At 68.6% G+C, this 111,316-nt stretch carries 103 protein-coding genes and 2 pseudogenes (2 of these 105 cut by a window edge); 48 read left to right on the top strand and 57 right to left on the bottom strand.

What is annotated here, in order from left to right; translation table 11 throughout:
• Window positions 1-601 carry the 5' portion of a BUD32 family EKC/KEOPS complex subunit gene (locus tag ACFPFG_RS17670; protein WP_312378084.1) on the bottom strand. It extends 224 nt beyond the left edge of the window, so the window shows 601 of its 825 coding nt (coding positions 1-601); it begins with the start codon at window positions 599-601; the stop codon falls past the left edge of the window.
• Between the two features lie 194 nt (window positions 602-795).
• Here ACFPFG_RS17670 and ACFPFG_RS17665 point away from each other — a divergent pair, with 194 nt between their 5' ends.
• Window positions 796-1,578, top strand: a complete 783-nt coding sequence (locus ACFPFG_RS17665) for an IclR family transcriptional regulator (RefSeq protein ID WP_312378086.1) — start codon at window positions 796-798, stop codon at window positions 1,576-1,578.
• A 1-nt stretch (window position 1,579) separates the two neighbouring features.
• On the opposite strand, the gene ACFPFG_RS17660 is transcribed toward ACFPFG_RS17665, so the two are convergent.
• Genes ACFPFG_RS17660 through ACFPFG_RS17645 form a run of 4 tightly spaced genes read right to left on the bottom strand, consistent with a single transcriptional unit; the run spans window position 1,580 to window position 5,718 of the window.
• Window positions 1,580-2,698, bottom strand: coding sequence for a CaiB/BaiF CoA transferase family protein (locus ACFPFG_RS17660; protein WP_380107621.1), 1,119 nt, complete (start codon window positions 2,696-2,698; stop codon window positions 1,580-1,582).
• Between the two features lie 21 nt (window positions 2,699-2,719).
• The gene (locus ACFPFG_RS17655; RefSeq protein WP_183020697.1) at window positions 2,720-3,682 is read right to left on the bottom strand and encodes a Bug family tripartite tricarboxylate transporter substrate binding protein; all 963 of its coding nucleotides are present in this window, start codon (window positions 3,680-3,682) and stop codon (window positions 2,720-2,722) included.
• A 46-nt stretch (window positions 3,683-3,728) separates the two neighbouring features.
• A complete protein-coding gene (locus ACFPFG_RS17650; RefSeq protein WP_183020698.1) occupies window positions 3,729-4,508 on the bottom strand; it encodes an SDR family NAD(P)-dependent oxidoreductase in 780 nt (259 codons plus the stop codon).
• Between the two features lie 22 nt (window positions 4,509-4,530).
• On the bottom strand, window positions 4,531-5,718 hold the full coding sequence (locus tag ACFPFG_RS17645; RefSeq protein WP_183020699.1) for a thiolase family protein: 1,188 nt from the start codon (window positions 5,716-5,718) through the stop codon (window positions 4,531-4,533).
• 162 nt (window positions 5,719-5,880) lie between these two features.
• Between ACFPFG_RS17645 and ACFPFG_RS17640 the strand changes: the two genes are divergently transcribed.
• The 4 genes from ACFPFG_RS17640 to ACFPFG_RS17625 all read left to right on the top strand — a co-directional run bounded on the left by ACFPFG_RS17640 (window position 5,881) and on the right by ACFPFG_RS17625 (window position 10,081).
• On the top strand, window positions 5,881-7,446 hold the full coding sequence (locus ACFPFG_RS17640) for an AMP-binding protein (RefSeq protein ID WP_380107618.1): 1,566 nt from the start codon (window positions 5,881-5,883) through the stop codon (window positions 7,444-7,446).
• Between the two features lie 48 nt (window positions 7,447-7,494).
• Window positions 7,495-8,637, top strand: coding sequence for an acyl-CoA dehydrogenase family protein (locus tag ACFPFG_RS17635; RefSeq protein WP_380107616.1), 1,143 nt, complete (start codon window positions 7,495-7,497; stop codon window positions 8,635-8,637).
• Between the two features lie 271 nt (window positions 8,638-8,908).
• Window positions 8,909-9,733, top strand: a complete 825-nt coding sequence (locus ACFPFG_RS17630; protein WP_313238165.1) for a YecA/YgfB family protein — start codon at window positions 8,909-8,911, stop codon at window positions 9,731-9,733.
• 33 nt (window positions 9,734-9,766) lie between these two features.
• Complete coding sequence (locus ACFPFG_RS17625) at window positions 9,767-10,081, top strand: helix-turn-helix domain-containing protein (RefSeq protein ID WP_034389565.1); 315 nt, start codon at window positions 9,767-9,769, stop codon at window positions 10,079-10,081.
• Here the strand turns inward: ACFPFG_RS17625 and ACFPFG_RS17620 are convergent.
• From ACFPFG_RS17620 to ACFPFG_RS17600, 5 genes are all read right to left on the bottom strand, one after another.
• Window positions 10,062-10,553 carry a CinA family protein gene (locus tag ACFPFG_RS17620; RefSeq protein ID WP_197954087.1) on the bottom strand — a complete coding sequence of 164 codons (492 nt, stop codon included), beginning with the start codon at window positions 10,551-10,553 and terminating at the stop codon, window positions 10,062-10,064. The genes ACFPFG_RS17625 and ACFPFG_RS17620 overlap by 20 nt on opposite strands.
• Window positions 10,554-10,563: 10 nt before the next feature.
• The gene (locus ACFPFG_RS17615) at window positions 10,564-11,064 is read right to left on the bottom strand and encodes a phosphatidylglycerophosphatase A family protein (RefSeq protein WP_012202641.1); all 501 of its coding nucleotides are present in this window, start codon (window positions 11,062-11,064) and stop codon (window positions 10,564-10,566) included.
• Between the two features lie 130 nt (window positions 11,065-11,194).
• Window positions 11,195-12,853, bottom strand: a complete 1,659-nt coding sequence (locus ACFPFG_RS17610) for a DUF4139 domain-containing protein (RefSeq protein ID WP_312378102.1) — start codon at window positions 12,851-12,853, stop codon at window positions 11,195-11,197.
• 38 nt (window positions 12,854-12,891) lie between these two features.
• Window positions 12,892-13,857: a thiamine-phosphate kinase gene (gene thiL / locus ACFPFG_RS17605; protein WP_380107613.1), complete on the bottom strand. Its 966-nt coding sequence runs from the start codon at window positions 13,855-13,857 to the stop codon at window positions 12,892-12,894.
• A 65-nt stretch (window positions 13,858-13,922) separates the two neighbouring features.
• On the bottom strand, window positions 13,923-14,822 hold the full coding sequence (locus ACFPFG_RS17600; RefSeq protein ID WP_312378106.1) for a LysR family transcriptional regulator: 900 nt from the start codon (window positions 14,820-14,822) through the stop codon (window positions 13,923-13,925).
• Window positions 14,823-14,892: 70 nt separating this feature from the next.
• Between ACFPFG_RS17600 and ACFPFG_RS17595 the strand changes: the two genes are divergently transcribed.
• From ACFPFG_RS17595 to ACFPFG_RS17580, 4 genes are all read left to right on the top strand, one after another.
• On the top strand, window positions 14,893-16,329 hold the full coding sequence (locus ACFPFG_RS17595; protein WP_380107611.1) for an acyclic terpene utilization AtuA family protein: 1,437 nt from the start codon (window positions 14,893-14,895) through the stop codon (window positions 16,327-16,329).
• Entirely contained in the window at window positions 16,326-16,697 is a 372-nt protein-coding gene (locus ACFPFG_RS17590; protein ID WP_380107609.1) for an AtuA-related protein, read from the top strand. Before ACFPFG_RS17595 ends, ACFPFG_RS17590 begins: the two co-directional genes overlap by 4 nt.
• A gap of 48 nt (window positions 16,698-16,745) precedes the next feature.
• Window positions 16,746-17,729 carry a Bug family tripartite tricarboxylate transporter substrate binding protein gene (locus ACFPFG_RS17585; RefSeq protein ID WP_183020708.1) on the top strand — a complete coding sequence of 328 codons (984 nt, stop codon included), beginning with the start codon at window positions 16,746-16,748 and terminating at the stop codon, window positions 17,727-17,729.
• 121 nt (window positions 17,730-17,850) lie between these two features.
• Entirely contained in the window at window positions 17,851-19,971 is a 2,121-nt protein-coding gene (locus ACFPFG_RS17580; RefSeq protein WP_380107607.1) for an alpha/beta hydrolase domain-containing protein, read from the top strand.
• A 20-nt stretch (window positions 19,972-19,991) separates the two neighbouring features.
• Here ACFPFG_RS17580 and ACFPFG_RS17575 read toward each other — a convergent pair whose 3' ends face one another.
• The 4 genes from ACFPFG_RS17575 to apaG all read right to left on the bottom strand — a co-directional run bounded on the left by ACFPFG_RS17575 (window position 19,992) and on the right by apaG (window position 24,994).
• Complete coding sequence (locus tag ACFPFG_RS17575; protein ID WP_013804717.1) at window positions 19,992-21,116, bottom strand: YbdK family carboxylate-amine ligase; 1,125 nt, start codon at window positions 21,114-21,116, stop codon at window positions 19,992-19,994.
• Window positions 21,106-22,368 (bottom strand): cation:proton antiporter, encoded by a 1,263-nt coding sequence (locus ACFPFG_RS17570; protein ID WP_183020710.1) that lies wholly within the window; start codon window positions 22,366-22,368, stop codon window positions 21,106-21,108. Before ACFPFG_RS17570 ends, ACFPFG_RS17575 begins: the two co-directional genes overlap by 11 nt.
• Before the next feature lie 198 nt (window positions 22,369-22,566).
• Entirely contained in the window at window positions 22,567-24,534 is a 1,968-nt protein-coding gene (locus ACFPFG_RS17565) for a site-specific recombinase (protein WP_197954083.1), read from the bottom strand.
• Window positions 24,535-24,586: 52 nt separating this feature from the next.
• The gene (apaG, locus tag ACFPFG_RS17560; RefSeq protein ID WP_183020712.1) at window positions 24,587-24,994 is read right to left on the bottom strand and encodes a Co2+/Mg2+ efflux protein ApaG; all 408 of its coding nucleotides are present in this window, start codon (window positions 24,992-24,994) and stop codon (window positions 24,587-24,589) included.
• 115 nt (window positions 24,995-25,109) lie between these two features.
• Between apaG and rpe the strand changes: the two genes are divergently transcribed.
• On the top strand, window positions 25,110-25,793 hold the full coding sequence (gene rpe / locus ACFPFG_RS17555; protein WP_183020713.1) for a ribulose-phosphate 3-epimerase: 684 nt from the start codon (window positions 25,110-25,112) through the stop codon (window positions 25,791-25,793).
• Between the two features lie 66 nt (window positions 25,794-25,859).
• Here rpe and ACFPFG_RS17550 read toward each other — a convergent pair whose 3' ends face one another.
• Complete coding sequence (locus ACFPFG_RS17550; protein ID WP_374623715.1) at window positions 25,860-26,255, bottom strand: CzcE family metal-binding protein; 396 nt, start codon at window positions 26,253-26,255, stop codon at window positions 25,860-25,862.
• 81 nt (window positions 26,256-26,336) lie between these two features.
• Window positions 26,337-27,383 carry a porin gene (locus tag ACFPFG_RS17545; RefSeq protein ID WP_374623717.1) on the bottom strand — a complete coding sequence of 349 codons (1,047 nt, stop codon included), beginning with the start codon at window positions 27,381-27,383 and terminating at the stop codon, window positions 26,337-26,339.
• A gap of 484 nt (window positions 27,384-27,867) precedes the next feature.
• Here ACFPFG_RS17545 and ACFPFG_RS17540 point away from each other — a divergent pair, with 484 nt between their 5' ends.
• On the top strand, window positions 27,868-29,286 hold the full coding sequence (locus ACFPFG_RS17540; RefSeq protein WP_232245676.1) for an SEL1-like repeat protein: 1,419 nt from the start codon (window positions 27,868-27,870) through the stop codon (window positions 29,284-29,286).
• 33 nt (window positions 29,287-29,319) lie between these two features.
• Window positions 29,320-30,012: a winged helix-turn-helix domain-containing protein gene (locus ACFPFG_RS17535; protein WP_183020716.1), complete on the top strand. Its 693-nt coding sequence runs from the start codon at window positions 29,320-29,322 to the stop codon at window positions 30,010-30,012.
• Between the two features lie 47 nt (window positions 30,013-30,059).
• Here the strand turns inward: ACFPFG_RS17535 and ACFPFG_RS17530 are convergent.
• A pseudogene (locus ACFPFG_RS17530) lies at window positions 30,060-30,240 on the bottom strand (transketolase family protein); the annotation flags it as partial.
• Between the two features lie 85 nt (window positions 30,241-30,325).
• On the opposite strand from ACFPFG_RS17530, the gene ACFPFG_RS17525 reads away from it, so the two are divergent.
• The gene (locus ACFPFG_RS17525; protein ID WP_183020717.1) at window positions 30,326-30,535 is read left to right on the top strand and encodes a hypothetical protein; all 210 of its coding nucleotides are present in this window, start codon (window positions 30,326-30,328) and stop codon (window positions 30,533-30,535) included.
• A 158-nt stretch (window positions 30,536-30,693) separates the two neighbouring features.
• Window positions 30,694-33,297 carry a putative bifunctional diguanylate cyclase/phosphodiesterase gene (locus ACFPFG_RS17520; protein WP_312378119.1) on the top strand — a complete coding sequence of 868 codons (2,604 nt, stop codon included), beginning with the start codon at window positions 30,694-30,696 and terminating at the stop codon, window positions 33,295-33,297.
• A 26-nt stretch (window positions 33,298-33,323) separates the two neighbouring features.
• Here the strand turns inward: ACFPFG_RS17520 and ACFPFG_RS17515 are convergent, their stop codons facing one another.
• From ACFPFG_RS17515 to ACFPFG_RS17490, 6 genes are all read right to left on the bottom strand, one after another.
• Complete coding sequence (locus ACFPFG_RS17515) at window positions 33,324-35,849, bottom strand: sensor histidine kinase (protein WP_197954079.1); 2,526 nt, start codon at window positions 35,847-35,849, stop codon at window positions 33,324-33,326.
• A 24-nt stretch (window positions 35,850-35,873) separates the two neighbouring features.
• Complete coding sequence (locus tag ACFPFG_RS17510) at window positions 35,874-36,713, bottom strand: substrate-binding periplasmic protein (RefSeq protein ID WP_183020720.1); 840 nt, start codon at window positions 36,711-36,713, stop codon at window positions 35,874-35,876.
• Between the two features lie 9 nt (window positions 36,714-36,722).
• On the bottom strand, window positions 36,723-37,487 hold the full coding sequence (locus ACFPFG_RS17505; RefSeq protein WP_380107601.1) for an HD-GYP domain-containing protein: 765 nt from the start codon (window positions 37,485-37,487) through the stop codon (window positions 36,723-36,725).
• Window positions 37,487-37,858 carry a response regulator transcription factor gene (locus ACFPFG_RS17500; RefSeq protein ID WP_012202670.1) on the bottom strand — a complete coding sequence of 124 codons (372 nt, stop codon included), beginning with the start codon at window positions 37,856-37,858 and terminating at the stop codon, window positions 37,487-37,489. Before ACFPFG_RS17500 ends, ACFPFG_RS17505 begins: the two co-directional genes overlap by 1 nt.
• Before the next feature lie 271 nt (window positions 37,859-38,129).
• Entirely contained in the window at window positions 38,130-39,365 is a 1,236-nt protein-coding gene (locus tag ACFPFG_RS17495; RefSeq protein WP_183020722.1) for an HD-GYP domain-containing protein, read from the bottom strand.
• Between the two features lie 74 nt (window positions 39,366-39,439).
• Window positions 39,440-41,137: a methyl-accepting chemotaxis protein gene (locus ACFPFG_RS17490; RefSeq protein WP_312378128.1), complete on the bottom strand. Its 1,698-nt coding sequence runs from the start codon at window positions 41,135-41,137 to the stop codon at window positions 39,440-39,442.
• A 330-nt stretch (window positions 41,138-41,467) separates the two neighbouring features.
• On the opposite strand from ACFPFG_RS17490, the gene ACFPFG_RS17485 reads away from it, so the two are divergent.
• From ACFPFG_RS17485 to ACFPFG_RS17450, 9 genes and pseudogenes are all read left to right on the top strand, one after another.
• Complete coding sequence (locus tag ACFPFG_RS17485) at window positions 41,468-41,944, top strand: chemotaxis protein CheW (RefSeq protein WP_183020724.1); 477 nt, start codon at window positions 41,468-41,470, stop codon at window positions 41,942-41,944.
• 64 nt (window positions 41,945-42,008) lie between these two features.
• Window positions 42,009-43,736: a methyl-accepting chemotaxis protein gene (locus ACFPFG_RS17480; RefSeq protein WP_380107598.1), complete on the top strand. Its 1,728-nt coding sequence runs from the start codon at window positions 42,009-42,011 to the stop codon at window positions 43,734-43,736.
• Between the two features lie 152 nt (window positions 43,737-43,888).
• Window positions 43,889-44,566, top strand: a complete 678-nt coding sequence (locus ACFPFG_RS17475; protein WP_197954077.1) for a phosphoglycolate phosphatase — start codon at window positions 43,889-43,891, stop codon at window positions 44,564-44,566.
• A 146-nt stretch (window positions 44,567-44,712) separates the two neighbouring features.
• Window positions 44,713-45,063 (top strand): annotated as a pseudogene (gene speD, locus ACFPFG_RS33600) (adenosylmethionine decarboxylase); the annotation flags it as partial.
• A 6-nt stretch (window positions 45,064-45,069) separates the two neighbouring features.
• Window positions 45,070-46,008, top strand: a complete 939-nt coding sequence (gene speE, locus ACFPFG_RS17470; RefSeq protein ID WP_465251928.1) for a polyamine aminopropyltransferase — start codon at window positions 45,070-45,072, stop codon at window positions 46,006-46,008.
• A 235-nt stretch (window positions 46,009-46,243) separates the two neighbouring features.
• Window positions 46,244-46,936: a hypothetical protein gene (locus ACFPFG_RS17465; RefSeq protein WP_183020727.1), complete on the top strand. Its 693-nt coding sequence runs from the start codon at window positions 46,244-46,246 to the stop codon at window positions 46,934-46,936.
• Between the two features lie 170 nt (window positions 46,937-47,106).
• Window positions 47,107-47,607, top strand: a complete 501-nt coding sequence (locus tag ACFPFG_RS17460) for a hypothetical protein (RefSeq protein ID WP_043820125.1) — start codon at window positions 47,107-47,109, stop codon at window positions 47,605-47,607.
• Complete coding sequence (locus ACFPFG_RS17455) at window positions 47,585-48,271, top strand: response regulator transcription factor (RefSeq protein ID WP_013804692.1); 687 nt, start codon at window positions 47,585-47,587, stop codon at window positions 48,269-48,271. The genes ACFPFG_RS17460 and ACFPFG_RS17455 overlap by 23 nt, the downstream gene beginning before the upstream one ends.
• Window positions 48,240-49,658: a sensor histidine kinase gene (locus ACFPFG_RS17450; RefSeq protein WP_183020729.1), complete on the top strand. Its 1,419-nt coding sequence runs from the start codon at window positions 48,240-48,242 to the stop codon at window positions 49,656-49,658. The genes ACFPFG_RS17455 and ACFPFG_RS17450 overlap by 32 nt, the downstream gene beginning before the upstream one ends.
• Here ACFPFG_RS17450 and ACFPFG_RS17445 read toward each other — a convergent pair.
• The 4 genes from ACFPFG_RS17445 to ACFPFG_RS17430 all read right to left on the bottom strand — a co-directional run bounded on the left by ACFPFG_RS17445 (window position 49,633) and on the right by ACFPFG_RS17430 (window position 52,408).
• Window positions 49,633-50,229, bottom strand: coding sequence for a chalcone isomerase family protein (locus ACFPFG_RS17445; RefSeq protein ID WP_183020730.1), 597 nt, complete (start codon window positions 50,227-50,229; stop codon window positions 49,633-49,635). The two genes, ACFPFG_RS17450 and ACFPFG_RS17445, sit on opposite strands and share 26 nt — an antisense overlap.
• 357 nt (window positions 50,230-50,586) lie before the next feature.
• Window positions 50,587-51,567 carry a CBASS cGAMP-activated phospholipase gene (locus tag ACFPFG_RS17440; protein ID WP_197954074.1) on the bottom strand — a complete coding sequence of 327 codons (981 nt, stop codon included), beginning with the start codon at window positions 51,565-51,567 and terminating at the stop codon, window positions 50,587-50,589.
• On the bottom strand, window positions 51,567-52,016 hold the full coding sequence (locus ACFPFG_RS17435) for a hypothetical protein (protein ID WP_380107594.1): 450 nt from the start codon (window positions 52,014-52,016) through the stop codon (window positions 51,567-51,569). The genes ACFPFG_RS17440 and ACFPFG_RS17435 overlap by 1 nt, the downstream gene beginning before the upstream one ends.
• Window positions 52,013-52,408 (bottom strand): hypothetical protein, encoded by a 396-nt coding sequence (locus ACFPFG_RS17430; protein ID WP_380107592.1) that lies wholly within the window; start codon window positions 52,406-52,408, stop codon window positions 52,013-52,015. Before ACFPFG_RS17430 ends, ACFPFG_RS17435 begins: the two co-directional genes overlap by 4 nt.
• A gap of 357 nt (window positions 52,409-52,765) precedes the next feature.
• Between ACFPFG_RS17430 and trpE the strand changes: the two genes are divergently transcribed.
• Both trpE and ACFPFG_RS17420 read left to right on the top strand, forming a co-directional pair.
• Window positions 52,766-54,265, top strand: coding sequence for an anthranilate synthase component I (gene trpE / locus ACFPFG_RS17425; RefSeq protein ID WP_183020732.1), 1,500 nt, complete (start codon window positions 52,766-52,768; stop codon window positions 54,263-54,265).
• Entirely contained in the window at window positions 54,262-54,612 is a 351-nt protein-coding gene (locus ACFPFG_RS17420; protein ID WP_183020733.1) for a chorismate mutase, read from the top strand. The genes trpE and ACFPFG_RS17420 overlap by 4 nt, the downstream gene beginning before the upstream one ends.
• Here ACFPFG_RS17420 and ACFPFG_RS17415 read toward each other — a convergent pair.
• From ACFPFG_RS17415 to ACFPFG_RS17370, 10 genes are all read right to left on the bottom strand, one after another.
• Window positions 54,609-55,841 (bottom strand): acetate/propionate family kinase, encoded by a 1,233-nt coding sequence (locus ACFPFG_RS17415; RefSeq protein ID WP_012202686.1) that lies wholly within the window; start codon window positions 55,839-55,841, stop codon window positions 54,609-54,611. The two genes, ACFPFG_RS17420 and ACFPFG_RS17415, sit on opposite strands and share 4 nt — an antisense overlap.
• Window positions 55,838-57,310, bottom strand: coding sequence for a bifunctional enoyl-CoA hydratase/phosphate acetyltransferase (locus tag ACFPFG_RS17410; protein ID WP_380107587.1), 1,473 nt, complete (start codon window positions 57,308-57,310; stop codon window positions 55,838-55,840). Before ACFPFG_RS17410 ends, ACFPFG_RS17415 begins: the two co-directional genes overlap by 4 nt.
• Window positions 57,307-59,616, bottom strand: coding sequence for a DUF3141 domain-containing protein (locus ACFPFG_RS17405; RefSeq protein ID WP_183020736.1), 2,310 nt, complete (start codon window positions 59,614-59,616; stop codon window positions 57,307-57,309). Before ACFPFG_RS17405 ends, ACFPFG_RS17410 begins: the two co-directional genes overlap by 4 nt.
• A gap of 136 nt (window positions 59,617-59,752) precedes the next feature.
• On the bottom strand, window positions 59,753-60,262 hold the full coding sequence (locus tag ACFPFG_RS17400; protein WP_197954070.1) for a hypothetical protein: 510 nt from the start codon (window positions 60,260-60,262) through the stop codon (window positions 59,753-59,755).
• Between the two features lie 53 nt (window positions 60,263-60,315).
• On the bottom strand, window positions 60,316-61,446 hold the full coding sequence (locus ACFPFG_RS17395) for an ABC transporter permease (RefSeq protein WP_034389638.1): 1,131 nt from the start codon (window positions 61,444-61,446) through the stop codon (window positions 60,316-60,318).
• Between the two features lies 1 nt (window position 61,447).
• Window positions 61,448-64,204, bottom strand: a complete 2,757-nt coding sequence (gene rbbA, locus ACFPFG_RS17390) for a ribosome-associated ATPase/putative transporter RbbA (protein ID WP_312378156.1) — start codon at window positions 64,202-64,204, stop codon at window positions 61,448-61,450.
• Window positions 64,201-65,292 carry an HlyD family secretion protein gene (locus ACFPFG_RS17385; protein WP_183020739.1) on the bottom strand — a complete coding sequence of 364 codons (1,092 nt, stop codon included), beginning with the start codon at window positions 65,290-65,292 and terminating at the stop codon, window positions 64,201-64,203. The genes rbbA and ACFPFG_RS17385 overlap by 4 nt, the downstream gene beginning before the upstream one ends.
• 17 nt (window positions 65,293-65,309) lie before the next feature.
• Window positions 65,310-66,785 carry an efflux transporter outer membrane subunit gene (locus tag ACFPFG_RS17380; RefSeq protein ID WP_380107583.1) on the bottom strand — a complete coding sequence of 492 codons (1,476 nt, stop codon included), beginning with the start codon at window positions 66,783-66,785 and terminating at the stop codon, window positions 65,310-65,312.
• Window positions 66,786-66,818: 33 nt separating this feature from the next.
• Window positions 66,819-67,586 (bottom strand): enoyl-ACP reductase FabI, encoded by a 768-nt coding sequence (gene fabI / locus ACFPFG_RS17375; protein WP_374618881.1) that lies wholly within the window; start codon window positions 67,584-67,586, stop codon window positions 66,819-66,821.
• A complete protein-coding gene (locus tag ACFPFG_RS17370) occupies window positions 67,583-67,765 on the bottom strand; it encodes a hypothetical protein (RefSeq protein WP_380107581.1) in 183 nt (60 codons plus the stop codon). Before ACFPFG_RS17370 ends, fabI begins: the two co-directional genes overlap by 4 nt.
• 380 nt (window positions 67,766-68,145) lie before the next feature.
• On the opposite strand from ACFPFG_RS17370, the gene ACFPFG_RS17365 reads away from it, so the two are divergent.
• The 10 genes from ACFPFG_RS17365 to ACFPFG_RS17320 all read left to right on the top strand — a co-directional run bounded on the left by ACFPFG_RS17365 (window position 68,146) and on the right by ACFPFG_RS17320 (window position 78,537).
• Window positions 68,146-69,642 (top strand): hypothetical protein, encoded by a 1,497-nt coding sequence (locus ACFPFG_RS17365; protein WP_183020742.1) that lies wholly within the window; start codon window positions 68,146-68,148, stop codon window positions 69,640-69,642.
• Between the two features lie 167 nt (window positions 69,643-69,809).
• The gene (locus tag ACFPFG_RS17360; RefSeq protein ID WP_183020743.1) at window positions 69,810-70,922 is read left to right on the top strand and encodes a hypothetical protein; all 1,113 of its coding nucleotides are present in this window, start codon (window positions 69,810-69,812) and stop codon (window positions 70,920-70,922) included.
• 22 nt (window positions 70,923-70,944) lie between these two features.
• A complete protein-coding gene (locus ACFPFG_RS17355) occupies window positions 70,945-72,189 on the top strand; it encodes a toxic anion resistance protein (protein ID WP_197954063.1) in 1,245 nt (414 codons plus the stop codon).
• Window positions 72,190-72,191: 2 nt separating this feature from the next.
• Window positions 72,192-73,802 carry a vWA domain-containing protein gene (locus tag ACFPFG_RS17350; RefSeq protein WP_183020852.1) on the top strand — a complete coding sequence of 537 codons (1,611 nt, stop codon included), beginning with the start codon at window positions 72,192-72,194 and terminating at the stop codon, window positions 73,800-73,802.
• Between the two features lie 28 nt (window positions 73,803-73,830).
• Complete coding sequence (locus ACFPFG_RS17345) at window positions 73,831-74,454, top strand: hypothetical protein (protein ID WP_183020745.1); 624 nt, start codon at window positions 73,831-73,833, stop codon at window positions 74,452-74,454.
• Window positions 74,455-74,852: 398 nt separating this feature from the next.
• Window positions 74,853-75,440: an anthranilate synthase component II gene (locus ACFPFG_RS17340; RefSeq protein ID WP_183020746.1), complete on the top strand. Its 588-nt coding sequence runs from the start codon at window positions 74,853-74,855 to the stop codon at window positions 75,438-75,440.
• Between the two features lie 29 nt (window positions 75,441-75,469).
• Window positions 75,470-76,504, top strand: a complete 1,035-nt coding sequence (trpD, locus tag ACFPFG_RS17335) for an anthranilate phosphoribosyltransferase (RefSeq protein ID WP_183020747.1) — start codon at window positions 75,470-75,472, stop codon at window positions 76,502-76,504.
• A 50-nt stretch (window positions 76,505-76,554) separates the two neighbouring features.
• Window positions 76,555-77,358, top strand: coding sequence for an indole-3-glycerol phosphate synthase TrpC (gene trpC, locus ACFPFG_RS17330; protein ID WP_380107577.1), 804 nt, complete (start codon window positions 76,555-76,557; stop codon window positions 77,356-77,358).
• Between the two features lie 165 nt (window positions 77,359-77,523).
• Window positions 77,524-77,760: a hypothetical protein gene (locus tag ACFPFG_RS17325; RefSeq protein WP_197954061.1), complete on the top strand. Its 237-nt coding sequence runs from the start codon at window positions 77,524-77,526 to the stop codon at window positions 77,758-77,760.
• A gap of 45 nt (window positions 77,761-77,805) precedes the next feature.
• Window positions 77,806-78,537 (top strand): uracil-DNA glycosylase, encoded by a 732-nt coding sequence (locus tag ACFPFG_RS17320; protein WP_373847564.1) that lies wholly within the window; start codon window positions 77,806-77,808, stop codon window positions 78,535-78,537.
• On the opposite strand, the gene ACFPFG_RS17315 is transcribed toward ACFPFG_RS17320, so the two are convergent.
• Window positions 78,531-80,564, bottom strand: coding sequence for an alkyl/aryl-sulfatase (locus ACFPFG_RS17315; protein WP_380107574.1), 2,034 nt, complete (start codon window positions 80,562-80,564; stop codon window positions 78,531-78,533). The two genes, ACFPFG_RS17320 and ACFPFG_RS17315, sit on opposite strands and share 7 nt — an antisense overlap.
• Before the next feature lie 87 nt (window positions 80,565-80,651).
• On the opposite strand from ACFPFG_RS17315, the gene ACFPFG_RS17310 reads away from it, so the two are divergent.
• Window positions 80,652-81,365 (top strand): Crp/Fnr family transcriptional regulator, encoded by a 714-nt coding sequence (locus tag ACFPFG_RS17310; protein WP_183020751.1) that lies wholly within the window; start codon window positions 80,652-80,654, stop codon window positions 81,363-81,365.
• 48 nt (window positions 81,366-81,413) lie between these two features.
• Here the strand turns inward: ACFPFG_RS17310 and ACFPFG_RS17305 are convergent, their stop codons facing one another.
• The 5 genes from ACFPFG_RS17305 to ACFPFG_RS17285 form a co-directional block, all read right to left on the bottom strand.
• Window positions 81,414-81,773, bottom strand: a complete 360-nt coding sequence (locus tag ACFPFG_RS17305; RefSeq protein ID WP_183020752.1) for a hypothetical protein — start codon at window positions 81,771-81,773, stop codon at window positions 81,414-81,416.
• 97 nt (window positions 81,774-81,870) lie between these two features.
• A complete protein-coding gene (locus ACFPFG_RS17300; protein ID WP_183020753.1) occupies window positions 81,871-82,248 on the bottom strand; it encodes a roadblock/LC7 domain-containing protein in 378 nt (125 codons plus the stop codon).
• A complete protein-coding gene (locus ACFPFG_RS17295) occupies window positions 82,238-82,786 on the bottom strand; it encodes a GTP-binding protein (protein ID WP_183020754.1) in 549 nt (182 codons plus the stop codon). Before ACFPFG_RS17295 ends, ACFPFG_RS17300 begins: the two co-directional genes overlap by 11 nt.
• Window positions 82,779-83,438 carry a hypothetical protein gene (locus ACFPFG_RS17290; RefSeq protein ID WP_380107571.1) on the bottom strand — a complete coding sequence of 220 codons (660 nt, stop codon included), beginning with the start codon at window positions 83,436-83,438 and terminating at the stop codon, window positions 82,779-82,781. The genes ACFPFG_RS17295 and ACFPFG_RS17290 overlap by 8 nt, the downstream gene beginning before the upstream one ends.
• Before the next feature lie 515 nt (window positions 83,439-83,953).
• Entirely contained in the window at window positions 83,954-84,874 is a 921-nt protein-coding gene (locus ACFPFG_RS17285; RefSeq protein ID WP_197954056.1) for a LysR family transcriptional regulator, read from the bottom strand.
• A 153-nt stretch (window positions 84,875-85,027) separates the two neighbouring features.
• Here ACFPFG_RS17285 and ACFPFG_RS17280 point away from each other — a divergent pair, with 153 nt between their 5' ends.
• The 4 genes from ACFPFG_RS17280 (at window position 85,028) to ACFPFG_RS17265 (ending at window position 88,635) form a co-directional block, all read left to right on the top strand.
• Window positions 85,028-86,035 (top strand): Bug family tripartite tricarboxylate transporter substrate binding protein, encoded by a 1,008-nt coding sequence (locus tag ACFPFG_RS17280; RefSeq protein ID WP_197954055.1) that lies wholly within the window; start codon window positions 85,028-85,030, stop codon window positions 86,033-86,035.
• 18 nt (window positions 86,036-86,053) lie between these two features.
• Window positions 86,054-87,655 (top strand): gamma-glutamyltransferase family protein, encoded by a 1,602-nt coding sequence (locus ACFPFG_RS17275; RefSeq protein ID WP_380107569.1) that lies wholly within the window; start codon window positions 86,054-86,056, stop codon window positions 87,653-87,655.
• A gap of 73 nt (window positions 87,656-87,728) precedes the next feature.
• A complete protein-coding gene (locus ACFPFG_RS17270; RefSeq protein ID WP_046241809.1) occupies window positions 87,729-88,043 on the top strand; it encodes a hypothetical protein in 315 nt (104 codons plus the stop codon).
• A 10-nt stretch (window positions 88,044-88,053) separates the two neighbouring features.
• Window positions 88,054-88,635: a DUF6036 family nucleotidyltransferase gene (locus ACFPFG_RS17265; RefSeq protein WP_233174748.1), complete on the top strand. Its 582-nt coding sequence runs from the start codon at window positions 88,054-88,056 to the stop codon at window positions 88,633-88,635.
• A gap of 36 nt (window positions 88,636-88,671) precedes the next feature.
• Here ACFPFG_RS17265 and ACFPFG_RS17260 read toward each other — a convergent pair whose 3' ends face one another.
• From ACFPFG_RS17260 to ACFPFG_RS17235, 6 genes are read right to left on the bottom strand one after another with little or no spacing between them, the layout of a single operon-like run.
• Entirely contained in the window at window positions 88,672-89,313 is a 642-nt protein-coding gene (locus ACFPFG_RS17260; RefSeq protein ID WP_380107565.1) for a nucleoside/nucleotide kinase family protein, read from the bottom strand.
• Window positions 89,310-90,179, bottom strand: coding sequence for a sugar phosphate isomerase/epimerase family protein (locus ACFPFG_RS17255; RefSeq protein ID WP_380107563.1), 870 nt, complete (start codon window positions 90,177-90,179; stop codon window positions 89,310-89,312). Before ACFPFG_RS17255 ends, ACFPFG_RS17260 begins: the two co-directional genes overlap by 4 nt.
• Window positions 90,176-91,213, bottom strand: coding sequence for an ABC transporter permease (locus tag ACFPFG_RS17250; RefSeq protein ID WP_380107561.1), 1,038 nt, complete (start codon window positions 91,211-91,213; stop codon window positions 90,176-90,178). The genes ACFPFG_RS17255 and ACFPFG_RS17250 overlap by 4 nt, the downstream gene beginning before the upstream one ends.
• The gene (locus tag ACFPFG_RS17245; RefSeq protein ID WP_380107559.1) at window positions 91,210-92,256 is read right to left on the bottom strand and encodes an ABC transporter permease; all 1,047 of its coding nucleotides are present in this window, start codon (window positions 92,254-92,256) and stop codon (window positions 91,210-91,212) included. The genes ACFPFG_RS17250 and ACFPFG_RS17245 overlap by 4 nt, the downstream gene beginning before the upstream one ends.
• Complete coding sequence (locus ACFPFG_RS17240; protein WP_380107557.1) at window positions 92,249-93,748, bottom strand: sugar ABC transporter ATP-binding protein; 1,500 nt, start codon at window positions 93,746-93,748, stop codon at window positions 92,249-92,251. The genes ACFPFG_RS17245 and ACFPFG_RS17240 overlap by 8 nt, the downstream gene beginning before the upstream one ends.
• A 13-nt stretch (window positions 93,749-93,761) precedes the next feature.
• Window positions 93,762-94,751 carry a substrate-binding domain-containing protein gene (locus tag ACFPFG_RS17235; RefSeq protein ID WP_380107555.1) on the bottom strand — a complete coding sequence of 330 codons (990 nt, stop codon included), beginning with the start codon at window positions 94,749-94,751 and terminating at the stop codon, window positions 93,762-93,764.
• 177 nt (window positions 94,752-94,928) lie between these two features.
• On the opposite strand from ACFPFG_RS17235, the gene ACFPFG_RS17230 reads away from it, so the two are divergent.
• Window positions 94,929-95,948: a LacI family DNA-binding transcriptional regulator gene (locus tag ACFPFG_RS17230; protein WP_380107553.1), complete on the top strand. Its 1,020-nt coding sequence runs from the start codon at window positions 94,929-94,931 to the stop codon at window positions 95,946-95,948.
• 49 nt (window positions 95,949-95,997) lie between these two features.
• On the opposite strand, the gene ACFPFG_RS17225 is transcribed toward ACFPFG_RS17230, so the two are convergent.
• The 3 genes from ACFPFG_RS17225 to ACFPFG_RS17215 are packed head-to-tail and all read right to left on the bottom strand — an operon-like array spanning window position 95,998 to window position 98,574.
• The gene (locus ACFPFG_RS17225) at window positions 95,998-96,831 is read right to left on the bottom strand and encodes a DUF3037 domain-containing protein (protein WP_380107551.1); all 834 of its coding nucleotides are present in this window, start codon (window positions 96,829-96,831) and stop codon (window positions 95,998-96,000) included.
• Window positions 96,828-97,556: a HipA family kinase gene (locus tag ACFPFG_RS17220; protein ID WP_380107549.1), complete on the bottom strand. Its 729-nt coding sequence runs from the start codon at window positions 97,554-97,556 to the stop codon at window positions 96,828-96,830. The genes ACFPFG_RS17225 and ACFPFG_RS17220 overlap by 4 nt, the downstream gene beginning before the upstream one ends.
• A complete protein-coding gene (locus ACFPFG_RS17215) occupies window positions 97,537-98,574 on the bottom strand; it encodes a LysR family transcriptional regulator (RefSeq protein WP_312378184.1) in 1,038 nt (345 codons plus the stop codon). The genes ACFPFG_RS17220 and ACFPFG_RS17215 overlap by 20 nt, the downstream gene beginning before the upstream one ends.
• A gap of 111 nt (window positions 98,575-98,685) precedes the next feature.
• Here ACFPFG_RS17215 and ACFPFG_RS17210 point away from each other — a divergent pair, with 111 nt between their 5' ends.
• The 3 genes from ACFPFG_RS17210 to ACFPFG_RS17200 all read left to right on the top strand — a co-directional run bounded on the left by ACFPFG_RS17210 (window position 98,686) and on the right by ACFPFG_RS17200 (window position 101,609).
• A complete protein-coding gene (locus ACFPFG_RS17210; protein WP_374618925.1) occupies window positions 98,686-99,921 on the top strand; it encodes an alpha-hydroxy acid oxidase in 1,236 nt (411 codons plus the stop codon).
• Window positions 99,922-99,972: 51 nt separating this feature from the next.
• The gene (locus ACFPFG_RS17205; protein WP_065347099.1) at window positions 99,973-100,959 is read left to right on the top strand and encodes a tripartite tricarboxylate transporter substrate binding protein BugE; all 987 of its coding nucleotides are present in this window, start codon (window positions 99,973-99,975) and stop codon (window positions 100,957-100,959) included.
• A 146-nt stretch (window positions 100,960-101,105) separates the two neighbouring features.
• On the top strand, window positions 101,106-101,609 hold the full coding sequence (locus ACFPFG_RS17200; protein ID WP_374618931.1) for a carboxymuconolactone decarboxylase family protein: 504 nt from the start codon (window positions 101,106-101,108) through the stop codon (window positions 101,607-101,609).
• Window positions 101,610-101,624: 15 nt separating this feature from the next.
• On the opposite strand, the gene ACFPFG_RS17195 is transcribed toward ACFPFG_RS17200, so the two are convergent.
• From ACFPFG_RS17195 to ACFPFG_RS17175, 5 genes are all read right to left on the bottom strand, one after another.
• A complete protein-coding gene (locus ACFPFG_RS17195; RefSeq protein WP_183020770.1) occupies window positions 101,625-102,605 on the bottom strand; it encodes a Bug family tripartite tricarboxylate transporter substrate binding protein in 981 nt (326 codons plus the stop codon).
• Between the two features lie 42 nt (window positions 102,606-102,647).
• Entirely contained in the window at window positions 102,648-103,850 is a 1,203-nt protein-coding gene (gene tcuB / locus ACFPFG_RS17190; RefSeq protein ID WP_380107546.1) for a tricarballylate utilization 4Fe-4S protein TcuB, read from the bottom strand.
• A gap of 5 nt (window positions 103,851-103,855) precedes the next feature.
• Entirely contained in the window at window positions 103,856-105,280 is a 1,425-nt protein-coding gene (gene tcuA, locus ACFPFG_RS17185; protein ID WP_380107545.1) for an FAD-dependent tricarballylate dehydrogenase TcuA, read from the bottom strand.
• 87 nt (window positions 105,281-105,367) lie between these two features.
• Complete coding sequence (locus tag ACFPFG_RS17180; protein ID WP_012202727.1) at window positions 105,368-106,330, bottom strand: LysR substrate-binding domain-containing protein; 963 nt, start codon at window positions 106,328-106,330, stop codon at window positions 105,368-105,370.
• A 100-nt stretch (window positions 106,331-106,430) separates the two neighbouring features.
• Window positions 106,431-107,237 carry an IclR family transcriptional regulator gene (locus tag ACFPFG_RS17175; protein WP_183020772.1) on the bottom strand — a complete coding sequence of 269 codons (807 nt, stop codon included), beginning with the start codon at window positions 107,235-107,237 and terminating at the stop codon, window positions 106,431-106,433.
• Between the two features lie 133 nt (window positions 107,238-107,370).
• Between ACFPFG_RS17175 and ACFPFG_RS17170 the strand changes: the two genes are divergently transcribed.
• The 4 genes in view from ACFPFG_RS17170 to ACFPFG_RS17155 are tightly spaced (at most 55 nt apart) and all read left to right on the top strand, a layout consistent with a single transcriptional unit that may run on beyond the window.
• Complete coding sequence (locus tag ACFPFG_RS17170; RefSeq protein ID WP_183020773.1) at window positions 107,371-108,381, top strand: tripartite tricarboxylate transporter substrate binding protein; 1,011 nt, start codon at window positions 107,371-107,373, stop codon at window positions 108,379-108,381.
• A gap of 55 nt (window positions 108,382-108,436) precedes the next feature.
• Window positions 108,437-109,936 carry a class I adenylate-forming enzyme family protein gene (locus tag ACFPFG_RS17165; RefSeq protein WP_183020774.1) on the top strand — a complete coding sequence of 500 codons (1,500 nt, stop codon included), beginning with the start codon at window positions 108,437-108,439 and terminating at the stop codon, window positions 109,934-109,936.
• A 31-nt stretch (window positions 109,937-109,967) separates the two neighbouring features.
• Entirely contained in the window at window positions 109,968-110,753 is a 786-nt protein-coding gene (locus ACFPFG_RS17160; RefSeq protein WP_380107542.1) for a citryl-CoA lyase, read from the top strand.
• A 48-nt stretch (window positions 110,754-110,801) separates the two neighbouring features.
• On the top strand, window positions 110,802-111,316 hold the 5' end (the start) of the coding sequence (locus ACFPFG_RS17155) for a CaiB/BaiF CoA transferase family protein (protein WP_380107540.1). It continues 652 nt past the right edge of the window; 515 of the gene's 1,167 nt are visible here — the first part of the coding sequence; the start codon lies at window positions 110,802-110,804; the stop codon falls past the right edge of the window.

Raw genomic sequence — 111,316 nt, 5'->3', positions numbered from 1 at the left:
GGGCATCGCGCACGCGGCACAGCGGCAGGGGCAGGTGGGCGGCGGGGTCGTCCTCGAAGTCGATGAAGCCGATCACGCCGTCTGCACAGCAGACCATGTTGCGCGCAAAGGCCTGGCTCAGGCAGTCGCCGCTGCCATGCACCTGCTGCAGTGTCTGCAGGCCCTGCAGCCACAGCGCCAGCGTGCTGCCGTCGCCCCGGGGCAGGGCGGCCTCCATGGCATTGCCCAGCGAGGGTGCCTCCACGCCGGGGCTGCCCAGGTGGCGCATGGCAAAGCCGTGCTCGCACTCGGCCAGCACGGCAGGCACGCGCAGGCCGCGCTGCGCCAGCTGGCGCAGGCGGCGTACCTCGGTGCGGATGGCTTCGTGTCCGCCGGGATTGGGCACGGGCCGCAGCACGGGCAGGCGCAGACACAAGGCGAGCAGGGCCAGCGCGCGATAGCGCCATGCCGGGTTGCTGGCGCCCGCGCGCTTGACCCAGATGGTTTCGTCTTCCCGGTCATAGCGCTGGATGCTGAGGGGCTGGCTCAGCACATGGGCGCGCAAAAAGGCGTCGTAGTCTGGCGGCTCGGGAGGCGGGACGGCGGAGGACGGTTCGGACACGGCAGGCTCTGGAAAGTGAGTGGCTGGCGCGCAACGCCAGCCGGATGCGGCAATTGTGCCGTGCCAGGACTTGCCGCTTGCGCCGGCCGGCGGTGGCGCCAGGGTTTGCACTGCGGCAAGGCCGGTGGATTTGCCGCCCGGCAGCCGGAAAATTGAGACAATCGTTTCATCTTTAGCAGTGCCGAAAACCATTCATGAACACAGAAGACAGTGGCAAGCTGGTGGCCGCCCTGGTGCGCGGCATCTCCGTACTCCAGTGCTTTTCCAACAAGCACCAGGAACTCAGCGCCCGTGAACTGATGGACATGACGGGCCTGCCCAAGCCCACGCTGTTCCGCCTGATCGACACCCTGTGCGAACTGAACCTGATGCGCTACTCCGAGCGCCTGTCCAAGTACGTGCCGGGCGTGGGGCTGCTGAACCTGTCCTCGCCCGTGCTGGCGCGCATGCACATGCGCCAGTTCGCGCGGCCGCACATGCAGGAGCTGGCCAACCACCTGGAAGGCCAGATCCAGCTGGCCGTGGGGCATGGCCGCCAGCTGTGCCTGGTGGAGCTGGCCAACGGCCTGACCAACAAGGTCTTCCTGCCCGAGATCGGCGTGCACATCTCGCTGTCGCGCACCGCCACGGGCCGCGCCTACCTGCTGAGCCTGCCCGAGGCCGAGCGCGAGGCCTTCATCGCGGAACTGCAGGCCGACGATCCCGCACGCGCCCAGCAACTGCGCGAGCGGCTCGACGATGCGCGGCGCGACCTGGCCGAGCACGGCTTTTGCCGCAGTCATGGCGACCTGCACCGCGAGATCCAGTCCATCGCCGTGCCCATGACTACGGCCCAGGACGGCGAGTACTGGGTGTTCTCGGTGTCGCTGCCCATCTACAGCCCGCAGAGCCGCGCGCTGGAAAGCGATGCCGGGCCGCGCCTGATCACGCTGGTGCGCCTGGTCGAGGGCATGCTGGGCGCCTCCAGCCTTTCGTGAATCAGCGGGCGCTGCGCCAGACTTCCTGCGCGCGCCCTGCGCTCACCTTCTCCAGCACGCTGGCGGTGTCGGAGCCTGCGGCATTTGCAGGACCCGGTGCATAGGCCTGGCCGTCAAAGCGCGGCGCGGGGCTGGCCTGCAGGGCGCCGCCTTCGGGCTGCAGATAGACGCCACGCGCCTGCAGGTGCGGGTGGCTGGCGGCTTCCACAGGGCTGAGCACGGCGCCGAAGCAGGCATCGCTGCCTTCCAGCAGGCCTTGCCAGTGCGCGCGGGGCCGGGAGGCGAACAGCGTCTGCAGCTGCGCGCGCCGCGCGGGCCAGGCGGCGCGGTCCCACTGGGGGCCCTGGAACGCTGCGGCACCGGCCAGGCCCAGCCTGTCCAGCAGCAGGGCGTGGAACTGCGGCTCGATGGCGCCCACGGTGATGAAGCCGCCATCGGCACAGGCATAGGTTTCGTAGAACGGCGCACTGTCGTGGATGCTGTGGCCGCGCTCGTCGGCCACCAGGCCGCGCTGGCGCGCATGCAGCATGAGGTTGAGCATGTGCGCCGCACCATCGACGATGGCCGCGTCCACCACCGTGCCGCGACCCGTGGCGCGTGCCTGCACGATGCCGGCCAGCAGCCCCGTCATCAGGTACATGGCGCCGCCGCCGATGTCGCCCAGCGTGGCAAAGGGCGAGACCGGCCGGGCATCGGCCGGCGCGCACCCCCACAGCGCGCCCGAGACGGCGGCATAGTTGTTGTCGTGGCCGGCAGCCCGGGCCAGCGGACCGTCCTGACCCCAGCCCGTCATGCGACCATAGACCAGGCGCGGGTTGAGGGCCTGGCAGGCCTCGGGTCCCAGGCCCAGGCGCTCCATGGCGCCGGGCCGCATGCCCTCGATCAGCGCATCGGCATCGCGCACCAGGGCCAGCACCAGGTCACGCCCTTCGGGCGACTTGAGATCGGCGAACACCGAGCGCTTGCCGCGCGACAGCGCGGAGGCGCCCGCAGCAGGTCCGGCATCGGGCCGCACGATGGACACCACATCGGCCCCCAGGTCCGCCAGATGCATGGCGCAGAACGGCCCCGGGCCGATGCCGCCAATCTCCAGCACGCGCACGCTGTCCAGCACCTTCATGGCGTCTCCGTCGAAAACAGTTCAGTCGAGTTGCAGCTGGCGGCTGGTGATCAGCGCGCCCCAGCTCTTGCGGTCGTTGTCCACCAGCTGGGTGAACTGCGCCTGCGGCATGCCGCCGGGGCGGCCGCCCAGCTCGCGGTAGCGGCGCGCCACCTCGGGGTCCCGGAGCACGGCGACAAGGCCGTCGGTGAGCTTGCGCACCACGGCGGGCGGCGTCTGCGCGGGCAGGAAGAAACCCATCCAGCCGACCTTGTCGAAGTCCTGCAGGCCCAGTTCGGTGGTGGTGGGCACGTTGGGCAGCTCGGGCTCGCGCTGCGCGCCCGTCACGGCGATGGGATGCAGCTTGCCCGCCTTGATGTGCACCAGCGAGGCCGTGAGGTTGTCGAACATGAACTGCGTCTCTCCCGACACGATGGCCGCCGTGGCCGGTGCCGAGCCGCGGTAGGGCACATGCACCACGTCCACGCCCGTGCGCTCGCGCAGCAGCTCGCCCATCAGGTGCGTGGTCTGGCCCACGCCGGCCGAAGAGAACGACAGCTTGCCCGGCGCCTGCCGCGCGGCCTTGAGCAGATCCTCCAGCGAGCGCACCGGCGATGCCTGCGGCACGACCAGCACGTTGGAGAACGAGATCATGTCCGTCAGCGCCACGAAGTCCTCGGGCCGGTAGGGCAGCTTCTTGTAGGCCGTGTAGTTGATGGCGTTGGAGCCCGTGTTGCCCACCAGCACCGTATAGCCGTCCGGCTGCGCGCGTGCCACCTGGCTGGCGCCTATGGAGCCGCCCGCGCCCGGCTTGTTGTCCACGATGACGGGCTGGCCCAGCCGCTCGGCCAGCTTTTGCGCCAGCAGTCGCGCGGGAATATCGGTCGAGCCGCCCGCCGCGCCTGGCACGACCAGGGTGATGGGCCGCGTGGGCCAGGCGTCGGCTGCAATGGCGGCCGTGGCGCACAGCCATGCGGCAGCGGCCAGCGTAAGGCGTTTGAACATGGTGTCTCCTCTGTGCGCCTTGGGTTTGGCGAGGCGCGGAAAGCGCTCAGCGAGGACTCATGCGGATGGCACCGTCCAGGCGGATGGTTTCTCCGTTGAGCATGGGGTTCTCCAGGATGTGCAGAGCCGTCATCGCGTACTCGGGCGGCTGGCCCAGGCGTGCGGGGTGGGGCACGGACGCGGCCAGCGACTGGCGGATGTTCTCGGGCAGTTTGGCCAGGATGGGCGTATCGAACAGGCCCGGCGCGATGGTGCACACGCGGATCATCCTGGTGGCCAGGTCGCGCGCCGCCACCAGGGTCATGCCGATGATGCCGGCCTTGGCCGAGGCATAGGGGATCTGGCCGATCTGCCCTTCGTAGCCTGCCACCGAGGCCGTCAGCACGCAGGCGCCGCGCTCGCCGTCCACCACCTCGTTGCGCGCCATGCTGGCTGCGGCCAGGCGCAGCGTGTTGAAGGTGCCGATCAGGTTGACGCGCACGATGTTCGTATATTTGTCCAGCGAGCCCGGGCTGCCGTCCTTCTCCACCAGCCGCAGCGGCCCACCCACGCCCGCGCAGTGCACCAGGGCGCGGAATTCGCCGAAGTCCTCGGCGGCGGCAATGGCGGCAGCCATCTGGTCGGCGTCGGCCACGTCGGCCTTCACGAAGCGCAGGCGGCTGCCGTGGCGCTGGCGGGCGGCGTCCACCATGGCCGCGCCGCGCTCCTCGTTCAGGTCCACCACCACCACGTTCAGGCCGCGTTCCAGCAGCGCCTGTGCCGATGCCTCGCCCAGGCCCGATACGCCGCCCGTCACCAGGGCCGTCATGTTCTCTTGCAGTTGCATGGATGTGTCTCCCGTGCCTGGCTCACAGGCGTTCGATGATGGTGGCGTTGGCCATGCCGCCGGCCTCGCACATGGATTGCAGGCCATAGCGCGCGCCGCTGTCCTCCAGCGCGTGCAGCATGGTGGTCATCAGGCGGATGCCCGAGGCCCCCAGCGGATGGCCCAGGGCGATGGCGCCGCCGCGCGGGTTCAGGCGCTCGGGGTCGGCGCCCAGTTCCCTCAGCTCTTTCAGCCAGGCCAGGGGCACGGAGGCAAAGGCCTCGTTGATCTCGCAGTGGTCCATCTGCTCCAGCCGCATGCCGGCCTTGGCCAGCACGCGCCGCGTGGCGGGAATGGGGGCCGTGAGCATGTACAGCGGATCGTCGCCCACCACGTCCAGCGCCACGAAGCGTGCACGCGGGCGCAGGCCCAGTTGCTGGGCGCGCTTCTCGCTCATCAGCAGCATGGCACTGGCGCCGTCGGTCATCTGCGAGGCATTGCCCGCCGTGGTGTGCCAGCGGATCTGCGGAAAGCGCGCCGACAGCTCGTCGTTCTGGAACACGGCCTTGAGCGCGCCCAGCTTCTGCGCCGTGGTGCCCGGGCGGATGGTCTCGTCGGCCGTGACGCGGCCGGCAGGCGTGGTGATGCCCACGATCTCGCGCTCGAAACGCCCGGCCGACTGGGCCGCATGGGCGCGCTGGTGCGAGCGCGCGGCATAGGCATCCAGTTCCTCGCGGCCCAGGCCCCAGCGCGCGGCCACGAGGTCGGCCGACACGCCCTGGCCCACCAGCCCCGGCGCAAAGCGCGCATCGAAGCGTGCGCCCGTGGTGTTCTGCCCCATGCGCGAGCTGCCCATGGGCACGCGGCTCATGGACTCCACGCCGCAGGCGATCACCATGTCCTGCGTGCCCGACATGATGGCCTGCACGGCAAAGTGCACCGCCTGCTGGCTGGAGCCGCACTTGCGGTCGATGGTGGTGGACGGCACATGGGCCGGCAGGCCCGCAGCCAGCCAGGCCAGGCGGCCCGGCGTGCCGGCCTGCTCTCCGGCCTGGCTCACGCAGCCGGTTATCACATCGTCCACCGCGCCGGGGTCGATGCGGTTGCGCTGCACAAGCTGCTCCAGCACCTGGCTGAGCAGATCGACGGGATGGAGCTGGGCCAGGGCGCCATCGGGCTTGGCCCGGGCCATGGGACTGCGGATGGCATCGACGATGACGGGTGTGTTCATGTGGATTTAATGAGACTGGAGGTTCATGAAATGAATGATAAGTCTCGAAATTTGCATTGAACAAAGCGTTTTCCCGGATGAAAAACCGCGCGCAAACAAAAATACTTGCTGAAAACCCGATGAATTCGAGACGTGGGATTCAAAAAAGCAAAGGAGACAGGCGTGCATGACTTTCACAGCTGGGCCGATGCCCGGCCCGACCGCGTTGCGCTGACCATGGGCGACAGCGGCCAGCAGCACACGGCGGGCGCGCTGGCGCAGCGCTCGCGCGAGGTGGCGCAGTGGATGGCCGGGCAGGGCCTGGCGGCCGGCGACACGGTGGCCGTGCTGATGGAAAACCGCGTGGAGATCCTGGAGCTGGTGCTGGCCGCGCGCCTGGCGGGCCTGTACGCGGTGGTCATCAGCACCCACCTGACGGCGCCCGAGGTGGCCTACATCCTGGGCGACAGCGGGGCGCGCCATGTCTTTGCCTCGGCCGCCACGGCGGCGCAACTGCCGGCCGCACTGGCCGCCTCCGTGCATTCGGTGGACGGGGACTGCGCATCCAAGGGGCTGCCGTCGCTGGCCGATGCCCTGGCCGCCTGGCGCGCGCAGGCGCCCGCGCCCATCGACCTGTCGGGCCGCCCGCTGGGGCGCGACCTGCTTTATTCCTCCGGCACCACGGGCCGGCCCAAGGGCATCAAGAAGGCGCTGCCGGCGGCGCTCTACCGCACGCAGGCCGACCCCGAATTCCTGGCCTGGCAGCGCAACATGGGCTTTGATGCCGACGCGGTCTACCTCTCGCCCGCGCCGCTGTACCACGCAGCGCCGCTGCGCTACTGCCTGCGCACGCTGGACGGCGGCGGCGCGGTGGTGATCACGGCGCGCTTCGACGCCCAGCAGGCGCTGGCGATGATCGAGCGCTACCGCATCACCCACAGCCAGTGGGTGCCGACCATGCTGGGCCGCCTGCTGCAGCTGCCCGAGGAGGTGCGGCACGGCTACGACCTGTCCAGCCACCGATGCGCCATCCATGCGGCCGCACCCTGCCCGGTGGCCGTCAAGCAGGCGCTGCTGGACTGGTGGGGCGACATCCTGCTGGAGTACTACGCAGGCTCCGAAGGCTGCGGCATCACCCTGATCAACTCCGCCGAATGGCGCCGGCGTCCAGGCTCCGTGGGCCGCGCCAGCTACGGGCGGCTGCGCATCGTGGGCGACGACGGGCAGGAGCTGCCTGCGGGCCAGATCGGCCGCGTGTTCTTCTCGGACGTGGCGCCCTTTGCCTACCTCAACGACCCCGCCAAGACCCGCGAGGCCATCGACGAGCGCGGCTGGGCCACCTATGGCGACCTGGGCCATGTGGACGAGGAGGGCTACCTGTTCCTCAGCGACCGGCGGGCCGACCTCATCCTGTCGGGCGGCGTCAACCTCTATCCGCAGGAGATAGAGAACGCGCTGGCCACGCACCCGGCCGTGCAGGAGGTGGCCGTGGTCGGCGTGCCCGAGCCCGACTTCGGTGAGCAGCCCATGGCCGTGGTCGTGCTGCGCCAGGGCCATGCGGCCAGTGCCGAGATGGCGCGCGCCATCGTCGCCGAGGCCGGCGCCACGCTGTCGCGCCTCAAGCGCCCGCAGCGCCTGCAGTTCGTGGACGAGCTGCCGCGCCTGCCCACGGGCAAGCTGCTGCGCCGCGTGCTCAAGGACAGGCTGCGCGAGCAGCCCCACGCGGGCTTCAACCTGCGCAGCGCCTGAACGGCCCTTCACCGTCTTTCCTCATCGACCACCACCGGATACCGACCCATGCAAGACCTGACCGAGCGCTCCGTCTACCGCGAAGACCATGAACAGTTCCGCGAGCAGGCCCGCCGCTTCTTCGAGCGCGAGATCGTGCCCCACCATGCCGAATGGGAGCGCCAGGGCATCGTGCCCAAGGAGGTCTGGCGCAAGGCCGGGCGCGAGGGCCTGCTCAACCCCATGCTGCCCGAGCCCTACGGCGGCGGCGGCGACTTCGGCCATGCGGCCGTGCTGCTGGAGGAGATCGCGCGCACGGGCGCCAGCGGGCTGGGATTTCCGCTGCATTCGGACATCGTCGCGCCCTACATCCATGCCTATGGCAGCAAGGCGCAGAAGGACCGCTGGCTGCCGCGCATGGCCGCGGGCGAGCTGGTCGGCGCCATCGCCATGACCGAACCCGGCGCGGGCAGCGACCTCAAGTCCGTGCGCACCACGGCGCGGCGCGAGGGAGATCACTACCTGCTCAACGGCCAGAAGACCTTCATCACCAACGGCATCAATTCGGAGCTGGTCATCGTCGTCGCCAAGACCGCGCCCGAGATGGGCGCCAAGGGCGTGTCCCTGATCGTGGTCGAGGACGGCATGCCCGGCTTCTCCAAGGGCCGCAAGCTCGAGAAGATCGGCCTCATGGCGCAGGACACCTCGGAGCTGTTCTTCGACAACGTGCGCGTGCCGGCCGACCACCTGCTGGGCGAGGAGAACGCCGGCTTCAGGTACCTCATGCACGAACTGGCCCAGGAGCGCCTGGTGGTGGCCGTGCGCGCGGCCGCCTCCATCGAGGCCTTCCTGCACAAGACCATTGCCTACACGCGCGAGCGCAAGGCCTTCGGCCAGCCGGTGTTCGACTTCCAGAACACGCGCTTCAAGCTGGCCGAGGCCAAGGCCCAGGCCACCATGCTGCGCGTCTTCGTGGACGACTGCATCGCCCTGCACCTGCGCCGCGCGCTCGCACCCGACCGCGCGGCCATGGTCAAGCTCAATGCCACGGCGCTGCAAAACCGCCTGCTCGACGAATTCCTGCAACTGCACGGCGGCTACGGCTACATGACCGAATACCAGATCGGCCGCGCCTGGACCGATGCGCGCATAGGGCGCATCTACGGGGGGAGCGACGAGATCATGAAGGAGATCATCGCCAGGACTCTTTGAACCCCCTGAGCCGCTGCGCGGCTTCGCCCTCTCTACTCGCTTCGCGAGGGAGGGGGACGGCGCCATCGCCGCGAGGCGGCTCTTGCTCGGCGCCCCTGGCTTTGGGCCGCGCCCGTCTCAGGGGTCACGGGCGATCGGGGCGGCTGGGCTTTCGGGGGCAAGTTCCGACCGGGCGCCACGGACATGGCGGCGCGGCTACACTGCGGGCCATTCATTCGAGGGGCTGGCCGTGGCCGGTTCCTTCTCCCTGTTTTCCCCAGAGATTTCCGCCATGTCCAACGACGCCCATGAAGCCACCGCCCTGCCCGACGAGCCTGCCCTGACGCCCGAGGCGCTGGAGGAACTCGACGATCTGCTCGACGAGCTGCGCACGCGCGGCGAGGAGATTCCGCAGTGGGAGTTCTGCGACGGTTTCCTGACGGCGCTGATCTGCACGCGCCGCGAGGTGCCGGCCGCCGAGTGGCTGCCCATGCTGCTGGGCGACGGCGGCACGCTGGAGGCGGCCGAGGGCCAGCCGCTGCCGCTGATGGAAGTGTTCAAGGACGCGGCGCAGCAGGCGCGCTTTCTGGAGCTGGTGGGCCTGCGCATGGACGAGGTCCGCACCCAGCTGGACGCCGACGTGAAGACGTTGGAGGACGACCGCACATTCCAGCCCGAGGCCATGGACATGCGCGGCGCCATCCTGTCGCTGCCCGAGGAAGAGCGTCCCGATGACGGCGAGATCCCTTCGTTCGGCCAGATCTGGGCGCTGGGCTTCATGTTCGTGGTCGAGAACTGGGCCGAGGAATGGGCCGCCCCGCGCGACAAGGAAGCCGCCGGCTGGCTCAACGAGGCACTCAACGCCGTCGTGGCCCTGACCGAGGACGACACCGGCAAGCCCGAAGTCTGCATGTACGACGAGGACGGCCCCGCCAGCACCAGCCAGGAGCGCGTGGAGCAGTTCGGCGAGGCCATCTGGGCGCTGTACGACCTGCGCCAGATCTGGAAGAGCATGGGCCCGCGCCAGGAAACCATCGTCAAGGGCGAGCAGCCGGGCCGCAACGACCCCTGCCCCTGCGGTAGCGGCAAGAAGTTCAAGAAGTGCCACGGCGCCTGAGCGCCCGCGCCACAGGCTTTGGATGCACGGGCCATGAGACATATCGGTGAACGCATACGCGCCCGCCGCGCCGAACTGGGCATGACCCAGGGCCGGCTGGCCGAGGCGGCGGGCATCACGGCCTCGGCCGTCTCGCAGATCGAATCGGGGGCCATTCGCACCCTCAAGAACGACACCCTGGCCCGCGTGGCCCTGGCGCTGCAGACCACGGCGCTGGAGCTGACGGCCGGGCTGGAAGACGACAACGCGCCGCTGCCCGTGGACGAGCAGCGCCTGCTGGAAAGCTACCGCGCCCTGCCTGCACCGCTGCAGGAGATCGCGCACAAGCTCATAAAAGCCTTGCGCTGATCAGCGCATTGAGACGCTGCAGGGCATGGACCATGGTGGCCTGGCGCACGGCGGCGCGGTCGCCGTCAAAGCGCAGGCATTCGCTGTGCGTGGCACCGTACACGTTCCAGCCGAACCAGACCGTGCCCACGGGCTTGGCGGCGCTGCCGCCTCCCGGCCCGGCCACGCCTGTCACGGCCACGCTGCACTGCGCGCGTGAATGGGCGACGGCGCCCTCGGCCATGGCGCGCGCCACGGGCTCGCTCACGGCGCCGTGTTCGGCGATCAGCGCCTCGGGCACGCCCAGCAGGTCGTGCTTGGCCGCGTTGGAGTAGCTCACAAAGCCGCGCTCGAACCATTCGCTGGACCCGGCACGATCCGTGCAGGCCGCGGCGATCATGCCGCCCGTGCAGCTCTCGGCCGTGGCCAGCATCCAGCCGCGCTGCAGCAGCAGGCCGGCCAGGGTGTCGACGAGTTCGTTCGATGCGTTCATGCCAGCTCCTTCAGCCGATGAAATGGCGCCACAGGGCGATGACCAGCAGCGTGCAGAAGGCGGCCACCAGGTCATCGAACATGATCCCCCAGCCGCCGCGCCAGCCGAAGCCCTTGAAACACCGGTCCGCCCATTTGACGGGCTGGGGCTTGGCGGCGTCGAAGAAGCGGAACAGCGCAAAGGCGATGAGCTGGCCCCAGAAACCCGTGGGCATGACCAGCCACAGCACCAGCCAGAAGGCCACGATCTCGTCCCAGACCAGGTTGCCCGGGTCGGCCACGCGCATGTGGCGCGCCGTGACCGTGCAGGCCCACCAGCCCAGGGGAATGCTGCCCGCGATCAGCAGGCCGATCTGCTGGGGCGTGAACCAGTGCTGCAGCAGCAGGAAGGACAGCCAGGCCCACAGCGTGCCCACGGTGCCGGGCGCGATGCGCCCCAGCCCCGAGCCCAGCCCCATGGCGATGAAGTGGGCCGGGTGGGACATCATGAATTCCAGCGTGGGGCGAGCCATGCCGCCCTGCGGCGGGCCTTCCGGTGGGCGCGCCGCAGAGGCAAAGGTGGGGGTAGCAGGATCGCCGGAAACCTCCGGCCGCAGCGGCGCGTCACTCATGGGGCGAGATCATAAGCGCGGCCCTGGTGCTTCACTGACGCTCTTCGACCGCCAGATCCTGCGGATGGCGGATCTGGTGGCGGGCCTCGAAGCCGGCGCTGGCGCCAGCGGCCAGCGGCTGCTGCCAGGCGATCATGCCGTTGCGGTCGTTCCAGCGCGTGGTGGCCGGCTGCGGGTTGTATTGGGACTGCACGCGGATCTGCTCGTTGCGCGAGACGGGTGCGGCGTCCACCACCTGCAGTTCGATGGCGCGGTCATGGCGGTTGTCCACCTGGAAGCGCCGCGTGACCTGGCGTTCGGTGCTGCTGCCGAGCAGGCCGCCGCTGCCCGTGGCCGAGTCCACGGGCAGGTTGCGCACCACCACCTTGTCGTCACGGCCGAAAGACAGGCCCTGGGCCAGCGCGGTGGCGTTGCCGAAGTCCAGCCGGCCCTGGCCGGCGAAGGCGCCGTCGCGGAACAGGGCCACGGGGCCTGCGGGCCAGACACCGGCCGGCACGGCCAGCTGGGCCACCAGGTAGGCGGCCTCTTCCACGGCGGGCGCCGTGCGCGTGAGCAGGGTGGCCGGCAGGTTCTGCGAGCCCAGGGCCAGGGTCACGCGCTCGCTGCTGGAGGGCACGCTGATGCGGTAGGGCACGGAGAACTGCGTGGCGTAGGCGGTGTTGAGGCTGGCGACATCGAGCACCGGCAGTTCGGCGGCCTCGCCGGCCGCCCCGGGCTTGCGGGCGCGCTCCAGCATCATCGCAGGGGCCGCCGGGGCCGGCGCTGCCGCAGGGGCCATGGCGGCCACGGGGCGGGGCCGTTCCACATCCAGCGTCCAGGGATTGGGCAGGCGCGCCTGCGTGCTGCGCGAAGGCTGGCCGGTGGACAGCAGCAGCTGCACCTGGCTCCAGTCCTCGCCGCTGTTCTGGGCCACCAGGGCCAGGCGTTCGATGGCCACGGTGCCCTTGGCCGGGTCCAGCTGGGCGCGGTAGGTGGGCTGCCAGCTCGGGCCGCGCACCTGGTAGGTCAGCTGCACGTTCGCGTCGGCCGGGCTGGCCAGTTGCACGGTGACCTTCATCACCTGGGCGTTGCCCGCGCCCGTGCGGTCGCGTTCGAGCTGCAGCGGCCTGAGCTGCTCCTGCAGCGCCTGCTTTTGCCGCAGGATCTGGTGGGCGCGCAGCGTGTTGCCGCGGCTGGTGCTGCGCAGCGCCTCGGTGGCGGCGCCCAGCTGGCTGGCGGCGGGCAGGGCAGGGGCTTTGGCGTCATCGCCGGGCTTGGCCAGGCCTTGCAGGTAGTCGCCCACCAGCTTGGCGGCGGACTCGTCGGCCTCCAGCGCGGCCAGCTGGTCTTCCAGCGTGCGGATCTGCTGCTCCAGCGGGCTGGCGCAGGCCTTGGAGGCCAGTTCGCGCGGCTGCGACTGCAGCTTGTAGTCGCCCAGGCGCACGCCGGCATCGGCGCTGACCTGCAGGCTCTGCGGGTCGATGGAGCCGGGCAGGCACTCGAACACCAGCTGTCGCGTGGCGGCCGTGATGCGCGCCGTGCGCTCCACCGAGGCCACGCCCGCATACAGGGTGACCCGCGCGATGGGGGCGCGGGCGATGGTGGCTTCCTGGGCTTGTGCCTGGGCCTGGACCTGGACCGGGGTGCCTGCCAGCAGGAAGCAGGCGGCGGCCAGGGCAGAGAGGGCGGGCAGGGCGGAGCGTTGAACCATGGGCAGTCCTTCTCGGATGAAAGTGGTTTGGCGCGGCGTCAGGCCGCGGCGAAGTGGTCGAATGAGGTCCACCGGGGCGCCATGGCCGCACCGTCCGGGCCGATCAGCCGCAGGCCGGGCTGCTCCTCGATGCAGCCGATGCGCGTGACGCGCGTGGCGCTGTCGCGGCCTGCGGCCTGCACGGCATCGCGCCGGTCGGCCGGGGCCGTGAAGCACAGCTCGTAGTCGTCGCCGCCGGACAGGGTGCACTGGTGCAGCAGGTCGATGGCCAGGGGCGCCTGCTGGCCGGCATCGAGCAGCGGCGTGACCAGGCGCGTGTCCAGGCTGGCGCCCACGCGGGATTGCTCGAGGATGTGGCCCAGGTCGCCCAGCAGGCCGTCGCTCACATCCAGCGCACTGCTGGCAATGCCGCGCAGCGCCTGGCCCAGTGCCACGCGCGGCGTGGGCGCTTCCAGGCGCTGGCGCGCGGCGGCCAGCGTGCCGGGTGGCAGGCTGGTGTGGCCCAGCAGGGCTTCCAGCGCCAGGCGGGCATCGCCCAGGCTGCCGCTGACCCAGATGTCGTCGCCCGCGCGCGCACCGCTGCGCAGCAGGGCCTGGCCGGGCGGCACCTCGCCGAAGACGGTGATGCAGATGTTCAAGGGCCCCTGGGTGGTGTCGCCGCCGACCAGCTCGCAGCCGTGGGCGTCGGCCAGCGCCAGCAGGCCGGCCGCAAACGCCTCGGTCCAGGCCGCATCGGCGCGCGGCAGGGACAGGGCCAGCGTGAAGGCCAGCGGGCGCGCGCCGCAGGCCGCCAGGTCTGACAGGTTCACGGCCAGGGATTTGTGGCCCAGCAGGCGCGGGTCCACGTCGGCGAAGAAATGCCGGCCCTCGACCAGCATGTCGCTGGAGACGGCCAGCTGCATGCCCGGCGCCGGGGCGAGCAGGGCGCAGTCATCGCCCACGCCCAGGGCGGCGCGGCGCACGGGGCGCTGGAAGAAGCGGCGGATCAGGTCGAATTCACCCACGGTGGCGGCTTTCGGATGCGTTTGGTGATCGGGCTATTGTGCTGCGAGGTTCGTGCTGCCCCGTTTCATGCGGTCTCGCCCGCACCGGGCCGGTGCTCCAGCGCCAGCGCGTGGAAGGCCTGGGCGGCCGGCGACAGGCTGCGCTGGCGCCTGCGCACCAGGTACAGGTCGCGCCGGCGGTCGGCATCGGCCAGCGGGCGCGTCACCAGGCCGGGCTGCACGAAGTGGAACAGCGCCAGCGCGGGCACCACGCTGATGCCCAGGCCCGCGCGCACCATGCCCATCACGGTGGCCAGGTGTTCCACTTCCAGCAAGGTGTTGAGGGGCGGGGCCTGCTCCTGCGATTCCAGGTACTGGCGCACGCTGCTGTGGCGCGCGAGCTGGATGAAGGGCTGGTCCCGCAGGTCGGCCATGGTCGGCGCGGGCAGGGCCGCCAGCGCATGGTCGGCGCGGCAGACCAGGTGCAGCCGGTCGGCGCAGAACCATTCGGCCTGCAGCTCCTCGGTGTCGGCGCGGATGGCGGCCAGCGCCAGGTCGGCCTGGCCCGAGGCCACCTGGGCGATGCAGGACTCGGACAGCAGGTCCGACACCTGCAGCTGTATGCCCGGATGGCGCGCATGGAACAGCGCCAGCACGGGCGGCAGCCAGGCCGCCGCCAGCGAAGGCAGCAGGGCGATGGACACGCGCCCGCGCTGCAGCGCCGCCGCCTCGCGCAGGCCGTGCACGGCATCGCCCAGGTCGGCGCGTATGCGCTGCGCGGCATCGAGGAACTGCGCCCCCTCCTGCGTCAGCGCCACATGGCGCGTGCTGCGGTCGAACAGCCGCACGCCCACGCCGTCTTCCAGGCCCTTGATCAGGGCGCTGAAGGCCGGCTGCGACAGATGGCAGCGCTGCGCGGCCAGCGTGAAGCTGCTGAGCTGGGCCAGGGCGATGAAGGCATCGAGCTGGCGGGAGGAGATATTCATCGGGTTTTTGGATGAGTTGATTCGAATAATCGATTTCACAGATTAGCAGCCCTTGCCTACATTGGCCTGCATGGACCACCTGGAAACCTTCTTTGCCCCGGACAAGCCCCCGCTGTGGGTGGGCTGCGCAGCCGGCTTCTCGGGCGACCGCACCGATGCCGCCGCGCCCGTGGTGCGCGCCCTGGCGGCCAGCGGCCAGAGCGCCTGCCTGATCTTCGAGACCCTGGCCGAGCGCACGCTGGCGCTGGCCCAGCTCGCGCGGCGCGAGCAGCCCGACGCCGGCTACGAGCCCCTGCTGGAGGACCTGCTGGAGCCCGTGCTGGCCGATTGCCTGGCGCATGGCATACGCATCGTCAGCAACTTCGGTGCGGCGAATCCCGAAGGCGCGGCGCGCTGCATCCAGCGGCTGGCGCAGCGCCTGGGCCTGCGCGTGCCGCGCATCGCCGTGGTGCATGGCGACGATGTCAGCGGCCCGGCGTACCGCGGGGCACTGCGGGCCGCGCTGGGCGCGGAGTTTCCCGAGGATTCGCTGGTCAGTGCCAATGCCTACATCGGCGCGCGCGCGATTGCCGAGGCCCTGCAGGCCGGCGCCGAGATCGTGGTGGCCGGCCGCGTGTCCGACCCCTCGCTGACCCTGGGTCCGGCCATGGCGCATTTCGACTGGGCCTGGGACGACTGGGACCGCCTGGCGCGCGCCACCATGGCAGGCCACCTGCTGGAATGCGGCGCCCAGGTCACGGGCGGCTACTTCGCCGACCCGGGCTTCAAGGACGTGCAGGGCCTGGCGCGGCTGGGCTATCCCATCGCCATCATCGAGCCCTCGGGCGACTGCACCATCACCAAGCCCGAAGGCACGGGCGGCCTGGTCAGCGAACGCACGGTCAAGGAACAACTGCTGTACGAGGTGCACGACCCGGCCGCCTACCTGACGCCCGACGTGGTGGCCGACCTGTCCGAGGCCGAGGTGCACCAGGTGGGGCCTGAGGCCGTGCGCCTGAGCGGCGTGCGCGGCCATGCGCACAACGGCCACTACAAGGTCAATGTCTGCCATGCCTCGGGCTGGCTGGCCGAGGGCGAGATCTCCTATGCCGGCCCGCGCGCCCTGGAGCGCGCCCGGCTGGCCGGCGAGGTGCTGCGCGAGCGCCTGGGCGGCGAGGCCGCTGGCGACCTGCGCCTGGACTGGATCGGCGTGGCCAGCGTGCTGGGCGACGACGCCGGCCGCTGGCGCGACGCGCAGCCGGCCGGCGCAGCCGCCCCCCAGGACGTGCGCCTGCGCGCCGCCTGGCTGCGCCCCACGCAGGCCCAGGCGCGGCGCCTGCCGCGCGAGGTCAATGCGCTGTACACCTGCGGGCCGGCCGGTGGCGGCGGCGTGCGCACGGCGCTGCGCGCGCGGCTGGGCACGGTGTCCTGCCTGCTGGCGCAGCAGAGCATCGCCACCGGATGGAAGTGGGCCGAGGGAGATGTCGATAAAGGGGTCGAGAAAGAGGCCGGGGAGCACGCCGCATGAACACACTGCAGACCACGATGCCCGTCACCGTACCGCTGTACCGCCTGGCGCACGGGCGCACGGGGGACAAGGGCAACCGCTCCAACATCAGCCTCATCGCCTGGAATGCCGCCTGCTGGCCCGTGCTGGTGGAGCAGATCACCGAAGAGCGCGTGGCCGCGCACTTCGCCGCCCGGGGCCCGGCGCGCGTGCAGCGCTTCGTGCTGCAGCGCCTGCAGGCCATGAACTGGGTGCTGGACGCGGTGCTGGACGGCGGCGTCAACGACGCGCTCAACCTCGACAGCCACGGCAAGGCGCTGTCGTACTGGCTGCTGCAGATGCAGGTCCAGGTGCCGGCCTCGCTGCTGCCCCACCTGGCGCCGGAGTAGCCGGCAGGACCCGCCCGTCACACATTCATCACAACAAAGGAGACAGACATGCACTTTTCGCACAACTTCCCCCGCCGCCATGTGCTCGCGCTGGCCGCATGCGCGCTGGCAGCCGCCGCCGCACCGGCCCTGGCACAGGACTATCCGTCCAAGCCCATCACCTTCGTCGTGCCGTTTGCGGCCGGCAGCGCCACCGACCAGCTGGCACGGGCGCTGGGCCAGGCCGTGACCACGGCGACCAAGCAGGCCGTGGTGGTCGAGAACAAGGGCGGCGCCAGCGGCATGATCGCGGCCCAGCAGGTGGCGCGCTCGGCGGCCGATGGCTACACGGTGCTGATCACCACCAACACCACGCATGCGGCCAACCAGCATCTGTACAAGAAGCTGCCCTATGACGCGGTCAAGGACTTCGCGCCCGTGGCCGGGCTGGGCAAGGGCGGCCAGGTGCTGGTGGTGCGCGCCGATGCGCCGTACAGGAACGTGGGCGATCTGCTGGCGGCGGCGAAGAAGCAGCCGGGCAAGCTGTCGTTCGGCAGCGGCAGCTCCTCCAGCCGCGTGGCCGGTGAAATGCTCAAGCAGCTGGCCGGCGTGGACCTGATGCACGTGCCCTACAAGAGCAATCCGCTGGCCATCACCGACCTGCTGGGCGGCCAGATCGACCTGATGATCACCGATACCTCCACCGGCGTGCCCCAGGTCAAGTCGGGCAAGCTGCGCGCCCTGGGCTACTCCACCACCAAACGCAGCCCGCAGCTGCCCGAAGTGCCCACGCTGGAGGAAGCCGGCGTCAAGGGCTACGACATGGGCTACTGGTTCGCGGCCTATGCGCCCGCCGGCACGCCCGAGGCCGTGGTGGCCCGCCTCAACCGCCTGCTGTCCGACGCCGTGCACAGCGCGGGCGCCAAGTCCTTCTTCGAGATGTCCGGCTCCGAGGGCTGGACGGCCACGCCGCAGGAACTGGCCGCCTTCCAGGCCGCCGAGACCCAGAAGTGGGGCCAGGTGATCAAGGCCGCCGGCATCCAGCCCGAGTAGGCCGCTCCCCGCTCTCGTTCCCCGCTCTCCCGTTCCCTTTCTTTCCGAACCGCCCTAGGCCGCCGCAATGCACGGCGGCCAGGGCGGAGCCTTGCCTGTGCCATGACCCCAAGGAGACAACATGCACATCAGATCCACCCATCCACTGGCCCTTGCCCTGGCCGCATCCGGCCTGCTGACCGCCTGCGGCGGCAGTGACTCGCCCGCCGGCTCGCAGGCGCCGCGCATGCAGTTGAGCATCAGCGCCACCGAGGACTTTGCCGGCAGCTACGGCGGTGTCGGCGCCTATGAGAAAGTGACCGGCGTGCTGCGCGGCGAGCTGGACCCGGCCGACCCGAAGAACGCCGTGATCCAGGACCTGGCGCTGGCGCCCGTCAATGCGCGCGGCATGGTGGAGTACAGCACCGACTTCGTCATCCTCAAGCCCAAGGACATGTCCAAGGCCAGCGGCGTGCTGCGCTATGACGCGCCCAACCGCGGCAACATCCTGACCATGCCCAACCCCACGGCCACGCCCGGCGATGCGGTCTACCTGGAGCGCGGCTATGTGCTGCTGTACTCGGCCTGGCAGGGCGACGTGCCCAAGTCCACGCCCGCGCGCCTGACGGTCACCGTGCCCGTGGCCCGCAACAAGGACGGCAGCAGCATCACGGGCAGCTACCGCACCGAGCTGGTCCCGGCCGCCGCCGTGCCCTCCATGACCCTGCCCGGCGGCGTGTTCAACGGGACCATGATTCCTTACGAGCCCGCCAGCCTGGACAACACGCAGGCCGGCTACTCGCTCACGCGCCGCATCAACGAAACCGATGCGCGCCAGACCGTGCCTGCGGGCGACTGGAAGTTCGCCAGCTGCGATGCCGCCGCCAATCCCTTCCCCGGCACGCCTGCGGCCACCAGCGTCTGCCTGAAGGGCGGTTTCGATCCGCAGTACCTCTACGAACTGGTCTATGTGGCCAAGGACCCCAAGGTCATGGGCGTGGGACTGGCCGCGCTGCGCGACACGGTGAGCTTCTTCCGCGCCAAGGCGTCCGACGCCGACGGCAAGGCCAACCCGCTGGCCGGGCGCATTACGCACACCATCGGCCAGGGCACCTCGCAGTCGGGCAATGCCATGAAGACCTTCCTGCACCTGGGCTTCAACCAGGCGCTCGATGGCGGCAAGGTCTTCGACGGCATGTATGCCCACGTGGCCGCGCGCCAGACCAACATCAACACGCGCTTTGCCGTGCCCGGCGGCGGGGGCGGCCTGCGCACCGACCACACGGCCTTCGGCCAGACCGCGCCGCGCGGCCTGGACAAGGACTACAGCGACGAGGTCAGCGGCCGCCAGGGCGGCGTGATGAAGCGCTGCGAAGCCAGCAACACCTGCCCCAAGTTCTTCCTGGGCCTTTCGGGCACGGAGTTCTGGCAGCTGCAGGGCTCGCCCGTGCTGACCGATGCCAACGGCCTGCGCGACATCGCCCAGCCCGCCAATGCGCGCATCTACTACTACGCCAGCACCCAGCACGGCGGCGCAGGCGGCACGGCCAGCATCGGCTATGCGCCCACGCGCAATGTCTATCCGGCCGGCACCGTGGTGCACTTCAACGACACGTTCCGCGCGCTGTTCATCGCGCTGGAGGACTGGGTGGTGCGCGGCACCGAGCCGCCGGCCAGCCAGGTGCCCAAGCTGGCCGACGGCACCCTGGTGCGGCCCGACAAGCTGGTCTTTCCCGCCATGAAGGGCCTGAGCTGGAGCGTGGGCGGCGTGCAGACCGCCATCCCCGAGTTCCGCTACCTGGCGCGCCACAACGGCTTTGCGCTGCTCGACTTCGGCCCGCAGTACGTGCCGCAGGACGAAAGCGGCATCGCCACGCTGCAGCCGCCGCACGCCACGGGCAAGGACTACGCCATCCTCGTGCCCCAGGTCGATGCGGCCACCGGCCTCACGCGCGCAGGCATCCGCAGCGTGGAAGCGCGGGCACCGCTGGGCACCAGCATGGAGTTCAACTACGTGGCCACGCCGGGCATCGCGGACCTGTCCAACCTCACGGGCAGCTTCATCCCCTTCCACAAGACGCGCGCGGCGCGGCTGGCGGCCGGTGACGCGCGGCCTTCACTGGAGGAGCTGTATGTCGACCAGGCCGGCTACGTGAGCGCCGTCACGGCCGCAGCCCAGGACCTGGTTCGCCAGCGCCTGCTGCTGCAGCGCGACGCCGACGCGCAGATCACCGCCGCGCGTGCGGCGGCGGTGCTGCCTTGAGCCTGCGCTGAACGCAGGCCTCAGACGGCCTGGCCGCGAAAGCGCATGGCCGCCTGGCGCGAGACCTCGGCCAGCAGCTGCTCGCTGCGCTGGCGTTCGCGCAGCCAGCGGGCATCGTTGCTGCCGGCGGCCACGTCGCTGCGCAGCAGATGCAGGGCGGGTGCGGCGCCGTGGCGGGCCGCGTAGTCGGCCACGGCATCCATGGTCTTGAGGATGTGGTCGGCCAGCGGCATGTGCTCGCCCGTGGCCGGGTCCACGTAGACGGCCTCCAGGCCGAAGCGGCAGGCCTGGAAGCGGTTGTAGGTGTAGACCAGGTAGTCGTCTTCCACGGGCGTGAAGGGCTGGGTGTCCATGAACCAGGCGGCCAGCGCCTGCACATAGCCGGACAGGGCGGCTGCGCGCTCGATGGTCAGCGGCGTGTCGAACACGCGGATCTCGATGGTGCCGAACTCGGGCTTGGGCCGGATGTCCCAGTAGAAGTCCTTCATGCTCTTGACCACGCCCGTGCGCGTCATCTTGTCGAAGTACTGCTCGAACTCGCTCCAGTGCAGCACGCAGGGCGCGCGGCCCGACAGCGGGAAGGCGAACACCGAGTTCAGCCGTGCCGAGTCGAAGGCCGTGTCGTGGCCCTGCACGTAGGGACTGGAGGCCGACAGCGCAATGAAATGCGGGATGTAGCGCGACATGCGGTGCAGCATGAGCAGGGCCGCATCGGCGTCGGGGCAGCCGATGTGCACGTGCTGGCCGAAGATGGTGAACTGCTTGGACAGGTAGCCGTACAGCTGCGACAGCTCCTGGAAGCGCGGCTTGTCGTAGATGCGCCGCTCATGCCACTGCTGGAAGGGGTGCGTGCCGCCTCCCACCACGGCGATGTTGAGCTTGTCGGCGCTTTTGACCAGGGCATCGCGGATCTGGCTGAGCTGGCCCAGCACCTCCGAGGCCGAATGGCAGACGCTGGTGGAGATCTCGATCATGCTGTTCGTCATCTCGGGCACCACGCTGCCGGGCAGCGGGTTCTTGAGCATGAGGCGCAGCATGTCCTCGGCGTAGGGGGCCAGGTCGTAGTCGTGGGTGTTGACCAGCTGCAGTTCCAGCTCCACGCCCAGGGTCAGCGGTTCGGACGAGTTGAAGGCTTCAAGACTCACGTTCATCTCCTGCGGTATTCGAGCGGCTCAGCGGCTTCCAGGGGCGGGAGCTTTCGCCGGAGCGGTAGATGGCCACGGTGGCCAGGGCGGCGCCCAGCACCTCCATCACCAAAATGGTGGGCAGGGCCACGCCTGCGATCTGCGCGCCCAGCTCGGGCGCGGCGGCCACGAACTGCGATGCAATCAGCAGCGCCACCGACGACATGGGCGCCATGGCGCAGCCCACCCAGAAGGCCTGGCGCCAGTTGGCGCCGGTGCCCGCATTGCCCACGGCCACGCCCAGGGTCTTGGCGACCAGGCGCGCCAGGATCACGGCGCCCACCACGCCGGCCACCGGCGCGCTCCAGTCGGCCTGCGCGGCCACGGTGGAGACCAGCACGAACATCAGCATGGTCAGCAGCGAGGCCGCCGTGCCCAGCTGGCGCGGCCAGGCCCAGGGGCGCGGGTTGAACTGCTTGAGCAGGATGCCGCCCAGCAGCGCCGCCAGCGGCGCCGAGCCGCCCAGGTACGAGGTCAGCGGCACGCTGGCCGAAATCAGGGTGAGAAAGAGGATGGAGGTGTTCTCGCTGGCCGGGCTCATGAAGCGCAGCGCCAGGCGCATCAGCACGGCCAGCACCAGGGCCACGGCCACCGAGACGCCCAGCACCACCAGCACCGGCATGATCGAGGCCACGAAGCCCGGCTTGGGCTGCGTCAGCATGCCCGCCTTGGCGCTGCCCAGGGCCAGCGCATACAGCGTGGACAGGGTGGCCAGCACCAGGCCGCGATCGGTCACGGCGCCTGCGGCACGCATGTCGGCCACCACGCGCGTCAGCACCAGGGGCGATGCCGCCATGGCCACCAGGGCCAGCGGTCCGGCCACTTCGGGGGCCACGCCCAGCCAGCCCAGCACCAGGGAGACCAGCACATAGGTCAACGCGGATTCGGCCACGCTTTGCACCAGCACCATGGGGTTGTGGCGGAACCAGCGCAGCGTGATGCGCCCGCCGCATTCGAACAGCACGATGGCCACGCCCAGCTCCAGCAGGAACAATCCCGTGCCCTGCAGCGGCCAGGCGGTGTTGGCGCCAAATCCGATCAGCCCGGCAATGCCCCCCACCAGCGAATAGCCCACCACCTTGGGCAGGGCCGCATGGCGCTGGCAGGCGTAGCCCACCATGGTGGCCACGGCCAGCAGCAGGGACCACTGCACCGTGGCCAGCCCGGCCGATGGCCGCAGCCACGGCTCCCAGAAGCTCAGCATGTCATTCATAAGCGAGGTCCTTTGCGCGAGCCAGCGGCTCGGAAGCGAAGCTCCGCAGGGCCTTCCCTGCGGCGCGGGCAAACCCGCGTCCCGTGCGCATGGCACGGGGACACTTCGTTGGCGATCCACTGGCGTGCCTGCCGGGCCGCAAGGCCGGGCGTGCATGCCAGCACGTGGGTTCCGCGTGTGTCCCGAGGTCCCGCAGGCTCAGGGGCGGAAGAAACTCAGCGGCGCTGTGCGCAGACGGCGGCGGATGGCCGAATAGATGCGCGAGCGGTCGACTCCGCTGACATTGTGTGCCCTCATCGCAACGCGGAATGCCAGATAAAAGCTGACAGTGACATTCAACGCGCCATTGACCGGCAGTAGGGCAACCGCCCACCAGAAGATGTTGGAGTGCAGCACCTGCCAGCCCAGGGCCGCCATGGCGGCACCGATCTGGCCGGCCGACAGCGTGACGTGGCGCACCTCCAGCCCCAGGCCGAAGAAGGCCGCGAACGCGGGCACCAGGCCCAGCATCATGCCCAGCGAGACGTTGGCGGCAAAGCCCGAAATGTTCTTGCGCCAGAAATGCGCCCAGCGGTCGGCGCGCCTGGCGCCCAGCCAGCGCGTGATGCCGGGGTTGTAGCGGATCACCGAATCCAGCCGGCGCAGCACGAACCAGTTCTCGGCCCAGCCCGCGATCAGGCTGCTGGCGAACAGCAGCACGCCCGTGAAGGCCGCGAACAGCGGCGACAGGCCCAGCAGGCTCAGCGAGTCGAGCACCGCAATCGCATGCGGCCCGTCGATGGGCGTGTGGCCGAACAGCTGGGCATAGCCCAGCGACAACAGCAGCACCATGGGCAGCACCACCAGCACGTTGCCCAGCACGGCCGCCACCTGCGAGCGCACCAGGTGGGCGACCTCGTCCACGAACTCCTCGATGGCCTCGCTGGCGCGCAGGTCCTTGAGCTTGGCGGCCATGGCCGGTGCCGTCATGGCCGGCTGCTTGGTCGCCACCGTGAAGTGCAGTAGCTGGATCAGCACAAAGCTGATGGAGTAGTTGATGCCCGCCGCCAGCCCGCCCCAGAACGCCGACAGCCCCAGCGCGTAGAGCGCGAACTTCAGCAGCGTGGTGAAGGCCATCACAAAGCCGCCGCCGGCGGCCTTGGTCGCCATGGACAGGTATTCGCGGCCGGTGCGGGTGATGTAGTGCTCGCCCGTCTCGGCGCTGCGCTCGGCCACCTTGGCCGCCAGCAGCGAGGTGTTGGTGGACAGCAGCGCGCGCAGGCTGCGCCGCTCAATGCCCACGGACACCAGGTTGGCCAGCAGGTCGGCCGTCTCGGTGGCGCGGTTGTCGGCCACCAGGCAGTCCAGCAGCCGCCTGACGCGCAGGATGCGCGCGCGCAGCTGGCGCAGGCGGAATACCAGGCCCACCGAGATCCCTTCGGACTCGAAATGGGTGTAGACCGATGTCACGGCCGCGCGGCAGGCATCCAGGCGCTCGCGCAGCCGGGCCTCGGCCGCATCGCGCCGGTCATTGGTGCGCAGCGCGTGCATGACCTCCACGCGCAGGCTTTCGGCGTCGTGGATCAGGGCGTGGAAGGGCTGGTCGTCGCGCGCCTGCTCGTCCATGCGCAGGCGCAGTTCGGGCGAGAAGCCCGTGGACAGGATCTGCCCGGTGCAATAGGTGATGGAGCCCAGCAGGCTGTTCTGCCAGAAGCTGCTGCCCTGGCCCTCGCTGCCGTCGGTCAGCAGCAGTGCGATGCGTTCGAGCAGCGGCGCTTCCAGCGCGTGCAGCCAGCGCGCGTCGAATTCGTCGGGCATGGCCAGCATGAACAGCTCGGAGGCATCCACCGTCTCGGGCGTGCTGGGCAGCAGCTTGTAGCGTGCGCGCTCGGACAGCTCGCTGAACATGTTGGTGCGCGGCGCAAAGCCGAAATCGGCCAGCAGCGCCGTGATGTCCACGGTGTCGATGAAGCGCAGCCACCAGGCATGCAGGCGCTGGCGCACGGCCGGGTCGGCCTCCACGGCCTCCACCAGCAACTGCACGCGCTGCACGGCGCCGTCCACCGACGGCTTGGGCGCGCGCACCCACTCCAGCAGGTGGATCAGCCAGATATGGCGGTGCGCGAGGTCGGCCTCGGGGTCGAGTGCGGCCAGAAGGCCGGGCAGGTCTTGGGTGATTCGCTTCATGGATGGGTGGTGCGGCAGGGCAGGAGACTAGCGCGCCGCCCGATGGCCGCGCTCAGTGCAGTACGCGGTTGTCAGGGTCCGGAAAGCTGTCGCCGCCGGCACCGGATTTCAGCTGGAATCGCGGAATGCTGCACTCGAAGACCTCGCCCTCGTGGCTGATGCACAGATAGCTGCCCTGCATGCTGCCGTTGGGCGTGCGCAGCTGGCAGCCGCTGGTGTACTCGAAGGTCTCGCCGGGCTGCAGCAGCGGCTGGCGGCCGATCACCCCCAGGCCCTTGACCTCTTCGACGTGGCCCAGCTCGTTGGTGATGATCCAGTGGCGCGCGATCAACTGGCCCGGCACCTGGCCGGTATTGGTCACGGTGATCGTGTAGGAGAAGGCGTATACGCCCGCTGCTGGAGCGGACTGCTCTGGCAAAAAGGCGGGGCGGACCTGGACCTGAAACTCGTTCATGGGCATGGTGGCAATGGTAACTGCGTAGCTGCAGCGGCATTCAAACGTCCCCACGGCGGCCCCGGCTGACTATTTCATGACGTTTGAAGTCGGGATGGGCATGCTGCGACAATCGCCTCCCATGAGCCCCACCTACCGCATCGCCCCCTCCATCCTGTCCGCCGACTTCGCCCGTCTGGGTGACGAGGTCAAGAATGTGATTGCCTCTGGCGCCGACTGGATCCACTTCGACGTGATGGACAACCACTACGTGCCCAATCTCACCTTCGGCCCCATGATCTGCGAGGCCCTGAAGCCCCATGCCAGGACGCCTGACGGCCAGCCCGTGACCATTGACGTGCACCTGATGGTCGAGCCCGTGGACGAACTGGCCACGGCCTTCGCCAAGGCCGGCGCCGACTACATCAGCTTCCACCCTGACGCATCCACCCATGTGCATCGCAGCATCCAGAACATCCGCGCCCAGGGCGCCAAGCCCGGCCTGGTGTTCAATCCGGCCGCATCGCTGGACGTGCTGGACTGGGTGATCGACGACATCGACCTGATCCTGCTGATGAGCGTCAACCCGGGTTTCGGCGGCCAGAGCTTCATCGACAGCACGCTGCGCAAGATCGAGCTGGCCCGCAAGCGCATCGAGGCCAGCGGCCGGGACATCCGCCTGGAGGTGGACGGTGGCATCAAGGAAACCAACATCCGCCGCGTGGCCGACGCGGGCGCCGACACCTTCGTGGCCGGCAGTGCCATCTTCGGCAAGCCGGACTACAAGGCGGTGATCGATGCCATGCGCAGCGCCCTGGCTGCCTGAACGACGCTGCAGCCACGGACAAGGACCCGCAATATGCGGGTCCCCTTTCCCTGGAGCGAGGTCCCTTCAGCCGCCCCGCTCATGTTCGCCGGGCGTGATATAGACGGCGCGGCCCTGCGTATCGAAACCAGCCGGCGCGAAATTCGACACCGCCACGCGGTTGTGCTGAATGGAGCTGAGTCTCCACGCGAATGTCTGGCCCTGGCTCGTGAAATTCACGGTTTCACCGCAAACGATGTTGATCGGCCCTTTCTGGGATAAATCGACGGTGCGATAATTTCCTGCAGGTGCGGGCGATCCGTAATAGGATTTTCCATTCGGGAAGGTATTGGCTTGGGCCTGCGATGCAACCAGGGTGATTGCTGCAATACCCAGGGTGAATAGGGATTTCATTGTATTTTCCTCCGGTGTGGCGGCATCTCCGTGAGGATTTGCCATGGACTGGATCCAGTCCATGGTCATGACTATATGGTTCGGTGTCTGGATATATCCGGGCTGCCAGATGACATATTCGTCATGATTTCCTAGGAGTCGAGGGAGTCCTCAGAAGCTGTGGCGCATGCCGAATTCGGTACCTGTGGAACTGCCGCCTGCAGCCAGTCCGGCCGCGCCGCCATTGAGGCTGAAATTGGCCCCGCCCTTGTTGGTCACGCGTGCCAGCGTGCCGTACAGCGCCGTGCGCCGCGACAGGTTGTGGACATAGCCGATGGCATACCGGTTGGCATCGCTGCCGTTGAAGGCGGCCGGGCCGCTGCGTGAATCGGTACGCACATAGGAGGCTCGGATGTAGTTGGCACCCACGGGTACGGTCAGGCCGATCTGCCAGCGGTCCTCGGCGCCCGCAATGCGGCCTCCGTAGGTGCCGTAGGGCAGGTCCTCGCGCTGGAAATATCCCATCACCCGGGCGAATCCGAAGTCGTAGGATGCGCCGGCGCCATATTGCTCGAGCTTGGCTCCCGCGGCATTGACTTCGGTCGTGCCATAGGTCAGTGCCAGGTTCAGCGGGCCGTTGTCGTAGGCCAGGCGGGCGCCGACGTGGCGACCGACCTTGCTGACCGGGTCTTCATCCAGCGCATACATCACCTCGCCCTGGAAGCCGCTCCATTTGGGCGTGAAGTACTGGATGGCGTTGTCGCTGCGGTAGTAGTTCGAGAAGGTGCCGGGCATGCGGCTGATGAGGTTGGAATTGGCCAGGCCGATCACGTTGAACGGGTCGAACTTGGTGGGATTCTGGGCGGCCGGCGTGAAATCGCGGCCCAGGCGCAGCTCGCCGAAGCCGCCCGCCAGGCTCACCGTGGAGCGGCGCTGGAAGAACTTGCCACTGGCGTGTGTTGTGCCGGTGTCGGCATAGATGTCTGACTCCAGCCAGAACTCGGCCCGCAACCCGCCGCCCAGATCCTCGGTGCCGCGAAAGCCAAACCGGCCCGATGACAGCCCGCTGTTGTTCATGGTCGTGTTGCTGGGCAGATCGCTGTTTTTCACGTAGCGCCCGTTGACGTCAACGATGCCGAACAGGGTGATGGATGACTGCGCGCTGGCCGCCAGCGAGATGACGGGCAATGCGGCCGCCAATATACGATTGAATTTCATGCCTAGTCCTTGTATTGAATGTGGATTCCATGGGCATCCATTGCCAAACGGATGCTGTTGTAAATACTAGAATTCACAGGCCGGCGCCAGGAGCCTTGAAAAGGAATCGACGGGGGGTGGCAAGCCAATCACAGGTTTTTTTGGCTCAATATGTTCCGTCCAGCCAACACCGATGGATCGCAATTCCATTCATGGCAGGTATCTTTCTTCAATATGTCTTGAATGTCACTTTTCTGTTGGGTAGATGGGTTCTGAAGATTGCTAGCATCCCGTGGGGTGAATCCGGTAAAGAAGAAAAAAATTAATTCGTATCGGGTTGTTGATACGACTGTGAGCGGGTATCGAAAGGTATTAGGGGGGCAGGAAAATGCGGCGCGAGGATGTCAAGCTGAGGATGCTGGCCAGGCGAGGTGACACGGGAGCCAGGCTTCAGCTCGGGGAGGCCTATCTGACTGGGGGGCCAGGCATTTCCAGGAGCATCCCGGTGGGGCTGGAGTATCTGCAGGCCGCACTGCCTCAGGCCAGGCGCCAGGCCTCGGTCTGCATAGCCCTGCATCTGCCGCTCAGGGAGTTGCTGGAGCACGGGCTGCTGGAGACCCTGAGGATCGCGGCGGAGTATGAGGATGTCGGGCGCCAGAAGCTTGCCGCATGGCATCTCATCCGGGGGGAGCTGGATCTGGCTCTGGAATGCCTGGGCAAGTGCAGCGCCTCCCTGCCAAGCCATCTGGCAAGCAGCGTGTCTGCGCACACATCCGGCGAGCTGTTGCAGGCGTTGCAGATCCTGCGCGCCATACAGCCGCTGGACATTGCCGAAGTCATGGCCTGCGAGGCCCGGCAGGCCATGGCCATGGGCCAGTCGCACCGCGCCGTGCGGATGCTGGAGCTACTGTGCGACCTGCCTCATGCCGCCCCTGGCCCGGTCATACAGCAGCTGATTGCCGACCTGGTCCACCAGGCGGAGGTGGCGGGCCATGACCTGGGACGGCTGACCGTGGGCTGGATCGAAGCCAGCCTGGACCGATGTGCCGCCAATGGCGACGTGCGCGCCTGCCACATGCTTGGACGGGCGCTCTCGGGGCTGCCCTGTACACACCTGGCTCCCGAAAACCTCGTGAATGCGCAGAACCTGCGCAAGGCCGCAGCCCTGCTGCTGCGCGCTGCCGATGGCGGCATCGTCATCGCCTGGCTGCACCTGTTCCGCATCTGCTCCGACTACCGCAGCTCGGTGGCCAATCCCACCCTGGCACGCTTTTGCCTGGAGAAGGCGGCACGTCACGGGCTGCCCGAGGCCGAGCGCCGTCTGGGGGCTCTGGTGCTGCGTGATGCCACGCACATCGAACCCATGGAACAGGGCGTGGCCCTGCTCCATGCTGCAGCGGCCAAGGGGGACGTGCTGGCCGGGTTGCTGCTGCGTTCATTGCTGCTGCCCGTGGGCGGCGACAACGAGGAGGAGGCCCTCGCTGCCATCGAGGCCGTACAGCCGGATGCCCCGCTGCTGGCCATGCGCCTGCGCCTGGCGCGAGTGTTCGGGCTCACCAAGCTGGAGGCGCTGTCGGTCAATCCCTCGACCGCCATGCGTCCCTGGGGGCTGGTGGTGGGCCACAACCCCCTGGTGGCGAAGGCCCGGCTGTGCGAGCCCCGTGCCGTGCCCGCGACCACGCCCGATGCCCAGCGCTGCCTGGAGCAGGCCGCGTCCATGTTCTCGGCGCAGCAGGGGGAATCCCTGGTCCCGGAAGGCTCGCTGAGGGCCCGATCCCTGCAGATGCGGCGGCTGTTTCACCGCCTGCAGATCAGTGAAACGGTCTTCTTCGCTTCTGCCTCCTCACAGCAGCGCGATGCCATTCGCGTTGGCACGAAATGGGCCAGGCAGCAGCAGCAGATCCTCCGGCAGGTGCTGGCCTGAGCCTCGCCTGTGCCCGCGTGTGAAGGAAAAGACATGAAGATCCTGATCGTGGATTCCCACCCGCCTTCGGCGCAGTACCTGTGCCAGGGCCTGTGCCAGGACGGATTCAACGTGGATGTCGTGCACGACGGTCTGCAGGGCCGCAACCTGGCACTGAGCCGTGCCTACAGCCTGCTCGTGCTGGATCTGGACCTGCCTGGCCAGAGCGGGCGTGCGGTCCTGCAGGCCCTGCGCCAGGCGGGCGACACGCCCACCATCGTGGTCACCGCAAACGACAGTCTGGAGGACCAGGTGTTCTGCCTGCAGAACGGTGCCGATGACTACCTTGTCAAACCCGTCAGGTTGCCGGTGTTCCTGGCCCGTGCACGGCTGCGGATGCGAGGCTCCGCCGGCCAGGAGGGTCTGCGCCTGACATTGGCGGATCTGGTGCTGGACCTGTCGAAAAAGCGGGTCGAGCGTGCCGGCCGGCGACTGGACCTGACCCGCCAGGAATTCGCCGTGCTGTGGCTGCTGCTGCAGCGTCAGGGCGATGTGGTCTCGCGCGCCGAGTTGGTGGAGCAGGTCTGGAGCCTGCCCGTGGATGCCTTGAACAACGCCGTGGACGTGGCGGTGTGCAGGCTGCGCAGCAAGCTCGATGATCCCTATGCGGTCAAGCTGCTGCACACGGTGCGCGGCATGGGCTACTTGCTGGCGTTGCGCGACGGGGATTCCGCCAAGCAGCCCTGATCTGCCCTGCTCTGCTCTGGTGTGCCCGCCGCCACAACGCCGGGCATTCAGCCCAGCCACTGGCGGATGCGCCCCGCCAGCGCCTGGGCGCTGATGCCGTAGCGCTCATGCAGCGTGGGCAGGGCGCCCGCTATCGAGGAAGGCGTCCGGCAGGCCCGCCGGCCGAAAGCGCGCGGGCCGCACATCGCGCTCCAGCAGGGCGCCGGCCACGGCCTCGCCCAGGGCCGCGTAGAAGACGATGGCGTAGTGGCCTTGCGAGAGCAGGATGCGGTCGCGGCCCTCCCACTCGGGCACCAGGCGTTCGACGATGTTCATGGACGGCTCCCTGCACTTCCTGCGCACCCAGCATCGCCAGCCTCTGGCTCATGCCCCGGCTGCGGGACTTTGCACGGGCCTGCCCGCACCGATCAGCAGCCCTGCCGCCAGAGCCCGGACTGAGTTGGCCGCCGGCGCCGGAAAAGGGCAGAACGGATATTCCTGCATCGATTGCGAAAAACCTGCGATGCAATTTCTCTATGAATGAGCCAGTGTGCGGCAAATGGTTTTATTGCCCCTGTTTTCGGCGAATGAAGACGTGATTGCCCGCAGGGATTGGCAATAATTCGGGACAGCCATACACACAGGGAGTGCCACGCTGAAATGGCCAAATCAGCAAGACGCCGATTTATCGGACTGATCACGGTGAGCTACGGGTTGCTCGCATTCGGCTGGATCGTTCTGTCCGACAAGCTGTTGTTCGCATTGGCAGGGAGTGCGGATATCGGCTGGCTTTCCGTCGTCAAAGGGCTGTTCTTTGTGCTGGCCACGGACTTCCTGCTGTTCTTCGCGCTGTGCTCGGTGCCGGCCGGGCAGAACATCGGCGCCTCCGCCATCGCACAGGAAATGGGGCCGCGCCGTTTTCCGGTCTGGGCCTCCTATCTGTTTGCCCTGGCCATGAGCCTGGCCGTGCTGGCCGCCAGCAGCACGCTGGCCAGCCAGTTCGGTGAACGCTCGCTGCTGCTGCTGTTCATGCTGCCCGTGCTGGTCAGCGCGCTGATCGGCGGCCTGGGGCCGGGCCTGCTGGCCACGGCCTTTGCGGCCTACAGCCTGGACCAGACCGACGGCGTCGCCGTGCGCGACTGGGCGCAATGGGGGGTGGTGGCCGTCAACGGCCTGGCCGTGAGCGTGCTGGCCGAGACACTGCAGCGCTCCCTGCGCAAGGCCAACATGCAGCGGCAACTGCTCGACTCGGTGATCTCGGGCACATCGGACGCGGTGTTCGTCAAGGACTTGCGCGGACGCTACCTGCTGGTCAACCGGGCCGCCGCCAGCGTGGTGGGACGGCAGGCCGAGGACATCGTGGGCAAGGACGACTTCGCGCTCTTTCCCTTCGGCATCGCCAGTGACATCCGCAGGAAGGACCGGGATGTGCTGTGCCAGGAGGTGGCCACGCATGAAGAGCAACTGACGGTGGAGCCCGGCAGGACGCTGGACTTCCTGGTCACCAAGGGCCCGGTGCGCAACACCGCAGGCCACATCGCAGGCCTGTTCGGCATCTCCCGTGACATTACCGAGCGCAAGCGCTTCGAGCGCGAACTGGCCCAGGCCGCCGTGGTGTTCGACAGCAGCCACCAGGGCATCATGGTGGTCGATCCGGCGCGGCGCATCACGCGCGTCAATCCGGCCTTCACCCGCATCACCGGCTATGCGCCCGAGGACGTGATCGGCAAGACGCCGCGCATGCTGTCCTCGGGCCTGCACGGGCCGGAGTTCTACCGGCAGATCTGGGCCTGCATCGCGCGCGACGGCTTCTGGCACGGTGAAATCTGGAACCGCCGCAAAACGGGCGAGATCTTCGCCGAAATGCTGTCCATCTCCGCCGCGCAAGGCGCCGGCGGCGAGATCGAGCACTACATCGGCGTCTTCACCGACATCAGCCACATCAAGGCCCACGAGGCCGAGCTCGAGCGCGTCACCCACTACGACCTGCTGACCGGCCTGCCCAACCGCCGCCTGCTGATCGACCGGCTCAACCAGGCCATGCTGCGCACGGCGCGCGAGGGCCGCTCCCTGGCCGTGTGCTTTCTGGACCTGGACGGCTTCAAGGAAATCAACGACCTGTACGGCGCGGCCGCAGGCGATGCCCTGCTGGTGGGCGTGGCCGCGCACCTCAAGAGTGTGCTGCGCTCCGAGGACACGCTGGCGCGGCTCGGTGGCGACGAGTTCGTGCTGCTGCTGTCGCACATCGGCTCGGCCGAGCACTGCACCACCATCCTCGACCGGGTGCTGGAGGCGGCCAGCCGTCCCGTGCCCGTGCAGGACCGGGTGCTGTCCGTGACCGCCAGCCTGGGCGTCAGCCTCTACCCCGACGACCAGGCCGACCCCGACCTGCTGTTGCGCCATGCCGACCAGGCGATGTGCGTGGCCAAGCAGGCCGGGCGCAACCGCTACCAGCTGTTCGATCCGGAAAACGACCGCAAGGCCCATGCGCGCCGCCTGCAGCTGGGCTGGCTGCGCCAGGCGCTGGAGCAGGGTGAATTCCTGCTGCACTACCAGCCCAAGGTGGAGCTGGGCGGCGGCAAGCTGGTGGGCGCCGAGGCCCTGCTGCGCTGGCACGACCCGCGGCAGGGCCTGCGCGCACCGGGCGAGTTCCTGCCCTTCGTCGCGGGCAGCGATCTGGAGCGGCCGCTGGGCGACTGGGTCATAGGCGAGGCCGTGGCCCAGGCGGCCCGCTGGTTCGGCGAGGGCCTGGACCTGTGCGTGAGCATCAACGTCAGCGCCAACCAGTTGCTGGACGGCGGCTTCCACGCCACGATGGCCCAGGTGCTGGCCCGCCACCCGGAACTGCCGCCGCATCTGATCGAGCTGGAAATCCTGGAAAGCGCCGCCATTGCCGATATGCAGCAGGCCATCCAGGTGATGGGCCAGTGCCGGCAGCTGGGCATACGCTTTGCGCTGGACGACTTCGGCACCGGCTACTCCTCGCTCACCTACCTGCGCAAGCTGCCCGTGCAGTCGCTCAAGATCGACCAGAGCTTTGTGCGTGACATGCTGGCCGACCCGGATGACCTCGGGATTGTCGAAGGCGTGATCCAGCTGGCCAGCACCTTCCAGCTCGAGTCCGTGGCCGAAGGCGTGGAAACCCCCAGGCATGCGCGCCGCCTGCGCGACATGGGCTGCCACGTGGCCCAGGGCTACGGCATTGCCCGGCCCATGCCCGCCGACCAGCTGCCCGCCTGGGCCGCGCGCTGGGGGGCCGGGGACAACTGGCTGGCGCATGGGCGGCATATGCCGTCCGAGGCCTGAGCCTCGCATCCCGGCGCCGGTGCCGGCTATGTCAACTCGGCTGGACGGGTTTCCATGGCATTGCGGGTGGGCAAGGTGATGCAGAACATGGCACCGCCTGCGGGACCGTTGCTGGCGACGATGGTGCCGTCCATGGTGTCGATGATCTTGCGGCAGATGGCCAGGCCCAGGCCCGTTCCACCCGAGCCGTTCTTGGTCTTGCTGGACTGCACGAAGGGCTGGAAGATCTTGTCCAGTTCCTGCGGCGGAATGCCCGGCCCCTGGTCGGAGATGGCGATGCAGATGTCGCCCCGTCCGTCGATGCGGCCCTGCACATCGATGCGCCCGCCAATGGGCGAGAACTTGATGGCGTTGGCCAGCACATTGCGCACTACCTGCTGGAAGCGCACGGGGTCGGCCTTGGCGATCAGCGGCGCCTCGTCGAGCTCCAGCCGCAGGTCGATGAGCTTTTGCTGCTGCTGCGGCTCCAGCTCGCGCACCACGGGCCGGATCAGGCTCCTGAGGTCGGTGCGTTCCAGGTGGATGGTTCCCACGGCGCTTTCCAGCTTGGCGACATCCAGCAGGTCATTGACCAGGGCCAGCATGCGCTGGCCGGCTGCATGGATATCGTTGAACATGTCGGCGATGGCGGCATTGCCGCGCGAGCGCAGGCCACCCAGTTCGGCAAAGCCCATGATGGACTGCAGCGGGGTGCGCAGCTCATGGCTCATGTTGGCGACGAACTCCGATTTCACGCGGAAGGCCTCTTCGGCCGCGTCGCGGGCTTCGCGGGTGGCATGCTCGGCCGCGCGGAATTCGCTCACGTCCACAAAGATGCTGAGCACGCCGGTGATCCGGCCCTGGGCATCCTTGACTGCCGCCTTGGAGATCTGCACGTCGCGGTAGCTGCCGTCCACATGGGGCAGCCGGGCCTCCAGCACCATGCGCTGGCCCGAGCGCAGCACGACCTGGTTGCTGCGCATCTGCAGCAGGGCATCGTCAAGCGAGTGCAGGCCCTTGATCTCATGGCCGAGCACGGCATAGCGGCCGCGGCCGAAGAAGTCCTCCCAGGCCTTGTTGACCAGGGCCACGCGCTGGTCCGCGTCGGTGACCAGCATGGGCAGGGGCGTGGTCTCGAACAGCAGGTGCTGGAAGGCCAGCTGGGTCTGCAGCTCCTGCTGGGCCTTCCAGCGGGCGGTCACGTCCACGGCGCTGCCGGCAAAGCCCACCAGCCGGCCATCGCGCAGCAGGGGCACCACGGCGATGTCGCACAGTATCTCCCTGTCGTCGGGAAGGCGAAAGCGCGCCTGGCAGTTGCGCAGTGCCAGCTTGGCCAGGGGGTCGAGCAGTGCCTGGATCTGGGGCCTGCAGGCTTCATGCACGATGCCCTCCAGCGGCTGCCCTACCGCCTCGACGCTGGGCTGTCCGGTCCATTGCTCCCAGCGGGCGTTCACGAAGGTCAGCCGGCCGTTGCTGTCGGTTCGGAAGATGAGTTCCTGCACGCTGCGCATGAGCACAGCCATCTCATGCTCGCTGCGGGCGATGCGCGCCTGGGCCTTTTCCATGGCCTGCTGTGCCGACCTCTGGACCCTGCGGGTCTTGAGCACCGACGCGCTCAGGCCCAACACAAGGGCAAGAAGTGCAAGTCCGGCCCCGAAGAAGGCGAAGGCATCGTCACGCCAGCGCGCGATCACCTCCGAGTAAGGTTCCTCCACGACCAGCAGCAGGGGCCAGTTGCGGACCGTGCGAAAGGACACGATCTCATGGGGGCCGAGCAGGCCGGCGCCAATGTAGGAGCCGAATTCGCTGCCTGGCAGCCATTTCTGGAAGATGGGGGTCTGCCGTGCAGAGGCCGTTTGAACGCCCCCGCCTGCGTTCGTGCTGGCCAGCGGCTGGCCGTCGTAGCTCAGCAGCACGGCCTCATAGCTGAGGGCCTCCAGCGTGGTCTGGTAGAAGTTGGCCACGGCGTCGGGATTGATCAGGGCCACCAGCACGGCGGGTGCGCCGTCGTCGTGCTCGAAGGCCAGGACCTGGGGCAGATAGTGGACGCCCCGCGGTGTCGCATGCGGGGCCGATGCCAGGGAGGAGAGACTGCGGCCGGTGACCAGACGTCCCAGCTGGACCTTGCCCAGGACCGGGGCCGATGCCTTGTCAGGCAGCAGCTTCTGCACCTCGATCTGCAGACCGGTCTCGCCCGCTTGCGTGCTCGCCAGGATGCGTCCTTCGCCATCGAGCAGCGCCATGCTGCGCAGAACCGGCAACTGGGCGACAACTTGCGCCATGGCCGCCTCGCGCGCATCGCGCGGGCTAGCGGCGGACTGGATGACCGGATTGTGGGCCAGGCTTGCCAGGGCGACTTCGCCGGTCTCGAAGGTCTTCCCCGTCTGATCTTCAAGTACCCGAGCCAGCAACGCTGCCTGGGCGTTGCTCTGGTCGGCCTCGGCGTGCAGCTGACTCCAGACAAAGAGCACCAAACCTGACAGCACGCACAGAGCAAATGTCAGTACCAATACCTTGAGGTGGGCGCTGCGCCTGGCCTCCAGAAAATGATGTGCGGCCGTTTGTTTGGACATGATGAAAATGCTCCATCGGTCGTATCAAGGCGCGACGATGGCGCTCAACCCATTGTTGCGCGAAGCCCTGGTCAGGCGCCCGTCGCGCTTGATGTCGGAGACGAACTGGTCCAGGCGAGCGAGCCACCGGGCGTCGGCCGGACTGGTCGCGTAGCCGTAGGGAAGCACATGGAAGGGCTTGGGCGGCGCGATCAGATGGGCCCAGTCGGAGCTGTCGAGCAGCCTGCGGCTGTAGGGATAGTCGGTCATGAACACGTCCACGCGCCCCGCCATGAGTTCTTTTTCCCGGCTCTGGGGTGGCTCGATGGGCACGAGGCGCGCATGTCTGAGCGTCTCGCGCATCACGGGCTCCATGAAGGTGCCGCGCTGCACGGCCACCTGTACGCCAGGCTGGTCGATGTCCGCCCAGGATTGCACGGTCTGATTGCTCTTGGTGGTCACACCGTAGATGTCGCTGCTCAGATACGGCTGCGTGAAGCGCAGCTGCTTTTGGCGCTGGGGAAGTATGCCCACGGCGAACATGGCGACATCGCAGCGCGACTCCAGCAGGTCAGGTATCAGCCTGGGAAAGGAGGAGTCCACATACTGCACCCGCACGCCCAGATCCTTGGCCAGCTCCACCGAGAGCTCCGCATCGATGCCCGTCAGCCTGCCTGTGCGCGCGTCGCGGAAGGTGATGCCGTAGTAGTCAGGCCATATGCACACACGTATGGCACCCGTGGATGCAATCCGGTCCAGCACCTCGCCGGCCCCGGCAGAACCGGACCATTGCGCAAGCGAGAGCAGCAATCCGGCAAAGGCTGCCAGGCGGGCTGGCGCGCGCCGTTGAGGCGGTGCGCCGAAACAGGTCGATGATGGACGCATGGTGGGCTTTCAGGGTGTGTCGATCAGTTCAGTGAAGGACGGAGACTGCCGGGTCAGCGCCAGGCGCAGCGCATCGAGCTCTTCGATGTTGTCCATGAAAGCGTCGACGATTCCGGGGTCCAGGGCCTTGCCCCGTTCCGCCGCGATCATCTCCAGGGCCTGCCCTCGCCCGAACGCCGGCCGGTACACCCGGTCCATGGTGAGCGCGTCGAAGATATCGACGATGGAGGTGATGCGCGCCGACAGCGGGATGTCTTCGCCTGCCAAGCCCTCTGGATAGCCCTTGCCGTCGAAGCGTTCGTGGTGGCTTGCGGCGATTTCGGCGGCCATCTGGAACAAGGGGATGCGCGACTGGCCCAGCAGGCGTGCGCCGATCTCGGCATGCCGGTTCATGACGAGGCGCTCCTCCGGACCCAGCGGGCCCTCCTTCTTGAGGATGGTGTCCGGAATGCCGACCTTGCCTATGTCATGCATCGGGGCCGCCTTGCGCAGCAGGCTGGCGAATTCGATGCGGCAGCCCAGGCGCAGGGCCAGGGCCTCCGACAGGTAGCCGATGCGGACGATGTGCGAGCCGGTATCGTCATCCTTGAACTCTGCGGCCATGGCCAGGCGCAGCAGGGTCTCGTGGTGGGCACGTGTCACTTCCTTGAGAAGATCGTTGCGCTCGCGGTACATGCGGCCGAAGTCCTGGATGAGCAGCTCCATCTGCTCCACGGCCGCAGGGTCGAAACGTCGCGATGGCTCCCTCGGGATGCCGGTCTGGTACTGGGCCATCAGTCGATCCTCTGCAGGCTTTCGATCGTCTCCAGCAGCTTCAAGGTGCTGAAGGGCTTGACCAGGTACTCGTCGGCTCCGGCGAGGATGCCCGCCTTGCGGTCTTCGGCGCTGCCCCGGGCCGTCAGCAGGATGACCAGCGTATGCAGCAGCTCGTAGGAGCTCTTGATGCGGCTGCAAACCTCCAGGCCATTGATGGTGCCCGGCATCATGATGTCGAGCAGGACGATGTCGGGCCTGAGCCTCTGGGCCATCGTCCAGGCTTCATCGCCATCACAAGCCTCTACGACTTCGAAGTCACGGAATTCCAGCGTCATGCGCAGCAGCTTGCGGATGTCTGCATGGTCTTCGACGATGAGTATTTTTTGCATGGGGAGACCCTTTCATGCCGAAACGGAAATTTGATCCGACATGTGAATCATAAATATCAATTCCATCAAATTTTATTGAATTTTTCTATCAAATACATGGCCGAGCCTGGTTTCCAGGTGGGCGCAGCCCATGCACGATCGCGACAAGACGCAGGCCGGCAAGGTGCACTTGGGGGGCTGAAGGCACAACTGATCCGCCAGCCAGGCAGGTGCCCGCCCTGAAGCAGGTTTGTCGCAGACCTGTCGCTGCGCCTGTGTGGAGGGCCTGTCCCTAGGCCTCGTCCTTCCACAGTGCGTCGAGGTCGGTGAATCCCCATTTCTCGGGGTCTTCCCGGCTGGCGATCTTCTCGGTGCACCCAGGCCGGGCCAGGTCAACGGTCTCCGGTGCTATCCGCATGCCGCTGGCCGTGGAATAGAAGACCTTGACCTGCGGACAGGTCAGGGACTGGCGGCCCGGGTCGATGACCACTCCCAGCCTGCCCGTGGTCAGCCGCACCAGGGAGCCCACCGGATAGATGCCGATGCTTTTGACGAAGGCCTGGAATACGGTCTTGTCGAAGTGCCCGGCGCTCCATTCGGCCATCCTGTGCACCGCCTCTGCAGGGTCCCAGCCGCGCTTGTAGGGGCGGTCCGAGGTGATGGCGTCGTAGACATCGCAGACCGCGCCCATCTTCGCGAACAGGCTGATGTCCTCGCCGCGCAGCCTGTGGGGGTAGCCCGTGCCGTCCACCTTCTCATGGTGGTGAAGGCAGACGTCCAGTACGACCGGGTCATCGACGCCGCCGGCCCTGAGCAACTCCAGGCCTCGCGCCGGATGCTCACGCATCTCGTCAAACTCCTGGTCCGTCAGGCGCCCCGGCTTGTTCAGGATGGTGGTGGCAATGGCCATCTTTCCAATATCGTGCAGCAGCCCCGCATAGCCTGCCTGGCGCACCTGCTGCGGTGGCAGGTCGAGTTGGCGTGCCAGCACGATCATCAAGGCGCAGACCGCCACCGAGTGCATGTAGGTGTAGTCGTCGCTGCTCTTGAGCCTGGCGATGCTGACCATGGCGCACGGATTGCGGATGATCGACTCGGACACCTCGGCGACCACGTAGCGGGCCTCGTCCTGGTTGATCTCCCTGCCCATGCGCACTTCGCGGAACATGGCGGTGATCGCCTGCCTGGACTGGTGGCAGATGCGGGCGGCCCGCTTCACCTCCTCCTCGAAGGCAATGGGCCGCAGCTCGCACTCCAACTCGGCCAGCTGCGAGATCTCGGACAGTTGGGCGTCGATCACGGTGTCCACCTGCTCGCGCGAGCAAGACGGCCCGCCTTGCGCGACATCCAGGCCCTTGGCGGTATCGATCCAGACTTCCTGAATGGGGGAGTGCAGGATCCTCGCCAGGTCGGCAGGGTCGTCCAGCCTGAAGCGGCTGCGCCAGAACGGGTGTTCCATCCAGCTGCCGCAGAGGCTTTCCAGAAACATGCCCAGCCGCAACTGGCGCACGCTGATGCGCTTGATCATGAACACGGACCCCGCAACGGTTCACATAGATCCACCATCTTGCCGCCGTTTCCCTGCTTCGGTACGAATCCAGGTCAGAAGGCCGCCCATTCCTCCTCCTTGACTGGCTGTTGCGCACGGGCCGGCGATAGGCGTGGTTGCCTGGACGGCGGCGCGTGCCTGGGTGCCATGGCCTGGACGGTCACCGCGCGCGGCGCGATGGAGTGGCTTGCCCCATGCCCAGGATGCATCTTGAAAGTGGAGACGATCTGCGCCAAAGCTGCGGCCTGCTGCTCCAGGCTGCCTGCAGCGGCCGAGCTTTGCTCGACCAGCGCCGCGTTTTGCTGCGTCATCTGGTCGAGCTGGCTCACGGCCTCGCCGACCTGACGGATGCCCACCGCCTGCTCGGCCGATGCGCTGGAGATCTCGCTGATCATGGTGTCCACGCTGCGCACCTGCTCAACGATACGGCCCATCTGCTCGCCGGCCCGTGTGGCCACCTCGGTGCCCTGCTCGACCTTTTGCAGGTTGGCGCCGATCAGCTCCTTGATCTCCTTGGCCGCCGTGCCCGAGCGCTGGGCCAGCGCGCGCACCTCGCTGGCGACCACGGCGAAGCCCCGGCCCTGCTCGCCGGCCCGCGCGGCCTCCACGGCTGCGTTGAGCGCCAGGATGTTGGTCTGGAAGGCTATGGCGTCGATGACGTTCGTGATCTCGGCAATCTTGCGCGAGGCCTCCGAGATGTCCTGCATGGTATGCACCACCAGGGCCACGGACTTGCCTCCCTCGACAGCGGAGGCCGAGGCGGCCGAGGCCACCTTGTTGGCCTGCTGGGCCGTGTCTGCATTCGTGCGCACCGTGGCCGTGAGCTCCTCCATCGAGGCAGCCGTTTCCTCGAGGTTGCTGGCCTGCTGCTCGGTGCGCTGGCTCAGGTCCAGGCTGCCGGAGGCGATCTCGCTCGATCCCGTGGCAATGGAGTCGCTGCTCTGGCGCACACGGCCCATGATTTCGCGCAGCTTGTCGTTCATGCTGCTCATGGCTGAGAGCAACTGGGCTGGCTCGTCCCTGCCCTGTACCACGATATCGGCCGTGAGGTCGCCGTGCGCCACGGTGTCCACCACCGAGACCGCCATGCGCAGGGGCTCGGTGATCGAGCGCGTGATCGCCCAGGCCAGCACGGCGCCCAAGACCACAGCCAGTGCGGCCAGGCCGCCGAGCAGGTACAGCGCCAGGTGGTAGTCCTTCTCGGCCTGCTCGGTGGCCTTGCGTCCGCCTTCCTGGTTCAGCGCGATGTCCTGGCCGACGACGTCCATGAGTTGGGCGAATGCCTGAGCGGTCGCTCCCGTGGCCAGGGCGCGCGCCTGGGCTGCCTGCTCGGGCCCTGCGCTGGACAGCTCGACCATCTTGCGGTCGGCGGCGCGGGCCGCATCCCACAGCACCACCATCCTGTCATACAGCTGCCGCTCCTCGGGCGAGGACACCAGCTTTTCATAGACGGCCAGCTCCGACTCCAGGGTTTTTTGGGCCTGCAGCAGCAGGTCCTCCTGGGCGCGCTTCCTTTGCACGTCGTCCTCGATCACGTGGCGCAGCCCCGCGCGCCGAGCCGCGTTGGCCGTGGCCCGGATCGAGGCAAGCACATTGGTGGAAGGCAGCCAGTTGGTACCCAGGTCGTTGGCATTGAACTGGACTCGGGCGATCTGCAGGGAGCCGATACCCGCCACCGTGCTGAGCAAGAGCAAAAGCAGGGTAAAGGCAACGATGAGCCTTGTGCGGATGGACAGAAGTCGGAGGAACATGGGGTCTCCTGGGAGGCGGTTGGAAGGAGTTTCGATCAATATGATGTAAATGATTGTTTTCTTGGCTTAAACGCAGCTTAAGAAATCAATTTTATCAATTTAAATCTGTGCGGCTCTTGCCCCCGAGATCCGGTCCCGCGGAGCCGCCACGCCGTCCTCTTCCTCTTGCCTGACCAATCGCCGCAGCCCTTTGGCGCCGGACGAAGCCTTCCGCCTGACGTGCACGACGAGGCATCAGCGACCAAAGTTGTAACAGTCGGTTGTGCTTCTTGGTGCTCTCTGCTAAATTTTTATCAAATTCATCAAATAAATTTGATTGGAGTGATAAAGATGTCGCACACACTGAAAACCGATACCGCCAGCCAATGGCTCTCCTTCCGCGTGGACGATGAGGAGTACGGCATCGACCTGCTGCAAGTGCAGGAGATCCGGTCTTACGAGTCGCCCATGCGCATCGCCAGCGGCCCCGCCCATTTCAACGGCGTGCTGGAGCTGCGCGGAGAGGTCATTCCCGTGATCGATCTGCGGCTCAGGCTGGGGCTTTCGCACAGGCAGTACGACGCCTGCACCGTGACCATCATGCTGCGCCTGCCGGGTGGAGTGACGGGCATGGTGGTGGAGGGTGTCACTGACGTGGTGACGCTGATGCCGCAAGACCTCCGTCCCGTGCCCGCCGTGGAAGGGGGCATCGTCAACGACTGCCTGCTGGCTATGGGCGTGCTTGATGAGCGTTCGCTGCTGCTGATTGATGCCCACCGGCTCTTGTCGACGACTAAAGCGTCCCTTGCCGATTGCACTGCGAGCTGAGCAACTTGCTCCCGCACACCTCCGGCCATATCCCGTAATTTGCATATCCGACAGGAGACATGTCATGAATCCTCGTTTCTGGACTGTCAAGACCAAACTTTCCGTGGCCTTCACTTGCCTGGCGATTCTCACCATGGCAGTGTCCTTGCTGGCCCTTCAGGCGTTGAGCGAGGCAAATCTGAATCTTGTCCGCTTCGTCGAAGGCATCAACGCCCGTGCACACCTGGCAGAGAGGGTTCGCACAGCCGTGGACCGCCGGGCGATCGCGGCGCGCAACCTGGTGCTGGTGACCTCGCCTGCAGACCTGGCGGCGGAGAAGGATGCCGTGACCTCCGCGCACACCGACGTCAACACCTCGCTGGCCGAACTCCAGGCCAAAATGGCTTCGAAGGATGTTGCGGCCGATGCACGCGATCTGGTTGCCAAAATTGCGGGCGTGGAGCAACGCTATGGACCGGTCGCTACCGACATCGTGTCCCTGGCTCTGCAAAACCAGAAGGAGGCAGCGATCCGCAAGATGAACGAAGAGTGCCGGCCCTTGTTGGCGCAGCTGATCGAGGCCACCCGCCAGTACAGTGAACTGACCCGCCTTCGTTCACAGCAGATGATCGAGGAGGCCGCGCAGGCCTACGCGCACCGCAGAAACATGCTGATCGCCGCCAGCGTCATGGCCTTTGTCCTTGCCGTGCTGATGGGGCAATTGATAGCACGCGGCCTGACACGTTCCCTGGGCGCAGAGCCGGCGCAACTGGGCGACGTTGCCCAACAGATTGCCCAGGGCAATCTCAGCCCTGAATTGCTTCGCCACCAGGCCCCTGAAGGCAGCGTCCAGGCATCGCTCAATGCCATGCTCCAGAGCCTGGTCTCGGTCGTGCATGAAGTTCGCAACAATGCCGACGGGGTCGCTGGCGGCAGCACGGAAATCGCCAAGGGCAATGCCGACTTGAGCCAGCGCACCGAACAGCAGGCCAGTGCCTTGCAGGAGACTGCAGCGTCGATGGAGCAACTGTCTACCACCGTCAAGCAAAACGCGGACAACGCCAGGCAGGTCAATCAACTCGCCTTGGGCGCAAGCCAGGTGGCCACCAAGGGCGGCGGCTCCGTGCAGGAGGTCGTCAACGCGATGCAGGACATCAGCGAAAGCTCGCGCCAGATCGGCGAAATCGTGGGCGTGATCGACGGCATCGCGTTCCAGACCAACATCCTGGCGCTCAACGCCGCGGTCGAGGCGGCCCGCGCAGGCGAGCAGGGAAAAGGCTTTGCCGTGGTCGCCGGTGAGGTGCGCAACCTGGCGCAGCGCAGCGCGCAGGCAGCCCGGGAAATCAAGCAGCTCATCGCCACCAGTGCCACACGTGTCAGGCAGGGTACCGAGTTGGCTGACCAAGCCGGAGCCACCATGGCGGAAGTGCTGCATTCCATCCAGCGCGTGACAGATCTCATGGGTGAGATCAGCAGTGCCAGTGATGAGCAAAGCGCGGGGGTGGCGCAGGTCGGCAAGGCCGTCAGCCAGATGGACCAGGTAACGCAGCAAAATGCGGCGCTGGTGGAGGAAAGTGCGGCGGCAGCGGCCAGCCTCAGAACGCAGGCACAGCAGCTGGTGCAGGCCGTGTCGATCTTCCAGCTGGGTGGTCATGCGGCACAGCTTTCCTCAACCCCGCCGCTCCCGCAACCCACGGTGCGGGCGCGCAATCGGGCGCCCGCGACAGCGGCACTCCCCGTACGCCAGGCTGTCCGCGCCGTGCAGCCCGTGCACAAGCAAGCGCAGGAGCAGGACGACTGGGTGTCGTTCTGATCAACCTGCCCCTTGCGTGCGGGATACGGGGCCACGGCCATGCAGGGTCTGCCAAGGGAACACAAGGCCCAAGTCCCGGGGACTGCGCAAGTTCTGATATTTTCAACGCTGTTCCTGCGCAGGCAGCCCCCGGCTTTCGACACCCCCATTTCATGATTTCAAACTTCATTCCGTTGAACCCACAGCAACTGGACGCCGCCATCGTTGATCTCGACGGCACCATGGTCAACACCCTGGGCGACTTCGCCGAAGCCCTCAACCGCATGCTGGCGGACCTGCAACTGCCGGCCATCGCCCCGCAGGCCATCGAGAACATGGTGGGCAAGGGCTCGGAGCACCTGATCCGCTCGGTGCTGGCCCATGTGGGCGCGGCCGATGTGGATGCCATCTACGGCCAGGCCTGGCAGCGCTACGAGCACCACTACCTGCAGCTCAACGGCCAGTTCGCCGAGGTCTATCCGGGCGTGCTCGAAGGCCTGCAGGCCCTGCGCGCGCGCGGCCTGCGGCTGGCCTGCCTGACCAACAAGCCGCTGTCCTTCGCGCAGCCGCTGCTGGCACAAAAAGGCCTGGCGCCGCTGTTCGAGCAGGTCTTCGGCGGGGACTCCTTCGAGCGCAAGAAGCCCGACCCGCTGCCCCTGCTCAAGACCTGCGAGGCCCTGGGCACCTCCCCCGCGCGCACGCTGATGCTGGGCGACTCCAGCAACGACGCCCAGGCCGCGCGCGCCGCGGGCTGCCCCGTGGTGCTGGTCAGCTACGGCTACAACCACGGTCAGCCCGTGCGCCAGGTCGATGCCGACGGCTTTGTCGATGTGCTGACCGAACTGGCCTGATTCTCACAGTTCCAGGTTTTTTGGAAAAAGAATGGGATTTGGCGTTGGTTAACGCACTTTGACGGTGCGATTTATGTTTTTGCTAGAGTCGTCTGCTTTGCCATCCTGGCCGCGATCCGGCCACAGACAAGGAGGAAGCACGCGACATGCACGGACTGCACCTGACCGCCGATCTCTACCAATGCCAGGGCGACGCGCGCCACATGCTCGACGCCGATGCCATCGCCGCCCTGTGCCGCGCACAGACCGCGCAGGCCGGCCTGACCCTGGTGGAGGACCGCTGGGTCAAGTTCCCGGACTACCAGGGCCAGCCCGGCGGCGTCACCGGCACCGTGCTGCTGGCCGAATCGCATCTGGCCATACACACCTGGCCCGAGACCGGCTGCGTCACCGTCGATGTCTACGTCTGCAATTTCTCCGCCGACAACTCGGGCAAGGCCCGCGCGCTGATGGAGGGCGTGATCGCCGCCTATGCGCCGGGCCGCGTGGTGCGCCAGCACCTGATGCGCGGCGACATCGGCCCCGGCGCCCGGGCCGCAGCGGCGGCCGATGAAGGCGATTGGGCGCTGGAGGCGCTCACGCCCCATGCGCGCTTCGGCTGGCGCGCCACGCGGCGCGAAACCGTGCAGACGCCCCATCAGGAGCTGGAGCTGCTGCACACGCCGCAGTTCGGCAAGGTGCTGCGCCTGGATGGCCGCTTCATGACCTCCGAAGGCGAGGAGTTCTTCTACCACGAGGCCCTGGTCCATCCCGCTGCCCTGGCCCACCCGGCGCCGCGCAAGGCGCTGATCCTGGGCGGTGGTGATGGCGGCGCGGCCGAGGAGCTGCTCAAGCACCCGTCCATGGAGCAGGTGGTGGTGGCCGAGCTGGACGAGGCCGTGGTCCAGGCCGCGCGCACGCACCTGCAGCAGGTGCACCGGGGCGTGTTCGATGATCCGCGCCTGCAACTGCGCATCGGCGATGGCATGGCCATGGTGGAGCACACCGAGGAGCGTTTCGACCTCGCGCTCATGGACCTCACCGACCCCGACACGCCTGCCAGCGCGCTGTACTCGGACGAAGCCCTGGCGCGCATGAAGCGCGTGCTGGCGCCGGGCGGCGCCCTGGTGCTGCACCTGGGCAGCCCCGTCTTCCATGGCGAGCAGGTGGCGCGGCTGGTGGCCAGCCTGCGCGAGCGCTTTGCCATCGTGCGCTGCTACGGCCTGTACATCCCCCTGTACGGCGCCTACTGGGGCCTGGCCGTGGCCTCGGACACGCTGGACGCGGCGGCGCTGCCGCCCGCCCAGCTGCGCCAGCGTCTGGCCGAACGCCGCCTGCCTGACCTGCGCTACTACAACGCCGAGGTGCACCCCGCACTGTTCGCGCTGCCCAACTATTACCGGGATCTGGTGCAGCCTGCGCCCCTGGCGGCGCTGCCCCCGCGCGCAGCCCGCTTCGGCTGAACCCGGTCCGTTCTGGAAACGGACCCGGCCCGGCCTGGCTGCAGTGGCAACTGCGCGCCCGGCAGGGCAAATTTGACACAGTGCTGCAATCTGGTGGCAAGTCTGCTGTAATGAAAAACGGCGGGAAGGCCCGTGCACCCGCCATTTTTCCGGCCTCCCTGGTATGTATTCCAGGGATATTGTGTGCTTGCAAGAACCATATCAACAGATAAAGCGCCAGTCGCCCTGTATCAAAATGACTGCTACCCTTTCAAAAACAAGAATATCTGCGTCCAAATACCATGATGATTCCATGCTGCGGCTTTGGAATTGGGCTTTATTGGCGGGGCTGGTACTGAGCTTTCCCCTGAGCTTTGTATTGCCGCAAAGCCTGAGCTGGGAAAATGGATTCCTGGAGAATATCCAGGCCGTGACCCTGCTGCTGGGCATGGTGGCGGCCTTGGTTGCGGCACGGCGGCAGAAGCACTCCTTCGCGGCCCCCCTGTGGTGGATCGCCTCCTTGTTCTGGCTGGCCTTCCTGGGGCGTGAACTGGCCTGGGGCGCGGCGTTCCTGCCCAGCCTGGAGGCCGGCAAGTGGGGGCCGGTGATCAGCTCCCAGGTCCTGTGGTACCGGCCCGCCGTCAAATGGGTGGTGGGTGCCATGCTGCTGCTGTGCTGCTATTGGTTCGTGCGCCACGGAGTCTGGAACAAGGTTATCAAGCGCCTGGTGCGCGAGCATGCGCTGCCGATATTCAGCCTGGCGATATTTGCCGCAGCCATGGTGATTTCCACCAATGCGGAAGGGCATGGATTCATTGTCCTGCAGCAATGGTTTGATTATCAGGTGATCGTGTTGGAGGAGCTGGTGGAAACCTTTGGCTATATGGCACTGTGGCTGGCGCAGTGGGCGCTGGTCAGGTATGTTGCTGGCTGGCAGGAAGATATTTGAGTCAATATTGATCAAACCGGCCGCCTGCATATTCCCGGTGTAATGCGGCAGATTCAGGGGCCGGTAAGTCGCCAGTAAGACGCAATCGGGGAGCATGGCTGTTTTCCCCGCAGGTTTGCCGCTCCCGTGGCAGGCCGACGGAGCCTGAAACGACAGAACATGCCATCGCAATGCAAGCCTCCATCTACCAGGACGTGATAGGTATCCAGGCGGCGGGCCAGGCGTATTCCCTGGGTTCGCGCTTCCAAGAATGCAGCCAGCACCGTGCCGTGCGGCTGGAGACGATCTTCGAGCTGGTCATCCTCAAGTTCCGCGAGGATCTGCTGCAGGCGCTGGCCGAGGAGCCGCCAGGCCCTGCGCGCCACCTGCGCGCCTACGTGCGCTGCGTCTGCGAGCATGCCCTGTCCCGCCAGCGCGGCCAGAAGACGGCCGCACAGTTGCTGACCCGCGCAAGATTCCAGAACATATGGTTTGATTTCGTGGACGCGGCCTGCGCCGACGATCTGGTATCCGAGGACATTGCCCTGCAATGCCGCGCCATGGTCGAGGACCTGTGGGTCATCCATGTGCTGGTCGAGCCCATGGCGCCGCAGCGCATCACCGGGATCAGGGAGCATTTGCTGTCCCTGTGCGGCAACGACGGAAACCATGAATCGCATCGCATTAATTGAGGACCATGCCAGGCTGGCCACGCTGGTCAGCCGCTCGCTGGCCAACTCCGGCATAGAGACCGACGTCTTCCACCAGATCTCCACGGCCTGGCTTGCCCTGCAGGACATCGACTACGGCGTGATCGTCATCGACCGCGGACTGCCCGATGGCGACGGCCTGCAACTGGTGCAGCGCCTGCGCGCCGCGGGCCGCTCCACGCCCTGCCTGATGCTCACGGCCCGTGACGCGCTCAGCGACCGCGTGGGCGGCCTGGAGGCCGGTGCCGACGACTACCTGACCAAGCCCTTTCCCATGGAAGAACTGATCGCCCGCGTGCGCGCCCTGCTGCGCCGCCCGGCCCTGGTGCAGGAGCTGGCGCCGCAGCTGGGCGACATCAGCATCAGCCCGCAGCAGGCGTGCATGCACTGCGCGGGCTCGGCCATCGCGCTGCCGCCGGCGGAGCTGCAGATCATGCTCAGCCTGGTGCGCAAGGCCGGCGCCACGGTGCGCCGCTCCACGCTGGAGGCGGCGGCCTGGGGCATGAGCAGCGTGGTCACGCCCAACGCCCTCGATGTGGCCCTGCACCGGCTGCGCCGCAAGCTGGCCGCGGCCGGCTCGTGCATGGAAATCGTCAACATCCGGGGTCAGGGCTATGCGCTTCGCGAACCTTTGCTGGCCCGGTAGCCTGCGCTCGCGGCTGCTGGCCGTCTATGGGTTGAGCATGGTGTTCAGCGCGCTGCTGGTGGGCGCGCTGGTGATCCTCGTCGCCAAGCCCTTCGACAGCTATGCGCTGCAGCGCGGCATGGGGCATGCGGCCGAGAAGCTGGCCGAATGGGTGAGCTTCGACGCCAAGGGCGTGCCCCAGGGGTTCAGCGAGCGTGAACTCAAGGCCTGGATGCTGACCAGCCTGGGCGAGGAAATGCAGCTGCGCATCACCGATGCCCGCGGCCGCGTGGTTTTCGCCCCCAACGGCGAAATGCAGCCGTTGACGCAGACTGGCCAGGGCTTCGACCCCGAGCTCAAGGCCTTTGCCTACGAGCGCGGCGGCGTGGTCATGCGCGCCGGCACCGCGCCGCTGGTGCACGACGGCACCACCTGGCATGTGCAGGTGGCCGTCAGCGACCGCATGGTGGACTGGCTGCGCGAATCGGTGGGCCTGCCCGCGCTGTGGCGCGGCATGGTGGCCATCGGCGTGGTCTTCCTGGTGGTGTTCCTGTTCTCCACGCACCGCACGCTGCAGCGCATGCTCAGGCCGCTGGGCGTGGCCGCGCAGGATGCGCAGCGCATCACCCCGCAGACGCTGGGCACGCGCCTGCAGCCCAAGGACCTGCCGCGCGAGTTCGCGCCCCTGGTCGAGGCCTTCAACCACGTGCTGGACCGGCTGCAGGCCGGCTTCAGGAACCAGCAGGAATTCCTGTCCATGGCCGCGCATGAGCTCAAGACGCCGCTGGCCCTGATGCGCGTGCAGATCGAACTGGAGCCCGAGGACCGGCGCAGCCCCGAGCTGCTCAAGGACGTGGACCACATGGCGCGCCAGGTCCAGCAGCTGCTGCACCTGGCCGAGGTCTGCGAACACCAGCGCTACCGCATGGAAGACATTGCGCCGGCCGACATCATTGGCGAGGTCTGCGACTTCATGGCCCGCGCCTCGGAAAAATGCGGCGTGCACATCCACTGCGAGGTCAAGGACGATGCCCCAGCCTGGCGTGCCGACCGGGGCGCGCTGTTCGTGCTGCTCAAGAACCTGATCGAGAACGCCGTGCAGCACAGCCCGCAGGGCGCCACCGTCACCGTGAAGGCCTGCGGCCTGGGCTTCTCGGTGCTGGACCGGGGCCGTGGCGTGCCGCCCGAGGATCTGCCGCGCATCTTCGAGCGCTTTTGGCGCAGCAGCGAGCGGCGCGACCTGGGCGCGGGCCTGGGCCTGCCCATCTGCCTGGAAATTGCGCGCGCCCATGGCTGGACGCTCACGGCCCTGCCCGGTGCCACGGCGGGGCTGGAGATCCAGGCCCGCTTTGCCGGGCCGGTGCGGGAGCCCGCGCAGCCGTTCAACCGCCCAGCAAGGCCTTCTTGAGCTGATCGTCGGCCGGGTGCGGGCCCAGCCAGATGCCCAGCAGCGCCTGGAAGAACTCCGGCTCCTGGAAGGGAGCGCCCTGGGCCTGGCCCTTGACGAAGACCTGGGCGCCCTGGCCCGGCACCCAGTCCACCGAGAAGTTCTCACCCGGCAGCAGCTTCTTGTGCTGCGTGAAGATGTCGCTCATGCGCAGCACGCCGGGCACCAGGCGTGAGAAGCGCGCGCGCTCCATGTTGTCCTCGATCCCGCGCGCGAACAGCTTGCCCAGTTCGGCCGAATCGATCTCGCGCAGCATGGTCACGCTCACGCGCTTGGGGCCGGGCAGGGCCGCGATCTCCTGCAGGCTGGCGGCCGGTTTCTCCAGGTACAGACCCGCCGTGTAGACCTTGAAAATGGCCTTGTAGCGTATGCCCGCGCCATTGAGCTGCAGCGTCTGGCCGCCCACCCCGGCCTGCGCGGGATAGGCCACGCCCGCGACGGTGCGCGCAGGGTCCTGGGCAGTGGCGGCCAGCGGCATCGCCAGCGCCATGGCCAGGGCGGCTGTCTTCATCCAGCGGGGCAAGGCGGTCATGGTGTCTCCTGCGCGGGGGGGCTGTGGCCCGGTTGCGGTTTGTTACGTCCGGGCGAGATGTTGTGGGGATTGGAGAGGGGTGGCAACAGGGTTTTCGCGGGCCGGGGGATGGCGCTGCTTTGGCGGCGTTTCCGCACTGATTCTCTTTGCAAGCCCCTGTCGGGGCGTTTCTTTTCGAGGCCGGGTTTCGGCCCGGCGGCCGACTCACTTTCTTGTCTCGCTACAAGAAAGTGAGCAAAGAAGAGCGCCCGGATGTCCGCGACCCCTTCGCTTCGCTGCGGGGCAGGCGCTGACATACGGGGAGTTTGCCCGGGCCTTCGCTGCGCTCGGCCGGGTGGGCGAGAAGCCTTGGGCGTTTCAGCCCAGGACGTTCTTCAGCAGCGTCTTTTCCTGCTCCGTGAGGGCGGCGATGCATTCGTCGCCCAGGGCCTGCAGCAGCCGGGTGCTGTCGGCGTTGGCGACATCCAGGCCCAGGCGTTTTTGCTGGGCCGCGGGCTGCGTGAAGTTCAGGCGCAGGTAGTTGCTGGTGCCCAGTTCCTGGCGGGCCGCTTTCACGGCCTGGACTTCCTGGGCGGCCATGACCAGGTCCAGCAGGGGCTTGACCAGGGTCAGCCCGCGCCGGGGCATGGCCACGGGGTCCTGGCCCTGCTGGGGGTTGGCGGTGCCTATGCTGATCATCACGATGTCGGCGGCCGGCCCCCAGAGCTGGCGTGCGGCCTGCAGGGCCAGCAGGTCGGGCGCATTGGCGGCGAGTCCGCCGTCCACGAAGACATGGCCCGCTGCGGCGTGCGCGGGAAAGTAGGTGGGTGCGGCCGATGTGGCCAGCATGGCGTCCATCAGCGTCAGGCCCAGCCGGTCCTTGTCGGGCATCGGGCCGCTGGCCAGCACCTGCAGCTGCGATGAATTCCAGTTGACGGCGGGCAGCAGCAGCGGCACCTGCAGTTGCCCCAGCGCGGACTGCTCCGCTTGCGGCATGGCCTCCTTGATCGCTGCGCGCAGCGGGGCGCTGTCATAGAGCGCCTTGCCCACGGCCTGGCGCAGGCCGGGCAGCCATTTGGAGGGAAAGATGGCGGGGCCGTGGTCCAGCAGCAACTGCTTGATGCGCGCGGGCTGGCAGCCGCTGGCCAGGGCGGTGGCGATGATTGCGCCAATGGAGGTGCCGGCGAACAGGTCCACTTTCTCCAGCAGGTCGCCGTTGCCGAATTCGCGGTGGATGCGCTCCAGGACATGGGCGCTGAAGAGGCCGCGATAGCCGCCGCCCGACAGGCTCAGGACGACCCGGCGTCGGCGCAGGCCCAGGCGCACCGCGCTGGACAGGGGCGGTACGTCGAAGTCCATCACAGCGCGTGCACGGTGACGCCCCGGGCGGCAGCCTGCGCCAGGTAGAGGTTGGCGGGCTCGGTGTAGCAGACCTTGAGCAGGTCGGCCGTGGCGATGAGCAGCCGCAGGTCCTGCGCCAGCGGCGCCGTGCCCTGCGGGCCCTGGCTGTCCAGCGGCGCGAAGTTGCGCCATTCGATGAAGCGCTCCAGCACCTTGTTGTCCACGCTGGTCAGCATGGAGGCGCCTTCGGCGCGCAGGTTGGCATACAGCGCGTCGAGCAGGGAGAACCATTCGTTGCGGTCGCGCAGGTCATGGAATTTTTCGGCCACGGCCGCCTTGGCGATGGCCATGGACAGGTCGCTGACAATGCAGTCCAGCGGCCGGATGGTGGAGAACCACTGCAGGGTCGCGGGCTCCTGGTTCGCCATCCACAGCAGGCAGCGGGGGCCCAGCAGGTAGCGGCTCATGGCGCGCGCCGGGCCGGTACCTCGATATCGCCGCGCGCCCCGGACATCTGCGCAGCCGAAAGATCCATGGCCTGGCGCGGCAGCGGCAGCGATCTGCAGATGTCGGCCACCGTGCGGGGGGCGCGCTCGTTGGCGGACAGGGCCACCATGTGCTCCTCGCTGACGATCACGTAGCGCTTGCGGCCCTGGGAGATGAGGGCCACCCCGTCGTGGTCGGCCTGTTTGAGCACCGCACCGTACTGCGCCTTGAAGACCGAGATCGGCATGGGCGTGGTGTTGCGCGGCATGGCCGAGCCGACCTGGTGGCTCAGGTCCCGCAGGGCGCGGTTCAGCGGGTCGCGTTCGCCCTCGGGCAAGGCAGCGTCGGTGCGGGCGGAGAAATGGGACGGCATGGTCGACCTTTCTGGTCAGGTTGTGCTGCCATTGTTGGTCAGGCTGACCAGGGTGTCAATTGTGGCCATGGCAGGCCCCTGCGGCGCCCCCGCAAGGCGCCGGTCCGCACTTGTACCCGGCCGCGTCTGCGCTACACTTGCCCGCTATGTTCATTCATCGCATGTTCATTGCAGGTTGTGGAGACCGGGGAGCCTGGCCCTGGCGCAAGCCTGTCCAACTGAACAGCTGAAGCACCCGGGGCGCGACCCGGCGTGCACCCGAGGCCCTACGGGCCAATCGAATGAATCGGCGCAATCCATGCGCAGCCCGCACCCCACACCAGGTCTGCCAGCGCCACGCAATCCGGAGTCTTCCCCGTGATCACCGAACTCGAATTCAAGAGCCTTGCCGCGCAGGGCTACAACCGCATCCCCCTGATGGTGGAGGCGTTTGCGGACCTCGAAACCCCTCTGTCCCTCTACCTCAAGCTGGCCCATGCGGGCGGTGACGGCAAGCACAGCTTTTTGCTGGAGTCCGTGGTGGGCGGCGAGCGCTTCGGGCGCTACAGCTTCATCGGCCTGCCTGCACGCACGCTGCTGCGCGCCAGCGGCTTTGGCGAGGCGGCGTGCACCGAGGTGGTGACCGACGGCCAGGTGGTGGAGACTGCCACGGGCAATCCGCTGGATTTCATCGCTGCCTACCAAAAGCGCTTCAAAGTGGCGTTGCGCCCGGGTCTGCCGCGCTTTTGCGGCGGGCTGGCCGGCTACTTCGGCTACGACGCCGTACGCTACATCGAGAAGAAGCTGGAAGATTCCTGCCCGCCCGACACGCTCAACTGCCCCGACATCCTGCTGCTGCAGTGCGAGGAAGTGGCGGTGATCGACAACCTGTCGGGCAAGCTGTACCTGATCGTCTATGCGAACCCCGGCGAGAGCGAGGCCTATACGCGCGCCAAGAAGCGGCTGCGCCAGTTGAAGGATCTGCTGCGCTACTCGGTCAGCGCGCCGCAGATCAAGGCCGGTGAGAGCCATCCGGCCCAGCGCAGCTTTGCCAAGGAAGACTACCTGGCGGCCGTGGAGAAGGCCAAGGAGCTGATCGCCGCGGGCGACTTCATGCAGGTGCAGGTGGGCCAGCGCATCCACAAGCGCTTCACGGCCAGCCCCTTGAGCCTGTACCGTGCGCTGCGATCGCTCAATCCCAGCCCCTACATGTACTACTACCACCTGGGCGATTTCCATGTGGTGGGCGCCAGCCCCGAGATCCTGGTGCGCCAGGAGGGCACGGACGAGGGCCAGAAGGTCACCATCCGCCCGCTGGCCGGCACGCGCCCGCGCGGCGCCACGCCCGAGGCCGACAAGGCCACCGAGAAGGAGCTGGTGGCCGACCCCAAGGAACGCGCCGAGCACGTGATGCTGATCGATCTGGCGCGCAACGACATCGGCCGCATCGCCAAGACGGGCAGCGTGAAGGTGACCGAGGCCTTTGCCGTGGAGCGCTACAGCCACGTGATGCACATCGTCAGCAACGTGGAGGGCATTCTGCGCGACGGCATGGACAACATGGACGTGTTCAAGGCCACCTTCCCGGCCGGCACGCTGACGGGCGCGCCCAAGGTGCATGCCATGGAGGTCATCGACCAGCTGGAGCCCACCAAGCGCGGCATCTATGGCGGCGCCTGCGGCTACCTCAGCTTTGCGGGCGACATGGACCTGGCCATTGCCATCCGCACGGGCGTGATCAAGGACGGCACGCTCTACGTGCAGGCGGCGGCCGGCGTGGTGGCCGATTCCGTGCCCGAGATGGAGTGGAAAGAGACCGAGCACAAGGCCCGCGCACTGATGCGCGCGGCCGAGCTGGTGGAGGAAGGACTGGAATGAGCACGGACCACGCCCGACGCGCCATCGACCTGGTGCAGCACTGCACCGACATGCTGGATGTGCGCCGCAATGTGGATGCGCTGGACGATGTGCTGGTGCCGCTGCTGGTCACGCGCATGGGCTACATGCAGCAGGCCGCGCGCATCAAGGCCGATGCGGCCCAGGTGCGCGACGAGGGCCGGATCGAGGCCATCGTGCGCCGCGTGCGCGAGCGCACGGCCGCCGAGGGCGGCCAGCCCGACATGATGGAGGCGGTGTACCGCCACCTCATGGAGGAATGCATTGCCTACGAGCACCGCGAGTTCGCGCGGCTGCGCGAAGGCGGTGCGCAGGACGATCGTTCCTAGCCCGGCAGCCAGCGCAGCGCATGGCGCGCTGCCACCCATTCCTCGTTCGTGGGCTCCACGCCCACGGTGACGGCGCTGCCGGTGGCCGAGATCACGGCCGCATCGCGCGCATTGGCCTCGGCGTCCAGCCGCAGGCCCAGAAAGCCCAGGCCCTCGCACACGCGCCGCCGTATCTCGGCGCTGTGCTCGCCCACGCCTGCGGTGAACACCAGCAGGTCCAGGCCGCCCAGCACGGCGACCAGGGCGCCGATCTCGCGCACGATGCGCCGCACGTACAGGGCCAGCGCATCGCGCGCACGCTCGGCCTGGGCATCGGCGCCTGACTCCAGCGGCAGCAGCACGCGCGGCTCGGACGAGGTGCCCGAGACGCCCAGCAGGCCGGACTCGTGGTACAGGATGCGGCCCACTTCCTGCAGGCTGAGCTTTTCGATTTCCATCAGGTAGATCACGGCGCCGGGGTCCAGCGCGCCGGTGCGCGTGCCCATCATCAGGCCGTCCAGCGCAGAGAACCCCATGGTGGTCGCCACGCTTTGCAGGCCCTGCATGGCGCACAGGCTGGCGCCGCTGCCCAGGTGGGCCACCAGGGTGCGCCCGCGTGCCAGGTCGCCATGGCGCTCGGGCAGGGCGGTGGCCATGTATTCGTAGGACAGGCCGTGGAAGCCGTAGCGGCGCAGCCCGCGTTCCCAGGCCGCATGCGGCAGGGGCAGCAGTTGCTCGACCTTGGGCAGCGTGTGGTGGAAGGCGGTGTCGAAGCAGGCCACCTGCACCAGTTCGGGCCGCTCGCGCAGCAGGATGTCCATGGCCTCCAGCGCAAAGGGCTGGTGCAGCGGCGCCAGCGGGATGAAGGCCTTGAGATCGGCCAGCACGCCGGCATCCACGCGCACGGGCTCGAAGTAGCGGCTGCCGCCGTGCACCACGCGGTGGGCGACGGCGGCCACGCGGGCGCCGTCCAGCTGCGCCAGGCGCGCGGTGATGCGCTCGCGGATCAGCTGCAGCGCGGCGCGGTAGGGGTGGGCCGCGTCCAGGGCAATGGCGAAGGGCGGCACGCCGCTCTCGCCGAAGTCGGGCGCGGGCCCGCCTATGCCCTGGACCTTGCCGTTCCACAGCGGCTTGCGCGGCAGCGGGCGCTGGGCACCGTCGAAGACGGCGAACTTGATGCTGGATGAGCCGCAGTTGAGCACCACGACCAGTTCGCGGGCGGGGGAGGATGCGGTGTGGGCAGGGATCATGGCGGGGAGTTCCGGTAGCGGTGGGCCAGCAGCAGGGCGATGGCGCAGGAGGCGATGCGCGAGGAGCGGCTGTCGGCGCGGCTGGTCAGGATGACGGGCACCTTGGCGCCCATGACGATGCCGGCGCTGGCCGCCTCGCCCATGTACATGAGCTGCTTGGCCAGCATGTTGCCGCTTTCCAGGTCGGGCACGACCAGGATGTCGGCCTGGCCCGCCACGGGCGAATCGATGCCCTTGGTGCGCGCGGCGGCCATGGACACGGCGTTGTCGAAGGCCAGCGGCCCGTCGAGCACGCCGCCTTCGATCTGGCCCCGGTCGGCCATCTTGCACAGCGCGGCGGCGTCCAGCGTGGCCGGCATGTGCGGGCTCACGGTCTCCACGGCGGCCAGGATGGCGACCTTGGGCTCGGGCACGCCGATGGCATGGGCCAGGGCGATGGCGTTGCGCACGATGTCGGCCTTTTGCTGCAGGTCGGGCGCGAGGTTGATGGCCGCGTCGGTGACGATGAAGGGGCGCGGATAGTGCGGCGTCTGCAGCACGAAGCAGTGGCTGACGCGGCGCTTGGTGCGCAGGCCGGCGGCGGCGGCCACCACCTCGGCCATGAGCTCGTCCGTGTGCAGGCTGCCTTTCATGATGGCCTCGACCTCGCCGCAGGCGGCCAGCTCGGCGCCGCGCGTGGCGGCGGCATGGCTGTGCGGCACGTCCTCGATGCGCAGGCCGCCCAGGTCCAGCCCGTGCTCGGCCGCCACGGCCTCCAGCCGCGCGCGCGGGGCCACCAGCACGGGGTCGATCAGGCCTTCGCGGCGCGCGTCCAGCGCGGCCGAGAGGCTGGGCTCGTCGCAGGGATGGACCACGGCCACGCGGATGGGCGGCAGGCCGGCCACATGGGCCAGCAGGCGCTGCAGGCCGTCGCGTCCACCGGCTTCCAGGCGGATCTCGGGCAGGCTGGTGCGCTGGCGCTCGATGTGGCGCGCAGGCGCATGCACGGTGGCCTGGCCCTCGATCACGGCGGTGCCATGCTGGTTGGTGCAGGCCACGGCCAGCGTGACCTGGCGCTGCTCGGCCTGCTTTGCCAGCACCTGCACGCGCACGGTCAGCCGGTCGCCTGCGGCCAGCGGCGCCAGAAAGCGCAGCGTCTGGCCGACCAGGGTGGTGCCGGGGCCGGGCAGGCGCGTGCCCAGCACCGAGGCCAGCAGCATGCCGCCCCACATGCCGTGGGCGATCAGGGCCGTGTCGTCATCGTCGGCGCCGGCAACCGTGCCAGCACCGGCACCGGCACCGGCACCGGCACCAGCGCCGTCGGCCACGGCCGCGCCCGACAGGGCGGCGAACAGGCGCAGGTCCTGCGTGCTCAGCGTACGTTGCAGGCTGGCGCTGTCGCCCACGTCCAGCTCGTCGAAGCTGTGGTTGCGCAGCAGGGCCAGGTCTTCGGGCGGCAGGGCCGCATCTGAGGCAGGGGAGAGGTTCATCGCTTCTTTCGGGTACCGGTGTGCGCGCGACTGGCCGGTGCGCGCGGGGTGGGCTTGGCGGCCGGTGCTTCGGGCGGGGCCGCCTCGCTGGGAGCCTCCCTGGCCTGCGCCACCTCCAGCGCCTGCACGAAATGCGCCATGGCCTGCAGCAGGCGCTGGTGCTCGGCATCGCTGAGGTTGCCGCCCTGGTTGGCCAGCTCGTCCACCGTGGTCATGCCCCAGCGGATATCGGCCGCCGGCGAGGCGGCCAGCAACTGGGTGATGCCGGCCATGGCGGCGTCGGGCTCGCGCTGCATCAGCAGGGCCTGGCGGCGCACGATGCGGCGGAACCGGGCCATGTCGGGCGGCACGCCGCCCAGGTGGTCCTGCAGCAGCCGCCAGGCGTGGCGGAAGTGGCGCTCATCGGCCTCGCCGCGGGCGCGCAGCACGTGGAACAGGGCGCGGATGACGGCCTCGTACAGCCCGCCCTGGCCCACGCTTTCGTGCAGCCGCGCCAGTTCCTGGCGCATGTACAGGCAGTGCTCGGGCGATTCGCCCGGGTGCGGGCGCGGCGGGCCGTCGTCCTGCCGGCTCTGGCCGGCCAGGGCCTGGACCAGCGGTGATCCATAGATGGCGTGGAACAGCCGCGCCTGCATGGCGTCGCGCTGGTCGCGGTAGGTGTCGAGCATATGCACCACGGCCTGCGACATGGCCTGCTGCGCCTTCAGAAAGGGGTTGTCGGGCTCGACGGGGTGGCGGTCCTCGCGCGCATGCTCGGCGGCCTGGACCACGACGGGCGCCAGCGGGTGCGAGTCCGACCAGCATTCATAGCCCACGCGCAGCGGGTGCATGGCCTGCAGCCAGCGCGCAGACAGCGGCGTGGACAGAGCCTGCACCCAGGGCTGCACGGTGTTGCGGTACAGGGCCAGGTTGATTTCGGAGACGCGCGCGGCAGCGGCGAAGTGGCGCTCGCTTTCGGGGTCGGGCCGGACGATGCCGCGTACCTCGGCCAGGTCGCTGCGGCGGATCTTCATCAGGTAGGCGGCGTCGGTCAGATCCTGCGGCGGCACACCGGCCGGGCGGTCGGCGATCTCGGCGCGGTAGATGCCAGCGGGCAGCAGGTCGATGATGTCGATGTGCGCCGCGAACTCGCGGTGCTCCTTGCGGCCCACGGCGCCCGAGACAAAGATGCCCAGGTGGCCGATGCTGTCATGCGTGGCGAAGACGATGGTCTGGTCGTGGGCGGCGATGTCCTCGTCGTCGCGGTACAGGTCGGTGATCCAGCCCAGGGCCTGGCCCGGCGGCGTGATGTTGTCGCCGTGCGAGCAGAACACCACGATGGGCGAGCGGATGTTGCGCAGGTCGATGCGCACGCCGTCCGAGGTCGTCAGCTCGGCCGTGGCCAGCCGGTTGCCGATGAACAGGTTGTCCACGATGTACTGCATCTCGCGGCCTTCCAGGAAGACATAGCCGCCCCAGTACTTCTCGAAGCCCAGGTAGCGCGGCCCCTCGGTGTCCACGTCGGCATAGACCTGGTACTGCTTTTCCCACAGCGTGTTGGCCGGGTTGAGGTTCTCGAAGTTCTGCACCAGCCATGCGCCGTCGAAGCGGCCTGCGCCCAGGTCGCTGGTCAGTGCCGTCATCCAGCTGCCGCCCATGAGGCCGCCGCCGTAGCGCATGGGGTTGTCGCCGGCCCAGTACGACAGCGGAGCGCCGGCCACGATGATGGGGCCGAACAGCTCGGGCCAGACGGCGGCCGTCATGAGGATCTGCCAGCCGGCCTGGCAGTTGCCGATGACGGCGGGCTTGCCCCGGCTCTCGGGGTGCAGCTCGGCGACCTTGCGCACGAATTGGGCCTCGGCGCGCATCACGTCCTCGACGGACTGGCCGGGCACGGGGTCGGGCAGGAAGCCCACGAAGTAGCAGGGATGGCCGGCCTTGAGCGCGGCACCGATCTCGCTGTCTGGCTTGAAGCCGCCGATGCCGGGGCCGTGGCCCGCGCGCGGATCGACGACGATGAAGGGGCGCTTGGCCGGGTCGATGACCGTGCCCTCCATGGGCGCGATGCGTGCCAGGCCGTAGTTGACGGGGCGCGGCAGGTCCAGGCCCGACATCACGATCTCGGCCTGGAAGCTCAGTACGTTGGGCACTTCCTCGGCCAGGTGCTCACGGTACTGGTTGCCGCGCTGGCGCCGGATGTCGGCATACAGCAGCGAGCGCTGCCAGGCATCGGTGGCGTACTGTGCGGCTGCCTGCGACAGCTTCAGCGGATCGCCCCACATCCCTCCCACATCCACGGTGTCGTGGCTCTGCAGGTTCTCGTTCATCTGGCCCACTCCTTTACCGGCATGTCATGCCCTGCTCGTAGATTGCGTGTGCGTGTGCGTGTGCGTGTGGCTGGTCGCGGATGGCCGCCATGCGGCCCCGGACCTGCGGGGCCGCGCGGCGGCTTCCTTGGGTCCGTCAGCCCTGGGCTGTGGTGTCACGGGCCGTTTCGGCGGCCGCTGCCGCAATGGGCTGCTGCGCCGCATGGGCGGGCTGGGCCACGGACTGCACGGCCGAGGTCCAGCGGGCGAGCAGGTCGCTCCACGGCACGGCGGTGTCGGCCACGCCCTGGGTGCCGTTGCCCAGCGTGGCTGCCACCTGTTGCTGCCAGTCGTGCACGGCCTGCTGCACGCCCTGGGCCAGGGTCATCTGGCTGGCCATGGCGGTCTGGGCCAGGGCCTGGGCATGGCCCATGCGCAGATGGGCGTGGCGCCAGAAGGCCTGGGCGGGCAGGGTAGCCAGCTCCTGCCAGCTGCTGGTCTGCTGCACGCCTTCGATCTCGCTGCCGGTCTCGGCGATGCGCTCGGGGCCGTTGCGTGCGGCATGCTCCAGCCACTGCTGGCCGCTTTCCTGCAGCAGCCGGCCCAGGTGCAGCTGCAGTTCAAGCTGGGCCTTGAGCAGATGGAGGGGAATGGTCTGTGCGCTCATATGAAACTCCTTGCTGGTCGAGATGGAAAGATGCCTTGGCGGCGGGAACGAAATCAGGCCATCTGGCTGATGGTCTTGCGAAAACGCGTCAGCGTGAGGGCGAACAGCACCGAGCCGATCGCGGCCAGCGCGAGGAAGGGCTTCCAGACCACGTCCAGCCCCGCCCCGCGGTAGAGGATGGCCTGCGACAGCTCGACAAAGTGGGTGGTCGGCGCGGCCAGCATGATGTTCTGCACCAGCTCGGGCATGCTTTCGCGCGGCGTCATGGCGCCCGACAGCAACTGCAGCGGCAGCAGCACGAGCACCAGCAGCATGCCGAACTGTGGCATGTTGCGCGCCAGCGTGGCAAGGAAGATCCCCAGCGACGTTGTGGCGAAAAGGCACAGCGCGGCCCCCGCCAGGAACAGCGGCAGCGAGCCTTCGATGGGAACGCCCAGGGCGCCGCGCACCACGAGGTTGAGCGAGGCAAAGGCGGTGACCAGCACGACCAGTCCCATGGACCATATCTTGGCCAGCATGATCTCGGTCGGTGTCACCGGCATGACCAGCAGGTGCTCCACCGTGCCGTGCTCGCGCTCGCGGATCAGGGCCGCGCCCGTGAGGATGATGGACAGCATGGTCACGTTGTTGATGATCTGCATCAGCCCGCCGAACCAGACCTTGTCCAGCGCGGGATTGAAGCGCGCGCGCACCACCAGGTCCACGGGCAGGGCGGTGGCGCCCCGAAAGCGCCGCACGAACTCGCTGACCTCGGCCGAGACGATCTGCTGCACATAGCTGTTGCCCGTGAAGGCCTGGCTCATGCGCGTGGCATCCACGTTCAGCTGCAGCTCGGGGGCGCGGCCCGCCAGCACGTCGCGCTGGAAGTTGGGCGGGATGTTGAGCACGAAGGTGTAGGTGCCCGAGTCCATGCCCGGGTCCATCTGCGTGCGATCGATCATGGCCGGCGGCGCGAACTGCGGCGGATAGAAGGCGCCCGCGATGCGCTGCGACAGCGGCGAGCCGTCCTCGTCCACGATGGCGATGGGCGCGTTGTGCAGGCTCTCGGGCATGGCCGTGGCCGCCGTATAGATGGAGACCGTGAACACATAGGCGATGAGCACCAGCAGCACGGGATCGCGCCACAGGCTCCACAGCTCCTTGACGCCCAGCCGGTAGATGTTGGAGAAAAGGCGGGTGCGCATGTCAGCTCTCCTGCTTCCTGGTCAGTGCAATGGCCACGCCCAGGATCACCGGCACGGACAGCAGCAGCGGCCAGAACGAGCCGGCCAGCTCCCGAAATCCCAGCGCCTTGCTGAACACGCCACGGCTGATGGCGATCATGTGGCTGGCCGGATAGACCTCGCCGATGATGCGGCCCGCCCCCTCCAGCGAGGACACGGGATCGACCAGGCCCGCGAACTGCGTGGTGGGGATGAGGGTGCCGATGAGCACCAGGAACATCGAGGCGATCTGGCTGCGCGTCAGCGTGGAGGCCAGCAGGCCGAAGCCCGTGGAGGCGCCGCTGAAGATCAGCGCCGCCAGGGCCAGCGTGGCGAAGCTGCCCGTCACGGGAACGCCGAACAGGGTGACGGCCATCAGGCACATCAGCAGGAAGTTCAGCATGGCCAGCACCACATAGGGCAGTTGCTTGCCCAGCAGGAATTCGGTGCGCGTGACCGGCGTGACGTAGAGGTTGGTGATGGAGCCGCTTTCCTTCTCGCGCACCACGGCCAGCGCCGTCAGCATGGCCGGCAAAAGCAGCAGCAGCAGGGGCATGACGGCCGGCACCATGGCCGGCAGGCTGCGCACGTCGGGGTTGTAGCGAAAGCGCGTCTGTATGTCGATGAGGCCGGCCGGCGTCACGCCCAGGCGCTCGCGCGCCTGCTCGGCCAGCCAGTGCTGGTGGATGCCCTGCAGGTAGCCGCGCACGGTCTCGGCGCGCGTGGGCATGGCGCCGTCGAACCAGGCACCCACCTGCACGGAGCCGCCGCGCAGCACATCGCGCGCAAAGCCCGGGGGGATCTCGATGGCCAGGGTCAGCTCGCCGCTGCGCATGCGGCGGTCCAGTGCGTCGTAGTCGGTCAGCGGCGGCTGCTCGATGAAGTAGCGCGAGCCCGACAGGCTCATCGCATAGCTGCGGCTGATGGTGGTCTGGTCGCGGTCCAGCACGGCAAAGCGCAGGTCCTCCACGTCCAGGCTGATGCCGTAGCCCATCACGAACATCAGGATCAGCGAGCCCACCAGGGCCAGCGTGGCGCGCACGGGGTCGCGCTGCAGCTCCAGCGCTTCGCGCCAGACATAGCTGAGCATGCGCTGGGCGCTGAAATGGCGGCGGCGCGCAGTGTGCGTTTCCGCGGCAGCGGGGTTGGCCGGTGCGGCCTGCTGTTCCTCGGCCGGGGCCTCGCCGCCACCGGCCTCGACCAGGTAGCCGATGAAGGCTTCCTCCAGCGTGGCCGCGCCGCGCTTGGCCACCAGGCGCGCGGGCGTGTCGCTGTCCAGCACCTTGCCCGCATGCATCATGGACATGCGGTCGCAGCGCTCGGCCTCGTTCATGAAGTGGGTGGAGATGAAGATGGTGACTCGGTCGCGCCGCGACAGCTCCACCAGCAGGCGCCAGAAGCCGTCGCGCGCCACGGGGTCCACGCCCGAGGTGGGCTCATCCAGGATGAGCAGCTCGGGCTTGTGCACCATGGCCACGGCCAGCGACAGGCGCTGGCGCATGCCCAGCGGCAGGGCGGCCGGCAGGCTGTGCTGCGCGGCCTGCAGGTCGAAGCGCTGCAGCATCTCGGCCACGCGCGCGGGAATGTCCGCCTCGGGCACGCCGAACAGGCGCGCGTGCAGCACCAGGTTCTGGTGCACGGTCAGCTCGCCATACAGCGAGAACGCCTGGGTCATGTAGCCCACGCGGCGGCGCGTGTCGATGTCGCGCGGGTCCACGGGCTGGCCGAACAGCCAGGCCTGGCCCTCGCTGGCCGGCAGCAGGCCGGTCAGCATCTTCATGGTGGTGCTCTTGCCGCAGCCGTTGGAGCCCAGGAAGCCGAAGATCTCGCCGCGGCGGATGCGGAAGGACACATGGTCCACGGCGACAAAGTCGCCAAAGCGCATGGTCAGGTCCCTGGCCTCGATGGCTATGTCGTCCTCGCCGCCCTCGGGCAGGGGCGCTATGGTCACGGGCGCATGGCCGCGCTTTTTCTCTTCGGGCAGCAGGGCGATGAAGGCCTCTTCCAGCGAGCGGCTGGCCGTGCGCTGCAGCAGCTCGGCCGGCGTGCCCGTGGCCAGCACGCGGCCCTCGTCCATGGCCACCAGCCAGTCGAAGCGCTGGGCCTCGTCCATGTAGGCCGTGGCCACCAGCACGCTCATGCCGGGGCGCTGGCGGCGGATGCGCGCGATCAGGTCCCAGAACTGGGCGCGCGCCAGCGGGTCCACGCCTGTGGTGGGCTCGTCAAGAATCAGCAGGTCGGGGTCGTGGATCAGCGCGCAGCACAGGCCCAGCTTCTGCTTCATGCCGCCCGACAGCTTGCCGGCCGGGCGCTCCAGGAATTTGCGCAGGCCCGTGGCCTGGGTGAGATCGTCGATGCGGCGGCGCCGCTCGGCCGCGTCATGGCCGAACAGGCGCGCGAAGAACTGCAGGTTCTCCTCCACCGACAGCGTGGGATAGAGGTTGCGCCCCAGGCCCTGCGGCATGTAGGCCACGCGCGGGCAGACGGCCTCGCGGTGGCGGCGCTGGGCCATGTCGCCGCCCAGCACCTCGACGCTGCCTTCCTGGATCTTGCGTGCCCCGGAGATCAGGGCCATCAGGCTGGATTTGCCCACCCCGTCCGGCCCGATCAGGCCGACCATGCGGCCTTCGGGAATGTCCAGGTCAATGCCCGCCAGGGCCTGGACCTGGCCATAGCGCTGGTGCACGCCCTTCAGGCGCACAACCCAGCCGCTGGCATGGGGCGTCGTGCTCTCGCTCATTGCGCGGGCTGGGCTGGCAGCTTGATGGCCAGGTTGGCGGGCCACTCATGGCTGGCATCGGTGCGCAGCCAGGCCATGCCGGGCACGCCGGTCTTGACCTGTTCCAGATGGCGGCGCAGCAGCTCCGGCGGGATCTGGGCGCGCACGCGGAACATCAGCTTCTGGCGCTCGCTGGCGGTCTCCACGGTCTTGGGCGTGAACTGGGCCTGGCTGGCGACGAAGGAGACGCGGGCCGGGATCACGTACTCGGGCGCGGCGTCCAGCACCAAGCGCACCTCGCTGCCCAGGGCGATGCGGCCGGCGGCGGTCTCGGGCACGAAGAAGGTCATGTAGACATCGGACAGGTCCAGCAGGTTGAGCACACGCCCGCCTGCGCCCAGCACCTCGCCGGGCTGGGCCACGCGCAGCTGCACGCGGCCGTCGCGCGGGGCCTTGAGCACGCCGTCGTCGATGTCGGCCTGCACGCGCGCCACCGTGGCCGTGGCGGCCTGCACCTGGGAGCGCACGCCGACCACCTGGGCCTCGGCCGCCTTCACGGCGGCCTGGGCGGCGGCGGCCTGGGCGCGCGTGGCGGCCAGCGCCGCCTCGCTGCCACGCACGCGGGCGCGGTCGTCATCGAGCTCCTGCACCGAAGAGGCCCCCTCGCGCGCCAGCGTTTCCGAGCGCTTGAAGCGGCGCTGCGCGGCGTCCACCTCGGTCTCGCGCTGCACGATCAGGGCCTGCGCGGCGGCCAGGTCGCTGCGGCGCAGGGTGACCTGGGCCTCGGCCGCGGCCACGCCGTGCTCGGCCTGCTGGCGCATGGCGTCGGCTTCCTGGCGCTGGGCGCGCAGGGTGTCGATCTGCATGCGTGCCACGGGCTGGCCGGCCTGCACGAAGTCGCCCTCGCGCACCAGGATTTCCTCCACGCGGCCGGGCAGCTTGGTGGAGATGTCGATCTCGGTGGCCTCGACACGGCCGTTGCTGCCGACGAAGCCCTCGCCCGGGCCCTTGGGCGTGAAGGTCTTCCAGGCCCACCAGGCCACGAGGGCCAGGACCGCCACGGCGGCGATCGGCACGATCTTGTTCTTCAGAGAGGTGTTCTTGTCCATGGGCGGGTCCGGAGGCTTCAGGAATTCGGGGGATCGGCAGGCGTTGCCGGCAGGGTGGCGGGCAGCGGGGCAGGTTCGGCACCGCTGCCGCCGCCCAGGGCGGCATACAGGCCCACCTGGCTGGACAGCAGGGCGCGCCGCGCCTGCACCAGCTGCTGGCGTGCGGCCAGCAGGTCGCGCTGGGCGTCCAGCACCTCCAGGTAGGCGGCCGAGCCGTTGTCGTAGCGCAGCTGCGCCAGCCGCGCGCGCTCGGCCTGGGCCTGCACGGCGGTGCGCTGCACGGTGATCTGCTCGGACAGCCAGCGGCGCGCGGCCAGGCCATCGGCCACCTCGCGGAAGGCGGTCTGGATGGCTTTCTCGTACTGGGCCACGGCCATGTCGCTGCGGATCTCTCCCAGCTCCAGGTTGGCGCGGCGCCGGCCGCCGTCGAAGATGGGCAGGGACACCGTGGGCACGAAGGCCCAGGCGCGGCTGCCGCCGTCGAACAGGCCGTCCAGCTCGGCACTGGCCGTGCCCCAGCGGGCCGTGAGCGCAATGCGCGGGAAGAAGGCGGCGCGCGCCGCGCCGATCTGCGCCCGGGCCGCGCGCAGCTGGTGCTCGGCCGCGGCAATGTCGGGCCGCGCCGTGAGCAGTTCCGAGGGCAGGCCCGGCCGCAGCTCGGCCAGCACCAGGGCGTCGTCAAAGGGCGCGGCGGCGGGCAGCGGGCCCGGATGGGCGCCGACCAGCTGCGCCAGGGCATGCAGATGCTGCGCGCGTGCCAGCTCCAGCTGGGCCAGCAGGGCCTGCGCCTGGGTCAGCAGGGTCTGGACCTGGGCCAGCTGCAGGCGCGAGCTGGCGCCCACGGCCTCGCGGCGCGTGAAGATGCGAAAGGATTCCTGGCGCGTGGCCAGCGTCTCGCGCGCAATGGCCACGCGCTCGTCCAGCTCGCGCAGGCCCAGGTAGCCGTCGGCCACCTGGGCGATCAGCGCGGTCTGCACGGCGTGGCGGCCCGCATCGCTGGCCAGCCAGGTCTGCAGGGCCGCGTCCTTGAGGCTGCGCACGCGGCCCCACAGGTCCAGCTCCCAGCTGCTGACGCCGACCTCGGCGCGGTACTCGCCGCTGACCACGGAGCGGCCCGAGAGGTTGAGGTCGCCAGGCACGCGCGCCCGTGCGGCCTGGCCGCCCACGCCAATGGCCGGGAACAGCTCGGAGCGCTGGATCTGGAAGGCCGCGCGCGCCTCTTCGGCGCGCAGCGCGGCCACGCGCAGGTCGCGGTTGTGCTCCAGCGCGGTGGCGATCAGCTGGCGCAGCACGGGGTCGGTGAAGTACTCGCGCCAGGGCAGGCCGGCGGCGGCGACACCCTGGGCGCCCGCCTGCAGATGGGCAGGCCAGGCCTCGGGCGTGGGCAGGGGCGGCGGCTCGTGCGGCGGCGCCAGGGAGGCACATCCTGCCAAGGCTGCGGCCAGTGCGGCTGCCAGCGCGGCGGCGGCGGTTCGGGGGAATGGGAGGGTCATCTGCAGTGCTGCGGGGTGCCGGTGCGGCGGCCGCTAGTTGAGGATGTGGTGGCCGCCATCGACATACAGCGTGCAGCCCGTGATGGCGCGCGCCCCGTCCGAGGCCAGGAAGGCGCACAGCGGCCCCACGTCGTCGGGCCGCAGTTCGCCGGCAATGGGCGAGCGGCGCACGCTGTCGGCCACGAGTTCATCGAAAGCGGCAATGCCCGAGGCCGCGCGCGTGGCGATGGGCCCGGGCGAGACAGCATTGACGCGGATGCGCGAGGGACCCAGCTCGGCCGCCAGATAGCGCGTGGTGGACTCCAGCGCGGCCTTGACCGGGCCCATGATTCCGTAGTGCGGCATGACCTCGCTGGCGCCCAGGTAGCTCAGCGTCATGAGGCTGCCGCCGCTGGCGGCCATCAGCGGCTCGGCCAGGTGCGCCATGCGGATGAAGGAGTGGCAGGAGATGTCCATGGCCAGCGCAAAGCCCTCGCGCGAGCTGTCCACCACACGGCCCTGCAGGTCCTTGCGCGGGGCGTAGGCCACGGCGTGCAGCACGAAGTCCAGCCGGCCCCAGCGCACGGCGGCGGCATCGAACAGTGCGCGCATCTGTTCGTCGTCGCCCACGTCCAGCGGCATGCGCAGCCCGGCACCGATCTCGTCGAGCAAGGGCTCCACATGCACACGGGCCTTGTCGTTCTGCCAGGTCGCGCCGATCTCGGCGCCCGCCGCATGCATGGCCCGGGCACAGGCCCAGGCAATGCTGTCGCGGTTGGCGATGCCGACGATCAGGCCTTTTTTGCCAGCCAATAGCGTCATCTCGAATGCTCCAGATCAGAAGGTCTGCCGGGAAACAGGCCACCCGGGGCGGCTTCGTCAGGAACCACGGGCCATGGCACTCCATTGCAAACATATGCGCCATGGCGAATGTTTGTATTTCCTGTGATTCCAAAGAATTTGATAGCTTGTTTTGAGCGTGCAAAAGCAAAGGTTTGCATGCAAATATCATCTCTTGTTCTTTTTTATTCTATCTATGTTGCACTGCAGCGACCGTTTTTGGCGATGCCGTTTCGTTATATCGATGCAGTTCAATCCATAGGCTTGACTCAGGTCAAAGAGAGCGACGTCAATGGGAGGATGTGGCCTGCGGCCGGTTGCTCTGCCCGGCTCGCCCATCGCACCTTTTGCGCCGCCTTCCGAAAATTCCCTGTATTGGCCGGATTTCAGCGAATGCGGGGTATTCACACCATATTGGTGCACAGGAGGTAAAGAAGACCGGAAATCTGCCGATGGTCCATGAACAGAGAAAATCCCCGGCCTGCAAAGGCCTGGGCCGCCACATTCAGTCAGGACAAGACCGAAGGAAGACGATCAATCCATGACCAGCATTTCATCCACCGGCGCCAGCTTTGCCGCCAGCGCAGCGGGCATGCGGCCCACGGTGTCCGTGCGGTCGTCAGCGACCGCGGCAACTGCTGTACCCGCCGACCCGGGCACGCAGGTCACGCTGGGCCAGTCCCCGGGGTCCAGCGTCATCTATGCCAAACCGCAGCCCGTGGAACTGGGCCAGTTCAGGCTGGCCCGGGCCTGGGCTTCGCAAGACAGGGACGACATCAGCACCCTGATGGCACGCAACCTGGGCCTGGGGCCATCGGCCAGCCTGGCCGACCGCTGGCGCGGCCTGGGCGGCGCCCTGCTGTCGCGCTTTGCGGCGACGCCGTCGGACTACCAACAGGCGGTTGCGGAGTACCAGGCGCCCACGGAGGCCGACTCCGTCGCAGGCAGCGCGGATGCGCAGGCCCTGGACAAGTCCGCACTGAGCGATGTGTCCGTGGGCGCTGCCACCGTGAGCCTGAAGATCCGCACGCAATCGGGCCAGACCGTGGAGCTGCGGATTGCCACGAACGACGGCAGCGAAGCGGGCAGCAGCAGCGGGCTGCGGGTCGAGGTCAAGAGTTCCGGCCGCTTGAGCAAGGCCGAGAGCGCGGCCATTGCCCAGCTGGCCGACGGGCTGGACGAAGCGCTGGAAGGCCTGGGAAAGCCGGGCAAGCCCCAGCTGCAGCTGGGCAAGCTGATGGACTTCGACCGCAGCGTGCTGTCCGGCCTGGACCTGGACATCAAGAACCCCAAGCCTTCGCAGCCCCTGTCCTCGTTCAGCCTGCATCTGGGCGCCGATGGCCGTTCGGTGGCGATGAAGGGCGCGGCGGGCGAGCTGGCCGTCAACCTGGAGTCCGGTGCCCCCGTGGGCGCCAGCGCTTCGCAGCGCCAGGCCGCGCTGGACCAGCATCTGAAGCGCTTTGATGCCGCCGCGCAGCGCGGCCGTGCGGATGCGGCGCTGGTGGACATGTTCAAGAGTGCCTTCAGTCAGCTGCACAACGCGCAGGCGCCGGCCGCGCCGGGCGCCATCGCCGCGCTCTCCGGGCTGGAGCGTTCCGTGCAGTCCCTGCAAAGCGGCCTGGCCGATTTCCAGGCCAGCTTCAGCGGTGATTTCGAGAACACCAATGAATTCGGCGCCGTGACCGAAATCGGCCGCGCCGAGTACCAGGTGGGCCAGAAGACCAACCGGCAGTCCCGCGGCACGGAGGGCGAGTCGATCGCCCAGGTGGTGACCGAGTCCCTGAACGCCGAATCCAAAAAGGCGCGCAACCGCAGCATGCTGGATTTGCAGTCGGGCAACTATGACCTGACCAAGGTGCAGGACAGCCGCACCATCACCACGCTGATCGAGACAACCGGCAAGCAGGTCACCGGCGCGCTGCGCAAGACGCAAGAGCGCCAGATGCAGACCTGGGACCGGCTGGTGGAGCACCGCAGCCAGCAGCACCGCGAAACGCCCGGTGGGCGCAGCTTCACCGAGCAACTCGCGCTGAGGTAGCCGCGCTGAGGTAGTCGCGTTGAGGTAGTCGCGGCGCGGGCCGGGCCGCGTGTCGTCGTTTTGTCACAAAACTTCCGTATAAGAAGTTTTTTTGAACAAAACATGACAACGGCCCGCGCGTTCATGACCGAATTTCATCTTGCCTTCATCCAGGGCGGAGCCTCTCAATGAACGCGCGCCGTGCTTTGGCGGCGGGGCTGGCGGCGCTGCTGCTGGCGGCCGTGGGCGGAGGTATCTGGTATTCGCGCACGGCCCTGGTGCAGGACCGCCAGGCGCAGCTGACGCAGCAGCAGCCCGTGACGGCACGCGGCCTGATCGGCTCCGAGAAGGAAGCCTTCTTCCAGGACGAGCGCGTGCGCGACGTGCTGGCGCGCCACGGCGTGACGGTGACGGTGCAAAAGGCCGGCTCGCGCAGCATTGCCAACAGCTACGACCCCAATCAGTACGACTTCGGCTTTCCCTCGGGCGCGCCGGCTGCGGCCCAGCTCAAGGCGGCGGCCAGGGCCGGCACGGTCTACACGCCGTTCTACACGCCCATCGTGTTCGCCAGCTGGCGGCCCATTGCCGAGATACTGATCGCCAACGGCGTTGCGCAAAAGCAGGGCGACTTCTATTTCGTGACCGATCTTCCCGCCCTGCTGGCCATGGCCGGCAAGGGCACGCGCTGGCGTGACCTGAAGGCCTCCGGCGCCTTTGCCACCGGCAAGGCCGTGCTGCCCGCCAGCACCGATGTGCGCAGCTCCAACAGCGCGGCCATGTACCTCGCGCTGGCCAGCTATGTGCTCAACGGCCAGCAGGTGGTGCAAAGCCCGGCCGACCTGGAGCGCGTGCTGCCGCAGGTGGCGCCGCTGTTTTTGCGCCAGGGCTTCCAGGAAAGCTCGTCGGCCGGCCCCTTCGAGGACTACCTGGCCCTGGGCATGGGCAAGGCGCCGCTGCTGGTGGCCTATGAATCGCAGCTGGTGGAGTTCCTGCTGCGCCACCCGCAGCGCAGAAGCGGCGAGATGGTGATGCTCTACCCGCAGCCCACGCTGTATTCCAAGCATGTGCTCGTGCCCTACACGCCTGCGGGCGATCGCGTGGGCCAGCTGCTCGAATCCGATCCGCAACTGCGCGCATTGGCGCAGGAATACGGCTTTCGCACCGGCGGCGACACGCACGGCCCCGAGCGCTGGGCCGGGCAGGGCGTGCAGGCGCCCGCGCAGCTGGTGGATGTGATCGATCCGCCCAGCCAGGAGTGGCTGGAGCGAATGATCGTGGACATGGAGCAGCGCTTCAAATGACCGAAAGTTCCAGGAGCAACCGATGAGCAACATCCCCCAGACCACCACTGCCAGCGCCGCCGTGGCCGTGCCTGCACAGGCGCAGGATTTCGTGCTGGAGCCGCCTGCGCCCGCCCTGCCCGTGCCCATCGAGTCGGCCAGCGGCAAGGTCCGCCTCAAGGCCGAGGAAGTTCAGCAGTTGGACGCACAGGTGGCGCAGTTCATCGACGACATCACCGCCAACGACAGCCAGTCGCCCGCCTTCAAGGGCGCGGTCGAGCGCATCCACGGCATGGGCAACAAGGAGGTGCAGGCCGCTGCCGCCGTCTCCAGCCGCATGCTGGAGCGTCCCGTCAAGACGCTGAACAACGGCCTGTTCGACCAGGGCAGCCAGATCGGCCAGGGCCTGATCGACCTGCGCCGCCAGGTGGAGGCGCTGGATCCCTCGCGCCAGGACGACCTGTTCAAGCCGCGCAAGCTGCTGGGCCTGATCCCCATGGGCAACCGGCTGGTGGACTACTTCGACAAGTTCCAGTCCAGCCAGAGCCACCTGAACGCCATCATCGACAGCCTCAAGCGCGGCAAGGACGAGCTGCTGCGCGACAACGCCGCCATCGAGCAGGAAAAGGCCAACCTGTGGGGCCTGATGGAGCGGCTGGAAAAATACATCCACATCGGCAAGAAGCTGGACGCGGCGCTGGATGCCAAGGCGGCGCAGCTGGACGCCAGCGACCCCGAAAAGGCGCGCGTGGTGCGCGAGGACATGCTGTTCTACGCGCGTCAGAAGGTCACCGACCTGCTCACCCAGATGGCGGTGAACGTGCAGGGCTACCTGGCACTGGACCTGGTGCGCAAGAACAACCTCGAACTGGCCAAGGGCGTGGACCGCGCGACCACCACCACGGTCTCGGCGTTGCGCACGGCCGTCATCGTGGCGCAGGCGCTGGCCAACCAGAAGCTGGTGCTGGACCAGATCACGGCGCTGAACACCACCACGGGCAACCTGATCGCCGGCACCAGCGAGCTGCTGCGCGAGCAAAGCGGGAAGATCCACGAGCAGGCGGCCAGCAGCACCATCGACATCGCCAGGCTGCAGCAGGCCTTCGGCAACATCTACCAGACCATGGACGCCATGGCCGACTTCAAGGTCAAGGCCCTGGCCTCCATGCAGACCACGGTGGACACGCTGTCGCAGGAGGTGGACAAGTCCCGCGCCTATCTGGAAAAGAGCCGCCGCGAGGACGTGCGCGAGGCGCTGCAGTCGCCCGCCGGCGAGGTGGTGCTGTGAGCATGCTCCAGCGCCTGGCGGCCGTGCTGCTGCTGGGTTTTGGACTGTCTTTGGCCGGCTGCGGAAAGTCGCCCGAACCCGCGCCGCAGGCCGCCGCCAAGTCCGATCCGTCCGCCGGTCCCCAGGGTGCATTCACCGTGCTGGCCGGCTCCGAGCTCAAGGACGTGGCGCCCGCGCTGGAGCAGGCTGCCACGGCGGCGGGCGTGCCGCTCAAGCTCAGCTATGCAGGCACGCTGGAGATGGTCGAGCGCATCAATGCGGGCGAGCAGTACGACGCCATCCTGCCGCCCAATGGCGCCTATCCCGCTCTGGCGCTGGCGAACAAGCCGCTGGCACGCGAAAAACTTTTCTACTCGCGCGTGGCCCTGGGCGTGAAGGCCCCCGTGCTGCAAAAGCTGGGCTGGGACAAGGCCCCGCCCACCTGGGCCGGCATTGCACGCGCTGCCGCCCAGGGCCGGCTGCGCTACGGCATGACCAATCCGGCCAGTTCCAACACCGGCATGAGCGCACTGTTCGCCGTGGCCTCGGCCGTGGCCGGCAAGACCGAGGACCTGGACGCCAGGGAGGTCGATGCCAAGGTGCTCAAGGACTTTCTGTCGGGCCAGAAGCTCACCGCCGGCAGCTCCGGCTGGCTGGCCGAGGCCTTCGAGCGCGAGCCCGGCGCCGTCGATGCGCTGGTCAACTACGAGGCCGTGATCCTGCGCCTGAACGAGAAGCTGCCCGCCGCCGACCGCCTGACCCTGGTCTACCCGCGCGACGGCGTGATCTCGGCCGACTATCCGCTGATGCTGCTCAACGCCGGCCGCCGCGCCGACTATGACCGGCTGGTCGCCCAGTTCAAGGCCCCCGCCTTCCAGGGCCAGCCGCTGCGCCAGGCCCAGCTGCGCCCCGCCAGCCCCGAGGCACAGGCCAGCCCGGCGCTGCCCACGGCGCCCGTGGTGGAGTTGAGCTTTCCGAACCGGCTGGAGGTGATCGATGCCGTGCTCTCGGCCTACCAGAGCGATCTGCGCCGCCCGGCCACCAGCATCTTCGTGCTGGACGTGAGCGGCTCCATGAAGGGTGCGCGGCTGGCGCAGATGAAGGAGGCGCTCAAGCTGCTGTCCGGCGCCGAGGCATCGGCCGCCAGCCAGCGCTACGCCGCCTTCCAGGCGCGCGAGCGCGTGCTGCTGATTCCGTTCTCGGGCCTGGTCGGCCAGCCCGCGCGCGTGCAGTTCGCGGCGGGCGAGCTGCAGGCCGCAAGCGCCCAGGTGCTGGCCTATGCCGACAGCCTGGTGGCCGACGGCGGCACGGCCATCTACGACGCGCTCACGCTGGCCCAGCAGCAGGCACGCCAGGAACTGCGGGCCGATCCCGAGCGCTTCGTCAGCATCGTGCTGCTGACCGATGGCGCCAACACGGCAGGCCGCGACTGGGCCGCGTTCGAGCGCGAGCAGCGCATGGCGCGCGACGGCGGCGCGCCGCTGGTGCGCGTCTTTCCCATCATCTTTGGCGAGGCGCAGTCCGGCGAAATGCAGGCCCTGGCCGAGCTGACGGGCGGGCGCGCCTTCGATGCGCGCAACACCGGCAAGAGCGGGCTGCCGCTGGTGTTCAAGGAAATCCGGGGCTACCAGTGACAGCACCGCCAGCGATCGGACCCGCCTGATGCGCCGCCTGCAGCTTTTCTTCTACGGCAACGGCAACCTCACCGGCCTGGCGCTGGCCCTGCTGGGGCCGGTGCTGCTGTTTGCGGGCGTGATCGGTGCCGGCTGGGGCTGGATCACGCTGGGCCTGTACGTTGCGGGCCTGCTGCTGGGCTGGGCCCTGCAGCCGGCGGGCGCCAGCTTCGAGCGGGCGCTGCAGCAGCACTGGAGCGCCGAGGACATCCGCGAACGCATCGATGAGCTGGTGCAAAAGGCCTGCCCGATGCTCACGCCCGAGATGCAAAAGCACCTGGACAGCGTGCGCGGCTCGGTGCACGAGGTGCTGCCTGCGCTGGCCGACGCCGGCCCGGTCTTCAACGACGGCCTGTTCACCGTGCGCGAGACGGTGCTGCAGTACCTGCCCGCCACGCTGTCGCACTATGCGGCGCTGCCGCCGCTGTTCCGTGTCACTCAGCCCGTGCAGGATGGCAAGACGGCCAGGCAGCTGCTGACCGAGCAGCTGGCGCTGCTGGCCGGGCAGATGCAGCAGGTGGTGGCCCATGTGGCGGCCAGCGATGCGCAGGCGCTGCTGGCCAACGGGCGCTTCCTCAAGCAGAAGTTCGACCAGCCGGATTTCCTGAAGTGAGGCGCCCGCAGGGGCGTCCCGCCACGCTGCGCGGACCCTGTGTTAGCATGCTTCGCCATGCAGCCTGCTGCATTCCCGTCTTCCAGACACCTGAACTCTCGATCCAAGACAGCCATGAACGGTACGCCCGTTTCGATCATCGTTGCACAGTGGTGGCGCTTCCAATAAGGAAGCGGCACGTCGTCGCGGTTGCGTACCGCACCTTGCCGCCGTGACGGCAGCAAGGCTCACCCAGCAGATGGCTCCCCGGCACGGCGGCTCCCAGAACCCAGGAGATTGCCCAGATGCCCTCAGATTCCCCCTTCCAGACCCAGGCAGCATTGCGCGCATTCCCGCGCCAGCCTTCGCTGCGGCATGCCCGCGCCACCCGTTTTTCCCTTTGAGACCCAGGAGCCGGTATGACCAGACTGCTGATGATCGACAACTACGACAGCTTCACCTACAACATCGTCCAGTACTTGGGCGAGCTGGGTGCCGATGTCACCGTGGTGCGCAATGACGAGGCCACGCTGGACGAGGTGATCGCCCTGGTCGAGCGCGAGAAGATCGACCGCCTGGTGATCTCGCCCGGCCCCTGCTCGCCGGCCGAGGCCGGCATTTCCGTGGCGGCCATCCAGCACTTCGCGGGCCGCCTGCCCATCCTGGGCGTGTGCCTGGGCCACCAGAGCATTGGCGCGGCCTTCGGCGGCGACATCGTGCGCGCTGGCCAGCAGATGCATGGCAAGACCAGCGTCATCACCACCGACCGCAAGGGCGTGTTCGCCGACCTGCCCGAACGGTTCACGGTCAACCGCTACCATTCGCTGGCCATTGCCCGCTCCAGCCTGCCCGGCTGCCTGGAGATCACGGCCACCAGCGAGGACGGCGAGATCCAGGGCGTGCGCCACACCAGCCTGGCCATCGAGGGCGTGCAATTCCACCCCGAGAGCATCCTCACCGAGCACGGCCATGCCATGCTGAAGAATTTCCTGGAACAGAAGGCCTGAGCAGGCCGGCACCCAACCGAGACACCGCAATGACCCAGATCACCCCCCAGGAAGCGCTGCAGCGCACCATCGAGCACCGCGAAATCTTCCACGACGAGATGCTGCACCTGATGCGCCTGATCATGCGCGGCGAGCTGTCGCCCGTGATGACGGCGGCCATCGTCACCGGCCTGCGCGTGAAGAAGGAGACCATCGGCGAGATCGCGGCCGCGGCCGAGGTCATGCGCGAGTTCTCCAACAAGGTCCATGTGGAGGACACGCGCCACCTGGTGGACATCGTGGGCACGGGCGGCGACGGCGCCAACACCTTCAACATCTCCACCTGCTCCATCTTCGTGGTCGCGGCGGCGGGCGGCAAGGTCAGCAAGCACGGCGGGCGCAGCGTCAGCAGCAAGAGCGGCAGCGCCGACGCCATGGAGGCGCTGGGCGTCAACATCCAGCTCAGCCCCGAGCAGATCGCGCGCAGCATCGCCGACGTGGGCATCGGCTTCATGTTCGCGCCCAACCACCACCCGGCCATGAAGAACGTGGCGCCCGTGCGCAAGGAGCTGGGCGTGCGCACCATCTTCAACATCCTGGGTCCGCTGACCAATCCGGCCAGCGCGCCCAACATCCTCATGGGCGTGTTCCACGAGGACCTGGTCGGCATCCAGGTGCGCGCGCTGCAGCGCCTGGGCGCCGAGCATGCCATCGTGGTCTACGGCCGTGACGGGCTGGACGAGATCAGCCTGGGCGCGGGCACCCTGGTGGGCGAGCTCAAGGACGGCGTGGTGCGCGAGTACGAGATCCATCCCGAGGACTTCGGCCTGCGCATGGTCGGCACGCGCGCCTTCAAGGTGGACAATCCCGAGGAATCCAAGGCCATGCTGCTGGGCGTGCTCCATGGCGAGAAGAGCGCCGCGCGCGACATCGTCTGCCTGAACGCGGGTGCCGCACTGTATGCGGCCAACGTGGCCTCCAGCATCGAGGACGGCATGGCCCGCGCCCAGGCGGCGCTGGACAGCGGCGCGGCCCTGGCCAAGCTCAACGAACTCGTGGCCTACACGGCCCGGCTGACGGCCTGAGCCGAGCAGCCCCCATCGACCACCGAATACGAGAAACCAAGGAAAGCAACGTGTCCGACATCCTCAAGCAAATCTGCGACGTGAAAGTGCAGGAAGTGGCGGCCGCCCAGAAGCGCATGCCCTTCGCCGACATGCGCCGCGACGCCGAAAGCCGCGTGCTCACGCGCGACTTCGTGGGCGCGCTGCGCGCCAGGATCGACGCCGGCCAGGCCGGCGTGATCGCCGAGATCAAGAAGGCCAGCCCCAGCAAGGGCGTGATCCGCGAGGACTTCATCCCCGCCGACATCGCGCAAAGCTATGCCGAGGGCGACGGCAAGGGCGTCAGCGCCGCCTGCCTCTCGGTGCTGACCGACAAGCAGTTCTTCCAGGGCAGCGTGGACTATCTCAAGCAGGCGCGTGCCAGCTGCCACCTGCCCGTGCTGCGCAAGGACTTCATGGTCGATCCCTACCAGATCTACGAATCGCGGGCCATGGGCGCCGACTGCGTGCTGCTGATCGCCGCCTGCCTGGACGACGCGCAGATGGCCGAGATGGAACAGATCGCCCACAGCCTGGACATGGCCGTGCTGGTCGAGGTCCACGACGGCGCCGAGCTGGACCGCGCGCTCCGGCTGAAGACGCCGCTGGTGGGCATCAACAACCGCAACCTGCGCAGCTTCGAGGTCAGCATCCAGACCACGCTGGACCTGCAAAGGAACGTGCCGGCCGACCGACTGCTGGTCACCGAGTCGGGCATCGGCAGCCGCGAGGATGTCAAGGCCATGCGCGATGCCGGCATCCACAGCTTCCTGGTGGGCGAGGCCTTCATGCGCGCCAAGGAGCCGGGAGAGGCGCTGGCCAAGCTGTTCGCCTGAGTCGCGCCGTTGTGCGGGCTGGCCGGTGGATCCGGGGTCCGCACGATGCGCACCACCCCGAGCTGGAGCCCCAGCATGGCCAAGATGCGGCTCATGGCCTGCACGTTGCCTCCGCTGCGCTCCTGCCCGGTGTGCTGCAGCGTCATGTAGGAAACGCCGCGGAGCTTGGCCATCTCGGCCGTGGTCAGCCGCCAGGCCGGCAATGTCGCGCTTGATGTATTCGAGCACTTCCTGCTGCGGGTCGCTGCAGTGCTACTGAAGGTTTCCCGTATGCGTGCAACCATCATCTGCCTTTGGGGCACCATTGGCGGACTGCCCTCCCCCACCGCAGGGAAAGGTATGCTTGCCGTGATCCAACAGGCATGGCGCTTGCGCCCATGCATTTCAGCTGTACTTTTTTGAGGGTGGCTGCTGCCTCGGCATGTGGCGGCGGTGCCCCCATCCGCCATGGCCCTTCAAGACGACGCAATCGCCCCGGCGCAAGCCGACCAACTCCAATCCGCCGATCCCGCCGACTGGCCCGTTGCGCCCGACTGGCAGCCCCTGGTCGAGGACTTCTTCGCGGGTGCCACGGGCCAGCAGCTGCTGACCTTTCTGCACCAGCGCCTGGAAGCCGGCGCGGTGATCTTTCCGCCCCAGCCGCTGCGCGCGCTGGAGCTGACCCCGCCCGAGGAAGTGCGCGTGGTCATCCTGGGCCAGGACCCCTACCACGGCCGTGGGCAGGCCGAAGGCCTGTCGTTCTCGGTGGCGCCGGGCGTGCGCATGCCGCCCTCGCTGCAGAACATCTTCAAGGAGATGCAGCGTGACCTGGGCGTGCCATTCCCGCCCTTCCCCAACCCGGGCGGCAGCCTGGTCAAGTGGGCCAGGAACGGCGTGCTGCTGCTCAACACCTGCCTCACGGTGGAGGAAGGCCAGGCGGCCAGCCACTCGGGCAAGGGCTGGGAGCTGCTGACCGATGCGGTGATCCGACACATCGCCCAGGGCACGCGCCCCGTGGTCTTCATGCTCTGGGGCAGCCATGCGCAGTCCAAGCGCGCCTTCATTCCGGCCGACCGGGGCCATCTGGTGCTGACCAGCAACCATCCCTCGCCGCTGTCGGCGCTGCGCCCGCCCGTGCCCTTCATCGGCAACGGACACTTCGGCAAGGCGCGCGACTTCCGCGCCCAGCACGGTTACTGAGCGGCCCGCTCGGGGCGTGGCTCCACCATGGGGAACACGCTGTCGAAGCGGTCCAGCATGGACATGAGCGCCGTCACCTTGGAGGCGTCGCCCTCGATGCGCAGCTGGCCGCTCTTGATGGCCTCGGCCATCGTGGTCTCCTGGCCTGCAATGGCGTCCAGCGTGGCGCGCGTCAGGCGCAGGCTGGCATGGGCGGAGGGCGCAAGGCCCGGGCTCTGGGTGAGGGCGCTGTTCTCCAGGTTCAGGCTGCGCTGCTCGCCGGTGTCGGTGAAGGTCCAGTTGAGCACGATGCGCTGGCCTGCGGCCTTGCCCGCGTCCAGCCGCACGCCCAGGTAGTCGAAGAACATCTCCAGCGGCAGGCTGCGCACCAGGTCGCGCGCGGTGCTGCCGGGCCTGGGCAGCTGGGGCACGCCCTGGCGCAGTTCCGCCGCGCCCTGCAGGAAGGCGTTGCGGGCCGTGGCCGATTCCATCTGGTAGCCCAGCTGTTCATAGGCATTGGCCGCCAGGCGGCGCGCGGCCTGGTTGGCCGGGTCGGCAAAGACCAGTTGCGAGGCGATCTGCGCCACCCAGCGGTATTCGCCGCGCTCGTAGTCGGCCTGCGCACGGCGCAGCACGGCGTCGGCGCCCCCCATGTATTCCACGGTCTTGCGTGCGGCGGGCACGGGCGGCAGCGCCTCCAGCTGGGCCGGGTTGCCTTCGTAGTAGCCCAGGTAGTGCTGGTAGATGGCGCGGATGTTGTGGCGCAGATGGCCGTAGAAGGCATGCGTTGCGCCGTCGCGGGCCAGGGATCCGGGCATCTTCAGCATCTCGGCGATCTCCGAACCCACGTAGCCGTGGTTCATGAGGCGCACGGTCTGGTCGTGCAGGTATTTGTAGGTGTCGCGCTGGCCGGCCAGCAGGTGCTGCAGCCGGGGCTGGCCCCAGACCGGCCAGTGGTGCTGGGCAATCAGGATCTCGGCCTTGCCGCCATAGGTGTGCAGGGCCTCGTTCAGGTGGCGCGACCAGCCCAGCGCATCGCGCACCTGGGCGCCGCGCAGCGGCAGCAGGTTGTGCTGGGTGTGGACGGCGATCTCGGCCATGTTCAGCACCTTGAGCTGGGGGTAGTACATGATCATCTCGGCCGGCGCCTCGGCCCCGGGCGTGAGCGCGAACTCGATGTCCACGCCGTCGATGCGCAGTGTCTCGCGCGGTCTGTCGATCACGCGCGTGGGCGCTATCAGCCCCAGGGTGCCGGGTGCGCCGGCCTTGCCCAGCCCCGCGTCCACCTGCCCCCGGGCATCGCGCGGCAGCAGCATGCCGAACTGGTAGAGCGCGCGCCGGCCCATGGCGTGGCCGGCGATCACGTTTTCGCCCACGGCCTCGGCCATGAAGCCCGCCGGGGCGATGACCTGGACGCGGCCCGCATCCACCTCCTCCTGGCGCACCACGCCGCGCACGCCGCCGAAATGGTCCACATGGCTGTGCGAGTAGATGACGGCCACCACGGGCTTGCGCGGGCGGTGCTGGAAGTACAGGTCCATGGCGGCCTGGGCGGTCTCGGTATACATCAGCGGATCGACCACGATCAGACCGGTCTCGCCCTCGATGATGCTCATGTTCGACAGGTCCAGGCCGCGCACCTGGTAGAGCCCTTCCGTCACCTGGAACAGGCCGCTGACGCGGTTGCGCTGGGCCTGGCGCCACAGCGCGGGGTGCACGGTGTCGGGCGCCTGGTCCTGCTCCAGGAAGGCATAGGCCTGCATGCTCCAGATGGGCCGTCCCTGGGCGTTGCGCACGACCAGGGTGTCGGCCGGGGCGATCAGGCCGCGCCGGGCGTCCTCCATGGCCTGCGCATCGTCCAGCGGCTGCTGCGCCAAGGCCGCCTGCTGGGCCGCGCGCGTGGCGGCGCTGGCCGGCTGGGGCCTGGCCATGTCGGAGACGGGCAGGGAGCCGTGGGCGCAGGCGCCCAGCAAAGCGGCTGTGGCCAGGCTGGCCAGCAGGCGGGAAGGGCGCGCCAGCGCGCGGGGCAGGGAGTGTGAGGCTTGCATGGGAAGGTCTCCTGGCATGTTCGATGTCAGCGGCGAAAATACGCAGGCCCGCCGGCTGTGTCTGTCAGCCATCCGACATCCCCTCTCATGCAAACTGCCCACGCCTTTTCCTACCTGCCCACGCTGCGCGCCGGCCGCTGGTTCAGCGCACTGGCGCCGCAGTTTGCCGATTTGCTGCTGGCGCTGGCCCAGCCGCGCAGCCTGGAGACGGGCGAAGCCCTGTTCCTGCGCGGCGATGCGCTGGAGGGCGGGCTGTTCGCCGTGGCCCGGGGCAGCATCGGTTTTTCGGGGGTGGGTGGGCAGAGCGAGCAAGCGCGCGAGGCGCTGCTCACGCGCATGGGAGCGGCCACCTGGTTTGGCGAGATCGCGCTGTTCGATGGTTCGCCGCGCACCCACGATGCCCACGCCATGGAGCCCAGCGTGGTGCTGCAGGTGCCGCGCCAGCCGCTGCTGGACTGGCTGCAGCAGCACCCTGCGCACTGGCATGACCTGGGCGTGCTGATGTCGGGGCGCATGCGCGCGGCCTTCGCGGCGCTGGAGGATCTGGCCCTGCTGCCCGCGCCCCAGCGCCTGGCGCGCCGCCTGGTGGCCATGGCGCGCGGCTACGGCGAGCGGCTGGACGACGTGCCGGCCCGGCCGCGCCTGGATATCACGCAGGAGCAGCTGGCGCGCATGCTGTCGATCTCGCGCCAGACCGCCAACGTGCTGCTGCAGGGCCTGCAGGCGCGCGGCATCATCCGCGTGCAGCGCGGCGAGATCGAGATCCTGCAGTGGCAGGCGCTGTGCGCCGAGCGGTTGTGAGAAGGCCCGTCAGCGGACGCACGGCCGCGCCGCTGGCATGTCCCTGCTTCAGACCACCAGCACGTCTTCCACGTCCTGCACCTTGCGTCGCGCCAGCGCGAGATTGGCCTTGGCCTTGTCCAGCACCAGGTAGAGGAACAGTCCCTCGTGGTGGGTGGAGGGGCGCAGGATGTGGTATTGCTTGCTCAGGGTGATCAGGATGTCCTCGATCGCGCCTTCCAGGCTCAGCGAGCGCATGGTCTTGAGCTTGGCGCGCACCAGCTCGGTATTGCCTGCAGCCGCGAGCTCCAGGTCCACGCCCGCGCCTTCCTGGCCCAGGATCATGCCGCTGTTGTAGTCCACCAGTGCGGCACACAGTGCGCCGTCGCAGCGCATCAGTTCGTCCATGGTTTGCTTGATGTTGGCCATTGTTTTTCTACCTTTCTTGTGTAGAGGGAATGTTGGGCACCGTCGTGGTACCCGTCTGCTTGCGGGACAGGTGCGGCTCATGCCGGACCCTGCCCGTTCACGCCTGCTCCAGCGCCCGCGCGGCCTCGCGCGAGACGTAGAGAATCTGGCCCAGCACGGCCTCCCGCGAGGCCACCACGCTGAGCACCAGCGTCAGGCCCGGGCGCCGTGCCTGCAGCATGACGATGCAGCCCTCGGCGGCTTCGATCACCACGTTGGCGCAGTGGCCCAACTGGTTTTCCTCACCGGCGATTGCGCCCAGCGCGGCCATGGAACTGGCCATGGCGGACAGCCGCGCCGGGCTGCCCTGGCCCTGTGCGGCGACCTCGAAACCATCCTCGGTGCTGACTACGCAGCCTCGCACGCCGCGCACCTTGCTTGTCAGTGCCTGCAGCACGGCATGGGCGCGCGCCTTCAGAGCGGAGTCATTCTTCATGGGGACGCTCCTGCGACAGGGCTTCGATCTGCAGCAGCAGCAACTCGATCAGCGCCACCACCTGCGCGGGCTCGCGCACATCGGCCGGCACCACCGGGCACAGCAGGCCACGCGACTGCAGGTGCAGGGCAAATCCTTCGAGGTCGGGACGACCATGCCGGTCCATTCGGCACACGGCCACCACGCAGGCCGTGGTGCGCAGCGTGGCGGACAGGGCATTGATGTAGATATCCAGATCGCCCAGTGGATCGGGCCGACTGTTGTCGATCAGCAGGATCACCCCCAGCGCGCCGCGCGAGAGGATGTTCCACATGAAGTCGAAGCGCTCCTGGCCCGGTGTGCCGTACAGGTACAGTTTTTCGCCGTTGTCCAGGGTGAGCTCTCCGTAGTCCATGCCGGCGGTGGTCAGAGCCTTGTCCACTGCTGCATCGGTGTTGCGCACGTCGGTGCTTACCGGCGCGATCTCGCTGACGGCACGTATGGCGGTGGTCTTGCCCGCGCCCGTGGTTCCGGAAATCAGGATCTTCAGTTCACTCATGCACGGAGGCTCTCGTCAATTGGGCAAGCCGCTGGCGGATGCGGTCGAGAATGCCCCGGGCGGGACCCGGGGCAGCGCTGCTGCGGGGTGCCGTGGCGGTCCAGCGCAGCAGGCCGATTGCGTCGAGGCGGTTCAGGAAGGCTGCGCAGATCTCTGGCGCAAGACCCGAGCGCCGGCACAGCGCCTGCAAGGTGGTCGGCTGGCCCGTCAACAACGTTGCCAGGCGCATGTGGTGTGCGCTTGTCAGCAGCCGCTGGGGAGGCCAGCGCAGCAACAGCACCAGCATGTCGGCCGCTGCTGCCGGGTGGGGTGCCGCCACCATGCGTTGCCCGGACGCCGTCTGGCGCGCGGCCAGGGCACGCATGCCCATGGCATTGAGGCAGACCTCCATCGCGTCGGCGCGCAGGGGCAGGCTCAGGTAGTTCCCCGTGGGGCGGGTGCTTTGGGGCTGGCGGCCCACGCGCAGCGTCACCCCGCTGGACGGCTGCTCGTGGATGCTTTCATGCAGTATCACCAGGTCGGCCGAGAACTCCGTCCATTCCCAGCGGTGCTGCGTGCGGTGGTCCACCAGCCGCACGAAGGAGCGGAACAGCTTGGTGTCGCGTTCATCGAGGCCGCGCAGCGTGAAGGTGAGCGAGGTGCGCTCATCCATTCCGCATTCCCTTCAGCAATTGCAATTGCAGTTGCCGTGCCTGCAGGCTCCGGTCTGCCTGTTTCTTTGTGCCCATCACGTCGCCGCTTCCTGTCCTGAATGCGCAGCACGGCGAAGCAAGCCGCGCATGCCAATGATTTCAAAGGAGATGCAGGCGAATCATAGGAAGCGCTTGGAACGGGAGTGGGCAGTTCTCAGGCGCGATTCGGAATCGTCCGATATGTATCTGGATCAGTCCTATCGCATTGCGGTCTTGCAGCGAGGCTTCAGGCTTTTTGAGCGGTTTTTTTCGTCGTTTCCGGATTCTCGAAGCCATGACGGCGATGAAAAATAGGAGTTATCTGGTTGTTGTAACAAAGACCTTGGAATGCATTGCAAATTGAACAGGCTGGCTGTGTTTTGTGTCTGATCGCTCCATGCACTTTGGATGCCCGCGCTGGCTTCGTGCACTGATGAACGCAAGACGCAAGACGCACGGCGCTGCCCATTCGAGCAACGGCAGGGTACCGGGTTGACTACCAGGAGGTTGGCAGCTTGAGCTGCAGCATTTCCAGGAAGGACTGCGCCGCATGCGGCAGCGTGCGGCCGGCCAGCGTCTGGACCTCGATGTCGCGCAGGTCCATGCCCCGGTCGCTCAGGGCCACCGCCACCAGTGCGCCCGTGGCCACCATGTGGCGCGCGGCGATCTCGCTGGCCACGGCCACCGCGGCGCCCTGGGCTGCAAAGTTCAGCAGGGTCTTGCCGTGGTTGCTCTCCATCACCGGCATCAGCATCAGTCCCTGGCGGCTGCAGGCCGCGTCCAGCAGCTGGCGCACGGCAGTATCGGCCGGTGTGAGTGCCAGCGGGTGGCGTACCAATTGGGCCAGCGACAGGCGGCGGGCCTGGGCCAAGGCATGGCCGGGTGCGACCAGGGCGACCAGGGGCGCCGCCACGCGGCAGGCCACGGCAATGCCTTTTTCAGGCGCGCGGCTGAAACACAGCCCGATGTCGGCCGTGCCGCTGCGCACGGCCTCGGGCACGGCGGGCGTGGGCAGCACCATCACCTCGAAGACGATGCCGGCATGCGCGCGCTGGAACGCTGCGCACAGGCGCGGCAGGAACTCGTTGGCAAAGGCGTCGGAGCTTGCGATGCGCACGCGGCCGCTGCGCAGCCCCTGCAGGGCCTCGATCTCGCCCAGCGCGCGCTCGGCATCCAGGCCGGCGCGGCGCACATGGTCGGCCAGGATCTCCCCGGCCGCATTGAGCACCATGCCGCGCGGGTGGCGTTCGAACAGCGCCGTGCCCAGCAGCCCCTCCAGCGCCGCGATCTGGCGGCTGATGGCCGAGGCCGCCACATGCAGCCGCGCCGAGGCCTCGGTCAGCGATCCGCATTGCGCCACTTCGTGGAAGTAGCGCAGCGCGGTGTCCTGCAAAAGAAGGTGGCGGGCGTCGGGCATGTCGCCCCGATTGTCATCAATTTGCCGCAGAGGCAACGCAGGTTTGCAAATTTGCTGATGGCGGCAAAGGGGCGAGGGTTCTACGATGGCCTGTTGCGGCGTTGCAGGGAGCAGCGGCTGCAGCCGTCCAACCCTCTGACCAGGAGTGTGCCCATGAAGGCATTGCCCAGCGTTTTACTTCCACGCCGCGCCATCGTGGCTGCGGCCTGCGCCCTGGCTGGCGCCATGGCCCTGCCCGCCGTGGCACAGGGCCAGGCGTCCTGGCCCTCGCACCCGGTGCGCCTGGTCGTGCCCTTTCCGGCCAGCGGCGCCACCGACCTCGTGGCGCGCGTGGTGGCGCAGCGCATGTCCCAGGACCTGGGCCAGCAGCTGGTCATCGACAACCGCCCCGGCGCGGGCGGCACCATCGGCACGGGCGAGGCCGCCAAGGCCTCGCCGGACGGCTACACGCTGCTGTTCACCACCAGCAGCACGCATGCCATCTCGCCGCACCTGATGACCCGTCTGGCCTACAAGGCCGACAAGGATTTCACGCCCATTGCCGAGATCGGCGGCGCGGCCAGCATCCTGCTGGTCACGCCCTCGCTGCCCGTGCGCAACGTGCAGGAGCTGATCGCCTATGCCAAGGCCCATCCGGGCGCCCTCAACTACGCCAGCAGCGGCAACGGCACCATCGTCCACCTGAACGCGGCGGCCTTCGCGGCGCGCGCGGGCCTGCAGCTGACCCATGTGCCCTACAAGGGCACGGCCCAGTCCATCACCGACCTGGCCGCGGGCCAGGTGCACCTGCTGTTCGACTCCATTCCCACCGGCATGCCCCATGTGGCCAGCGGCCGCCTGCGCGCACTGGCCGTTACCGGCGACAAGCGCAGCGCGCTGGCGCCCGACCTGCCCACGGTGGCCGAGTCCGGCCTGCCTGGCTATTCTTCGGTCACCTGGTTCGGCGTCTACGGCCCGGCCGGCATGAAGCCCGAGCTGGTGGCGCGGATCAATCAGGCCTTCAACAAGGCCATCCAGAATCCCGAGGTGGTGGCCAGCCTGGCCAAGCAGGGCGTGGAGGCCGCATCGCCCCGCACGCCCGCGCAGTTCGCTGCCATGGTGCAGGCCGACAGTGCGCGCTGGGCGCAGGTCATCAAAGACAACAAAATCACCCTTGACTAACCTTTTCCCCATCGAGACATGACAAGCACCATCAAGGACTGGACACTTCCCTACGCCTCGCACCGCTCTTCGGTGCTGGGCCGCAACATGGTCTCCACCTCGCAGCCGCTGGCCGCGCAGGCCGGCCTGGCCATGCTGCTGGCCGGCGGCAATGCCGTGGATGCGGCCATTGCCACGGCCATGGCGCTGACCGTGGTCGAGCCCACGGGCTGCGGACTGGGCAGCGATGCCTTCTGCATCCTGTGGGATGGCAAGGAGCTGCACGGCCTCAATGCCTCGGGCCGCTCGCCCCAGGCCTGGACGCCCGAGTACTTCGCCGCGCTGGGCGGCATTCCCGAGAAGGGCTGGAACGCCGTCACCGTGCCCGGTGCCGTCTCGGCCTGGGTGGAGTTGTCGCGCCGCTTCGGCAAGCTGCCGTTCGAGCAATTGGCCCAGCCCGCCATCCGCTATGCGCGCGACGGCTTTGCGGTCTCGCCCACCATCGCCACGCTGTGGGCGCTGGGCGGCGCCAAGCTCGGTGACCAGCCCGGTTTTGCCGAGTGCTTCCTGCCCGATGGCAAGGCCCCCAAGGCGGGCGAGGTGTTCCGCAGCGAAGCCCATGCGCGCACGCTGGAGGAGATCGCCGCCACCAAGGGCGAATCCTTCTACCGTGGTGCGCTGGCGCGCTCGATGGCCGAGCACGCCAAGGCCTGCGGCGGCGCCATGACCGAGGCCGACCTGGCCGCCCACCAGGCCGACTGGGTCGGCACGGTGTCGCAGACCTTTGGCGACTCGGTGATCCACGAGATCCCGCCCAACGGCCAGGGCATTGCCGCGCTGATGGCGCTGGGCATGCTGGACGCACTGGGCGTGGGCGCCGAGCCGCTGGACGGCGTGGAGTCCGTGCACCTGCAGGTCGAGGCCATGAAGCTGGCCCTGGCCGACCTGCACGAATACAACGCCGACGGCGACCACATGCGCGTCGAATCCGCCCATCTGCTGGACGCCGGCTACCTGCGCGAACGCGCGGCGCTCATTGACCGCGAGCGTGCCAGCGCGCCCACCTACGGCGCACCCCGCCCGGGCGGCACCGTCTACCTGGCGGCGGCCGATGCCAGCGGCATGATGGTCTCGTTCATCCAGTCCAACTACATGGGCTTCGGCTCGGGCGTGGTCGTGCCGGGCACCGGCATCAGCCTGCAAAACCGCGGCCACGGCTTCACCACGCAAGCCGGCCATGCCAACGAGGTCGCGCCGCGCAAGCGGCCCTCGCACACCATCATCCCGGCCTTTGCGATGAACGCCGACGGCACGCCCCAGATGGCCTTCGGCGTGATGGGCGGCCCCATGCAGAGCCAGGGCCACCTGCAGATGGCCCTGCGCGTGCTGCGCTACGGCCAGAACCCCCAGGCCGCCGCCGACGCACCGCGCTGGCGCGTGACGGGCGGCAAGGGCGTGGCCGTGGAGCCCGCCTTCGATGCCGAGGTCGTCGCCGCCCTGCGCGCACGCGGCCACGAAGTCACGATCGAGGAAGGCCATGGCGTCTTCGCCTTCGGCGGCGCACAACTGGTGCTGCGCGACGGCGACCACTACATCGGCGGATCGGACCCGCGCAAGGATGGGGGCGTGGTGGCGTTCTGAGGGCGCGAAAGCCCCAAGGCCTGCCGCGCAGATCGAGTTCGCTTTAGAGTCATGGCATCGAAATCTTGATGCCATGGTGCGAACGGAGGTGGATGCAATGACGGCCAGAGATGATGAATCGGCGCTGCTATCGCGCTGCTCCTTCGTCGCCCGGGAGCGTGCGCAGCCCGCCCAGGACCAGCGCGAAGCCAACGTGTTTCGCCTGGCCGCCATGATCGTCCGTTCACGATTCCCCCAGGAATCTGCGAGCCTGATGCAGGCCAGCGAGCGATATTTCGCCTTGCATCCAGAAGAAAGACTGCCATCGGAAGATGTGGTCAGGCGGGGTTGGGTTCTGAGCCTGCCCCGTCTGCGCGACATGCTCAGCCTTCGGCTGCGTGGGCACTGAGGCCATGTCCATGCTCCCGATTTTTCATACCCATACGGCGCTGGCAGAAGGCCTGCGGGAGCTGTTCAAGCAGTTGGAGCAGCGGCTTGCGCTGGGCCGCCCCTTGAATGTCTATCTGGCTGGCGGCATGGCCGTTCACCTCTACACAGCAGACCGCGTCACTACCGATGTGGATGCGGAATTCGGCGGGCGCGTCCATCTGCCGAACGACCTGATGGTCGAGGTGATGCTGGAGGACGGCACCCCGCAGGTGGTCTACCTCGACACCAACTACAACTCCAGCTTTGCGCTGATGCATGAGGACTATCTCGATGACGCCATCCCTATCGACCTCGGTGTGGACCAGATTCGCGTGCATGTCCTCTCTCCCGTGGATCTTGCCGTAAGCAAGATTGCCCGGTTCGCCGACAACGACAAAGAGGACATCGCGGCCCTGGTTCGGCTCGGGCTGACCAGCGCCGATGCCATAGAGCAGCGCGCAACAAGCGCCCTGGCCGGCTACATCGGCGGACAAGCCATGCTGAAGCTGAATTTGCGGGACGCGGTGGCATTGGCGCGTCGGGAGGAGGGCGGTCGCTCCGGAACCCCCTGAAAGGCCTGGCTGCCGCAACCGTGTTCGCTCCCCCGCTCACCCCCAGCGCAACACCCAATCCGCCCGCCCCCGCGTTGCCGCAATGTGGCGCGCATTGGGCTCGTCCACCTGCGCCACCCAGTCGCGTGCGGCCTGGGGGCTGCGGCCGTGGAGTTCGTGGCGGCGGGTCAGGCGTTCGATGCGAAGGCGGTCGTCCATGTCCACGTACCAGACCTCGTCCAGCAGCGCGTGCACGGCATGCCAGTGCGTGCCCGGCGCATCCTGTTCATCCATCAGCAGGTAATTGCCTTCGGTGATGACCAGGGGCACGCCGGGCGCGATGGCGATGGCGCCTGCAATGGGCTCCTCGATGGCGCGCCGGAATTCGGGGGCGTAGACCGTTTCACCGGCCACGGGCGCGCGCAGGCGGCGCAGCAGGGCCACGTAGCCGGCCGAGTCGAAGGTGTCTGGCGCGCCCTTGCGCTTTGCACGACCCATGCGCTCCAGCGCGGACTGCGCCAGGTGGAAGCCGTCCATGGGCACGGCCGCCGCCAGCGGACCCAGCGCTTGCAGCAGGGCGGCGCAGGCCGTGCTTTTGCCTGTGCCGGGCGGGCCAGCCAGGCCCAGCAGGCGGCGGGGGCCGGAACGTGCCAGCGCAAACGCACGCGCCAGGGCTTGGGGCGGCAGGATGGCCGTCATGCGCGTGCCTGCTGCGCGCTGGCCAGCCCGTCGGCCATGAAGCCGCGTGCGTGCAGGGCCAGGTCCATGCCGTCTTCCCACATGGGGCGCCAGATGGCCAGCGCGTTCGACAGCTGCTCGTTGACGATGGCGGACGAGAAACTCTCGAAGGTGACGGTGCCCTGGTAGCCGATCTGCGCGAGCGCACCGAAGAACTGCGCGAAGTCGATGTGACCCGCGCCCAGGTAGCCGCGGTGGTTCTCGCCGATGTGCACATAGCCCAGCCGCTGTCCGCAGGCCAGCACGGGCGCGGCGAGGTCGGCTTCCTCGATGTTCATGTGGTAGGTGTCCAGGTGCACGCAGACATGGGGCCGGCCGACTTCGTCGATGAACTCCAGCGCTTGTGTGGCCGTGTTCAGCAGATTGCTTTCGTAGCGGTTGACCACCTCCAGGCCCAGCGTGACGCCGCGCTCGCCCGCGAAGTCGGCAATGCGCCGCACGGCCTCGATCGCGTTGCGCCGGCCCCGTGGCGAACAGGGGTGGCCGTATTTCGCCATGGCGCCGTAGAGGATGCCGCCGAAATAGCGCCCGCCCAGGCGCGCCGTGATGTCCACGCCCTCTTGCAGCAGCGCCAGGCCGCGCGCGACCACGGCGGGGTCTTCGCTGGAGACATCGGCCTCGAAGGTCAGCCCGCGCGAGCAGCCCACGCCCAGGCCGTGCTCCTGCAGCAGATCGCGCGTGAGCGCCAGGTCCATGAGCCGGGGGCCGTGCAGGGACAGCTCGACCAGGTCGTAACCGGCCTGGCGCGTCTGCTCGATCACATGGCGGGTGGAAGCTGGCGACAGGTCGCCGGCCCAGACAAGGGCGTGGATGCCGAGGGGGTTCATAGGGGCTCCGGGTGGACTCTGCGAGAGCGTGAAGGGGAGGGTTCGGCGGGTGCCCGGGCACGGCTCCGCCAGCGCGCCAGCAGGTGGCGCGCCGCCACGGCGGCGATCATGGTGGCGCCCCACAGGGCCTGCGTGAGCTGGGCATTGGCGCCCAGCAGGTTCACTCCGCTGGACAGCACCTGCAGGATGAGCAGGGCGACGAACAGCCCCGACACCCGGCCGAAGCCGCCCATGGGATCGGTGCCGCCCAGGATGGCCGCAAGCACCGTGACCAGCAGGTAGGACTGGGCGTAGCCCGCACTGGCCGAGTTGAAGCGCGCCATCATCAGCACGGCCGCGATCCAGCACAGCAGCGTGGACAGGGTGTAGACGCCGATCAGCACGCGGCGCGTATCGATGCCCGCATGGCGCGTGGCCTCGGCATTGGAGCCGACCATGCGGATGGCCAGCCCGTGGCGTGTGCTGCCCAGGTACAGGCCCACCAGCAGGCACACGGCCGCGAAGATCCAGAACGGCAGCGGCAGGCCCAGCCACTGGGCGGAGCCCAGGGCCAGAAAGGTCTCGGGAAAGCCTGCAATGGGCTTGCCGCGCGTGAGCCAGACGCACAGGCCGTTGATCAGCGACATGGTGCCCAGCGTGACGAGGATGGGATGGGCGTTGACGCGCGCCACCAGCCAGCCGCTGGCCAGTCCCACCAGCAGGCTGGCGAGGGCGCCCACGGTCAGTGCCGCGGCGATGAGCAGGCCCTCATGGCCCGACAGGTCCAGGCCCAGCGCCGACAGGCCTCCCACCAGCACCCAGGCCATGGCCAGGCCCGCCATGTTGGCGCTGGCGACCACGGCCAGGTTGATGCCGCCACTGACCAGCGGCAGCATCTGCGCCAGTGCCAGCAGGCCCAGCTCGGGGATTTGCAGCAGCACCGATTGCAGCGTGCCCAGGGTGGCGAAGCTGCCGGGCAGCAGCAGCGTGAACACGGCGCACAGCAGCGCCAGCAGCGCGATCAGGCCCAGCGGCGCGCCAGTGCTGCGGTTCATGGCGCGGCCCCCGCCAAGGGCGCTGCAGGGGTGGCGTCAGCGCTGCGCTGCTGGTTGCGTCGCTGCGTGCGCCGCTGCGTGCGCCGCAGTCCCGTTGCGGCCGCGCAGGCCAGCACCACGGCGCCCAGCAGCACCTGGAAGAAATACGGCGACACGCCCATCAGATTCAGCCCGTTGCGCAGCACGGCCAGCAGCAGCACGCCCATCAGCACGCCGCCCACGCTGCCCGTGCCGCCGAACAGGCTGGCGCCGCCCAACACGGCAGCGGCGAGCACGAACAGCTCCGTGCCGACCAGGGCGTTGGGCACCGACTCGCCCACGCGGTGCGCCTGCGCCAGGCCTGCGATGGCCGCCATCATGCCGAGCCAGCCATAGGCCACGCCCTGGATGGCGCCCAGCCTGATGCCCATGCGGTGGGCGGCCTCGGGGTTGCCGCCGAAGGCGTACAGGCGCCGCCCCAGCGCGCTGCGGCCCAGCAGCAGCGCGGTCAGCAGGGCGGCCGCAGCGGCCACGGCGATGGGCAGGGTCAGGCGCACGGGGTCTGCGCCGTCGGTGCCCGCGAAGCGGGCCAGCACCACGGAATCGCTCCACCACGACGGCAGGTCGTAGATGGACCGGCCGCCCGTGCCATGCATCAGCAGCGCGAAGTACAGGTTCAGCGTGGAGATGGTGATGATGATGGAGGTGGCGCGCAGGCGGTGGATGAGCAGGGCGTTGAATGCGCCCAGCGCCAGTCCCGTGGCCAGGCCCAGCGCGATGCTGGCCGCCGGTGCCCAGCCCAGGCGTGTGGCCGCGAGGGCCGCAAGGTATTGCGCCACCGTGGCCGTGGCGGCAAACGAGATGTCCATGCCGCCCGCGACCAGCACCACCAGCAGGCCCAAGGCCATGATGGCGGTGACCGATGCGCCCTCGGCCACGTCCATCCAGTTGCCCAGCGTCCAGAAGCCCGGCGCCAGGGCGCCGAACAGCAGGGCCATGGCGGCAATGGCCAGGCCCAGCCGGGCCACGGGGTGGTGCAGCAGCGCGTGTGCGTGTTCAGGCATGGACGGCCTCCTCGATCTGGCTTTCGGAATGCACCCCCGGCACGAACTCGCCGGCCATGCGCCCGCCGCGCATGTGCAGCACGCGGTCGCAGTGGGCATGGACCTCGGCCACCTCGCCCGAGATGACGATCACCGCCATGCCCTGTGCGGCGAGCCCGTGCACGATCTCGAAGATGCCCTGCCGGTTGCCGATGTCCACGCCCACGGTGGGCGAGTCGAGGATCAGCAGGCGTGGCGCGGTCGCCAGCCAGCGGGCCAGCACCACGCGCTGGGCATTGCCGCCGGACAGCTGGTGCACGGGCGCGTCCAGCGCGGGCAGGCGCATGTGCAGGCGGTCGCGCCACTGGGCCGCAGTGGCGGCGCGGCGGCTGGCGGGCAGCCAGCCCAGCGGGCCGGACAGGCGCGGCAGCATGGCCAGCACCAGGTTGTCCTGCACGGACTGGCGCAGGTTCAGGCCGATGGACTGGCGGTCCTCGGGCACATAGGCAATGCCCGCCGCCATGGCATCGCGGTTGCTGCGCAGCACCAGCGTGCGGCCGCCCAGGCGGATGCTGCCGCGATCGGGCCGGCGCATGCCGAACAGGCCCAGGGCCAGCTCGGTGCGGCCCGCGCCCAGCAGCCCGGTCAGGCCCAGGATCTCGCCCTCGCGCACGTCGAAGCTCACGTCCTCGTAGTCGCCGTCGCGGCCCAGGCCGCGCACTTCCAGCAGCGCGGGCGCGGCGGACATGTCGCGCGCATGCAGGCGTTCATCCACTTCCTGTCCGGTCATCAGCGCGGCCAGTTGCCGGCCCGACAACTGTTCGGCGGGCCAGGTGCCCAGCTTGCGCCCGTCGCGCAGCACGGTGACGCGGTCGGCGATCTCCATGACCTCGTCCAGCTTGTGGCTCACGAAGACGATGGCCATGCCATCGGCCTGGAGCCGGCGCACCACGGCCAGCAGCGCATCGACCTCGGCACGCGTGAGCGAGGCCGTGGGCTCGTCCATGAACAGCAGCCTGGCCCGGGCCGCCATGCCCCGGCAGATGGCCACGAGCTGGCGGCCCGCAATGGGCAGGTCGCCCACCCGCGCATCCAGCGGCAGCGCAATGCCCAGGCGCCGCAACACTGCCTGGGCCGCCTCGCGCTGGCGCCTGCGGCGCACGGGCGCCCACCAGCGGCCCATGGCCTGGTCGAAGGCAATGTTCTCGGCCACGCTCAGGTTGGGAAACAGCGACAGGTCCTGGTAGATCACCTGGATGCCCAGGGACTTGGCCAGCGCGGGGTCCAGCCGCTGCACGGGCTGTCCGCCGATGTCGATGCGCGCGCCCGGCTGCGGCGCGTGCACGCCGCTGAGCACCTTGATCGCCGTGCTCTTGCCGCTGCCGTTGCTGCCCATCAGGCAGTGCACCTCGCCTGGCATCACGTCCCAGTCCAGCGCATGCAGCGCCGTGGCGTCGCCAAAGCGCACGGTGACCGCCTGCATGCGGACCAGCGCCGTTGTGGTGGCATCCATTTCAGCGCGCGGCTCACAGGCCCAGGCTGACCAGCCGGTCTATGGTCTGCCGGTTGATCGGCTCCAGCTTCTGGCCCTGGATGTTGCGGCGCTCGCGGTCCACCTGCACCTTGCCCAGGCCCGGTATCTCCATGCCGTCCGTGGGCTCGCGGCCGTCGATCAGCATCTTGCCCACATGCACGATGACTTCGCCGGCCAGCGCGGGGTTCCAGATGAAGCCCTCGCGGATCACGCCGTCGCGCACCAGCTTCGCCCCCTGGCCCGGCGAGAACGAGCCCACCACGGCAATGCGCTCGGCTTTGCGCGCGTCGGCCACCGCGCGGCCCGCGCCAATGGGGCCCTGGCTGCCGAAGGCCAGGAACCCCTTGAGGTCGGGGTGGGCGCGCATCAGGTCCTGGGCGCTGCGGTAGGAGTCGTCCAGGCTCTCGGCCACGCCGAAGCGCTCGGACACCAGCTGCATCTTCGGCCACTGTTTTTTCTGGTGGGCGATGGCCGCATCGGCCCAGGCGTTGTGCAGCGGCACGGTCAGCGCGCCCACGAAGACCACGTACTTGCCCTCGCCACCCATGGCCTTGCCCAGGCTGTCCATGTGGCGCTCGCCAAAGCCCGCGACGCTGCTCAGCTCGATGTTCCAGTCGGCGCCCTTCTGGTCGGGCGACTCGTGCGTGAGCACCTTGATGCCCGCGCTGCGTGCACGCCGGAACACGGGCTCCAGCGCCCTGGCATCGTTGGGCACCACGGCGATGACCTTGCTGCGGCGCGCGATCAGGTCCTCGACCGCGCGCACCTGCTGGGCCGCATCGGCCTCGGTGGGGCCGACCATGCCGCTGGAGATGCCCAGGTCGCGGCCTGCCTTGCGGATGCCGGTCTCCATGGCGTTGAACCACGGAATGCCCCCGACCTTGGCCACCACCGACACATCCTCGGCACCGGCCGCGCCTGCCAGCACCGCCAGGGTGCAGGCCAACAGTGCCCTCGAGAACCGGCTGAATCCATGGAACATGGCGCTCCTCCCTCTGTTTTGCACAATCGATTGCGCAAACTATAGACAGATGGACTTCCATTGCCGATGCGGGATTTCCCGGGCCGCTGCTGCGTGCCGGTGCCGGTCCGCCCGAATCGCCGCCGCAGCGGCTACGATGGCCGCCGAGCGCTCCCGTCCCAACCCCTGCAGAGCACCGTGAACCGCCCCCGAACCTCCACCATCTACGACCTGGCCGAACTGGCCGGCACCTCGGCCTCGACGGTCAGCGCCATCCTCAACGGCAGCTGGCAGTCGCGGCGCATCAGCGAGGAGACCGCGCGCCGCGTGCAGCAGCTCGCCCAGGAGCACAGCTTTGCCGTGAACCGCCAGGCCAGCGGCCTGCGCCGCCAGCGCTCGGGGCTGATCGGCATGGTGATTCCCACGCACGAGGACCGCTTCTTCGGCGCGCTGTCCCAGGCCTTCGAGCGCATGGCCCACGCGCGCGGCCTGTGCCCGCTGGTGGTCAGCACGCTGCGCGACGGCGCGCTGGAGGTGGAGACCGTGCGCTCGCTGATCGCCTTTCGCGTGGAGCACCTCATCGTCACGGGCGCCACCCGGCCCGATGCCATCAGCGCCGAATGCCGCAAGGCCGGCGTGCGCCATGTCAACGTGGATCTGCCCGGGAAAAAGGCGCCCTCCGTCACCAGCGACAACCGCTGGGGTGCGGCCGAACTCACGCGCCTGCTGCTGGCGCGCTCCAGGCCCCCGGCAGATGCGCCGCAGGACGCCATCTGCTTTCTGGGCGGCGTCCGCAAGGAATACGCAACCGAGCAGCGCCTGGCCGGCTTTCGCGAAGCCCTGGCGTCCCACACGCCGGTGGCTGACGAGCACATCCTCTGCTGCGGCTACGACCCCGAAGCGGCCCGCCTTGCCGTGGCCGCGCTCTACCAGCGCCTGGGCGGCCTGCCGCGCGCCCTGCTGTTCTCATCGGGCATCACGCTGCAGGGCGCCATCCGCTTCCTGCGCGCACTGCCCGATGCGGAACTGGCGCAATGCAGCTTTGGCAGCTACGACTGGGATCCCTATGCCGAATGCCTGCGCTTTCCGGTGCACATGGTGCGCCAGAACGTCGAAGGCCTGATGGCCGAGGCCTTCCGCGCCATCGACGGCGAAGGCCTGCGCGCGGGGCAGGTGGTGCAGGTGCGGCCGCAGTTGGTGGAGTGGGGGGAGGGCTGACCGCTGGACGGCGCTGTGCCCAGTAAACGCGCGGTCGGCAGGGCTGCGCCTAGTGCTGCGCGAATTCCTTGATGCTCTGCATGGCGGACTGGCCTTCGCCAGCCACCACGATCACCTTGTGGTGCTCAAGCTCCCGCATGATGTCCTGGCTGACTTCCCTGTGAGCCTGCTTGTCCTGTGGAGGCAGGTTCACGTTGACGAGGATGTCTCCGGGCAATTCACGCTGCCGGATCAGTCGCGCGATCTTGCCGGTCCAGACGTCGCCATGCGCAGCAATGTCGTTGGCATCGCTTTGGCCCAGATGCAGGGCCTTGATGATCTTGCGGGGCTTGTCGCCCACCGTCTGCACGAAGTCGAACCGGGCACTGACGTACTCGTTGCCTATGCGCGCCGGCCTGAACGGCGCATCCAATTCGAGGCCGCCCAGCAAAGCCCTCAGGCGTTCGTTCATCGTGCGTTCCACGTACTCGGGCGTGGCAAAAGCATGGTCGACATAGTTGTCGAACTGCTGCTGCAACTCCCGGGCCGGGTCTTCCGTGAGCAGCACTCTGGCGGGGCTGAAGCGCACGATGGCTTCACGTGGCTGCTCGAGCGCGGCCATCATCCCCCTCAAAGCATCTGTCTTCGCCTGCGGCGCCAGGCTGTAGGCGAGGGTCTCGAGCCGCGACAACTCTTCCTCCACGGCCTTGACTGCGCTCTTGTAAAAATCCCTGTCAAGCGCATCGAAGAAATCGGTGACGCGCTTGGACTTGCGGCTTTGCAGCAGAAAACCGAAGTACCCGCTTTGCGGGCAGGTCAGCACAATGCCGATGTTGGCGAACTCGCCGGTCTCGGCATACGGGACAAATTGGACTATCGAATAGCGGCAGGCAAGAGGCTTCATGTGAACCTCCAAAAGTCGGGCGATTTGCACTTCGCAAGCGTCGCGGCAATGGCATTGATGTCCACCCTGGCGGGGATGTCGCATTCCGGGTTGTTCCAATGCCATTCCGGTGGAATATTGTCGCAGGCAAAGCGGAAAACGGCATCCATCGCCTCGGAAAGTTGATCCTGTAGCCGGTCGCGCGACACAAGATCTGTCCTCTGCCAGCAGCCTCTGAAAATGTGATTCTCGATAAAGGTTGCGGCGTCCAGATGCGGGTCGAAGGCGAGGTTGTGGTCGATGACCACCAATGCGCTGCGATGCGCATCCCAAAGCAGGTTGGAGTTGCCGTCCATGCGGTCCACGTTCTGTACCCACCAGTCGAAGGCGAGGATGTTGGCCTGCAGGTCCTGCGGTACATGCAGGATCTGGGCTTTGTCGAACCAGGTGCATCCGGGATGACGCTGCGAGCCGAACGCTATGCCGCAGCCCAATTCACGCCATGGCCTGGGTGCCTCGTTCAGAAGTTCCTGGCTGACATGCAGCAGCTTGAAGGGTGGCAGTGGCAGGCCCAACTGCGCGGCCAGATGCGCACAGATCCACTCGTTGCACAGGCTGGACCGATCCGTCTGCCGTCCTTTGACGTAGTAGGTCTGGCCATCGTCGGCCCGGCACAGAAACGGCTTTTGCGCGCCTTGCTCGGAGCGGCCCTGGATTTCAATGACTTCAGCGATGGCAGGCGGCATCTTCGTCTATGTCGTACAGGTTGCAGGAGGTCTGCTTCCAAGTGCCATCTTGCCCGATTTCGGCTGGATGGCCTTTGCTGCCAGTGTGATGCGGCGAGGCGTGCGGCCCTGTCCCCACCAACCCCGGCATCACCGTGAAATCCACCTGCGCCAGCGCCAGTTGCTGCATGGCCGGGATCAGGGCGCGGGCGTCGCCGCGCCGCCATTGGAAGGCGTAGTGCAGGGGCGCGAGGGCGGCCTTGGGATGGGCGCCCCCGACGGCGCGCAGGCCCAGGGCGGCGATCCAGCCGGTGGGCAGGAAGCCCACGCCCAGGCCGGCGCGCAGCATGCCGGCCACGGCGCCCCAGCTGTTGCACAGGATGCGCTCGCGCACGCTGGCGCCCCGGGCGAGCAGCCAATCGTCCAGCAGGCGCGTGGTGCCGGCCTGCGGGGGCAGGGTGACCAGCGCATGGCGCTGCAGCAGGGCTGCGGCGCCCAGGCGGCCCGCGCCTGCCAGGCCGGGGGCCACGGCCCAGGCAAAGCGCGCGGCGCCCACGGGGCGGGACAGCAGGCTGCTGCGCGAGGAGCGGCCCGCGATGACGGCAAAGTCCAGCTCGCCATCGTCCAGCCGCTGCTCCAGCACGCCGCCCACGTCCACATGGGGCTCCAGCACCAGTTGCGGATGGGCCTGGCGCGCGGCGGCAACGAAGGCCGGCAGCCAGGTCAGCGCCGACAGGTCGCCCACGCCGAAGCGGCAATGGCCGGCCAGCGCCTCGCGCGTGTCCAGGGCCTGGCCCAGCGCGGCCATGGCGTTGAGCACCTCCAGCGCGGCGGGCAGCAGGCGCTGGCCGGCGTCGGTGAGCACGGCGCGGTGGCCGCTGCGGTCGAACAGCGGCTGGCCCAGCGCGGACTCCAGTTCCGTGATGCGCTTGGACAGCGAGGACACGGACAGGTGCACGCGTTGCGCGGCCGTGGCGAAGTTGCTGCAGGTGGCGGCCCACCAGAAGGCTTCGAGCTGCTTGACCGAGGGTGTGGACATGGGTTTGTCATTGGCAAAAAGCGAACAAGTGCATTCTAAATAATCCACTTTCATTCAATGGATGCGCGGCCTACAGTGGCGCCGGTTCCTGAACATTCCGAGGTCCGCACCATGGCCGCCATCGCTTCCTCCTCTGCCTCTGCCTCCACGCCTTCGGCACCCGCCCTGCCGGCGCCGCGCGCCCCGGCCGTGCTGCGCCGCATGCTGTCGCTGCATGATTTCGAGGAGGCCGCGCGCCGCAGGCTGCCCCGGCCCATCTTCGGCTACATCGCCGGGGCAGCAGAGGACAACGCCTCGCTGCGCGACAACCGCGAGGTGTTCGGCGAATGGGGCCTGACCACGCGCGTGCTGGCCGATGTGTCGCAGCGCTCGCAGGCCGTGGAGCTGTTCGGCGAGCGCTATGCCAGCCCCTTCGGCATTGCGCCCATGGGCATCAATGCGCTGTCCACCTACCGGGGCGACCTGGTGCTGGCACGCGCGGCCCAGCGCGCGGGCATTGTGTCGGTGATGAGCGGCACTTCGCTGATCCCCATGGAGGAGGTGGCGCGCGAGAGCCCGGCCACCTGGTTCCAGGCGTACATCCCCGGGGACCAGGCCCGCATCGACGCGCTGATCGACCGCGTGGAGCGCGCAGGCTTTCGCACCCTGGTGGTGACGGTGGACATCCCGATCTCCGCCAACCGCGAGAACAACATCCGCACCGGCTTTTCCACGCCGCTCAAGCCCAGCCTGCGCCTGGCCTGGGACGGCATGGTGCGCCCGGGCTGGGTGGCCGGCACCTTCCTGCGCACGCTGCTGCGCCACGGCATGCCGCATTTCGAGAACTCCTTTGCCACGCGCGGCGCGCCCATCATGTCGTCCAGCGTGATGCGCGACTTTTCGGCACGCGACCACCTGAGCTGGCGCCATATCGAGGCCATCCGCCGCCGCTGGAAGGGGCCGCTGGTCATCAAGGGCGTGCTCAGCGTGGAGGACGCGCTGCAGGCGCGGCGCGTGGGGGCCGACGGCATCGTGCTGTCCAACCATGGCGGGCGGCAGCTCGACGGCGCGGTGTCGGCCATGCGCATTCTTGAGGACGTGGTGGCGGCCGTGGGGCCGGACTATCCCGTGCTGATCGACGGAGGTTTCCGGCGCGGCTCCGATGTGCTCAAGGCCGTGGCGCTGGGCGCGCGCATGGTGCTGGTGGGCCGGCCCTTCAACTATGCCGCCGCCGTGGGCGGCGAGGCCGGCGTGCTGCACGCCATCGGCCTGCTGCGCGACGAGGTGGACCGCAACCTGGCCATGCTGGGCGCCTCCTCCTGCGGCGCGCTGGACCGCTCGCACATCGTGCGCCGCGCATCGGCCTGACAGAAACCTCCACCGCCCGTTCAAAACACAGCCATTCCCAGGAGACATCCCATGAACCACTTCACTTCACGCCGCAGCCTGTGCGCCCTGCTGCTGGCCGCAGGCGCCGCACCTGGCGCCATGGCGGCCGATGCCGGCGCCTATCCCACGCGCCCGGTGCGCCTGATCGTGCCGTTTGCGGCCGGCGGCACCACCGACATCGTGGCGCGCGCGATCGCGCCGCGCATGGCCGAGGCCCTGGGCCAGCCGCTGGTGGTGGACAACAAGGGCGGCGGCGGAGGCGCCATCGGCGCGCACGAGGCTGCGCGCGCCCAGCCCGACGGCTACACGCTGGGCGTGGCCACCGTGTCCACCACGGCCACCAATCCGGCCATCAACCCGCGCCTGCCCTACAACCCGCTCACCGATTTCACGCCCATCACCAACATTGCGGCCACGCCCAATGTGCTGGCCGTGCATCCGGGCTTCAAGGCGCAGAGCTTTGCGGCCTTCGTGGAGGAGGTGAAGAAGAACCCCGGCAAGCATGCCTACGGCACGGCGGGCACGGGCTCCATAGGCCACATGCTGATGGAGCTGATGTCCAGCCGCTCGGGGCTGTCGCTCACGCATGTGCCCTACCGGGGTTCGGGCCCGGCGCTCAACGATGCGGTGGCGGGCCAGGTGCCCATCGTCTTCGACAACCTGCCCTCGGCCCTGCCCTTCATCAAGGCCGGCCGGCTCACCGCGCTGGCGGTGGCCGCGCCCGAGCGCCTGGCCCAGCTGCCCCAGGTGCCCACCTTCAAGGAGCTGGGGCTGGAGCCTGTCAACCGCAGCGCCTTCTATGGCATCTACGGCCCCAAGGGGCTGTCGCCCGAGATCGTGGCGCGCCTGCATGCGGCCGCCCAGCGCGCGCTGGCCAGCCCCGAGGTGCGCCGCCAGATCGAGGACACGGGCTCGCGCGTGATCGGCAACCGCCCCGAGGAGTTCGCGCGCGAGATCGCGGCCGAGAACGCCCTGTACCGCAAGATCGCCACGGAGCGGCGCATCGTGGCGGATTGAGGGGCAGCCGGGGCGGGAATGGGGGATGGGGCTGGGCGTGCGAAGAAATTTTCGCCAACGCTGTCACAACGCGCACGCTCCATGCGTCTTGAAGGTATGGGCCAGCCATTCCGGCCGGCTGCTACATCCCTCAAGGAGTGTTTTCCATGACCGCTTCGTCTTCCGCCTCCACCTGCGCCCGTCCTCTTGCCGCCCCCATGCCGCGCCTGAACTTCCAGGCCGTCGCCCCCGAGCTGTACAAGGCCCAGGCCGGCATCAACGCGCTGCTGCACGAGTCCAGCCTGGGCATCCAGCTGCTGGAGCTGGTGTTCCTGCGCGTCTCGCAGATCAACGGCTGCGCCTTCTGCGTGGACATGCACACGCGCGAACTGCTGTCCCGGGGCGAGGACCTGCAGCGCATCAACAGCATCGTCACCTGGCCCGAGGTGGATTTCTACGACGGGCGCGAGCGCGCGGCCCTGAACTGGGCCGAGCGCTGCACGCGCCTGAGCCAGGCCCATCCCGAGCAGCAGGACTTCGAGGCGCTGCGCCCGCATTTCAGCGAGCGCGAGATGGTGGAGCTGACCTATGCCATCGGCAGCATCAATGTCTGGAACCGTCTGTGCGCGGGCTTTGCAGCGCCCGTGGCACGCAAGCCGATCAAGCTCTGAACGCCTGCAAGCCGCTCACTCCGCGGAGAGCTTTCGCTCCTTGACCAGCCTGCCCCACTGCTCGTACTCCTTCTTCATGAAGGCCGCGAACTCGGCGCGCGTGGTGGGCTGGGGCGTGAGGCCGTGCTTGTTCAGCGCCTCCTTGACGCCAGGGTCATTGAGTACCTTGACGATCTCGGTGTTCCAGCGGTCCAGCATCGGCTTGGGCGTCTTGCCCGGTGCCACGAAGGCATACCAGTTCAGCGCCTCGAAGCCGGGATAGCCGGCTTCGGCCACCGTGGGGATGTCGGGCATGTACGCCGGGCGCGTGAGGCCCGTGGTGGCCAGCGGGATCAGCTTGCCGGCCTCGATGTGGGGCAGGGCCGTGGGTGGCGCGGCGAAGTAGCTGGTCACGCGCTCGCCCAGCAGGTCCTGCAGCGCGGGCGCGCCGCCCTTGTAGGGCACGTGCACCATGTCGATGCCGGCGCGTTGGTTGAACAGCTCGCCTGCCAGGTGGGAGGCGGAGCCCGCGCCCGTCGATGCGTAGTCCACCGTGCCCGGGTTCTTCTTGGCCTTGGCCACGAACTCGGCCAGGGTCTTCACGCCCGCGCCCTTGTGCACCACCAGCACGTTGGGAAAGTTCACGCCGCCCGAGATGGGCGCCAGGTCCTTGAAGGGATCGTAGGGCAGCTTCATCAGGTGCGGCGCAATGGTCAGCGGCCCCACCGAGCCGAACAGCAGCACCGAGCCGTCGGCCGCAGCGTTGGCCACCTGCTGGTGGGCGATGTTGCCGCCCGCGCCGCCCTTGTTCTCCACCACCACGCTCTGGCCGATGTTCTCGCCCAGCTTCTTGGCGATCAGGCGCGCGGCTGCATCGGCGGCGCCGCCGGCTGCGAAGCCCACGACCAGGGACACGGGCTTCTTGGGGGGAAAGTCCTGGGCCTGCGCACCGGCGGCCAGGCCGAGCAGGGAGGCGGCCAGGGCGCTGGCATGCAGGAAGTTGCGCTTGTTCATCATGGGGTTGTCTCCGTCATTGGCTGGGAATCGGGGCGGATGCGGCTAGTCGGCACCCAGCCCGATGGGGCTGGGCTGGCGCTTTTCGGTGTTGTGGCGCAGCAGGGATGCCGTGCGGAACACGCCGTGCGCGAACTTGCCGTAGGGCAGGGTGGCGAACAGGGCGATCACCGCGCCCAGGTGCAGGCACAGCAGCAGGGCCAGGGCCGGCGTGCCGCGGCCCAGCCACAGCGCCATGCCGCTGGCGGCGACCAGGAACAGCAGGGCGATGAAGCCCAGGTCCATGGGTTTCTGGCGCGCGTCGCCATGCAGCGGGTGGCGCCTGCGGTTCAGGCGCCACAGGCCTGCGGTGCCCAGCATGAGGCTGGTGCCGCCCACGGCGCCCAGCAGCTTGGGCAGGCTGGGAAATTCGTAGGGCGCGGCCCAGCCGAACACGTAGTGGTAGACCGTGGCCAGCGCCGTGGCCGCAAAGCACAGCATGAATCCGTAGAAGGTCAGGTGGTGAAAACGCCTGCGGCTCAGGGTGTAGGCATCGTCCTCGTTGTGGCAGCCCTCGCCGTGGCCGCCGTCCAGGTATTTGAGGCGCAGCACGTCGTGCGCGGCCTCGGCCGCCGCCGGCGTGCCCACGTCCACGCCGCCGGTGGCGGGCTTGACGTCCTTCCAGAAGCGGCGCACGCCCATGGCCAGCGCCAGCACCACGAACAGGAACACGGGCGCGAAGATGCCTACCAGCAGGTTGTGCGGGAACAGGTTGTAGAAGTTGGCGCCCAGGTCCGCGCCCCACAGCCGGTCCAGGCCGCCCTGCAGTGCCACGGCCAGCACCAGGAACAGCGACAGGCCTGCGGCCAGGGCCAGCGACAGCGTGAGCCCGTTCCTCTGGTACAGGCGCCCCAGGGCGGGCGGCCAGGCGTAGTCGGCATAGGTCTGGCCGCGCACCTCGGCCATGGCCTTGGGGATGTTGATGGCGAATTCATGCGGCGGCGCGTACTGGCAGGCATGCAGGCAGGCGCCGCAGTTGTGGCACAGGTTGGCCAGGTAGTGCACATCGGCCTTGCCGAACTCCAGGCGCCGCGTCATGGCCGGGAAGACCGCGCAAAAGCCTTCGCAGTAGCGGCAGGCGTTGCAGATCTGCAGGGCGCGCGCCACCTCGCCTTCGGCGGCGGTTTCGGTGGAGATCGGCAGGATGGGGATGACCCGGCCGGCGGCCAGGTCCTGGGCTTCTTGTGCCAGGGCGTTCAGGGTCTGCATCTCGGTCAAGCCTTCTCTGTCACTGCGCCGCGCACGGCGGGGTGGCCCGTGGCGGCCAGGGCTGCGTTGCGGCCCGCGATGCGGCCGAAGGCCGTGCCGATGGACATGCCCACGCCGGCCGTATAGCCCTTGCCCAGCACGTTGCCGGCCATCATTTCGCCGGCCACGAACAGGTTGGTGCTGGGCTGGCCGGAAAAGCGCACGGCCGCCGTGTCGTCGGTCTCCAGGCCCAGGTAGGTGAAGGTCACGCCGGGGCGCAGCTGGTAGCCGTAGAAGGGCGCCGTGTCGATGGGGCGGGCCCAGTGGGTCTTGGCGGGGGCCAGGCCCTCGGTGTGGCAGTCGTCCAGCGCCGTGTGGTCGAAGTGGCCGACGCGGCAGGCGCCGTTGTAGGCATCCAGGGTCTGCATGAAGCGTTCCTCGTCCAGGCCCAGCTTGCGTGCCAGTTCGGGCAGGGAGTCGGCGCGCACGCCCGGGAAGACCGGCGGCATGAAGCGGCCAATGGCCTTGGCGTCGATGACGGACCAGGCGGTCTGGCCCGGCTGCTGGGCCACCAGGCGGCCCCAGATGGCATAGCGCTTGGGCCAGAAGTCCTCGCCCTCGTCGTAGAAGCGCTCGGCCTCGCGGTTGACCACCACGCCCAGCGAGACGCAGTCGATGCGCGTGCAGATGCCGCCGTCGTACAGCGGCGCGCGCGCATCGATGGCCACCATGTGGGCCTGGGTGGGGTCGCCGATGCGGTCGGCGCCATGGTCTTCGAGCAGGTGGCGCAGCAGCACGCCGCGGTTGAAGGCCGTGCCGCGGATCAGGAAGTTGTCGGACGGCCACTCGCCGCGCGCGTTCTGCCCCCAGGCCTCGCGCAGCCACTCGCGGTTGGACTCGAAGCCGCCCGCCGCCAGCACGCAGGTCTTTGCGGTGATGCGCTGCTCGCCCACCCAGGCGGCCTTGAACTCGCCGTCCTCGATCTCCAGCCGGTCCACGGGCGACGCGTAGCGCACCTGCACGCCCAGCCGTTCGGCGCTGCGGTAATAGGCATTGACCAGGGCCTTGCCGCCGCCCATGAAGAAGGCGTTGGTGCGCGCCACATGCAGGGCGCCCGACAACGGCGGCTGAAAGTGCACGCCGTGGCGGCGCATCCAGTCGCGGCAGGTGGAGGAGGCACGGATCACCATGCGCGCCAGGTGCTCGTTGGTGATGCCGCCCGTGACCTTGAGCAGGTCCTGCCAGAACTCCTCTTCGGGGTAGGCCTCGACCAGCACGTCCTGTGGCGCGTCGTGCATGCAGCGCAGGTTGCGCGTGTGGCCGGAATTGCCGCCGCGCCAGTCGCGCGGCGCCGCCTCCAGCAGCAGCACGCTGCAGCCTGCCTCGCGCGCCATCAGGGCCGCGCACAGGGCGGCATTGCCGCCGCCTATGACCAGGACATCGGGGTCCATGGAGTTCTCCTTGCATTCGCCATCGTGGGGATTGCGAATGTAGGGAGAACGCCGCGCGGCGGGCAGGGGCCCGCCGGCATGGGGGTATCAGTCTTCGTGATGGATGAGGGCCGTGCCGGCCCAGGCGCCGCCGCGCAGCAGCTGGCGCACGCAGTCGATCAGCACCACGCGCGCGGCCAGGGCGGCGGGCGACAGCTCATCCTCGGACAGGCTGCATAGCAGGTTGGTGCGCAGGGCATCTTTGTCCGTGATACGCGACCACTCGAAGCGCTGCGCGGCATCGGCATAGCGGCCCATGGAGGCCCAGGGCTGCACCGTGCTGCCCAGGCCCGCATCCACGGCCGCCATGACCATGGACAGCGAATCCACCTCCAGCACCAGATGCGGCGTGAAGCGCGCCTGCGAGAAGGCCGTGTCCAGCGTGCTGCGCAGGCCGTGCAGGCCCGTGGGCAGGATCAGCGATTCGCCGGCCAGGTCGGCCAGCGCCATCTGCGGCGGCAGCGGCTCGGGGTGGTGGCCGCGCGCGCGGATCAGGAACAGCTCTTCCTCGATCAGCGGGTGCACCTGCCACCGCCGCCCGCCTGCGCGGGCCTGACCGCCGTGCAGGCGGGCGTCGAACAGCACGGCCATGTCCAGCGCGCGCGCATTGAGCATGTCGGTCAGGTGGCCGGACATGCCCTCCACCATGTGCAGGCGCACATCGGGGTAGCGCGCGCGCATGGCCTGCATCATGGGCAGGCCCAGCATGGCCGAGGTGGTGGGCGCCAGGCCCACGCTGACCGATCCCGACAGCCGCGCCTGCTGCGCGCTGCGCACGGCCTGCTCGGCATGGCGCAGCGTGAGCTGGGCCTCGCGGAAGAAGGCCACGCCCGCCTCGGTGGGCACCACGCCGCGCGGCGTGCGCTGCAGCAGCCGGGTGGACAGCTCGCTTTCCAGGCGGCTGACCTGCTGGCTCAGCGCGGACTGGACCATGTCCAGGTCCAGGGCGGCGCGGCTCATGGAGCCCAGTTCGACGATGCGGACGAAGTAGCGGAGTTGTCTCAGTTCCATGGGGGCGGCGCTTGTGGATGGCAGCGGCGATTGTCGGTGCAGATCGTCGGCGCAGATTCTCGGTGCAGGCCGAGCGGGCCGCTGCTCCGGGGGCTTGGCCTCAGATGCCGTGCGGCAGCAGGGCCGCCAGGGCATCGCCTATAGAGCGCGCAATCAGCTTCTGGCGCTCGCCAGGCATGCGCTCCAGCGTGGAGGCCACGCTGACGGCGGCCACAGGCTCGCCTTCGGCATTGCGCACCGCCATGCCCACGGCCAGCACGCCGCGCGTGGCGTGGTTGCCGATGACGGACCAGCCGCGCTGGCGCGTGGCCTTCACCAGCAGGGCCATGCGCTCGGGCGTCATGCCGCCGTACTGCTCCAGCACGGGCGCGTTGGCCGCCATCGCGGCCTGCACCTCGGCATCGGGCAGGGCGGCCAGCAGGGCCAGGCCCGCCGCTCCCACGCCCAGCGGCTGGCGCGTGCCCACCTGGATCACCAGGATCTGCACCGGATGCGTGCCCACATGGCGTGCGATGCAGTGCGATGCCGCGCCTTCGCGCACGATGGCGAAGGCCGCATCCGCACAGCCCGCGCTCACGCGCTCCAGCACGGGCTGCAGCCGCACGGCCATGTTGGGCTGGCCTGCGCTGGCGGCCGTGGCCGCCAGCCGGTGGCCGGCCGCATAGCCGAAGCGCCCCCTGTGCGCCACATAGCCGCTGTCCACCAGGGTGGACAGCAGGCGGTACACCGTGGCGCGCTCCAGCCCCGTGGCGCGGCACAGGTCAGCGACGCGCAGGCCTTCGCGGCCAGCGGCCAGCACGGCGTCCAGCACCTGCAGGCCACGGCGCAGCGTGCGGCTGCCGGCATCGTCGGCGGAGACTGGAATGTCCGCTGGCCGGACGTTTGGATTGGTGCTGCGCGAAGGCATGGAAAAGAATTTCCCGGTGATTGCAGGCAGGGCAGAAAAGAGCCTGCGTGCAGCGCGCAGTGTGCCGCAGGCCGTCGAAAGCCCACACAAGCAGACATAAGCGGACATCAGAACGATCACCTGGAGACAAGACATGACAACCCCTGCCCGTTTCAATCCGTGGGCGCGCCGGCGCCTGCTGGCCTGTTCCTTCACCTGCGCACTGGCCGGCATGGCCGCCACGACCGCCGCGTTGGCGCAGCCGGCGGCCTGGCCTGCCCGGCCCGTGCGGCTCGTGGTGGGCTATGCGGCCGGTGGCGCCACCGACGTGATCGCACGCCTGGTGGCCGCCCGGATGGGCGAGCAGCTGGGCCAGAGCGTGGTGGTGGACAACCGCACGGGCGCCAACAGCAATGTGGGCGCCGAGGCCGTGGCGCGGGCGCCTGCGGACGGCTACACGCTGTATGTCTACACCATTGCCAACACCATCAATGCCTCGCTCTACCCCCGGCTCGGCTATGACCCGGTCAAGGACTTCGAGCCCATAGGCCTGATCGCCAAGATTCCCAACATCCTCGTGGTCAACCCGCGCCTGCCCATACAGAACGTGGCCGACTATGTGCGCCATGCCCGGCAGAGTGCGCAGGGCATCAGCTTCGCCTCGTCGGGCAGCGGCTCGTCGATCCATCTGTCGGGCGAGATGTTCCGGCAGCTCTCGGGCCTGCGCATGCTGCACGTGCCCTACCGGGGCAGCGCACCGGCCATCACCGACCTGCTGGGCGGGCAGGTGGATTCCATGTTCGACAACGCGCCCTCGGCCCTGCCCCATGTGCAGGCAGGCAAGCTGCGCGCGATCGCCATCACCAGCGCCCGGCGCTCGGCGCTGCTGCCCGATGTGCCCACGCTGGCGGAGTCGGGCTATGCGGGCTTCGACGTGCAGTCCTGGTTCGGCCTGGCCGCCCCTGCGGGCACGCCGCCCGCCGTGATCGAGCGCCTGAACCATGCCCTGAATACCGCCCTGGCCGCACCCGAGCTGCGCCAGCGCCTGGGCGAGATGGCCGCCACGCCCGAGCCCGGCACCCCGGCGCAGATGCGCAGCTTTGCGGCGTCGGAGATCAAGCGCTGGCGCGAGGTGGTCAAGGCCTCGGGCGCCACCGCCCAGTAGTTCGGCACACGTTCGGCAAAAGCTCGACACAACCGCCCCACAAGGAGACGACCCCATGCAACCCATTGATTTTTTCTGGCGCGCGGCCGAGCGCTGGCCGCAGCGCATCGCCATCGACGCGCCGGGCGGCTGCATCCGCTATGACGCGCTGGCCCGCAAGGTGGCCGCGCTGGCGGCCGGCCTGCAGGCGCTGGAGCCCGCCGTGCAAAGCCGCGTGGGCATCTGCGCGGGCAACAGCGCAGACCATATCGCCGCCCTGCTGGCGGTGATGGCCAGCGGCAAGGTCTGGGTGCCGCTCAATCCCAAGAGCACGCAGTCCGAGGTGCGCCGCATCATCGATGCCACCGAGCCTTCCATCGTGCTGTGCGATGCCGGTGGCGCTGCACTGGTGCAAGGGGCGCCGGGCATCCACCTGGTGCTGGGCGAGGGCACGGCGGCGCTGGAGCAGGCGCAGACCGGCGCCTTGCCTGTGACACCCGAGCTGCCCGCCGATGCCATCCAGGCCATCAAGTTCACGGGCGGCACCACGGGCCTGCCCAAGGGCGTGATGCAGCCCTGCCGCGCCTGGATGGCCGGCATTGCCAACCAGATCCAGGCCTGGGGGTTCGATGAGCATGACCGCTACGTCATGGCCGCGCCCATCACGCATGGCACGTCCACCTATCTGCTGCCCATCCTGGCGCAGGGCGGCTGCCATGTGCTGCTCGACGGTGCGGGTGCCGAGGCCGTGCGCAGCGCCTTTGCCCTGCGCGGCGGCACCGTGTGCTTCATGCCGCCCACCCTGATCTACATGCTGATGGCGCTGCCGGGCGCCAGCCGTGCGGACTTCCCCGGCCTGCGCCGCCTCATCTACGGCGGCGCTGCCATGCCGCCCGAGAAAATCCGCCAGGTGCGCGCCTTCTTCGGCCCCGTGCTGGCCACCACCTATGGCCAGACCGAGGCGCCGCAGATCCTCACGGCCATGCGGCCCGAGGACTTCGAGGACGAAGGCCTGTGGACCTCCGTGGGCCGGGCCACCTGGTTCAGCGACCTGGCCATCATGGCGCCCGACGGCCGCCTGCTGCCCCGGGGCGAGGTGGGCGAGGTCGTGGCGCGCGGCGACCTGCTGATGAGCGGCTACTGGCGCCTGCCCGGCAAGACGGCCGAGACCCTGGTGAACGGCTGGCTGCACACGGGGGACCGGGGCCTGATCGATGCGCAGGGCTACCTGCACCTCAAGGACCGCCTGAAGGACCTGGTCATCACGGGCGGCTTCAACGTCTATCCCGTGGATGTGGAAAACGCCCTGGGCCAGCATCCGGCCGTGCACGAGTGCGTGGTCTTCGGCATCCCCGACGACCATTGGGGCGAGGCCGTGCAGGCCGCCGTGCAATTGCGCGCCGAACTGCGCCCCGACCAGCGGCCGGACGAGGCCGAGCTGATCGCCTTCGTGCGCCAGCGCCTGGGCCCCGTGCAGACACCCAAGCGCATCCACTTTCACGCCAGCCTGCCGCGCTCGCCCGTGGGCAAGCTGCTCAAGACGGCCGTGCGCGAGCTTGCGCTGGCACCCCGCTGATCCCGCACACCATCACAAGGAGACCCTGGCCATGGCAACCCCCCAACCCCCCGTCACCCGCCTGTGCACCCACACCCTCACCAGCCTGCATTACCGCGATGCCGACCTGGTCGAGGACCTGATGGGCAAGAAGACCTTCACCGAGGTGATGCTGATGCAGATCCTGGGCCGCACGCCGCGCCCCGTGGACCTGCGCATCGCCGATGTGGTGCTCATCGTGCTCATGGAGCATGGCCTCACGCCCAGCGCCATCGCCACGCGCCTCATCTACATGAGCGCGCCGGAGAACCTGCAGGGCGCCGTCTCGGCCGGCCTGCTGGCCGTGGGCAGCTCCTTCGTGGGCACCATGGAGAACTGCGCCGCGCTGCTCGACCGCATCGCCGCCGCCGCCGACCCCGAGGCCGAGGCCCGCGCCATCGCCCGGCACCACAAGGCGTTGAAAAGCCCCGTGCCCGGCTTCGGCCACCACCTGCACAAGCCCGTGGACCCGCGCGCCTACAAGCTGCTGGACATGGGCCGCGCCGAACCCGAACTGGCGGGCGGCAGAATCCGCGCGCTCGAAATCCTGTCCGCCGCCGTGGACGCCGCAGCGGGCCGGCCTATCACCATCAATGCCACGGGGGCCGTGGCCGCCCTGCTGGGCGAGATCGGCGTGCCCACGGCCGTGATGCGCGGCTTTGCCGTGATCTCGCGGGCGGCCGGGCTGGTGGCGCATGTGGTGGAGGAGCAGCAAAGCCCGTCGGGCCGGTTCATCTGGGAAACGGTGGAGGAAGCCATCCCCTTCGCGGGGCATGCAGTTTCCGCGAACGCTGCGTGAAGCAATGACCGATGGACCACCGCGCGCCATGCCGCGAGCATGGAGTCCATGCAACACAACCATGGATTGTCCGGCGCCCTCGACGGCCTGCGCGTGGTGGACCTGTCCCGCATCCTGGCGGGACCCTGGTGCACCCAGAACCTTGCCGACCTGGGCGCATCGGTACTCAAGATCGAGCGTCCCGGCACGGGCGACGACACGCGCGCCTGGGGGCCGCCCTTCGTGCAGGCGCCTGGTGGCGAGGCCGTGTCGGCCTACTTCCTGTCCTGCAACCGCGGCAAGCAGTCGGTGGCGCTGGACTTCACCGAGCCGGCCTCGCATGCCTGGCTGCTGCGCCAGATCCGCGATGCCGACGTGCTGGTGGAAAACTACAAGGCCGGCGCGCTGGCGCGCCACGGACTGGACCATGCGGCGCTGGCCGCCATCAACCCCGGGCTGATCTACCTGTCGATCACGGGCTTCGGCCAGAGCGGCCCGTTGGCGCACAAGCCCGGCTACGACTATGTGTTCCAGGGCCTGGGCGGCCTCATGGGCTACACGGGCGTGGCCGATGGCGAGGAGGG

The organism is Delftia deserti (assembly GCF_042653485.1).
GTDB classification, from domain to species: Bacteria; Pseudomonadota; Gammaproteobacteria; order Burkholderiales; family Burkholderiaceae_C; genus Comamonas; species Comamonas acidovorans.
This window is presented reverse-complemented; position numbering and strand designations above follow the sequence as displayed.

Coding starts and splice junctions, on each gene's coding strand:
- ACFPFG_RS17665 (WP_312378086.1), top strand. CDS start 796: ATGAACACAGAAGACAGTGGCAAGCTGGTGGCCGCCCTGGTGCGCGGC.
- ACFPFG_RS17660 (WP_380107621.1), bottom strand. CDS start 2,698: ATGAAGGTGCTGGACAGCGTGCGCGTGCTGGAGATTGGCGGCATCGGC.
- ACFPFG_RS17655 (WP_183020697.1), bottom strand. CDS start 3,682: ATGTTCAAACGCCTTACGCTGGCCGCTGCCGCATGGCTGTGCGCCACG.
- ACFPFG_RS17650 (WP_183020698.1), bottom strand. CDS start 4,508: ATGCAACTGCAAGAGAACATGACGGCCCTGGTGACGGGCGGCGTATCG.
- ACFPFG_RS17645 (WP_183020699.1), bottom strand. CDS start 5,718: ATGAACACACCCGTCATCGTCGATGCCATCCGCAGTCCCATGGCCCGG.
- ACFPFG_RS17635 (WP_380107616.1), top strand. CDS start 7,495: ATGCAAGACCTGACCGAGCGCTCCGTCTACCGCGAAGACCATGAACAG.
- ACFPFG_RS17630 (WP_313238165.1), top strand. CDS start 8,909: ATGTCCAACGACGCCCATGAAGCCACCGCCCTGCCCGACGAGCCTGCC.
- ACFPFG_RS17625 (WP_034389565.1), top strand. CDS start 9,767: ATGAGACATATCGGTGAACGCATACGCGCCCGCCGCGCCGAACTGGGC.
- ACFPFG_RS17620 (WP_197954087.1), bottom strand. CDS start 10,553: ATGAACGCATCGAACGAACTCGTCGACACCCTGGCCGGCCTGCTGCTG.
- ACFPFG_RS17615 (WP_012202641.1), bottom strand. CDS start 11,064: ATGGCTCGCCCCACGCTGGAATTCATGATGTCCCACCCGGCCCACTTC.
- ACFPFG_RS17610 (WP_312378102.1), bottom strand. CDS start 12,853: ATGGTTCAACGCTCCGCCCTGCCCGCCCTCTCTGCCCTGGCCGCCGCC.
- ACFPFG_RS17600 (WP_312378106.1), bottom strand. CDS start 14,822: ATGAATATCTCCTCCCGCCAGCTCGATGCCTTCATCGCCCTGGCCCAG.
- ACFPFG_RS17595 (WP_380107611.1), top strand. CDS start 14,893: ATGGACCACCTGGAAACCTTCTTTGCCCCGGACAAGCCCCCGCTGTGG.
- ACFPFG_RS17590 (WP_380107609.1), top strand. CDS start 16,326: ATGAACACACTGCAGACCACGATGCCCGTCACCGTACCGCTGTACCGC.
- ACFPFG_RS17585 (WP_183020708.1), top strand. CDS start 16,746: ATGCACTTTTCGCACAACTTCCCCCGCCGCCATGTGCTCGCGCTGGCC.
- ACFPFG_RS17580 (WP_380107607.1), top strand. CDS start 17,851: ATGCACATCAGATCCACCCATCCACTGGCCCTTGCCCTGGCCGCATCC.
- ACFPFG_RS17570 (WP_183020710.1), bottom strand. CDS start 22,368: ATGAATGACATGCTGAGCTTCTGGGAGCCGTGGCTGCGGCCATCGGCC.
- ACFPFG_RS17565 (WP_197954083.1), bottom strand. CDS start 24,534: ATGAAGCGAATCACCCAAGACCTGCCCGGCCTTCTGGCCGCACTCGAC.
- apaG (WP_183020712.1), bottom strand. CDS start 24,994: ATGCCCATGAACGAGTTTCAGGTCCAGGTCCGCCCCGCCTTTTTGCCA.
- rpe (WP_183020713.1), top strand. CDS start 25,110: ATGAGCCCCACCTACCGCATCGCCCCCTCCATCCTGTCCGCCGACTTC.
- ACFPFG_RS17550 (WP_374623715.1), bottom strand. CDS start 26,255: ATGACCATGGACTGGATCCAGTCCATGGCAAATCCTCACGGAGATGCC.
- ACFPFG_RS17545 (WP_374623717.1), bottom strand. CDS start 27,383: ATGAAATTCAATCGTATATTGGCGGCCGCATTGCCCGTCATCTCGCTG.
- ACFPFG_RS17535 (WP_183020716.1), top strand. CDS start 29,320: ATGAAGATCCTGATCGTGGATTCCCACCCGCCTTCGGCGCAGTACCTG.
- ACFPFG_RS17525 (WP_183020717.1), top strand. CDS start 30,326: ATGGACGGCTCCCTGCACTTCCTGCGCACCCAGCATCGCCAGCCTCTG.
- ACFPFG_RS17515 (WP_197954079.1), bottom strand. CDS start 35,849: ATGTCCAAACAAACGGCCGCACATCATTTTCTGGAGGCCAGGCGCAGC.
- ACFPFG_RS17510 (WP_183020720.1), bottom strand. CDS start 36,713: ATGCGTCCATCATCGACCTGTTTCGGCGCACCGCCTCAACGGCGCGCG.
- ACFPFG_RS17505 (WP_380107601.1), bottom strand. CDS start 37,487: ATGGCCCAGTACCAGACCGGCATCCCGAGGGAGCCATCGCGACGTTTC.
- ACFPFG_RS17500 (WP_012202670.1), bottom strand. CDS start 37,858: ATGCAAAAAATACTCATCGTCGAAGACCATGCAGACATCCGCAAGCTG.
- ACFPFG_RS17495 (WP_183020722.1), bottom strand. CDS start 39,365: ATGATCAAGCGCATCAGCGTGCGCCAGTTGCGGCTGGGCATGTTTCTG.
- ACFPFG_RS17490 (WP_312378128.1), bottom strand. CDS start 41,137: ATGTTCCTCCGACTTCTGTCCATCCGCACAAGGCTCATCGTTGCCTTT.
- ACFPFG_RS17485 (WP_183020724.1), top strand. CDS start 41,468: ATGTCGCACACACTGAAAACCGATACCGCCAGCCAATGGCTCTCCTTC.
- ACFPFG_RS17480 (WP_380107598.1), top strand. CDS start 42,009: ATGAATCCTCGTTTCTGGACTGTCAAGACCAAACTTTCCGTGGCCTTC.
- ACFPFG_RS17475 (WP_197954077.1), top strand. CDS start 43,889: ATGATTTCAAACTTCATTCCGTTGAACCCACAGCAACTGGACGCCGCC.
- speE (WP_465251928.1), top strand. CDS start 45,070: ATGCGCGGCGACATCGGCCCCGGCGCCCGGGCCGCAGCGGCGGCCGAT.
- ACFPFG_RS17465 (WP_183020727.1), top strand. CDS start 46,244: ATGACTGCTACCCTTTCAAAAACAAGAATATCTGCGTCCAAATACCAT.
- ACFPFG_RS17460 (WP_043820125.1), top strand. CDS start 47,107: ATGCAAGCCTCCATCTACCAGGACGTGATAGGTATCCAGGCGGCGGGC.
- ACFPFG_RS17455 (WP_013804692.1), top strand. CDS start 47,585: ATGAATCGCATCGCATTAATTGAGGACCATGCCAGGCTGGCCACGCTG.
- ACFPFG_RS17450 (WP_183020729.1), top strand. CDS start 48,240: ATGCGCTTCGCGAACCTTTGCTGGCCCGGTAGCCTGCGCTCGCGGCTG.
- ACFPFG_RS17445 (WP_183020730.1), bottom strand. CDS start 50,229: ATGACCGCCTTGCCCCGCTGGATGAAGACAGCCGCCCTGGCCATGGCG.
- ACFPFG_RS17440 (WP_197954074.1), bottom strand. CDS start 51,567: ATGGACTTCGACGTACCGCCCCTGTCCAGCGCGGTGCGCCTGGGCCTG.
- ACFPFG_RS17435 (WP_380107594.1), bottom strand. CDS start 52,016: ATGAGCCGCTACCTGCTGGGCCCCCGCTGCCTGCTGTGGATGGCGAAC.
- ACFPFG_RS17430 (WP_380107592.1), bottom strand. CDS start 52,408: ATGCCGTCCCATTTCTCCGCCCGCACCGACGCTGCCTTGCCCGAGGGC.
- ACFPFG_RS17420 (WP_183020733.1), top strand. CDS start 54,262: ATGAGCACGGACCACGCCCGACGCGCCATCGACCTGGTGCAGCACTGC.
- ACFPFG_RS17415 (WP_012202686.1), bottom strand. CDS start 55,841: ATGATCCCTGCCCACACCGCATCCTCCCCCGCCCGCGAACTGGTCGTG.
- ACFPFG_RS17410 (WP_380107587.1), bottom strand. CDS start 57,310: ATGAACCTCTCCCCTGCCTCAGATGCGGCCCTGCCGCCCGAAGACCTG.
- ACFPFG_RS17405 (WP_183020736.1), bottom strand. CDS start 59,616: ATGAACGAGAACCTGCAGAGCCACGACACCGTGGATGTGGGAGGGATG.
- ACFPFG_RS17400 (WP_197954070.1), bottom strand. CDS start 60,262: ATGAGCGCACAGACCATTCCCCTCCATCTGCTCAAGGCCCAGCTTGAA.
- ACFPFG_RS17395 (WP_034389638.1), bottom strand. CDS start 61,446: ATGCGCACCCGCCTTTTCTCCAACATCTACCGGCTGGGCGTCAAGGAG.
- rbbA (WP_312378156.1), bottom strand. CDS start 64,204: ATGAGCGAGAGCACGACGCCCCATGCCAGCGGCTGGGTTGTGCGCCTG.
- ACFPFG_RS17385 (WP_183020739.1), bottom strand. CDS start 65,292: ATGGACAAGAACACCTCTCTGAAGAACAAGATCGTGCCGATCGCCGCC.
- ACFPFG_RS17380 (WP_380107583.1), bottom strand. CDS start 66,785: ATGACCCTCCCATTCCCCCGAACCGCCGCCGCCGCGCTGGCAGCCGCA.
- fabI (WP_374618881.1), bottom strand. CDS start 67,586: ATGACGCTATTGGCTGGCAAAAAAGGCCTGATCGTCGGCATCGCCAAC.
- ACFPFG_RS17370 (WP_380107581.1), bottom strand. CDS start 67,765: ATGCAAACCTTTGCTTTTGCACGCTCAAAACAAGCTATCAAATTCTTT.
- ACFPFG_RS17365 (WP_183020742.1), top strand. CDS start 68,146: ATGACCAGCATTTCATCCACCGGCGCCAGCTTTGCCGCCAGCGCAGCG.
- ACFPFG_RS17360 (WP_183020743.1), top strand. CDS start 69,810: ATGAACGCGCGCCGTGCTTTGGCGGCGGGGCTGGCGGCGCTGCTGCTG.
- ACFPFG_RS17355 (WP_197954063.1), top strand. CDS start 70,945: ATGAGCAACATCCCCCAGACCACCACTGCCAGCGCCGCCGTGGCCGTG.
- ACFPFG_RS17350 (WP_183020852.1), top strand. CDS start 72,192: ATGCTCCAGCGCCTGGCGGCCGTGCTGCTGCTGGGTTTTGGACTGTCT.
- ACFPFG_RS17345 (WP_183020745.1), top strand. CDS start 73,831: ATGCGCCGCCTGCAGCTTTTCTTCTACGGCAACGGCAACCTCACCGGC.
- ACFPFG_RS17340 (WP_183020746.1), top strand. CDS start 74,853: ATGACCAGACTGCTGATGATCGACAACTACGACAGCTTCACCTACAAC.
- trpD (WP_183020747.1), top strand. CDS start 75,470: ATGACCCAGATCACCCCCCAGGAAGCGCTGCAGCGCACCATCGAGCAC.
- ACFPFG_RS17320 (WP_373847564.1), top strand. CDS start 77,806: ATGGCCCTTCAAGACGACGCAATCGCCCCGGCGCAAGCCGACCAACTC.
- ACFPFG_RS17315 (WP_380107574.1), bottom strand. CDS start 80,564: ATGCAAGCCTCACACTCCCTGCCCCGCGCGCTGGCGCGCCCTTCCCGC.
- ACFPFG_RS17310 (WP_183020751.1), top strand. CDS start 80,652: ATGCAAACTGCCCACGCCTTTTCCTACCTGCCCACGCTGCGCGCCGGC.
- ACFPFG_RS17305 (WP_183020752.1), bottom strand. CDS start 81,773: ATGGCCAACATCAAGCAAACCATGGACGAACTGATGCGCTGCGACGGC.
- ACFPFG_RS17300 (WP_183020753.1), bottom strand. CDS start 82,248: ATGAAGAATGACTCCGCTCTGAAGGCGCGCGCCCATGCCGTGCTGCAG.
- ACFPFG_RS17295 (WP_183020754.1), bottom strand. CDS start 82,786: ATGAGTGAACTGAAGATCCTGATTTCCGGAACCACGGGCGCGGGCAAG.
- ACFPFG_RS17290 (WP_380107571.1), bottom strand. CDS start 83,438: ATGGATGAGCGCACCTCGCTCACCTTCACGCTGCGCGGCCTCGATGAA.
- ACFPFG_RS17285 (WP_197954056.1), bottom strand. CDS start 84,874: ATGCCCGACGCCCGCCACCTTCTTTTGCAGGACACCGCGCTGCGCTAC.
- ACFPFG_RS17280 (WP_197954055.1), top strand. CDS start 85,028: ATGAAGGCATTGCCCAGCGTTTTACTTCCACGCCGCGCCATCGTGGCT.
- ACFPFG_RS17275 (WP_380107569.1), top strand. CDS start 86,054: ATGACAAGCACCATCAAGGACTGGACACTTCCCTACGCCTCGCACCGC.
- ACFPFG_RS17270 (WP_046241809.1), top strand. CDS start 87,729: ATGGTGCGAACGGAGGTGGATGCAATGACGGCCAGAGATGATGAATCG.
- ACFPFG_RS17265 (WP_233174748.1), top strand. CDS start 88,054: ATGCTCCCGATTTTTCATACCCATACGGCGCTGGCAGAAGGCCTGCGG.
- ACFPFG_RS17260 (WP_380107565.1), bottom strand. CDS start 89,313: ATGACGGCCATCCTGCCGCCCCAAGCCCTGGCGCGTGCGTTTGCGCTG.
- ACFPFG_RS17255 (WP_380107563.1), bottom strand. CDS start 90,179: ATGAACCCCCTCGGCATCCACGCCCTTGTCTGGGCCGGCGACCTGTCG.
- ACFPFG_RS17250 (WP_380107561.1), bottom strand. CDS start 91,213: ATGAACCGCAGCACTGGCGCGCCGCTGGGCCTGATCGCGCTGCTGGCG.
- ACFPFG_RS17245 (WP_380107559.1), bottom strand. CDS start 92,256: ATGCCTGAACACGCACACGCGCTGCTGCACCACCCCGTGGCCCGGCTG.
- ACFPFG_RS17240 (WP_380107557.1), bottom strand. CDS start 93,748: ATGGATGCCACCACAACGGCGCTGGTCCGCATGCAGGCGGTCACCGTG.
- ACFPFG_RS17235 (WP_380107555.1), bottom strand. CDS start 94,751: ATGTTCCATGGATTCAGCCGGTTCTCGAGGGCACTGTTGGCCTGCACC.
- ACFPFG_RS17225 (WP_380107551.1), bottom strand. CDS start 96,831: ATGAAGCCTCTTGCCTGCCGCTATTCGATAGTCCAATTTGTCCCGTAT.
- ACFPFG_RS17220 (WP_380107549.1), bottom strand. CDS start 97,556: ATGCCGCCTGCCATCGCTGAAGTCATTGAAATCCAGGGCCGCTCCGAG.
- ACFPFG_RS17215 (WP_312378184.1), bottom strand. CDS start 98,574: ATGTCCACACCCTCGGTCAAGCAGCTCGAAGCCTTCTGGTGGGCCGCC.
- ACFPFG_RS17210 (WP_374618925.1), top strand. CDS start 98,686: ATGGCCGCCATCGCTTCCTCCTCTGCCTCTGCCTCCACGCCTTCGGCA.
- ACFPFG_RS17205 (WP_065347099.1), top strand. CDS start 99,973: ATGAACCACTTCACTTCACGCCGCAGCCTGTGCGCCCTGCTGCTGGCC.
- ACFPFG_RS17200 (WP_374618931.1), top strand. CDS start 101,106: ATGACCGCTTCGTCTTCCGCCTCCACCTGCGCCCGTCCTCTTGCCGCC.
- ACFPFG_RS17195 (WP_183020770.1), bottom strand. CDS start 102,605: ATGATGAACAAGCGCAACTTCCTGCATGCCAGCGCCCTGGCCGCCTCC.
- tcuB (WP_380107546.1), bottom strand. CDS start 103,850: ATGCAGACCCTGAACGCCCTGGCACAAGAAGCCCAGGACCTGGCCGCC.
- tcuA (WP_380107545.1), bottom strand. CDS start 105,280: ATGGACCCCGATGTCCTGGTCATAGGCGGCGGCAATGCCGCCCTGTGC.
- ACFPFG_RS17180 (WP_012202727.1), bottom strand. CDS start 106,330: ATGGAACTGAGACAACTCCGCTACTTCGTCCGCATCGTCGAACTGGGC.
- ACFPFG_RS17175 (WP_183020772.1), bottom strand. CDS start 107,237: ATGCCTTCGCGCAGCACCAATCCAAACGTCCGGCCAGCGGACATTCCA.
- ACFPFG_RS17170 (WP_183020773.1), top strand. CDS start 107,371: ATGACAACCCCTGCCCGTTTCAATCCGTGGGCGCGCCGGCGCCTGCTG.
- ACFPFG_RS17165 (WP_183020774.1), top strand. CDS start 108,437: ATGCAACCCATTGATTTTTTCTGGCGCGCGGCCGAGCGCTGGCCGCAG.
- ACFPFG_RS17160 (WP_380107542.1), top strand. CDS start 109,968: ATGGCAACCCCCCAACCCCCCGTCACCCGCCTGTGCACCCACACCCTC.